The sequence below is a fragment of the Maribacter arcticus genome (genome assembly GCF_900167935.1).
Lineage (GTDB): Bacteria > Bacteroidota > Bacteroidia > Flavobacteriales > Flavobacteriaceae > Maribacter > Maribacter arcticus.
The window spans coordinates 418,656-533,998 of the sequence record NZ_FUYL01000002.1 but is presented as its reverse complement, the minus strand read 5'-3'; the positions used below and the strand labels follow the sequence as shown (position 1 = coordinate 533,998).

Here is a 115,343-nt window from a genome sequence, read left to right as displayed (position 1 = left end):
AAACCAGAAAACCTATTAAAAATGGTTTGTTAAAAATAGAATGCTGTTTAGGTTCAGGCATTTAGATTTTTTTTGTAATTAAAATTTGGGTTGGGGTTCATTTAAGATAAACAATTTATATGAATTACTTGCAATAAGCCGTCAGCTTTAAAATCATAAAGAAGGGAGTAATTGATAAGTTATAGTCTTTTCTAACTCCATTACTTGCCAAGGCCAATTTAATATGGTTAAGTATAATTAAAGCGTTGCATTTTTAAAATTTATCTCATGATACATAGCACTTTAACCGCCAAGGGAAACTAATTAAAAATGAGAACTTTAGGCAAAGTTAAAAAAAGCGGATATAAAATTAGGCATTTTCTCTATTTCTTGTAAGAGATATATTATAATTAGCTATTATGATTTGAAGCTCAAAACGAAATAGCTATTTGTGTCAATTGATATTAAAATTATAACAAGCCTTTGTTTATCAATCATATAAGAATGCCACAAACAGCCAATTGTTATGTTTTTTGTTGAACCTTGTTTTTATTGCGCCTATAATTAACTCTTTAACCAACAAGCATGGTTAAATTACTCAATATTTATATTGGTCAAAGAACCAACAGTAAGACATTCTATAGAGCAATGTCAAAAAAACAGTTTTGGTAAAACTACTATTCGGGGTAATTGAAATTGGCTGTCAAGAATTTTGAATGACTCTTTAAACGGAGGATTTTTGAAATATTTACCGCCCAACGTTATTGAATATCTAAAGATTGAAACTTATGTATTTTGACTTAATAGTTGGTTAAGTTGTTTTCCAAAATAGATCATTGCTTTAATTTCTTTAACACTTAGAAGCCGTTCTTTTTTCAAAATTAAGATAGAATTTCCGTTAGTTTCTATATGGTAATATGGATTGCTTTCTAAAAATAGAATTAATTCATTGGAAAATAGATTTTGAATAGCATCTTGATCTTCTCCACTTAAGAAAAAGCGTTTATTAAAATCTGGATGATTCTCTAATTGAATGTCTTTGAAGCCCGCCATGCCATAAATAAAATCTAATAGCCCTTCTTTATCTAAGGTAAACACAGGTATTGTTCGTTTTAGTTTTATGCGTAAAATAGTAGTCTTAACCACTTCTCTAGCTATAAACTCACCCTCACTAAACTCTATATCAAATAAATGAAATGTCTTAGTTTCATCATAGAAGCTGTTGTAGAAAAAAGGCACTTTTCGTGTTCTAAAGAAAATAAACTTCTGTAAAAACGTGGTTTCATTAGACCTATTAGGAAAGTATGACCAATTGTATTCTTTGGCCATAGATTTTAAAAGACTTTGTCGTTTGGTGAAATATTTTTCTATAGGACCTAGCTTGGTCAAAGGCATCAATTTACGAATGGCAAAAGGATGTTTTGAGTCTGCACCATGCTTATCTAGCCCAATAATTTCAATACTACCATCTTTCTTAGAAAAGGTGTCCACATAGTTTTCTAAACCTTCCATTACGGTGTGATCTACAAAACGACATAGAGAAAAGTCTAAAATGACATTTTCATTTTCGGGTATAACATCCAATTTATTCTTTAGTCTGTAAAAGTTTAGAAAACTCGCAAAATACTTAACACTTATATAATAACTGCTACCATCATTCTCTTTAAACATTAAAATATTAGGCTTTGCTAAATGATTAATAAATAGCGATAAGCTTTTGTTTAATACCACATGAATTACAAATGTGACAAGAATTCCCATAGCTATACCTGTTATGAGATTTGTAAATAAGGTAGTTAATAGGGTTGCTAAAAAGATAATAATCTGTTCCTTTCCAATTTGCGCAATCTTAGAGAAATTTTTTGGTGTAGCTAGCTTATAACCCGTATATACAAGTATTGCCGCCAAAGCTGCCAAAGGAATTCGTCGTAATTGATCTTGAAAAAGAAGCACGAATATGACTAGAAAAAGGGCGTGAAAAAAATTAGCAGATCTATTGGTCGCGCTATTATTCACATTAACAGAACTTCTTGCGATTACGGTTACCACATTTAAACCACCCACTAAACCACTTAGACTAGTAGCTAAACCAAGAGCTTTAAGGTCTTTGTTTACGTTAGACCTTCTTCGTTCGGGATCAAGCTTGTCTACTGCCTTAATACTTAATAATGATTCTATACTTGCAATTAGTGTAATCGCTAAGACGGTCATTATAAAATCAAGCTCCAGTGCTTTTGAAAAATTAGGAAAAGCTAAATTGGAGAGCACATTATCAGGAATGTTGACCAAAAATTCATCTTTTAAGGGATACGGAAGATTTAGCGAAACAAAAACATAACTTAAGCTTACCGATAAAATTAAAATCCACATTGGCGCAGGAATAAGGTGTAAATACTTGTTCCTTATTTTAGAATAATTCGCCATGATAACCAATCCAACTAAGCCAATAATTGCTGCAATTAGTTCCTCTATGTGGTAATTTTCATATAAGCCTATTATACCTTCAGGAATCTGTAAGAGCAAATAGACAATGCTACCATGTTCATTATTATGACCTATCATAATATGAAACTGTTTAGCAAGAATACCTAAACCAATGGCGGCTAACATGCCCTCAATTGCAGAGGCCGGAAAGAAATCTGCCAGTCGCCCCATTTTTAAAAATCCAAGAATAAGCATGAGAATACCAGAAAAGACAATAGCAGCTAATGTAAAGAGATAGCCTTCATACAAGTTACCACCGCCTAAGGTTGTTATAGCACCTAATAGAACGATAACTAAACCATTTCCGGGTCCGGTAATAGTTACATTAGAACCCCCTAAAAGAGAAACCACAATACCACCAACGACAGCAGCAATAATACCAGAAATTGGAGGTGCCTCACTTGCTAATGCCAACCCAAGACCTAAGGGTAGTGCAATTAGAGATACCACAAAGCCAGAAAATAAATTCTTGGGAAGTGAACCAATGAATGTAGTGTTTTTCTTTTTTTTGGCTGTCAAATCTATTTTCTAACTATTAATAAATCGGTTGGTAAATCAGATAAAATATATTCTATATCATGTGGAAAAATTCGGTCCCAAATACCAGTTTTTACAGGTGCATTCATCACTAAAAGATCAGCTCTGACTACTTCGGCATAGTGCCCAATCGAATACCCTCTTTTTCCAAATATACTTTGCGTTTTAACATTTATATTTTGAGTAATATTTTTAGGTAAGTTGCTTACTATATTTTTTACCCTTGATTCTTCTCTGTGCCTTAATCGTTGTTTAATAATATTCGCCTTTTTTAACGAGCGGTCATCTTCAACAGTAACATGTATTTCTTTTGGCAAAATTTCTTCAACAATGGTAATTTGTTGTGCGCCAAGTAAACTAGAAAAATAAAAAGCATGTTCTATGGCCATCGGGGTGTCTGGTGCATCTAGCCCGTTCACCACAACATGCATGCAGGGTACTCGTGTTTCTGACGGTTTTATTAATAAAAGAACAGAGCAGTTTACTTTGCGTGTTAGCTTTCTTGCTATAGACCCTACATAAAACTGAAATCTATTCTCATGCTGTAGTGCCCCTAGAATTAACAAGTCAATATTCAGTTCTAAACAAGCTTTGGTTATGACAGATTCAGGATTTCCTTCCTTCCAAAGAACTTCAATAGAAAGGTTTGAATGTTCTGTTTGAGAAATAATGGAATTGATTTCACTTAATTTTTCAGGGGTGTTTTTACCCACATGTAATAAGATTAATTTGCAATTCAGGAAATGGGCAATACGAGTAGATTCTAAAATATTCACCTTAAGCGAAGGTGAAAAGGCAAAGCCGAATAAAATCGATGAATATAACTTGATAAGATTTTGATTAGTTGGTTGTGCCATCCAAGATAGGGCTTAATTATAACAAGGAAAACTCCCATACTAATTCAGGTGTTTAAAAACGCGTTGTTTAGGTGTATTTTTATGGTAATTAATACGCTTTAATTGTTATTTTTATCCAAAATAAATAATATGTTAGAGCTTGCAGGAATCATTATATTAGGGATACTTGCTCAATGGGTAGCTTGGCGTTTAAAATTACCTGCGATTTTACCTTTAATACTTATCGGCCTACTGGTTGGGCCATTTTCTACGCTTTATACTGCCGATGGATCTAAGATAATTGAACCGATTTGGAATGGGGAAAAAGGACTATTCCCGGGCGAAAGTTTATATTACTTTGTCTCTCTTGCGATAAGTATTATACTTTTTGAAGGCGGACTAACCCTTAAGCGTTCTGAAATAAAAAGCATTGGTCCGGTGATTACTAAATTAATCACTTTAGGAAGCGTAACTACATTTTTTGGGGCAGCATTAGCAGCATATTTTCTATTTGGTCTTTCATGGCAGTTGTGTTTTTTATTCTCTGCTTTAATTATTGTAACAGGCCCGACAGTTATTACCCCAATTCTGAGAAACATTCCGCTTAAAAAAGATGTATCTGCAATTTTGAAATGGGAAGGTATTCTTATCGACCCTATCGGGGCATTGGCAGCAGTTTTGGTATATGAATTTATAAGTGTAGGAGAGGGACAGGCATATACAATGACCGCTTTAATAGAGTTTGGTAAAATTTTATTATTCGGGTTTACATTTGGTTTTACATTTGCCCATGCGCTTACTTTTTTGATAAAAAAGAGTTTTATACCACATTACTTGCTAAATGTAGTTACACTTTCTGTTGTGTTGGGAGTGTTCGTAATGTCTGATGTTTTTGCTCATGAATCTGGCTTATTGGCCGTTGTCGTAATGGGGATGGTCATGGGAAACACTAATTTGCCCAATATTAAAGAGCTGCTCTATTTCAAAGAATCTTTGAGCATTCTTCTAATTTCGATTTTGTTCATATTACTTGCAGCCAATATCAATATTGCTGAACTCGAATTAATATATACCTGGAAAACGGTAGTTTTATTCTTATCTATTGTATTGTTAATTCGGCCGCTTGGCGTTTTTCTTAGTTCTATAGGCTCCAATTTGAAACTTAATGAGAAACTATTTATTAGCTGGGTAGGCCCAAGAGGTATCGTTGCAGCGGGTATCGCCTCGCTATTTGGCTCTAAATTATTATCGAGAGGAGAACCAGGTGCTGAGTACATTACACCATTGGTGTTTATGATTGTTTTAGGCACGGTTTTATTAAACGCCACAACAGCTCGATTATTTGCAAAATTAGTAGGGGTCTTTCTTAATAAATCTGAAGGCATATTAATTTTAGGTGCATCAAAAGCCTCGAGGTTAATTGGTGCATATTTACATCAGAATGATAGGCATGTGGTATTAATAGACAATAATCAATCAAACATTGACAAGGCTAATAAATTAGGATTGGAAGCTATTTCTGCCAATATTTATTCTGATAGTTTGACAGATAATATAGAACTTAATGATATTGGATATTTAATGGCACTGACCGGTAACTCTGATATCAATAAATACGCCATCAACAAGTTTCAAGATATATTTGGCGAAAACGGTTCTTTTAGGTTGGTAGATGCAGATGAAATGGGAGACCCAGAAAACAATCCTAAAGAAGGTTTATTTTCCCATACAGATGATTTTATTAAACTAACCGAAGCATCTAGAAAGTTTCCGGCAATACATGAAATTGAACTTCATGATACGGAACATTACGAAGGGTTGATAGAAATTACCAAGGCCGATGCTGATATTGTTCCTTTATTTCTTAAAGATCCTGAAGGGGATATTGAAATTATTACTGCCTTCAGCAAAGATTTCACAGATATAAAGGAAGGCTATAAATTAGTCTATTTGGGTAAAATATTTCCTACTGAAAGTCAAGAAAAAGAAGGCGTTAAAGAAATTTCTTAATCGTTTAGTTTAAGTACGGCCATAAATGCCTCTTGTGGTATTTCTACATTACCAACTTGACGCATACGCTTTTTACCTTTCTTCTGTTTTTCTAAAAGTTTTCTTTTACGAGAGATATCACCACCATAACATTTAGCGGTTACATCTTTACGTAATGCTTTAATAGTCTCTCTAGAAATAATTTTAGAGCCTATAGCCGCTTGAATAGGAATATCGAATTGTTGTCTTGGTATAAGTTCTTTTAATTTTTCACACATTTTTTTACCAATGTTAGCAGCATTATCAGCATGTATCAATGCGGAAAGTGCATCTACCGTTTGTGCGTTTAATAATATATCTACACGCACCAATTTAGATTCTCTCATGCCAATTGGCGTGTAATCGAAAGAAGCATAGCCTTTAGATACCGTTTTTAGGCGGTCATAGAAGTCAAAAACAATTTCTGCCAATGGCATATCAAAGTTAAGCTCAACACGCTCTGTAGTCAAATAGGTTTGATTCGTGATCTGTCCTCTTTTTTCAATACAAAGTGACATAACGTTACCTACGAAATCAGCTTTAGTAATTATAGTAGCTTTAATATAAGGTTCCTCAACACGGTCTATGGTTGATGGGTCTGGCAAATCGGTCGGATTATTCACAATCATTGGAACCTGTGGGTCCTTACGAGTAAAGGCATGGTAGCTAACGTTAGGTACCGTAGTAATTACGGTCATGTCAAACTCACGCTCTAAACGCTCTTGAATGATTTCCATGTGTAGCATCCCCAAGAATCCACAACGAAATCCGAAGCCTAGCGCAGCACTACTTTCTGCAGCAAAGACCAAAGACGCATCGTTCAATTGTAATTTCTCCATAGAAGACCGCAATTCTTCAAATTCTTCTGTGTCAACTGGGTAGATACCGGCAAAAACCATTGGTTTTACATCCTCAAAACCTGCAATAGGGTTGGTAGTTGGATGAGCGGAATCGGTAATCGTATCACCCACTTTCACTTCACGCGCGTCTTTAATACCTGTAATCAAGTACCCTACATCACCAGCCTTAACTTCCTTTTTGGGCTGTTGTGTTAATTTTAAAGTTCCTACCTCATCGGCAAAGTAACTTTTATCAGTTGCAACGAATTTTATTTTCTGACCTTTTTTAATTGAGCCGTTCACTACCCTAAAATAGGTTTCAACCCCTCTAAAAGGGTTATAAACAGAATCAAAGACAAGTGCCTGTAATGCTTCATCTGGGTTTCCTTTTGGAGGAGGAATACGCTCAATAATTGCACTTAAAATTTCTTCAATACCAATACCCGTTTTTGCACTTGCAGGTATAACATCTTCTGCCTTGCAGCCTAAAAGATCAACGATATCGTCGGTAACTTCTTCGGGGCTTGCACTTGGCAAATCCACTTTGTTTAAAACAGGTATAATCTCAAGATCATTCTCTAAAGCCAAGTAAAGGTTAGAAATGGTCTGTGCTTGTATACTTTGTGCCGCATCTACAACCAATAATGCACCTTCACAAGCCGCAATAGATCTAGAAACTTCATATGAAAAATCTACGTGACCAGGAGTGTCAATAAGGTTTAGAATATATTGTTCACCCTTATAGGTGTAGTCCATTTGTATGGCGTGACTTTTTATAGTGATACCACGCTCTCTTTCAAGATCCATACTATCTAACAATTGCTCCTTTTTCTCTCGATCGGTAACCGAACCGGTAAACTCTAACAGTCGGTCGGCCAAGGTACTTTTACCATGGTCAATATGCGCAATAATGCAGAAATTTCTAATGTTTTTCATAGCGGTAACGGTAATAATAGTACAATTTTAAACCAAGAATAGTACTCGGCTTTAAAGAGCAATTGCAAATATAATCTAATTTATAGCGCTAAGCTTGAGTGTAATCGCCAATTTATAGATGTTATCTTTTCTTTGGATTACATAATTTGTAAAGGTTTACAACGTTTTTTTAATTAGATTTGAAATTCAACCAAAGCTACTATTGAAACTACTATTTGCGATTTTAATCTTAACCTTAGGTATCTCAGATTGTGTGTTTAGTCAAACCTATGAATTAAAAGGAGAGGTTAAAGATCAATTTCAAGAACCTGTTGCCTTTGCTTCTGTTTTTCTTTTGAATGTGACCGATTCCACTTTGGTTAAGGGAACTTCTGCAGATGAGAACGGAATATTTTCAATTACAAACATCTCAGAGGGGCTCTATTTTTTGAAAGCATCTTATGTAGGGCAGATGTCAAATAATCTTGCAATAGAGATTTTAAAAGACACAAAAATTGGCGCTGTAATTATAGAGCAACAAGCAGAGGAACTTAATGAGGTTACCGTAACAAGCAACAGACCTGTAGTAGAACGTAAGGTAGACCGCATTGTTTTTAATGTTGAAAATACGGTAATTTCACAAAATAGCTCATGGGATATTCTGCGTCAGACACCAGGGGTAATTGTAATGAATGATGAATTACAAGTACGAAATCAAGCGACTACCGTTTATGTTAACAATCGAAAAGTACAATTATCATCAGAAGAGGTTCGAAATCTTTTAGAAAATTATCAAGGGGAAAATATAAAATCGGTAGAGGTTATCTATAACCCTCCAGCGAGTTACGATGCCGAAGGGGGATCAATTTTAAATATCATTACCAGCAAAAACGTATCTCTTGGGTATAAAGGAAACATCAGTGCAGGGTATACCCAAGGCGTTTTCCCTAAATATAATTTTGGCACGTCTCATTTTTACAAGACTAATAAACTTAATGTGAATGCGAGCTACAACTTTGCTCCAAAAAAGGAATTTAAAAATACATTGAGTAATACTAATTATATTAATGATACAGGTGTCTTTTCTATTTGGGATACTGATTTTGACCAAATAATTCGAAGTAATACGCATAGCGCAGGCCTTGTTATAGATTATGATTTCGATGACAAAAATAGCCTTAGCCTAACCTCTAACGCACAACTACAACCCAAAAGAGAGTCCGACTTTTTTCAGAATACCACCATTAAAAATGGTTCGGGGGTTATAGATTCTACATTTACTACAGGTAGTTATCTTAATGAAATAAAGAATAATATATCTGGAGATCTTACCTATAAACATAAATTTAAGGAAAGTGGAAATCTAAATATTAATACCCACTACACATACTTTGACCTTGATAGATCACAAGATGTGAACTCTAATTATTTTTTACCCAATGGGTCATTTATTCGTGATTTTAACTTCTCAACCAATGCGAATCAACAAATAGAAATTAAAACTGCTCAACTAGATTATAATGACAATTTGGGAAGCGTTTTTTTTGAAACAGGAGTTAAAGGGTCATTTATCAATTCTGAAAGTAAGTTAGACTATATTCTTCGAAATAATGGCCCAGAATTTATACCTAACTTATCTGATGATTATATCTACGATGAAAATGTATTTGCTGCATATTTTAGCTTTTCAAAAGATTGGGAGAAATGGAGCTTAAAAACGGGCTTACGAGCAGAGCAAACAGAAAGTTCAGGTATTTCAGCAAATGTTTCTACCATTAACAACCTTAGCTATTTTGAACTGTTTCCATCATTATATGTACTTCACAATATTAATGAACACCATAGCCTTTCTTTTGATTATTCTAGAAAATTAAAAAGACCTAGATATGAAGATTTAAATCCCTTTAGAACCTACATTAATGAACGAACCTTTGAAGAGGGCAACCCAAACCTAACTCCAAGTTTTAGTCATAATTTTAATTTAAACTATACGCTTAATCAAGAATACTTTTTTGATTTTTATTACCGGGATAATGGTAGGTATATCTCCACACTTACATTTCAAGACAATGAAAATTTAGTTTTAAGGGATATTACCCAAAACGTACTTGCAAGTACTTCCTTTGGTCTTGATTTTACCTATGGTAAGTCCATCACTAATAATTGGTACCTGTATAGTTATATTTCACTCTTTCATGAAGACGAAACATTTATTGCCTTACAAAGTGAAGCCTATTCTTTTAAGAATGAATTCAACGGAGCTTATTTAGATTTAACTAATTATTTTACCCTTTCTAACGACGGTACATTTAAAGGAGAATTGGGCTTTGTATATATGTCAGGCTATTTACAGGGGTCATATATTCAAGAACAATCTACCAATTTAACATTGGGGCTTAGAAAGTCGTTTATGAACAATAGAGCGGTAGTTAGTGTAAGCGCTAATGATCTTTTAGGAAAATACAATGCCTATGTTTCTTCTAAATATTTAAATCAAGACAACCGTTATTTAACTACACCAGAAACACAATACGTCAAGTTTGGGTTCACGTATAATTTCGGAAATTTCCGATTAGAGGACAACCAACGTGATATAGAAAAAAGCGAGCGTGAGCGTCTAGAAAATTAATAATTCATACACTGTCAAGGCATTTGAATTTTCCTTGTTAAATCTTTAACATTTCTTACAGAGTTTTCCGATTTACTTTCCTACTTTTAATTCCTACAACCAACTAAATGATTAGGAATTTCTTTACCACATTGCTTTTTAGCCTGATAGTTTCTCTTACCTACTCGCAAGATTTTGAAATTACCGGTTTGGTCTTAGATGAATACAAAAAGCCGATGGTATTGGTAAATGTTCTTTTATTGACGCAAGAGGGTGATTTTATAAAAGGCACAGTAACCAATGATAACGGCTTCTATCAGTTTTCGGGTATTAAAGAAGGTACATATCAGATTGTTGCTAGCTACATTGAAAACACGGTAGAAAGTCAGTTGATTCAAGTATCTAAAGAGACAGAAATTGAAACTCTTGTTTTGAATAGTGCACAGCAATTAGATGAGGTGGTGGTTACCCAAAAGAAACCAATTTTAGAACATATGGCAGACCGCCATGTGTTTAATATTGAAAATACCGCCCTTTCTGATAATGATATTTGGAGTGTTTTAAAACGCACACCGGGGGTCATGGTCATGAACAATAAATTGTTGGTTAATGGTAGCTCGAATGTGAATATCATGATTAATGGCAAACGAGTTAATTTGCCTGAAGAAGATATTATGAATTTGCTTTCTGGTAACTCGGCAGGCAATGTTGAATCTATAGAAGTGATTACTAGTCCGCCAGCAAAGTATAGCGCAGAAGGCGGTTTATTAATCAATATTAAAATGAAGAAAAATTTAGTCTCTGGCTATAATGGTTCTGTATTCAACCGATATACCCAGGGCGTTTTACCCAAACACACCTTGGGTATGGATCATTTCTTTAAAGGAAAGAAGTTAGATTTTTCTACGAATTACAGTTTTAGCCATAATAGAGATTGGACGAGATATACCGATATCACTAATTTTTTTAATAACGGCCAACCTAGTGAAACTTGGAGGGCAGAACAGAAATCTATTGTTAATAAAAAAAGTCACACCCTAAACTTATTTCTAGATATTCAATTAGATGAGAAGAATACAATAAGTCTAACTTCCAATAGTAGCTACTCCCCAAATGGCATCGATGATTATACGTCTGAAACTGAAATAGAAGACACGAACGGAGTAACCACAGCACTTTTAGCGGGCCTTAATATTTCTAACAAAGATGTTTTAAATACCGCGTATTATTTAGATTGGGTACATAAATTAAACGAAAAGGGAGCCGAGCTTTCTTTCAATACCCATTTCACGTATTATGATTACAGAATAAATCAAGAATTGAATAATGATTTTGTAGAAGGTGAATCTGAGTTTATTACAGAAGATACTTTTAATATTACATCAAATCAAATCATCAATCTGTATAGTGCACAAACCGACCTTACACAACCTTTCGGTGAGCATTCGACGATGGAGACAGGGTTAAGGTATGCGTCAATTAATTCTGAGGCAAGTATAGTTCAATCTGGTTTTGACCAAAATACAGAGAGAGTAGGTCTAACTGAATCAGGTATTTTTAATTATGATGAGAAAATTTATGCAGGATATATTAGTTTAAATAATAGCTGGGAAAATTGGAAATTAAACGTAGGCTTAAGAGCAGAATATACAGAAACCAAGGGCGAATTAAATACCGAATCGATAGCAAATACCAATTCATACATGAATTGGTTTCCTACAATGGCTTTATCTTATACAATCAATAAAAATGCATTTTATTTAAAATCATATCGACGAATCACAAGACCTAGATATAATACTATAAACCCCTTTCAATATTATTTATCGGCAAATTCTATTATAGAGGGTAACCCAAATTTGAAGCCAGCATATAGTGATTATGTGCAGTTCGATTATGTTTATGATAAAGCATATAAACTAGTCTTGTTTGCAGGCAAAAAATCTAATGAACAATCGCAACAAGTGTTTCAAGATAATACCACAAATATCATACGCACACAGTACATTAATCTAGAATCGAATAATTATTATGGTGTAGACGCAAGCGTTTCGAAAGATATTACCTCTTTTTGGAATTTGTTTTTATTGATAAGTCACTATTATGACAAGGACAGCTTCACAGATTTAAACTCCAACACCATTGTAGAAAACTCTATTTGGACCACACATACCCGAGCCACCAACAGCTTTACATTTTTAAATGACAAATCGTTATATGCAGATTTGACTTACATCCATTTTTCACCGAGAATTAGTGGAAACACAAAGTATGCTTCTTATGGTAAATTGGGCTTATCCTTAAGAAAAACCTTGTGGAACAAAGCAGCGAGTATTTCGTTGGCAGTAGAGGATATATTTAATGATGGAGGTATCAAAGGAACAAGAAATTATCTTGATCAAAGTAACAGCACATATTCAAGATGGGAAAATAGATTATTCATTGCAGGTTTCAGGTACAAATTCGGCAACACCAAAATAAGGGATAATTACAAGAGGAAAAACACCGAAGAGGGCAGACGTTTGTAGTGCTATTTTAGTCCATCATAGAGCCGCAAATACCAAGACTTATTAAGAGATATAGACTTCTGCCAATATCATAAATATTTCTTCTGCTTTGCGAACAGTATGCCTCCAATTTTTAAGGCATAGGCCATCACCAAAGCATTTAGATTACATGTTACCGGTATTAGATCATCAGGTTTAAAAATGGGAGATTGCTCTACTATTTTTTGTCGTACTTCCTTCAAGGTTATCCGAATATCAAAAGGAGATAAAACACCAATTATACACAACAACTACTCTTGCCATTCTGCAATAAATAAATTGGTATCTCTTGTTCCTCCATTATTTCGGTTGCTTGAAAAGGCCAAGTATTTACCGTTATTTGAAAACACCGGAAAGGCATCAAAGGTTTCACCATGCGTAACCCGCTCAAGGTTTTTACCATCAATATCTATAAAATATAGATTAAAAGGAAAACCCTTTTCAGCTTCAAAATTACTAGAAAACAGTATTTTTTTTCCTGACGGGTGAAAGAACGGACTCCAATTGGCATTTCCTAAAAAGGTCAGTTGCTTTAGGTCACTACCATCAGCATTGCAGATAAAAAGTTCCATATCAGTTGGCTCTACCAAACCTTCTGCTAATAAGTCTTTATATTTCTTAATGGCTTCTGGAGTTTTAGGCCTCGAAGCCCTAAAGATGAGTTTGGTGCCGTCTGGAGAAAAGAAAGCGCCACCATCATATCCTAATTCGTTTGTAATTTGTTTTACTTCAGTACCATCTAAATTCATGGTGTAAAGTTCCAAGTCACCACTTCTGGTTGAGGTGAATACAATTTTATCACCCTTTGGCGAAACTGTGGCCTCAGCATCATAACCTGGTTCTTTTGTAAGTTGAGAGGTTATATTACCCTCTAGGTCGGCCACGAAAATATCAAAGGAATCATATACAGGCCACACATAATTACCATTTTTACGCAAGGGCACTTCTGGGCATTCCTTATCTACTAAATGGGTAGACCCATACACAAAATGTTTATTGTCTGGAAGAAAATAGGCACATGTAGTACGTCCCATTCCAGTGCTAACCATGGGCGGTTTGGCATCCTTAAAGTTTTCATCAATGTTCATTAAGAACATTTGGTCGCAATTCAAATCCCATGAGGTATTGTTAGATTGGAAAATCATTTGCGTATCGTCCCAACTCCAATATGCTTCAGCATTATCGCCCCCGAATGTAATTTGCCGAATACTTTTAAAGTATTTTTCCTCAGGATAAATTAATGTGTCGTTACCAGCCATTAAGGAGGGTGTTTCAATAGCAACTTCTTTTTGTTTTTTTGGCTCATTTTTACAACTACCAACAATAAATAGAAGTAAAAGCAGGATAATAGTTCTCATAGGATGCTTAATTTTGAAAGAAATAAAATCAAAAATGGCTAAAAAAATTCTATTTCCGTTCATTTTATTTTTGTTACTGGGATGTAAACAAGATATGAAACCTCCATTAAGTATTGAGGATGATGTTGCTTTTTTAGCAAATGATATATTAAAGGGTAGGGAAACCGGAAGCCCAGGAGAAGAAGTTGCCGCAGAATATATTCAACAACGTTTTCAAGACATAGGCTTATCGCCAAAGGGAAATCTAGGCACCTATTTTCAAACCTTTACGTTTACTTCTAAAATAGACCCGCATGGCCAAGTGCAATTTGTAAATGGAGATAGTACTATTACAGGCACCAATGTCATTGGATTTTTGGATAATAATGCGGATAAAACCATAGTCATAGGGGCACATTATGACCACTTGGGAATGGGCGGTTCAGGCTCTTTATATACCGAAGGTGAGGCTGTTCACAATGGAGCAGATGATAATGCCAGTGGCGTTGCAATTCTTCTTCAATTGGCTTTAGAGGTACAAAAAGAAGACTATCAAGAAAATAACTTTCTATTTATAGCTTTTTCGGGAGAGGAAATGGGTTTGTTGGGCTCTAACTATTTTACCAAAAATGCGACCATCGATTTGTCAAAAGTCAATTATATGTTGAATTTGGATATGGTTGGCAGGTTACGGGAAAACAAAACATTGTCTATTACAGGAACAGGCACCAGCCCAATTTGGAATCAAGTATTGAATGCTACGAACACCGATTTTAAATTGGTGTTGGGTGAATCTGGTGTAGGGCCATCTGACCACACTTCCTTTTATCTTCAGAATATTCCTGTACTACATTTTTTTAGCGGCCAACATGAAGATTACCATAAGCCCAGTGATGATTCAGATAAGTTAAATTATCAAGGCATGCGACAGATTCAAGAATATATAGAAGCTGTAATTCTGGAGCTGAATAACAGTTCTAAATTGGCATTTCGGAAAACTAAAAATGAGAGCGAAGAAGTGCCGATGTTTAAAGTTGCATTGGGTGTTATGCCCGATTATCTTTTTGATGGAAAAGGAATGCGTATCGACGGCATCACAGACGATAGACCAGCAGCAATGGCAGGCCTCCAAAAAGGGGATGTTGTTATTCAATTAGGCGATAGTCTTGTAACAGATATGATGAGTTATATGCGCGCACTTTCTAGTTTTGAAAAAGGAAACACCACAAAAGTTATTGTAGACCGTAAAGGCGAAAAAATAAACGCTGAAATCACATTCTAGAAACACGTCATTGCAAGCAAATAGTTTAACGATGTTTAGCAACCAGGCTTAGTCGAATACCATAAGAAAACGTCTTTGTGATGAGCCTTGTTCAAAATTTAAAATCTAAGCACAAGAACCAAAGGCAACGAAGCAATCTGCTAACTAAAGGTTCCCTCGTTCTTACAGATTTTTTCAGCCCTTTAAACAACATTGAAACCTTAAACATTTTGTTATCGTTGTTCGCAAAGTTGTTCTCATTTACCGTCTCGAATTTTTATATAACTTTGCATCCCAAAATTAAAAGAAGCCAGTGCCCAAAATAGGAGACATACAACTGCCTGATTTTCCGTTGCTTTTAGCACCTATGGAAGATGTGAGCGACCCACCATTTCGCGCCCTTTGTAAAGAGCTAGGCGCCGATGTAGTGTATACCGAATTTATATCTTCTGAAGGATTGATTCGTGATGCTGCAAAAAGCATTATGAAACTTGATATTTATGAGAAAGAACGCCCAGTAGGCATTCAAATTTTTGGCGCTAATTTAGAAAGTATGTTACAGTCTGTAGCGATTGTAGAGAAATCAAAACCAGATATTATCGATATCAATTTTGGTTGTCCGGTGAAAAAAGTAGTTTCTAAAGGTGCAGGTGCAGGAATATTGAAAGACATCGATTTAATGGTTACATTGACCAAGGCTATGGTCGAACACACCAAATTACCTATCACTGTAAAGACCCGCTTGGGTTGGGATGATGATTCTATACGAATAGTTGAGGTTGCAGAACGCTTACAAGATGTAGGGTGTAAGGCAATATCCATTCATGGGCGTACAAGAGCGCAAATGTATAAGGGCAACGCCGATTGGAATCCAATTAGAGAGGTAAAGAACAACCCAAGAATGCATATTCCTGTATTTGGTAACGGTGATGTAGATACGCCAGAAGCAGCCCTAAAAATGCGAGATGAATTCGGCTTGGATGGTGCTATGATTGGCCGTGCAAGTATCGGCTACCCTTGGATATTTAGAGAGATAAAACACTTTTTTGAAACAGGCACTCATTTGGCACCACCAACGATGGAGGAGCGTGTAGATGCTGCCCGTCGTCATTTACAGATGTCGATTGATTGGAAAGGTGAAATTTTAGGTGTTTTCGAAACTCGTAGACATTATACCAATTACTTTAAGGGTATTCCGAATTTTAAAGAGTATCGCATGAAAATGGTTACTAGCGATGATTCTGCATCAGTTTTCGCAGCCTTTGATGAGGTAATGGAAAAATTTGGAGATCATAATTTTACCTTGGCTTAAAGTTCAATCAATTTCTTGTTGATACGGCTGCTTGCAATTTTAGAAGCAATAATGCCCAACACAATAATTGTAGCAAGAACAATAGCAATATTGATGAATTCAAATTTTACAGGGTAAGCTAGAGAAGGGGTTATTTTTAACCAACCAAAAGCAAGTTGTGACCATACGATAAGCACACCAATAAGCACACCAATTAATCCGCCAAAACCTGTAACCAAAACTCCTTGTACGAAGTAAATACGGCGTAATTCTTTTATAGTCGTACCTAGGCTATAAAGTGTTTTTGAGTTCTGCTGCTTATCTAAAATCATCATGATAATTGCGCCGACCACATTAAAAAGGGCAATAATAAGCACGAGGGTAAAAATGAGATACGTAGCAACGTTCTCGGTATTCAACATTTTATAAAGTGTACTGTTTAGTTGCTGCCTGTTCTTTAATTCAACACCCGAACCTAAAATTGCCTGAATTTCTGAACGAACTGTACTAGGCTCAACCCCGTCGTCCATTTTAAAATTTATACCTGAAATCTGTAGCGAGTCTTTTTCTAACAATGCCTGCGTTAATCGTAAATCTGCAAATACGTATTTATTATCCAAATCGGCTTCTACGGCGTATACACCACCAATGACCATAGGAATTTGATTGTAAAGTGATGAAATACTTTGTTGCGATATAGAACCTTTACCAGGCTTAAACGCATATATCTGCATGGGACTTCTAAACTGATTGATGGTTACACCAAGAATATTTGCAATACCCAAACCTGATACTACCTGTGTATCATTAACCGTCCAATCGCCCATGTAAAGTGTGCTATCTACTGCGGTGACTTTGGTATAATTACTATCTATACCTTTTATGTAGGCAATATGATTTTTACCTTGGTGTTCTAAGGAAACCTTTTCCTCTAGTTCTTTGGAATAAAAAGCTAGTCCTTCTACAGCATGTAAACGTTGTTCTTGTTCGGGGGATAAGGTAAACGTCTTTCCGGCTACAGGTAAAGCTTTTAATTGTGGGTCAAAAGATTCGGTAAACGAAAGGCTAAAGGTTTTTAATCCGGCGAAGGCCGAAAGCACAATAAACAGTGCTGCAGAACCAATAACAATAACTAAAAAGGTGATAAAATTAATGATGTTAACCGCGTTCTGGGTACTTTTTGAACGTACATACCTTTTGGCGATATAGAGAGGAAAATTCAACCGATTAGGACTTTTTACGCTTAGGTAACAAATCTCTGTTCTCAATAGGGTTTTCCTCGCGTTTTAAAGACTTTTCTATATTCTCGATATAATCTAACGAATCGTCTAAATAGAACAGTAATTCTGGCACCCTACGCAATTGGTTTCTGGTACGTTGCGAAAGTTCATGCTTAATTAATGGCTGGTTCGATTTAATACCCTCCATCAATTCAGCTGCCTTATCGTTCGGAAAAATACTTAGGTAAATTTTCGCGATAGATAAATCTGTGGTCACTGCAACTTTAGACACAGATATAAGGGTATTACGAAGTCCGCCATCAATGGCAGCTTTTTGTAGAATGTCTACAATATCTTTTTGAATGACCCCAGCTATTTTACGTTGTCTTTGCGTTTCCATACTGCAAAAATACATATTAAAATGTATCTTAACCCCTATGTGATGCACTCTGAAGCAAATAAGGCATGAAAAAGATAGAACATTTAGGTATAGCGGTGAAAAACATGGAAGATTCCAATGTGCTTTTCGAGAAATTATTGGGAGTCGCACCCTATAAACAAGAAGAAGTTGCTTCAGAAGGGGTGAATACTTCCTTCTTTCAAAACGGACCTAATAAGATTGAATTACTGGCATCAACAGACCCAACCGGACCTATTGCCAAATTTTTAGAAAAGAAAGGTGAGGGCATACATCATGTAGCTTTTGAGGTGGATGATATTGTTGCAGAAATGGCACGACTAAAATCAGAAGGATTTACATTGCTGAATGAAAAGCCTAAAAAAGGGGCTGATAATAAATGGGTGGCCTTCATTCATCCAAAGACTGCAAATGGGGTATTGGTAGAGTTGTGCCAAGAAATTCGAGAGTAAGGTTTGATAATTTTATAGCCAGCTGTCATACTGAGCGCAGTCGAAGTTTCTTATGGGCGAGAATGATTATTTAGGCATGACCTAAACTGTCAATGAAACACTAGTGATAAGCAAGTAAACTATTCTACAACTATGCATAAAAATCTTGTGTCAGTTAAAAATAAGTAGTAATATTGCATCCGCAATTCGCGGGTTTTGTAACTGGTTTGAGCGCCAGTCTCTATCGATTTTAATCGAAACAAGAGTTTACAGAGCTTCAAGTATTGAATTATAACCGGTCCTATAGCTCAGCTGGTTAGAGCACCTGACTCATAATCAGGTGGTCCCTGGTTCGAGTCCAGGTGGGACCACTTAGTTTTCAAAGGGTTACAGAAATGTAACCCTTTTTTTATTTCTATTGTAACACAATTGTAACGCAAAGTGGTTTTTAAAGATCATTTGAAATATTAACCGCCGAGTTTTATTACACAACTTTTATTCATATTTAAATAGATGAAAATGTTGGTATTCGATAAGTTATTTTATCTGAGCTAATCTTTTTTCAATAAAATTTCTATCGTCATCATTGAATTTTGTTAGAGTATTAGGAACCCATGCTAACTCGGTAAAATCTTTTAAATTATTAATCATATCGTCAAATGTTTCTTCATGCCCATCGTAGGTGATATTTCTCATTGTACGATGTTTTTCTACAATTGACAAAGAACCTCTCCCTAAAATTGTACCAGTGTTGAAATGTTCAAAGTCTAAATCTTTATAAAAATCAACTAAATCCTTAGTCCTAAAAATAGAATCAAGTATGGGATATTCTATAATTTCTTTAAGTTCTATAAGTGAATATGGGTCATTAAGAAATTTATTGTAAAATTCTTGACCTTCTGCTATTAGAGTCCATCTAAAAGCACGGTATTTATTAATAAAAACCCAATCGTAAAGACTTTCCTTATTTTTAATACTATCATCGAAACCTAGCATATAATGGCTTTCATTAAGAAAAAAACGTTCAGCAAGAAAATATAATTGGAATACTTCAATATGTTTTGCTGAGAAAAGCGAATTAAATTTTTGTAAAAGAATAGAAAAAAATTCCTGACAGTGTTTTGTTTCAAATGTTGACAATTGGTATGCTAATCTTAAAGCATATTCATGACCATTACTTGAATCATTCTCTTCTAATAGATATTTTTTATTTTCATTTAAGATTGACCAAAATGCGTGCTCTGAATAATTCATAAATACTTTTGTAAAGATTAATTTAAATTTTATTGGGAATGTTAATATACCTATCCAAAGTCTTACCACTTACAAAACTCCCTATTTCCAAAATTTTGTTAGTTGGTCTATCATACATTACCTCAACCCAAAAATAAGATAGAGAATAAAGTACATATGTTATCCTTCCTTCTTTGACACTATCTACAAATCGACCTTTGGTAAAAACGGTGTCGTATTTATCATGGTCTGATAGTATATTGAAATCGTATATTCCCATAACAGATTGTTTGGTAACGTAAGAATCACCAGTCGCTTGTTGTTTGGTGTTTGTTAAGTTACCTTCTAAAGTTCTCAATATTAAAATTTGAGTCACCTCCCAATGTCCGACCACAATGTTTACAAACATTTGCATCAAATTTTACATACTCTGCACAAAAAGGACATTTTTTTGTGTCGCCTGTTCTTTGTCGTTTTACATTGTCATCATCCGATGAAAAAAATGTAATTAAAAGTCCAATGGGTCCAAGAAGTATACCCAGAACAAATCCCGCACAACCACTATTACCTTTACTATTGGCTATCATTGCTCCAACAATCCCTAAGCCAATCCAGATTACAACATAAATCATATTCCTATAAAATTTAAATTAAATTACCTTTTACGTCACAAAATTCATAATTAAACTGTCATTACTTTTTTTCGTCTTTGACTTCACTGTTCACGAATCTGACCCAATTGCACACAACGGATTTGTGCCTTGCGTTCGGTGTAAAATAGAATGTACTGATGTTTGAGGTTGGTAGAATGTTCATAGAAAGTAAATGTTGAGCCTTGTACGAATGCCACACTGACGCAAAACGCATGTTAGCTGTTGTGGCTTCAATTAACGTGGACTTTGTTCAATTTGTATGTCAATTATTTTATTTATTTCTTGTACTCTATAATTATGAACATCCATAGTATCAAGTGGCGACATCTTTGTCATGAGCTGAATATATTCTTTCATTTTTGGGTTAATTTCTTCATTAGTCGCTTTTTGAGAAACCTCACCCATTATTCCTTTTCGCACCGCATTATTAACCTCGTCCAATAGTTGAATTGCTTCTTGTTTATAAATTTTACTCGAGTCTACTTTAATTTCTGTTGGTTGGGTTGACACCTCTGGGGTTTTATTTTTTGATTCTTCTTGTTGGCCACAACCAATTAAAATCATTAATGCAATTGGTGTTAATAAGATGATTGTTTGTCTAAGCATATTGAACTGCATTTTCATAACATTTTATTTTAAATTGATTAGCTATATTTTGTGTAATTCACGCCAACGGTCTGTGTATGGTTAGTGGCGGATTATGAAGCCCTAAACTTTCGGTTAAGCACAAAATTTGTTAAATGCTTAACCTTGAATTTTAGCATAAAGCCGCCATTAACTATACACTTCTTTGTTATGGGCTTTTATTTATTCAATGTTTTGTGTCTTTCGGTGGGTTTGGGTCATTTCCCAGAAATCCACATCATTTTCTTTTTCGACCTATACAACAAAATCAAGAATAAGTTTATTATCGAACTGAGTTTTGATTTTTCTAGGTTCATCCATGTCTTTTTCATAATCTCAGTTACAAGGGCTCCTTTGCTGCATCAATGTCAGTTCCTTGTCGCTTGCTAGTTCCCTGTATTCGTCCAAGTCCCACCCCCAATCATTACCTACGCAAATCTTATAACCCCTGATGTTCTCACAACTACAATCCTCATCACCGCTTTTCGAGCAACCCAATGTCGCCACCAATAATACCAATGCTAATAGTATTTTTTTCATTCTCGTTTAGTTTGGTTAATATAGAAATTAACGAGAGTAATGTATTTTTAATGTGCTGGAATAAATATGATAATTATCATACTTATCTGAATTGAACAAATCAAATCTCCTTAGGAATATTACTGTACTTGTCCAAGGTTTCACCACCTACAAAACTTTTTATCCCTTTAATCTTGTTATCCTTTGCATTATAGGTAACCTCGACCCAGAACATTGAAACGGCATAAAGGGAATACTTTATTTTCCCCTTTGTAACGGTATCCACAAACTTACCTTTGGTGAATGCTATGTCATATTTGTAATGGTCGGATAATATGTTAAAATCGTAAATACCCATGTATTTTTACTTTGCAATATCCTTAAATAAAAATAATATTGTTTACGGTAAACCGTAAGGTCTATTAATTTATTTAATTCAACATTCTACCGAGTTCCTTCAAAAGATTCTAACATCATATCACATTTGAATAATTCAGTTTTAAGGCTATCCACTTCATTGGTTAGTGCTTCGGCTTCATTGCGTAAAGTATTGGCTTGTTGTCGTATGGTGTTGACCTCATCTTTTAACCGCATATTCTCTTTTTGCAATTCTAGGTTTTGATTGATGCAGCCAGTCAATAGGATAAGTAAAACTATTATTCGCATACTTGAAAAATACAAAACATTGCTTATTCTTCTTTTTTTTTTGAATATTCTGCCTGTTTGTATGTGCTTGTTATATGATTCTAGTTTTAAATTTAATTTATTAACAACACTAAAATAAGTTGGATTATAACCATAATTTTGGACAATGTCCAAAGTTGTGTTTAGAAATTATGATAAGATTGCAGTTCGTCAACTTTTAAAAGAAGTTGGAAAGGAAAGATATGAGTGTGCTTTAAAAGACCAAGGAATAGAGCAAAAACCTTTAGGGATGGATGGCTTCTTTGTAGAATTTGAAGTCGACACAAAGGATATTAACCTTTATTACAAATACCCCTCAAAGGTTACTTTATTTATTATGCCTGTTCTGGGTTATTGGGGTATTCCTTCCAAAAATTGGGAAATAGACCGAAAAGAGGAACATTAAAAAAGGATTAATTAATTTAGTCTTGAAAATACACTAGTCTAATCAAGGTGAATTAAGTAGAACAAATGATTTCTTTGTATGCTATATTTTACCTACTAAAGAATAATAAATAAAATGTTCGGATTTTTTAAGAATAAAAAGTCAATAGATGAAAAATCGATTAAAGATAAACTTGAAACAATTAAAAAGAAAAATGAGATAGTTCAAGTTAAATTGGAAAACATAGCGTCTAGTAATAATAGTGGAATTGATTTAGAAAAGAAGGGAGATATTGATGGCGCAATAGAAATTTACGAACAGAATATAAAAGTAAGAGGTGCAGCAACTCATGCATACGATAGATTAATGATTTTGTATAGAAAAAGAAAGGACTACGTAAATGAAGGCAGGGTGATTAAAATCGCAATAGAAGTATTTTCTAAAGAAAATGAAATGAGATTACAAATGGCATTGGGTAAAGCGAACAGTGAATCTAAAAAACAAGAAATACTCAACGCACATGAAAAATTTGAAAAAGTTCTTGGAGATAATGGTTGGTGGATTTATAATCCATATTTAGTCAATAAGTACCGGTCTAGACTTGAAAAAGTAGATTCTTTAATAAATAAATAAATAATACAGGTACAATACATTCCCTACTAATATCAATTATGTTCGTGGTTTCTAATTTTAAGATTAGTACATTATGAAAAATTATTTTGCCCTCATTGCTTGCTTATGTTTCTTTTCAACAACCTATGCTATAAATCTACCCAATACCCTAAAGCTTATTTCTAATGATAGTGTAATAGTTGACAATGTTGTTTATAGGTTATTCCCTACTGAAAACATGTGGACATTTATTAAGTTAAACACTCGTAATGGACAGATGTGGCAAGTTCAATTTGATGTAGGGGGTGATAATAGATTTGAAACATTTTTAAATGAATTTCCATTAGTACTAGAAGAATTTGAAGATAATGGCAGATTCACTTTGTACCCTACTCAAAACACATACAATTTTATTTTAGTGGATCAAATTGATGGTAGGCTTTGGCAGGCTCAATGGTCAATGAAATCAAAGAATAGGGGAATAATACCTATAAACTAATTTGAAATTTTTTATAAAATTTAAGATTTGATATTGGGATACAGTATTAAAAAAAATTAAAATGCGTTTTATAATTACAGTCTAGATTGAACGTTGTTAAATGTTGAAACACTTAATTTGAAGAACTACTTGCAGAAATATCTATTATTTTTTTAGATAAGTATTTATTGATGGGGAATGTGCGTAATAGTGCGCTTATACAATTGTTGGACATTACTTAAATGAAAAAGAAGCATTTTAAATACGATTCTGAATATTCTATAGGAATGTATTTAAACAAGTACCAATTCTTGCAACAAACAGAATTGGAATTATTTGCTAAAACTCAAAAAGTCTTTACGGAAGATACTCCATGTCATCTTTATTTTATTTTGAAAAGACCAAGACTTTCACTAGACAAAGACTACTTCGTTCAAGATCAAGATTTTTTTGAGTTCAAATACTACATACATGTTCAGGATGAGAAACACGAGAGGCTGTTTAGAATAGGGAAACCTTCTGATTCCAAAAACTTTATGTTGATGTGTGAATATCCGTATGACACATTTAAAATTACAGACAACGGTAAAATAAATGCAAACTTCAAACTAGCTGCTATACTTGACATCATACATTCAAAAAATTCTAAATCTGAGCCTTTACTAGATTATAAAGTGCTTTATGTTGGACAAGCTTTTGGGACTGATGGTAAGCGCACGGCGATAGATAGATTAGGTTCTCATTCTACGCTCCAAAAAATTTATTCAGAAGCAATGCAAAGAAACCCTGATTCTGAGATTTGGTTAATGCTTGCTCATTTCGAAGAACAGAGATTTGGGGCAATGAATGGAAAAATCATTATGCCTACTGAGAATCAAGAGGAGAATATTCAACGTTTTGCCGACTTTATGAATCCAAGTGGCTCGAAATTCTCTGAAGACCAAAAAATAAATTTTACAGAAGCTGCATTGATTCAAACATTTTTACCACGTTATAATAAGGAGTTTAAAGGAACATTTCCTAGCCCAAATCATAGTTCATATCAAGAATGCTATGAATTAGGAGTTAATGGAATTGTGGTTGAGTTAGACACTACAAATGTTGCCCGTTGGTTATACTCGGATCACCTACCAAGAAGACCAGAGGGGCAAATCGGCATTCAATATTGGCAATATGGTGAATTTCATTTCACAACTGATAAGGACAGGTTTAAAATGTTCAACAATGAATACTTTGAATAAAAACCCTATGCTCAACAAAACCTATGGGCAATAGCGACCTACAGGACTCTGCTGCTTATAGATAAACCATTATTTGTAAACTGAAAAACAACTATGAGTAAAGTTTCTAACCTTGATTTAAAAATTCAACTGACAAACGAATTTCTTCGAAATGGTGGATTACAATCAATTCGGGACAATCAATTACTTGAGGACTTAATCAATTTTAATAAAAACGACCTAAATACAGTTACGACAAGACTAAATGCATTTATGTCATCAATTCTTGGTAATCATATTACACCACCTTATTTTTCAGAAAGTCAAATATCAGAATACGAGTCTTTCCTCCAAAAAAGTAATTATTTTGACCAAATACAAATTGACAAGGAAGAGGAGTTCGATAAAGTTTATGAACTCCTAAAGGGGGTAAATCATATGCTTTTTAGAGGTCAAAGAGAATCGCGATGGAGGCTTTATAGCAAATTACAAAGATTTTGGATTTGGCATAAACTGTACGAAACGGAAAATAATTATTTAGATTTTCTACAAAAAATGGTTAAAGCTGGAAAAGCAAAATACCAAGATAAAATGGAAGAAATTTTAGAGGAAAATCATATGGACGCAATAAATGAAATTGCTATTCTTGGATTTTTACAACATCACGAGACACCTACTCCATTATTAGATTGGACTTATAGTTTTCAAAATTCACTTTTTTTTGGAACCGACAATATTGAGTCTAATGTTGGAATGAAAGAAATTGACAACTATTTTAGTGTTTATTATATTCAAGAAAAAGATTTTGGACAAGGTGGTATGAGAAAAATACTGGATGATAGTTTGAACCGACTTGGGACTGAATTGAAGTTAGCTTTTATGGAAAAACTCGCTGTTGATGAGGATGATTTCAAAAAAATGAAAGAACTTTTTGAGGAACGAAGCTTTTTTGACACAAACAGAATAAAAGGTTCAGGTCTTATAAAGCAATTGACAAGAATAGAAAACCTAGTCAATATTCCAGTAACTTATTTTAGTGACAGCGAATCAGATTCTCATCTTATTTTTTCACTTACAAATAGTGGTAATATCAAGAATCAAAAAGGAGTTTTCATTTGGAATGCCGATGTTTCAAAACCTCTTGAAATAAAAGGTAATGAATTGTATAACGAATCTCGGAGCAAAAGTGAACCAGAAGATTACCGATTTAGCGGTTGTTACAACATCAATAAAGAGCTGGCGCCTTACATTTTAGCTAAACTTGAAAAAGACGGAGTTACGAGGGAATTTATTTATCCCGATTCCGATTTGAATACATTGCATATTTATGAAGATTGTAAAAGAGCTACTACTAAATAGAAAAGACATAAAAAAGCTGTTCCGAAAATAAAGAGTTAATGAAAAAACACATCAGCTCTTAAGATAATCAAATTTTGAATTTATTTTTTTACAGTTCACAACATGATCTATTCATTTCATTGGACCTAGATACATAAGAGCGTTATTTTATCGGAGAATCAATACCCATTTCTTTATACACTGATATTAATTCCGTTAAAGTTTCAGATGATAGTCTTTCTAGTGGAAAAGGGGTGTCCGTAAATAAGGGCTGCTCAATCGGGGTTTCTAGTTCTACACTTTCTTTCGGTTTCCCATAGGCATACTCCAACAACAATTTAAGATGTGGAAAACTGTCTTTTGCCTTCGTTGCAATATGCTCGAACGCCTTTTCTTCACTTCCAAATATCGATTCTAAAGAGTTTATTGACAAAGTCCTTATCCTATCCTCATCTGCCTTGGGTTTTCTCCCCGCATAACCCTTGGTCGAATGACCGCCGTTAAATTTTCTACCATCCATATTTCAAAATTAATATTGTTTTAATTATTTAAAATTCTAGCTATAAAATACACTCATATTTAAGTTTTTTATACGGTGTAATTTATCATTGTCTTATCGGTAACTATTCCCACATTAACTAAGTGGGAATAGTTACCGTTTTCGTTATTTAGGAATCCTGGGGATTCATTACCGTTTTGCTTGAAAAGTAATTGTAATTTGTTATCAATTGCATTATAAAAATCTTTGCTGATGTTTTGACCTATTTGGTCTAAGTATCGAAAGTATGTTTGCTTTTTTTCATTAAAGGCATTGGGTCGTTTTTGATTTATGGCATTGTACCAAAATCTATCATTGGAGTATTTCTGCAATAGGTTCTCTTCCCTTTTATTAAGTTGCTTTAGTATTGGAGTAGGATTGATTATCAATACATTTTTTGCCGCAGTCAATAAATCTTTTTTCATTGCAAAATAGACATCCTCTTTTAACAGGTCACCAATATTATAGATGCCCAGTGCATTTATCTTTTTTGATTTTTTGGTACTTATCTCAAACCGAAGCGTCCTATTATCGCAGTAATTTGGAAATTGAAACCCTTTTGAATATAATTTCACCTTCAAGTAAGTGTCGACCTTACCTGTTTTCGGGTTAAAATTAATCGCTTTCTTGCTGTAGCGTAAATCGTCTTGTATAAACTGCTTTCTCGAATGGTATGAGTTAAAAGTTATCAATTCTTTGCTATAACCGTTTATTATGAAATTAACGCCATATTCTAAGTTGTTCACCTGATAATTACGAAGGTTTTCTATTTCAAATAGCCCTATAAACCCTAGAATGATTTGCATACTATTTGATAGCGTAAAATCATTTGCATTGTGTTTGTTGTTATTAAACCAATAATGTGGCTTAAAGCCTATTACAATACGTTTATTGCCCTCTTTTTCGTTCTTTGGCCAATGTGGCTCTAAACGGAAAGTAATGCCTTTAAATTCCTTTGTTTGTTTGTTGAAGATTTCTCCAGTTCTGTCATTTCTTTTCTTGTGATTTTCTTTAAAATACAACAAAGGATTATCCCACAAGCGTAAGACCTCCTTATGGTCTGTAATCCAAAACTGCAACCAATCGAGCATAATTTTTTCTTTTTGGTTATTGAAGTCATTAGCACCAAAAAACAGGGAAATATGTACTTTTCCCTGTTTCATATTCCTACTAAAACAACTCCAATTGATTCGACTTTGGGAATAGTTCTGGGTTTGTAGTTACAGCTTCAACCCAACGATTGGATCTATTACACTTTATGTGACCGACAACAGCGGCTTTTCCTTGTTTAATCCAGTCCGATATTAATTGTGTAACCATGTAGGTTTGGTCTGCATAACCTAATTCAGTAGCGGCCATTCTTCGGCTTTGAGACTGCTTAAATAGTATGTCAAATAGTCTTTTAGCATATGCCTTTTTTGTATTTTTGCCTTGTTCGCTCTCAAACGAATTTTGGCTGTTATTTTGGTTATCCATTATTGCAGCCTTTTTTTATTGTTAGACAAATAGGCTTCTGCTTCTTGCACTATTTCAGCGTTTGATTTTTTGCGCCCCTCTTTTAGGTAATCGATAAGTTCTATATTTGAAAAGTACAGGCGTTTGCTTCGTTTCATTACAGGTAATTCGCCTTTACTTACCTTGCTGTAAATGGTAGGTACTGTAAGGTTTAGAAATTGTGCAGCTTCCTGAACTGTTAAGAGCTGTTCGGGCTGTTCGGTGGGTGTTTGTACCTGTTTTTCAATTAACAGGCGTTTGAGGTCGCTAACTTCTTTTGTTAGCATTGTTACCGCTTTGGGCAACTGGTCGAATGTTAAATTTTGTTCCATAATTACAAAAGATTTTTAATATTTCTTTTGCAATGATCGGTACGGTATTTACGGGTAAAAAGGTGGTATTTACGGGGTTCTTTGTTTCTTTGTTTTTGGTTGGTTTTATCGTGTTAAGGCTTTGTATAAATCATTTTGATTTTCTCTTTCAAAGTGGCTTAAAGCCCCGATAAGTTTAAAGTATTCAGTGTCGTTTGTTAGCTTGTTTTCATTGCTTAACTCTTTGTGTATTTCGCCTAAAGCTTTTGCAAGTTTTGTTTTACAACCTCTTTTAAGCTGTATTGCTTTTTCAGGTATTGAATAGTCATTGTATTCAAAAAAGTTAGTTAGTAAATCGGTAAACAGGTTGTAATCCTGTTCATTAGCAAAGGCGTATTGCCAACCTTTTTTATCCATATTTTCAAAAGTTTCTGCAATTACCCTTTTTGTTCTGTTTTGGTTCTCGTCTATTGGTTGAGGTGGTAAGGCATTTTCTTGCTCCAAATAAGCCTTGTAACGGGCTTTTAAAATTTCATAGTCCACATTGTCTTGAGGTAATTTTTCAAGTGCTGAAAGCTCTAACTTTATCTTTTCCGGAAGGGTATAACTGTCTTTATAAGTTGCTATTCTTTGAGTAAAGAACTTTTCTTTGTGCTGCTCCCAGTTTTCAGGTGTTAAAATACTTTTGTTGTTTTTAACCTTTCCTGTATCAGTATCAAAATAGATTTGGAAAAAATTAAAGCATGCAAGGTTGTTTAATATTCTTGCTTTAGATTCATTCATAGGCGTAGGAACAATAAATTTAGTTTGCCCTTGCTTAAACCCTTGTATAGCTTCTGCAATACTATTTACTTGTATTGCTTTGGTTTCAAAAGGTTCAAATTCGTCCTGCTCTGTGTCTTTGAAGTAATCGAATAGGCTTTTAACGGTTCTGTCTAAGTCGTTAAAGAAAAGCTGTAAGGATAAAAACGTACCATGTGTTTGGCTTCTATATTCAAGGTATAGGCTTTTATACTTAAATATTTTGGATAAATCTTTTTGACTGAAATTCTCTTTTAACTGGCGTATTTCGGTTTCAATTCCATTAAAAGAGTAATTCGGCTCGTTATCAAAATTGCAAACATTCAGCTTTTTTGATTTAGCTTTTATTAAGTCGGCTGTACTGTTCTGCAAGATTTTAAATTTGCTTTCAAGTTCAGCCTGTACTTTATTGTATTGTAATTTGTCTTTGTAGTTGTTTTCGGGCTTTAATTGGTTGCGTTCTATGTCTAGCTGCTCCAGTTCTTGTATTAAACCGTTATACTGGTTGAAATTATCAATATTTGAATGTAGGTATTCAATAAATTGAAACAGGGCTTTTATTTTCGGTGTAATCATTTGTCTTTTATTCTATTCGTGAAAACCGTGAAAAATGTGAACTTCTAAAAAAAGTTTTTTTTAGTTAGCTTTTTTAAATCCTGCGGTCAAAACGTCCGTTTCATTTTGTATTTGTTCGTTCTCAAAGCTGTCTAAATAACTTTCTGTTACATCAACGGAACTATGCCCCAGTAATTCGCTAATCATTTCAATTTTAACCCCTGAACGCTTTAAGACGGTTGCAAAGCTATGTCGAGCAAAGTACGTGGTAACGTTTTTATCAATGCCTGTTTCGGTGGCTATCCGCTTCATGTACTTGTTTATTAGCTTGGTAAGTTGTTTGTACTTTGCTCTTTTTTGTTCAGCGTTCATTTTGGTGTTGAGATGCGGAAATATAAACGCATTTTTATCTAAAGAGGGTAAGCCCCATTTCTTGATAATGTCCAATGTCTCAGGCTTTAATGCGACCGAAATTCGTTTGCTTTGCTTTTGGCTTCGTTCCGTTTTAGCCCTTTTATAGCTAAACATATTACCGTCTATGTTTTCCCATTTCAATAAACAAAAATCTTTTACATTCATACCATTACATAGATAAAGGAACAGCCAATAATCTTTTGCCATTTCCTTACTGCTTTTTGGTTCTGCTTCATAGTTGTAAATTTTTGCTATTTCTTCAACTGTCAAGGCTTTTTTAGTATTCTTACTAGTGGGAATAGTGTATTTATTTTTGCCATTTCCAAAGGGGTAAACGCTCTTATCTATATTTTGTAAATTATAGATGGCCCTTAGGCTTCTTATGTAAATACCTACGGTTGTTTTGCTGTTACCATTTGTCAGCATCCAGTTTTCGTACTTCTTCAAAAAAGACGGGGTAACCTCGGCGAAGGTCAAATCATTCTTAAATTTCTCAATACTATTTTTTGCACAACCGTAACTTACGGCTGTACCTATTCTATTTTCAAGTTTTAAACTGTCTATGTATTTATCAAAGGCGAAAGAAACGCTGTTTGCGGTATTTCGTTGATCTAGGAAGTGTTCTATAAAAGCATCAAAAGAAAAAACATTAAGATTGTTGATTACATTAATTGCCTTTCTCTCGAAATAATCAACTTTAGTTTTAATTTCCTTTTGGTCAGGCTTTAATCGTTTGCCAAAGAATATCTGCTCAAAACTGTCTTTGGTCAAATCAATTCCAGTTGCAAAGTATTTTCTTTTTCGGTCAAAGGTTACCCTGATTTTGACGGAACACTTCCCGTTCTGTTTTGGTCTGTTCTCGTCCAAATAAATGGCTGCATCTGCTTTTTTCATACCCTAAACTTTAGATTGTGACACAATTGTTACACAAATGTAACACAATAACACAAAACAAACAGAAGTTATTTATAAACAAAGCTATTCGTAAATCACTGATTTATAACTTTTATGGGCTTTTGATAGTAGTTTTGTATTTGTTTGTTTTGTGTGCGGGGTATGACTCATAATCAGGTGGTCCCTGGTTCGAGTCCAGGTGGGACCACTTCCTTTAGAGGTAAACCCTTCAAGAAATTGAAGGGTTTTTTTATGTACAGCCTTGTCATCACACACCTGCATTCTACACAGTAGTTCGCTCAATAAATTCTATGTTGGGGCACGCCATGAAGATTTAGAAAATAGAATTGAGAATCATAACTCTGGAACGTACGGTTCAAAGAATTTTACTTCAACATACTACTTTCTGCCATTCTAACCATTTGCCAGTAAGGAGGTAAATAGTTATTTTCTTTTTCAAAAGCTTTAGTTTTTGTTACTGTAATTAATTTGCATTTATTAAATCGGTCTACGAAATCAGTATTTTTCAATGCGGTAACGGCTCCCATTCCTTCTGGAATAATTCCTTCTTTTCCTATGGTATTGAGAAAAAATGAATATCCCTTAACAACTCTTGCTACAGGTAACATCCAAATATTATAATCTAGTTTTTCACCTTTATTTGCACGGCTGATCAAAGCATCCATTACGGCATTGTCTAAATGATCCTGAAAAAGCACATCCCTATTCCTCCATTCACCTACAACACTAAGCATGGGGTCATATTCAAGATCAGATGGCATTTGGGTCACGAAATTTTCAACACCAAAATTGTTTAGCCAATCAATAATTCCGTTTGAAGAGATGGTAGATTCAAACTCCCATAAATCAACCCCAAATTTTTTATAGGCATATGATCCAACTTCCGAACAGAACATTGCCGAGGCATCGTAGTAGTCCATTTTAAAATCATAAGGTATATGCCTGGTTTTAGATTCCTTAGAAATAAACAAGGACGCTTCATGCGGAAGCATAGGATTAGCCATCATTTGAGCCAAATCTGCCCGAGGTCTCATTACCATAAACCGCAGCTTTTTATCACTTAAATACTCATCTAATGTGGCTATGGCCACTCCTTTTTCAATATGGGCCTCAATAAAATAGGGCTTATTGGTCTTGGAATCAATATGTACCAATGCTACATGTGAAAAATTTCCCGGATAATCATTACCTCTTGAAATAAAAGCGGAAACCTCAGCTCCACCTCGGCTTACGAGCAAATCACCACTATGTACTTTGATGCCAAGAATATCTGCGTGCGGGGTAATTGAAGGTTCGTCTGAAACAATCATTGTTGAGACAAACTGATCCTCATTAGATTGTAATAATATTTCCTCCACTGTAGCTCTCATACCATATAAAATACGGTAAGAGGTATTACGGGAATGGGCATTGGTCATATCCCAAAAACGGGAATCGAACTTCAACTTTTTCCGTACTCGGTTATAAAAATTGATATACCAATGTGTTTTGTTTTCCTGAGCAGCAATAAGTGGAGCAAGTTGGAAAAACTTACGCTCAACCAATCCATAATAATCATCTTCAGGTAGTAACTTTTTATCTTCATAGATCGCTAGAATACTATCTGCTTCAATAGTTAAATGTTGTACAATGGAATCTAACGTTACGGAAGGCATTGCTTTCGCGCGCATAAAATTCGTTTCCAACGATTCCCAAAGGGTATCTTGACCCCAAACAAAAGGAGTCTGTGATGGCTTTTGTAGTTCATGTTCATATTGCGGCAGTGGGATAAGAAGTAACAAATAGAGGCCCACAAGGATCAATAAAATTCTTAAAAATTTCTTCATATATGCATTAAGATAGGATAAATATAATGTAGTAATCAATTGTGCTCATAGGTAAGTTTATTTTTCACCAAGAAAGTAAGAGCCCTGTAGCTTAGGGTTGCAATATAAGGGCACTAAGTATTACGATTTTACAAGACCCGAATTCTCTTCCTGACTATTTTTTTTGGTCATTTTAATCAGTCATCAATTAATAGAATCACAAGTCTGTTACCAACGTAACCTTGGGGTGTTTCCATAAAATACTTGCTGGTAGGCTTGGGGTAATTTCCTTTGTTAGCCATTTAGTATACGCTGCTGTTTTCCCCGTTCCGGTAACTATAAATAGAATTTCTTTTGCTTCTAAAATGGATTTTATACCTAAAGTTACGCCAATCGTTGGGGGAGTTTGCTCAGAGAGAATCATCGTATGATTTTGGGTTGATGCTGCCAATTCAGAAACATAACACGTATTGTGAGGCCATTTTTCACTGGGCTCTATAAACCCCAAATGTCCGTTTTTCCCCATTCCTAAAATGAGGATATCTAGCGGACCTTTCTCATCAAGTTTTTTTTGCATCGAAGCCACGGCGTTCTCTGCTTGAATTTTATCAGTAAGATGTAAAGAAGGAGAAAAGTAATGTGTTTTTTCAACGGGTATTCCCCAAGGAATTCTCACCTCTTTTTCAATGAAACTTCTACAACTATGTTGCTGTTCAGATAATCCCACCCATTCATCCAATTGAAACAAAGAAAGAGCAGTAGTATACTGGCTTGCTGTCTTTGCGATGTTGCGATACATTTCCAAAGGAGAATTTCCGGTGGCAATACCAATTTTACTTACAGGGTTTTTTTTGACCTTTTGAATGAACCAATCGGCAGCCGTTTTGCTTACTTCCTTATAGTCTTTACATTGATGTTTGTTCATTAATACCAGGCTATTTCATTAGTATAAGGAACGCAGCCTTTATATGATCCGGGTATAGGGTTGTATCGTAACCCTTGCATGATGCCAATTTTAGATGAAAAATACCCCCATTGCGTAAGCGACTTAATATCCTTAAAATAAGAAGGGGTTGTACTGGTTGTCGAATTTACCTCCTCGTCTAATTGGGCAATGATATCGTATTGTTTTTCTGCGGTGAGGTCTAAAAACCCACTGCTCAATAATTGGTTTAGTCCAATAATGATGCGGTCTTTTCTTTCGAGTTCATAACAGTCTTCTACTATGAGCCCTATAAAATGCTGCACGTTGGCCTCTTTTGCTCCAGGAGAGCTAGGTGTTTCGGGTAATATAATTTCAACGATAACAGCTAGAAGCGACTGATATTCGTGGTTTAATAAAGAGGGATTACTATCTTCTGCACACCCCTCAAGAAGCCAAGAAAAGGGGATAAAACTTGCGGCAGACCATCGGGCTACTACCCCTAAAGCATTTCGGCGATTTATTTTTTCCATAATAAGTACGGTTTTTTGGCGTCGGTTTTAAAAGGCAACTTGATTTTTTTCCCTTCTCCTGCCGAAGCATATGCTGCGAAAAGAACCTCTAAAACGGCCTTACCATCCTCACCGGTAACTAGGGGAGTTCGGTCATTTTTTACACAGTCTACAAAGTGTGCCATCTCTTGTGGAAATCCATAGTTCCACAGTTCTTCATACATGGTAAAACTCCAGCCTTTTGTATTCCCTGCTTTCTCCACGGCATAGCCAATTCCTTTTTCACTATAGGTTAATATGGAATTTCCTTGTAGCACATCGGCATAGGCGACTCCTTCACTTCCATGAATTTCTGCTTTATCATCCATACCTCCCTTTTTAATCCAGCTTTCTTCTGCAATGGCGGTTACCCCATTGCTAAATTCTAAGATGAGTACGCTATTGTCATCTCCTATAGTTTTGTCTTTATGCACAGAGGTTTGCATTTGTGCATAGACCGAAACAATAGAAGCGTTTGGGTTTAACCATCTGAAGAATTGAATGGCATGGCATCCCATATCCATCATAACCCCACCCCCTGATTTTTCAACATCATAAAAATGGTCTGCGTGAGGACCATCGTGCTTTTCAGACTGTTTAAAAAGTACCGGATACCCTAAAGCGCCTTCATCTAATAGCGCTTTTAATCGCACATATTTAGGTGTAAAACACAATTCTTCTGCATACATCAATTTCACCTTATTTTCTTTACAGGTTTCGATCATAAGATCTGCCTCCTCTAGGTTTAGGCAAAGGGGTTTTTCTACGACGACATGCTTTTTTGCTTTGGCAATTTTTACTGCTATTTCACAATGTAAATAGTTGGGTGCACCAAGAATAACCATATCAATATCGTCTAGGGCTAAAAAGGCATCTATATCAGTAAACCAATTCGGAATCTGGTGTTGTTCTGCAAAGGTTTTTACATGCGCTTCGTTGGGAGACATTACGGCAACGATCACTGCATCGGCTACTGTTTTTAGTGCTTCGGCATGAATATTCGCGATAAATTGAGACCCTATGATACCAACGCCTACCTGTTTGTGTTGTGTGATTTTCATAGTTGTTGTGCTTTTAATTGTTCGGCGGCGTAGGTTGCAGCTCTTGCGGTTAATGCCATATAAAGTAATGACGGACTTTGGTTTCCCGTGCTCGTCATACATGCACCATCAGTGACAAATACATTCTTGCACAGATGCAGTTGGTTATGCTCATTGAGCATAGATGTTTTTGGGTCGGTTCCCATTCTGCACCCTCCCATTTCGTGTATATCAAGGCCAGGGGCCTGTTTAGAATCGTTTTGTTCAATATCTGTACAGCCCATGGTTTCAAACATCGCTTTACTTTCGGTTAAAAAGTCTTGCACCATCAATTCGTCGTTATCGTCATAATTCACATCTGTTACGAGTTGTGGAATTCCCCAGGGATCTTTCTCTGTCTTTGATAAATACACCCTGTTTGATGCTTTCGGAATCGTTTCGCCCTGCATATACATATACGCCTGCCAATCTCCCGGAAGACGAAGACCTTCTTTGTAGGCCGCTCCAATACCAGGTCCATTTTCTGGAGCCTCTTGATTTCTTGGTCGTGATGCGCCACTGAAAATAGTATATCCCCCAACAAAGGGCATATCATGTTTGTATACGTTTCTATAATTGGCTAAAATTAGCTCCGAAGGATTTCTACCATAAACATACGTGTCTTTAAAACCTTCAAACTTGCCCGAAGTCCATCCGCGGTAATTATGAAAACCAATAAAGCGCCCAAGAATATCATGATCATTTCCTAGGCCATTTGGAAACCGATCTGAGGTAGAGTTTAATAGGATAAGATTTGAATTCAGTGCCGAGGCATTCACAAAAACGATACTGGCTTTTAATTCTTGGCGCTCTCCTGTAGTCGTATCTATATACTCAATACTTGTTGCCTTTTTTTTATCGTCGTCATATATGATTTTAACCACCACTGCATCGGAAAGAATGGTTAGGTTTTCTGTTTTTTTTGCTGCGGGTAATGTGCTAGAATTGCTGCTAAAATAGGCACCAAAAGGGCATCCTCTCATACAAAGATTTCTAGATTGGCATTTTCCCCTACCTAATGCTAAATGGTGTTCTTTAGGCTCGGTTAAGTGCGCCCATCGTCCATGTACCAAGTGCCTATCTGGATAGTTGTCTGCTATGGTCTTACTCATGTGCTGTTCCACACAATTCATTTCAAATGGGGGCAAGAACTCCCCATCGGGCATAGAGGCTAACCCATCTTTATTTCCACAGACCCCAATAAAGTCTTCAACCATATAATACCAAGGGGCCATTTCGGTATAATCTACAGGCCATTCAATACCATACTTATATTTGGAAGGAGATTCGAATTCCGATTGGCTCCACCGTTGGCACGCCCTACCCCATGTTAACGATTTTCCACCTACTTGATAGCCACGGATCCAATCGAAAGGCTTTTCTTGTACATAAGGCTGATCCTTATCTTTAATAAAAAAGTGAGCGGTGTCTTCGCCAAAACCTGCCGCTTTAGAAATCAATGGATTCTCTTCTTTGAAGGTATTGGTCATCATACCGCCATGGGGAAAATCCCACGGTTGCAGGTGAGCAGTAGGGTAATCTTTTTTGTGTTCTACATTTCTTCCCCGTTCTACAACACAGGTTTTAAGACCGTTTTCACACAATACTTTAGCGGCCCATCCACCAGAAATGCCGGACCCAATAACGATGGCATCGTACGTTGTATTCATTTAATAAGGATTCTATTTCTTAAATATAACCAATACCTAGGGGAATTTAAAAGCAAAGTGACTTCATGAGATACCCGCCTTGCAGCCTTGCCCTAAGAAATTCTTAATGCTGATGCTCGTGGTTGGTGTAGTGTTCTTTTAGTAAGTCCCTTCCAAAATCGCCATCAAAATCACGCCATACCGTGTGTATGTGGTTTGCATTATTTTGGCTGTTATCAAATTCGATCATAAAGGTTTTGCCCTGTATGCGGTAGTAGTGTGCTTTTCCAAGTTCTGTAGCACCCGCCCATGCAAACCGCATTTCAACGAGTTCTTCTTTACGAATTTTACTTATTCTCGCCATGGCCTGGTCGGCAGGGATAGTGGAAGCATATTCGTAAATAATGTCCATTACAAGTTTTTTCTGATCATCAGTCAGATTGCTGACCAATATGCCTTCAGGGGCTGGTTTCTCTGCTACGGGTTTATTAAAGCTAATAATATCATTGTAGGTTTTGTTACTAATAATAGCCATTTTTCGTTGTTCACTGCTTAGCATATGTATGAGTTGCAAGCCCATATCCTCTTCATTTACCAAAGGGCTAAATCCTTTCCGCTCACCTTCCATGATTCTTCCAGGGTTTGAACCGAAGAATCTAGGGGTGTATGAAACGGCATCTGCAACGGTCGTAAAATGTAGCGAAACATGATGCCCTTCAAAACTCCACATCCATACATCTTCTTGTGTTGGATCACCGTAAATGGAAACGTAATACCGTTCTGGGTCACGGTAAACGGGGTCTCCTGAACTAGCTGCCAGTACGTTTTCTAAGCCAATGATTTCTGTGGTCTGCTTATAGCCGGTATCACTCAATGATGACCGTAGCAGTTTATGAACCAATTCTTTTTGCTCTGTACGTAACTCTTTTAGCGATAGGCCTTGTCGTTCATACGAACTCCAAGGTAGAAAGTGCCAGTCGTCTCGGTCATCTGCATTGAATTCATAGACAATTTGCTCTTTCTGAGCATCTGTCATTGAACGTATAAATTGGTTGACGATGGTTACATCTTGGGAGAATCCCAATACCGGTAAAATTGCAACAACGAATAAAAGGATATTCTTTTTCAGATGTAAGACCATGGTTCAGCTTTTTTATAAGGTTCGAGTTAATACGTTATTTTAAAAATACTACCGCCAAAATCATCACAGACATATAAGGCGCCATCTGGCCCTTGAGCTAATCCGCATGGGCGGTGTTGTAATGTGGCATCCGTTGGATTTGCCAAATCGAAACCGGCAAAATTATCTAGAAAGATTTCCCAATCTCCGCTTGGCTTCCCATTTTTAAAAGGAACAAAGGCTACAAAAAAGCCCTTTTTAAGCTCAGAAGATTGATTGTGAAAAGCGATAAAAGCACCATCTTTATATTTTTCTGGGAACATATCGCCCGTATAGAAAAGTAAGTCATTTGGACCTAAATGCGCTGGAAATGCCACAAGCGGATTAATAAAACCTTCTTCACTGGTTTGCTCACCATCTCCACCATACTCAGGAGCTAGCATACGCTTATTTTTAATGGGGTCGTAATATGTTTTAGGCCATCCAGTATTATCACCCTCCTTTAGTTCGTATAAGGTTTCCGCAGGTAATTCACCGTCTTGTTTTTGGGTATAGAGCTCTGGGTAAAAATTATGAAGTCCGCCACGGCCATGATCGGTCGCAAACAAAGAGTTCGTTTTAAAATTCCAGGTGATGCCAACCGCATTTTTAATTCCGGTTACATATCGTGATCCATCTGCAAAGGACTGATTCAGTTCATCGGCCTTAAACTTCCAGATTCCGCCAGCAGAATCTAAAATGGCGCACGGCATCATTCCGGCACCCGCGTCGTTATCTCTACAGGCATCGTTCCAAGAGCCAATAGTTACGTATAGGTTATCATTATTATCAATGGCAAAGGGTTTGGCATTGTCTGCACCCATATCTATTAATCCGTCTACTATTTTTTCTGGGGTATTGGTATCTATAACTTCATGGGCATCATTCAGTTTATAGCGAAACACTCCGGTATTTGAAGACGCATACAGGTAATTGTCTTTTGCAAGAATTCCGGTACCAGGCACATCGGCAAAGTACTGTTGTTCATCTATGGTGCCGTCTTTATCCGTGTCTTTAAGCAAGACAATAGCTTTACCATCTTTCAGTACGGACCTATTGGCATAGATATCACCATTTTTTGAAATCGTTAGATGCCGAACAGCCCCTAAATCTTTAGCAATTTCTTCTACTGAAAATCCGTCTTGGGCTTTTAAGATGGTTTCATTGTTCACTGTTTTTACAGCTGGTTTCGTTTCGCTTTTACATCCCACGAAAAAAGAGGTAAAAGTAATGGCGGCTCCTACTAAACATAGGTTCTTGATACTGCGTATTAGTTTCATTGGTTGGTTTTAAAAAATCGGTACGTTTTAAACGTTACTATTTGAAAGGCACTTTTACTGCAAAAACTCAAAATAGTCCTGTGAAGTTAAAGTATTGATCCATACATTGTTATTTAATTTTAAATACTTTTATAGTATGAAAACGAAAGCCAAAGTAATTCATCTTCTTTTATTTTTTCTGATTACTAATATAGGAAATGCCCAAGAGGAATTTAAACTCTGGGAAGACGAAAAAAAACCTTTTTATAAGGAGAATGACCTTAAAGAGTTTGAGAAAGAGGCATGGGGAACAACGGCCGTTGGTAACATTACAGAACCAACGTTGACGATCTACAAAGCTGAAGGACAAAATACGGGTAAGGCGGTGGTCATTATACCTGGTGGGGGATATGAATTGGTAGCCATGTACCATGAAGGATATGAATTGGCAGCCCTGCTTTCAAAAAATGGAATTACGGCTGCTGTTTTGAAATATAGAATTCCCAATTTAAAATCTTCTAATGAACCTCACTTGGTACCATTGACAGATGGTCGTAAAGCACTTAAAATGATGCATGAAAAGGCGGAAGCATATGGGATAAACACGAATGAAATAGGGGTTATTGGTTTTTCTGCTGGAGGCCATTTAGCAACAGTTCTTGGGCTTTGGAAAAGTGAAAACGAGAATGAGCATCCAGATTTTACAGGCTTAATTTATGGGGTGACCAATTTAACTGAGGGTAATAAAGGCTGGTTGGAAAGCAATTTGTATCACAGAAAACTTACTGAAGTGGAAATTGTTCAGAATACATTGCTAGACCTTGTTAATGAAGAGACACCTCAAGCTTTTTTAGTACATGCAATCGATGACGATTCCTGTAACCTTGAAGAGACCACGCTGTATGCCCAAAAATTAAGGGAGCATCAAGTTTTATATGAAACACATATTTTTCCCAGAGGTGGTCATGGCTTTGGAGTGGGCAAACCCACTGATGGTACTGATCAATGGGTAGCATTGTTCGTGAACTGGCTAAAGAATAGTCAGTTTTAAGTTAGATCTAGCAAAGCCATGGTGCTATTCATTCTTGATGTGAAAAATGCTCTAGCTAAGAAAAATGAATGGCATTGACTTTTAGAGATACTGTATACTTTAATAAAGTGGTCTTGTCGTATTTTGAAATTAAGATTATAATATCGGAGTCAACACTATATTTCTATAGGCAACAGTACCGTGATCCCCTTGCAAATAAATTGGACCTGGTGCAAAAACATCAGAACTGATTGCTCCACCAGTTGGTCCTTCCGCAGGGGCATTATCAACAATCTTTTTCCCGTTTAAGATGACCGTGATATGGCGGTTTACCAAAGTAATATCCATCGTTTGCCATTCACCACCGGGCTTTTCTGCATTTTCACTTGGGGTAACGCGGCTATAGACAGCACCCATATTGTGGCTATCAAGTTCTAAACCATAAGAGTCTACCACTTGTATTTCATATAATCCTCTAAGGTATACACCGCTGTTATTTCCTTTGGGCACATTAACCTCTAGTTTTAGGTTAAAATCACCAAATTCTTGCTCGGTACGTAGGTTGCCATAACTGATATGCTCGCCATTTTCGGGTTGTACAGGATCATTCTGCATGGTGCCGTTTACTACCTTAAAGCCATTAGCCATGTTAGGATCAATAGATCTCCAGCCAGCCATATCCTTTCCATTAAAAAGTTTTATGGGCTTGCCAAACTTAAGGGTACTTAAGTCTGGCGCAGCACCTGGTGCAGGCATCCGTTTTCCCGTGAAATAATTGAGTTGTTCTCCATTTCCTCCCCAAGATGGTCCCGTCATGGTCCCAGCAATGTCATCGTTCATTTTGGTAATGCGTAGGGTCCAGGTTTTAATATGTTTACGGTCTGTACCTTTCAGCTCTTGTTCAGAAGTACGGGTTACTACCAAGGTATTTTCATCTACCAAGTACATATCGGAAACAGGTAGTACACTACCCCCGATCCATAACAGCTCTCCGTCTAAAACGCCTTGTTGCTCATGCACTTTAAGCCAACCAACGCCACCACCTACAATATCAATGCCCCATGTACCGATAAAACTGTTTTCTAGTTCGGGGTATGATTCACAGGGTGTGTTGGCAAATAGGGGATTCGTAATTATAACGGTAATAAGGGCAAGTACTAATTTTTTCATGGTCTCGATTTGTTTTATGATGGTGGTTTGGTGATACCATTTCAAGGTACCTCTTATAAAAGTAAGGTTTTATTTAGTACGGAAAACCTAATTGGCAAAGTTGAAACATGTTCGTGTTGAGGAGCAAAAAACGTAACAACTTCCACAGCGCATCACCTTTCAAAAAAAATAGGTTTTTCATGAAGCGCAACCCGTTATAGCAACAATTTCAACCCTCTTAGATTACGAATTCAGAAATTAACATTTCCTTTAACATTTTCTTTTCCTTAGGAGTCAGTTTCTACCCTACAAATTCTTAAATTTCTGATTCAAACAAACCAATTCAAAAATGATTTTAAAAAACTCTAGGCGCAAAGTCGTAGTACTGACTATTGCACTAGCCATGTCATGTATACCAATGATTATGGCTCAAAATGTTCCTTCCCCAGAAGATGTGTATGGTTTCAAGGTCGGTGCAGACTACAAACTGGCCGATTATACTCAAATAGAAGACTATTTAAGTAAACTAGATGATGCTTCTAACAGGGTTAAAAAAGTTGAAATAGGCACTACGGTCTTAGGTAGAAAAATGTACATCTTATTCATTTCAAGTGAGCAAAACCTTACGCAACTCGATAAGTGGAAAGACATCAGCACCAAATTGGCACGCGTACAGGTTACTGAAGACGAAGCTTTAAAACTTTCAGAAGAAGGCAAAGCAATCGTTTGGGTAGATGGCGGTATGCACTCTACCGAATTGGCACATGGTCAAATGACCTCTGAACTGGCCTATACCTTGGCAACGTCGGAGACGACCGAAATGAAAAAAATTAGGGAAAATGTCATCACCATATTAATGCCGGTAATGAATCCTGATGGGTTAGATATTGTTGTTGATTGGTATCGAAAGAATATGGGTACGGCCTATGAAACTTCACGGCCGCCAATTTTATATCATTATTACATGGGCCATGATAACAATAGAGACTGGTTTATGAATACCATGCCAGAGACCTATAATGTGACTAAGATTTTGTACAACGAATGGTATCCACAGATTGTGTATAACCACCACCAATCGTCACCTTCATGGACAAAAATTTCATTACCGCCGTATGCGGATCCTGTGAACCCTAAAATTCACCCTGCTATTACGGCTGCAGTGAGTGAAGTAGGTTCAGCCATGACAAAACGATTTTCATTAGAGAATATGCCAGGGGCAATCGCTGATAATTTCTATACCATGTTTTGGAATGGCGGAGGCCGTACCGTACCGTATTACCATAATATGATTGGTATTTTGACCGAAACGGGGCACACAACCCCAACACCTCGATTTTACGACCCAGAGAAACTACCGAAAACAGTAGCTGGTGATACACCGACAGACGGTACCGATATTATGTACCCAGACCCTTGGAAAGGTGGCGAATCGCATTTTCGTGATGCCGTAGATTATATGTTGACCGCAACTTGGGCAACCTTAGACTTGGCTGCAGACCGTAAGAGCAACTACCTACATAACATTTATAAAATGGGCGCTTCGGCCATTGAAAAGTCGAAAACAGAAGGTCCGTATGCCTATGTAATTGGCAAGGACCAATGGGATGCTTTTGAGTCTGTAAACCTTGTAAACGTGTTGCTTAAAGGCGGCATAGAAATTGAAAAGGCCACGAAGAGCTTTGAGGCCAATGATAAGAAATATGAAGCAGGTTCGTATGTTATTTATGCGGGACAAGCATTTCGGCCGTATTTGATGGATTTGCTGGAAAAACAAAATTACCCGACCCGTTTTCAATATCCTGGTGGACCACCGGATACCCCTTATGATTTAGCGGGATGGACCTTACCATTTCAAATGGGCGTTGCCGTAGATAAAATTGCAGCACCTATGGAAATTGCTACCGAGAAAGTAGCTGATGTAGCGAAGTATTATGAGGGCGAAGTAAAGGGCAAAGCTTCTTTTGGCTATGCGTTGAGCGCCAACACGAATGCCTCGGTTATTGCCACCAACAAAATATTAAAGGCAGGTGGTACAGCGTACAAAACCAAAGCGGCTTTTAAATCGGGTAAAACAACCATTCCTGCAGGATCGTATATCGTTTCTGGGGGTAGTGCGTCTATCGATGCATTGGCTAGCGAATATGGTCTTGAGGTTACAGGGTTATCTGCAGAACCAAAAATTGAAATGACTAAAATTCACCTTCCTAAAGTGGGGCTGTACAAGTCTTGGGTATCGAATATGGATGAAGGGTGGACACGTTTTATCATGGATGAATATGCCTTTGAAACCGATACCTTACATGATAAAGATATTCAAACGGCAGACTTGTCTCAATACGATGTGTTGATACTGCCTTCGCAACGCGTGAAATCACTTTTACACGGAAATTCTACTTTAGAAATGCCAGAAAAATTTACAGGAGGATTAGGCCTTGAAGGTTCTGTAGCCTTAAGTAACTATGTAAAGAATGGCGGTACGCTAATGGCTTTTGATGAGGCTAGTAATTACGTGATTGAACAATTCGGGTTACCGATTAAAGATGCTACCGCAGGTACCGATAACAAACAGTTTTTTATCCCGGGATCCTTAATTAAAACAGGCTTCGATACGACGCACCCGTTGGCATTTGGTATGCAAGATACGGTAGCAGTATCGTTCAATAAAAGCCGCGCGTTTGAGATTGAAAAACAAGAGAAAAAAGGAGAAGGGGGTACAGAAGATATTAAAGATGCTCCTGCACCAGAAATTGAGGTGATTGCCAATTACGCCGAAAAAGACTTGCTCATGAGCGGTTGGGCTATGGGTGAGAAAAAATACATTGCTAAAAAACCAGCCATGGTAAAAGCAAAGTATGGTAAAGGCGCCGTAGTGTTATTTGCATTTCGGCCGCAGTTTAGAGCACAACCTCGTGGCACATATAAGCTTATATTCAATACGATATATGAGGGGGCTTCGGATTAAAATTTGAACCCGTGTTACAAATAAAACCCTTCAAGAAATTGAAGGGTTTTTTGTTGTCAATAATTTTGGCTTGGGCTTTCAAAGAACTTTGCAAATATTACTCTTATGTGTGCAATGTAAGCGCACACGTTTTCTCATTATATCTTATAAATCATTTGGTCTTTAGCTCTCAAGTATTCGACCGGCAGATTTTTTACATACCTTTACATTTCAAATTCTGAATTTGGTACCAACAGGATGAGCCTTCCGTTCGGAGCTACTACATTCAATAACAATTTTAGTTGGCAAGCTTTGATTGCCTAAAGGGCGTACACGAATTCTGCCTGTTCCAGGATCTTTGAAACTTTCACATTTAAATTCGCCAACAATAGCCCCAATCACTAATGCTTTTTCCATCGTTAAATTTTCAAGTAAGTTATATGACACTCCTTACATTTTCTTCTATTTTGGTCTAATTCGGCAACGTTAAATCTTCCTTCAATTTTTTCGAATATATCCAAACCTCTACCTAAATTAATCTTCCAACCATTATCTGAAGCTATAAATCGGTCATGGTGTTGTTCCATTTTATAAGTTAGATTAATTCCCAGTCCTTGAACAGAAAGCACTAATTCTTCAAAGAAACCAATTGAATCACTCATATATTCTTCATGATTCCAAGTAACAACCTCTAAGTTTATTTCTTGATCTGGCTCTTTGTTATTTCCAAGCATTACACAGAATTCAAGAAGATTGTTGAACTGATAATACATTCTTATATAAGGGTCTTGTATTGTAATATTGTTTGCTCCTTTTAAATAATTACCGAAGAGTTTTTTAAAAGAGATACCTGTTTGGTTATCTTTTATTTCTACTTCATGAGGTTCTAAGTTAAGTCTTGGTTTCTCAATTCTGGCTTCAGAATTATCTTCATTTAATTCTTCTCGAACTTCAACTTCTGCTCTGTAATTTAAGTTTTCCAAGGTTTCTGGAAACACCTCTTTACCTGAAGAGAGAATAGTATATTTAAATTCTACAGGGTCAGACCTAAAGGTTTCATCAATAATATATAATTGATCTTTAACGCGCTTTCGGCCTTCAATGCTAAAATCTAATAATTCTAAAACTTCTTTTTCTGTTAAATCTTGATGTGGGTAAATCAATTTTACCAATCCGGAAAACGATTTTCTAATAGCAGTTTTATCTCTAGTGGTTAATGACCCGTCTAATCTTATGGTATCATCCAACAAAGTTGAAAAGTCAGACTTTCTTAACTCTCTAAGAATCTCCGCCAAATAATCTACGATAAAACCGTATTCAGTTGAGAATACAGCACTTTTCAAAATACTTACCTCCCAACCAGGAACGTACATATGCATGCGATCTAAAAATGCACCTTTTATATATCCTTCAGGTATGGATTCGAATAAGTGTGAATTCTTCAGCATATAAGGCACATTGTGTTTTGTATTACCTACAAATGCCATTGAAGCTGTTGCTTGATAGGTTTCTTTACCCCTGTTGAAACTTTGGTTGGCCATATAGTTCTGCATAATCTTAACCAAATCTCCATCAGTACGTTTGCCGCCTTTCTCCTGCTCAAACTCATCTAACGCTACTACGTCCCAATAACCTACTAAACCTATAGCTCCTTTACCCGTGTTATTGACAAATAACCTAGCTTTAGAGACGTCACCTCCAGAAACTAAAACACCATGAGGTGAAAGTTCTGAAAACACATGTGATTTCCCTGTTCCTTTAGGTCCTAGTTCTATATAATTGTAGTTATTTTCAACATGAGGAATTAATCTAGACAACTGTATAAATTTATCTCTTTTGTTAAAGTATTCTGGATTTAAACCAATGCTATGCATTAATAAATCTAACCACTCATCTGTGGTGAATTCACTTCTTAGATTAATATATTCTTGTAAATTAATATTTGCAACCTGAATAGGTTTTAAATCCACTACCAGCCATCTCATGTTTATGTCGTCAGCGTGGGAATAACCTACAGTTAAAATGCACCAGACACCACCACCACTTAATAATTTAGGATTGTCCAACACCATTTGATCTGCTATAGGGACTTTACGAATACCTAAATTTGCAAAATCTGCCTCATACATATTGGCTTGGGTATCGTTGAGTGATACATTTATTTTATCAATAATTTTATAGCTTCCAGAATTTCTTATTCTTGCCTTTACAAGTTCTGCGTCAGACCTGTGTACATAATTGTTCTTTATTATATTTCTAACAGTTTCAACCCCTGTTTTTATGATTTCTTCATCATCTATTGCACAGTGTTGACCTAACAAATACTCCAATACATAGGCAGGTACTGGATTATTTCCTTTTACTAATGCGGTTAAATCTTTTCTAACAACCTTCCCTTCAAAGTGCTTTAAAATTTTGTCTTTTAATTCCATAATTAAAATTCATCTTTTTCCATTAATGTATTCACCTTAATCAAGTCGTTTATGCCCAATGGGTTTAATCTTGATTTATCCTCTTTATGATAGGCTTTGAGATAACAAAAACTTGAATTAGAGCCTAAAGTGTTCAGTGACAAGATGATTTCGAAAATGCGTTCTTTTGGGTTGCCTGACGTAGAATTGAATTGTACCTCAACTTCTTTTGAATATAAATCTCCTTTTTCAGAATATAGGCCAAATAATACCTCAGTACTTTTTAACTCATTATCTACAGGTTGATCTTGTAATAAGGTGATCTTAATACTTCCAGAAGATATTCTATCGTTTTGATCTATTCGATTAAAGGATACCAAATCACTTTTCTCTTTTTTTGTATCCTTATAAAATTTAACAACAGGAACCAATAACTCTTGTAAACTGGCACCACCATGAACAAATTGCACTCCTATATTGCCTTGTTTTCTATACCGGTTTATTGCGCGTGGAATCGCAATTTTTAAGTCTGTATCAATATTAGTGGTGTTTTTCATTTCTAGACCATAACCATCTAATTTCGATTCAAAATCATCAGCAACTACAAAACGACTGTGCTCTCTATTAAAGCCTATAGATTTTGGTAATTGTTCTCTGCTCGACTCGGTTAGCTCTGTATTATTGTATAAAAATCCATGATCAGATGTGACTAAAACATGATACACATTCCAACCATAAATTTTCATGATCATGTCTTTGATATCTTCTATGGTTTTAGTCGATGCATTAAACGTTTCGTGCTCCGTTCTTTTTTTATCTCCAATGGCATCCATCCAGTCATGATAGATATAAAGCACTCTATGATTTTTAAAAAAATCCCTACCCTCATCTCGACTTAATTTCATGGCTTGTGAGTAGTCTAAACAAGCACTTTTAGGTTCTCTATTCTGTAAAATTTTAACCCTGTTTGTACTAATTGTAGATTTACCATCTATTTTAAACACTAAATCCTTATCACCTTTTTCAACAGTTATACCTTTATTCGGCAATAAATTAGACATTCCCAAATTAGTATAGGAAGGTAAGGAAGCCAAATAAGGTTCAATTTCCACTAGATTCTTGCTGTCGGCCATAAGTTCATCATACAACTCGTATCCCAATTCATATCTAAAGGCATCCGAAATTATGACCACTATTTTAGAAGTGAAATCTTCCAAATAGTTTTTATAGAAATCAAATTGTTTATTAACGTTAATGTTGTGAAAATTAAAATTGTTTTCCTGTAATATTCTTTGCCACTCCGTATTTAATTCAATTAAAAAACGATCATATTTCCCATTAATTTCATCAAACAAAAGCTTGGCTTTGTCTTCAAACTCAAACAATTTGTCTCTAACGCTATTAAACGCTAGACTAGCCTTTCTGTAGTGGAAGTCAACTTTATATAATTCATCTTTGTAGATATTAATATAATCGTCTGGCGTATTAAACTTAAACGATTTAAACGCATTTAGAACTTCTAACAAGGATGTAACGTGGTAAACAAATACAACCTGTAGTTTTAAGCGCTCTTCCAGAATTTCAGAACGTTTCCATTTAATACTTTTGTCTTTAGTTTCTATAGGTTGTGTAAATACAGTATCGTACAACCCATTTATAATAACATCTAACATCTCTTCGGAATAATATCCATATTCCTGTTCTATACCATACCATTCTAACAAGTTTGATGTTTTAATAGCTATTGCTAACGTATTGAAAACTTCATGTATACCTTCTTTACTAGTGGGGCTAGATTGCCAATCGTAAAAAAAGGATTGTAATATATTGATATCGGCAGTACGTTCTAATTTTAATTTTGAATAGCTATCGGCACTTACAGGTTTACCAATAAAACCAACTAACACATTATATTTTAACTTATTTACAATTTCTATTAGTGTTTCATGATTTAGTTGATGATGCTTTGTGTCCAACAAATTATTAAACCAAAGTAATACGACCTCTTCTAATTCTAATTCTTTTAAATTTCTTAGCGTTTTATCTAATTTATTTTCATCGGTGGCTAGTTCTAACAACCTAGACATGCAACTATTTTTGTCTGTTACTGAATGATAATTCAAAGTAATAGAAATCAATCCTAGTTTTAGATTGTCTTCTGAAAACCGATCTGGATCGAGAATTTTAGCCAATTTTTTCTGATTTCCCTTTAGCTTTAATATGTTAATGTATTGTTTTACTAGTGGTAAATGAAGCTCATTTAATTTATAATCTGATAAGAACTCAGAAGCATCATCTAATCGTAATTCTGTATTGGCTATTAGTAGACCCAGAAAAGGGTATTTGTTAATTTTTGAAGGTGATGGTTTTGCAAAAGGATGATATAAAAGGACCAACTCTTTAGTCCATACAAATTCTAATTTGTACTTTAATTGAAAATAATTGTTAGATACCTCAACCACTTTAATTCCGGCATCTTCTATTTCTTTTAACTCTTCTTTAAACGATCCATCTGCATCAAAATAAAAGATGATGTTGCGGTTATGTTGTTTTAATAGGTTTTTAATTTTCTCTATCATCGCTTTTTCTAATGCATTATTACATGCGTTTCCGCTATCGTTTGTGTTAATTGTGCCTTTACTTTTGCTTTGTTGGCATAACTTTTCCAATTGGCAACCACTTTACTAATAGTTTTAATAATAGTCTCTCCTTTTTTAATGTTATTGGCTTTTGCAATGGTCATCAAATCGGCTTGAGATATTTGTTTATGTTTCCCATTAATACTTAAGGTGTGTTGGCTTACCCATATATTATTTGGATCGTAGGAATAACACACATCATAAGCAGGCGATAATTCCCATTTTTCGCCTTGTTTTAATCGAAATGAAAAGTTCTTTGTATGATCGTCATAGTTTGTTGCCAATACATTAAACACCATACGTCTAAACATTTCTTCTGCTTCGGGATACGGTAAACGCAATACACGCATGGTTTGAAACAGTTGCTCATAACTATAGCCCTGTAAATTGTTATAATCGTAATGTTGTATGCCACACCAGGTTTGAATATGATGTTTTATATTACCATCGCGATCAAAACGTTTGGTCATAAAATGTGCTCTACCGTTTTCTTCTAATAACTTACAGTCCATCATGGTAATTCCAGCATCTTTAGCCATCAAATAATAGGCGTATTCTACACGTCCCCAACCATGTGTTTCTCCAAATTGTGCATCACTTACACCATCTAATTTTAATAACCAATGTTCAAAACCTTCTGGCACTATGGTTTGACCAGATTTCACAGCGCCTGTTTTTTCATTATATGCAATTACCGCTTTCGGTCGTGCTCCACCAGCCGATGTTCCTACCTTTAGCACTTCCATGAGCGCCTTTTCTTCATTATCGTTTAAATTAGTATCTAATTGTTCTTTTTTGGATAGTATTTTATGTGCTGCTTCTACCAAGCTACTAATTTGAATATCAAAGCTATTTTGTGGTGCTATTTGTGCAGGCTCAAATTCTAAAGCTCCCATAGACCGTGTTCCTATAAAACAGAGTTGTTCTACTGGATTCATACTATCTGCAGGACGACCATTTCTTGCTAACCATAAATTAATTAACTGGTTTCCATAACGATCTGGTAATGCATCTGCTAACAAACCAGGCAATCCTTTAAAGGTATCTACACTTTCATTTTTGCCTTTTCGCAGTTCCGGGAACGAAAAAATACGCGATGCTTCTGCGATTGGCATTTTAATAGGCGAGATATCCCATTGTTTTTTAAGAAAGGCTGGACTGTATTGAAAACTTGCCAATTGGTTTTGTGCATCCCAACGTACAGCACCTACCATTTCTCCCCAAAGTTTTATTTCTGCTGCATCTACCATCCTAAATCCTCTTCTTTTTTGGTTGCTTTATTTGTTTTACTACTAGCGCGTTCGCGTTGTTCTTTTTTTAATTTAGCATAGGCTAAAGGGCTAATGGATTCAGAAATCTCAAATACATTCATTACATATAAAAGATCTAATACTCGTAAGGCTTGCATAAGTGTGTTTATTGTAACTGTTTCACCTCGTTCTAATAAACTTAATGTAGATCGGCTCATGCCGGCAGCATTAGCGACCTCCCCTTGTGTCTTATTCTGTTGCAATCGATGTTGTTTAATAAAATTTCCTATCGTTTTTATTAATGCCTCATCTGACATTGAAACCCAATTAATGTTCGATATCTCATTCATAACACTTATTTTTAGACAATAACGCATGATTACTCATACAAATGTATAAATAGTTTGTTATAAAATCTATTTATGTATGACTAATCATTCATTGTAAACTAATATATATCATAACGTATGACTAGTCATACGTTATTTATACTGATTATGTTATTACTGTCATTTCCCAATATTAGTATTGGTAAAGGTGTTTACTATTAGCTTTCACTAAGATTACTAATCTCTTGCTCTTGCTCTTGCTTTTTCTTTAAATTTAATACCTTCATTAATTCCGAAGTAATTAAAACTTTCCGCTCTGTATAAAAGGTTTCAAAGTTGCTAAACTCCAGGCTAGTACTTGGTATAAAATTATCTTCTCTAAACTTTACAGGATCATTTACATTTTTATTCCCATCGAAACTTCCTTCGAACCAATCTTTAAATTGAGTCGCGTTTTTAGATGAATTTTCTCTGCCTTCCATTAATTGTAGGTTAGGAATGGTGTCCTTAAGAGATTGCCAATGTTGCCATTTATCTTCCGGAATTCCCACATCTCTTAGTTTAGCATCACTAAACCTTGAATGCGGATGGATATGATCTTGATGAAAATGGACTTGATTAAATCTTAAATGAGGATATAATAAAGCCAACACAAAAAAGGAATTCGCACTTTTTCTATAATTTAAAAACTCTTCAATATCTTCTTCTGTAATTTTTAGAGTTTTATTAGCCGGTAATTTTAAGTCTAAAAACACATCAAACGGAAATGTACTTTGTTTTAATTGGTATGTTTTTTCTTTTGAACTCTCTTTGTTTTCTTTATCTACAACCTCTTCTCTCAAGGCATTTCTAAAACTAGTAATTACTTGATCTCCTTGACCACCATAGACATTTTTTAACAAGGCATGTAACAGATACTTTTTAATCCCTTGTTTGGATGTTTCACTAGTGTTGCCACCTTTCATGAAATGATAAGCAATTACAATTACTGAGTTTTGAGACGTTAATACCGAACCACTAAAACCAAAAGACTCTAAAAGATTAACTGTTTTTTCTAATGCTGATTTAATATTTTCCCAATTATCTTTTACTAATTGTACATTTTTAGATTTAAACGAATTGACTTTAAATAGTACAGGAAGATCTGACAAGACCAGGCAGCTACGCATTAAAAAATCGTTATTAAACCAAAAGCCATCGCCTTTTGAGTTTAAGTCTTTTAAAAATGCTTCAATTTCATCACGACCATCTTCCCAAGTCGCTACAATGGTAGAAAACAATAAATCTGTTTTAGAGAGTATGGTACCACCACTATTTACACGAATAAAGATTTTTAAAATATCGTCTAAATCATCTTTGGTTACTTTAAAGTAATTAATCAATTCCTCTTCGCAAATGCGCTTGTGTAAATCGCGTAATCCTTTTTTAATTAATCGCTTTTTTTTATTGAATGCATTGGTTTGGTTTTCATGAACACATGCTAATTTCAACGCTTCGAAAATTTCGTCTATTTCCGGGTCGTCACTCCAACGTAATACGTCGCCTACTTTAAACCAAAAGCTTTTGTTCCAAATGCCTTCATTATTTTTACTTTTAATATGTTTAGCTTCTTCTTGTGTTAAAAACCTAAACTCAAAATCTATTTCGCGTTCAATATCAATATCACCTTCATTATTAATATAATATGGTAATGTTAGTAAGTTTAAATACAAAGCAGTTTCTGGATATGCGTAATCTTGTAAACTTCTATGGTATTTTAAGCGTTCTCTATGGGTGCCTTGTAAACCTAAATACATAGAGCTTAAACGTTGTTGCCCATCTAAAACTCCAATAATTTCTGGGTTTAAAAAACTACCTGTTTTACGCTCGTTATTAGGTTTGCGTTCGTCATATTTTCTTAAGAAATTATAAAACACATAGTCATAGGCTTTTTCCGATTTTAATTCCCAAAACAAAAAAGAACCAATAGGGAAGTTGCGCATTAAAGAATCGAACAAATACTCTATTTTATGGCGTGGCCATACAAATTTACGCTGTATGGCAGGTAAAAATGTTTTTTCAGACTCTATATCCTTAACCGCTTGTTTTATAGTTTTGCTGTGGTAACTCATTTATTCTTTTCGTTAGATATTAGCAACAGCTCCTTCAAATTTGGCATAGTTTACCGTTACACCGTCATCTAAATCTATTTCTATTTGTTGGTTGGCTAGTGTTTTTAAAACCTCGTTATAATCGCGACATTCTAACTCCCAATCACGTAAAAGTTCTAACTGTTTTTGTTGCTCTTTGTTTAAGCTGTCTTCGTCTTGGGTTAGCTTATTTATTTCGTTTTTAATATATTCTTGGTGTGGATATAAATAGTTACGTTGTATTTGTTGTACCGTATATTTATCCATACGGTGCATATACACCAATACTTTAAAAGCTGCTTGTTGTGGTTTTTTTACATTACTACTAAACAACCAATAAATAGGTTTCTTTTTATACATGCTGGTATGGTAGCCCCAGAATTTTTCTGTGAGCCATTTGTGCAGATCCATACCTAAAGCGTCTTGTAAAAAGTTGATGTTTTCTGTTAGTGCGTCTTCTCCCCAAATGGTTAAGAGCAAATCTTTGGTACGTGTTAAAGCATCATCTGGAAAGGCGCAATCTTCTCCCATAAGAGGTACAATACCATCATCGTCTATTGTTACTTTTCTTGAGATGGCTTCATTCTTGGCAATAACGGTATAAGGTGCTAATTCTTGCTCTGTTGGGTTTGGGTGTGCAATGCTAAGACATGGTTTATCTAAACGGTAACGTCCCATAAAAACACCCATAACATAATTTATAAATTGGCTTAATATCTCAGTTTTATCAATAGGTAAATTAACAGCTGCTGCACCTTTTTCTCTAAAAGTCAACTCTAAAGATTCTAAGTCTTTACCATTCAATTCTTCTTGTAAAATAGTAATATTTTTTAAAGCTACTTCTGGTGTAAGCTCGTTTTGTAAACCATAAATATCTATAAAAATACGGTTGAGTTCTTCTTCATTAGCATGCAGTTGAAAAAAGTCTTTGGTAACATTGTCTTGCCAGTTTTGGTAGGCTTGTGATAAGGTATTTGCATCGCTTACAAGAGGTGATTGTTTAAAATCCCAAGAAGTTTCTTTGGAATCCCAGTCTTTTTTTGATATTTCAATATTAATCTTTCCAAGTGTTTCTAAACTAGGGTTTTTAATAACTGGTATTTTTTCGATATCTGACTTCGTATAATTTATTGTAGGATTCAAAAGTTTTAAATATTTACCCACAACAATAGAATTGAGAAATGCTGTATTGACAATATCATTTTCAGTAAAAACTACTGGACCACCATTACCAAATAGCACACCATCTGGAACATATCTAAAGGAAGGAAGTGTAGAAGATATCATTGTCCATGTAATACCATTTTTAAAATAGTGATTTGATTCTCGAAGGCGGTGATCGTGACATTCATTTTTAATTTTAGAAGCATTATCTCCAATTAAAATAATATGTTCAAAGTTTCCATACCATTTTCTAAAATTACCTCCTCGAGTAATAGGAAACCAAAGCTGCGAGCTGGGTTTTATATCATTTGAATCCTTTGCTTTTGTATTAACATTATTAAAATCTACTTCATGCCAATATTTTATAAAAATTGAATCTCTTCCAGTTCTTACACCTGGACTTGAATCTGAAATTGATCCCAAATTTTCGTTTTTAAAACTTTGAATTAAATTTTCACTTACCCAATATGCAATAGGGCTTCCGGGTATTTTAGCAAAGTTAGTTTGTGTGATATTTGGATAAAACAATTTTTGTCCAATAGTTGTGCCTTCTTCTGGTATTTTTGTTATGCCTTTATCTCCTCTATATTGGTTAAAATTATATTTGTAATCTGTTTTACCATTACTGTATAGAAAGAGCTTTTCAATATCTTCATATAAAATATGTTGAAAATTACGCTCGTGCAATCTAAAATAACTACCAATAGCACTGTTACTTGCTGTTTTTTTCATCGCAAATGCCACAGAGCCAAAATCGATACCAAATATACCACGTCCCATGTGCAGTAAACTATCAAAGGTAAAAAGGTAAATGTAGCTTGTTCTTATTTTTTCAAAAGAAGATAAAAATAACCAAGACGGTAAATTTATTAATGCAAACCTAGAATCATCTGCTGTTAGATTTGGAATGACCTCCATAAAAATGGTCATTAAATCACTTTTAGTATCAGGATAGTGTTTGTTTACATAAGCCTTTAACTCGGCATTCATACTTTTTTGCCCCATGTATGGTGGGTTTGCCACTACTGCCTTGTATTGCTTTGCCAATACTAAAAAGACTTCTAAAAAGGGTTTTAATAAATTAAAAATGCTGGTTTCTTCAATATTGAGTTGTGCAGTCTGTTCTTTTAAAAGCCAGTTGTGGTAGGTTTCATTTATATGTGTATAAACCTCTGTACTAATGTTTAGTTTTATAGCAGAACCTAAATTTTTTCCTTGACGTAACAAGTTTATGCCATAAAAGAACTCACAGTAATCCCACGGTTTTTCTTTGTCTCCCCAAAATTGTTCTAGCTCTTGCGAGAAATCTACCGCAATGGCTTCGTTACCATGTAATTGTAAACGGTCTATAATAGCATCGTTGAGTATATCTCCTTTTTTGTATGTTATTTTATGTGTTTTGGATTTATTCTTTTTAGTTTCTTCCCATTCTATAGTTACTGGTTCTGCCAACTGCATACCTAATAAATCACTAAAGCTACTTTGTCTTTTGCTGTAATAGGTTGCCCAAGGTATCTTCTGGGAAACTGTAAATATGTGGAAGTATTGGATCTTCTAAAATAGAAGCGTCGTATTGTGCCGCTTTTAATAAGACTGCAAAACGAGAAAGTTGCATGGCACGATCGTCTATATCTAAACCATACAAATTATGACGTAGTATGTTTTGTACTGCTTGATTTGCGGTGTAACCTGCTTCGCGGTACATTTTCATGTAAAGGTCGAAACCGGTAACTAGAATGTGCCCGGAACCAGCTGCTGGATCAATTAGGGTTAGTTGGGTTAGGTCTTTTATGAGAGATTGCTTCGTTGCACTCGCAATGACGTTGTCATTTTCATTTTCTACGAGATACTTCATTTGATCTCGTAAATCGGAATCTGGTTCGTAGTCTAAGTAAATTTTACCAACGGTATTTTCTACCATGTATTTTACAATCCATTTGGGTGTAAAAATTTGGGTTGCTGCTGGAATGTCTTCAGCTCTGGCTTTTATATTCTTTTTAAACCCTTTAAAAACCTCATCTTTTTTATCGGAAATATAAAATTGGTACAACCAGCCAATGAGTTCTACTTCTTTATAGTCGGTTTCGCTGATAGCATCGCTATTAATCAAATCTAATAAGCCATCTATTTTTAAGCTGTTTTGCGGGAATAGGATTTCGGTATAATCGTCTATTCTACCAAAAATATCGTGTAATACGGTATTGGTATGGCATAAATTAGTAACGAGTAATGCAAAAGCTTCTTCGTCTTTATCTTCTTTTAAATACTCTATTAAGAGTTCTTTATCTGCATTATTGGTAATGTTATGTTCGCCACGTTTGGCATTTTGTACAATTAACGGTGTTCTAGAACCTTCTGTATATGCCAATTGTTTTGAAATATATCCATTAGTTTCTAGAATTTTAATGGCCATTAAACGGTTAAACCATGTGTAAGATGCTTCTTCCCGAACATCTTTAAAACTTTGTTTGTTTTTAAGTTTTAACTTTAATTTATTCCATTTTGTAGGTACATTGACATCTGTAAATGGTTGCCCCCTAAAAATATACCCCCCTTGTATAGTATTCAAGTTTTCGATATTTGTGCCATTTTCTTGAAAACTCCAATATTTTAAACGTTGAAATACGCCATCTAACAATAACAAGCGTGCTTCTCTAGCAAAAGATTTAATAGAATTTGTATTCATATTAGCTTACGTAAATTTTATTATTTTTAGCCAACTTCACCATTAAACGCTCTCTAAGTTTAGAAATATAAGCGTCTAATTGTTCTGCATTCTCAATTGTAGTTGGGGGCATTTCTGCTACTAGGGATACATCTATACTGGTTTTGTATTCTTTTCCTGTTTTTTGAGCATCTTCCTTCGCTTTATAATCTATTAAGATTCTAAAGTTTTCTGACCGGAAATCCGATGCCTTTAATTGATAAATTTCTAATTGTGATATCTCATGTTCTTTTTGTATTTTTTTAAGAACAAAATCATCACTGGCAGTTAGATTGGCTTCCTTGATTTCGAGTTCATTTCTTTTTAAATCAATTTCATTGAAAATTGCCTCATAGATTTTGATAACCTCGGTTTTTAAAAGTGCTATCCTCTCTTTTATAGCATCATATAGCTCTTTATAGCCTTTTTTCATTTGTGGAAACCTATCCCAAGGTTCTTGGTCATCTTTAACATAACCCATTAGCTGATCGGCTACTACTTGAGCCGTTTCGTCCAATGCCGTTAGATTGTTTTTATTATCTGCAATAAAACTTACCAGTTTATCATACGCCTTAAAGTTGTAATCAATAAATTCCTCTATATACTTGAACGTATCCCTTGACTCTTTTAATTGTTCTTTTTGAGCTATTACCTGTTCTACTACTTTTTCTGGATTTCGTTCATTGTACAAATCACTTAAGGATGTATGAAATCTTTTAAGGTGAATGGAAAATGGATACGTTTCGTATTCTTCCTTCATTCGGTTGATTGCCATTAATTGTGGCCCTAACTTCGTTTTAAAGGTAGTAACAGCCTCTTTAAAGTCTGTAGTGCCAGAGGGTACTATGGTTTCTGCAAAAATATCATCGTTCACCGTTTTTATAAAGTTGATTACCTCATCTTTAGAATGGATTTTCTCTTTATGGACAGTAACTGCGTCACGTTCACGGGAGTTTATGGATTTTTCGGCATAAAGTTCCAGGGTTATTTCTTCATTACGCCATTCGAATCGGCGGTGGCCTTTTTTAGCAATTTGCAATAAGACATCCAATGTAGAAATATCTTTCCAACCATAGGGAGCTTTCTCAAATTGTTTAACAATATCTCCAACTACCGGACTTTCTCCACTTAAATTTAATTTATTATTTACTTCTTCTTCTGCAGGTGTCAACTCATTGGTAGTTTGAGTTTGTCTGGACTTTGCATGTGCAAGTAGGTCGTTATTGGAGGAAGCATAGGCATTTGCCAAAGCATTCTTTCTATAAACAGCTTGCATATGATGCATCACCATTTCTTCAAACCTCGAAATTGGTGTATTTCCTTTTATGTCATTGGCTGGGATGACTTGATTACTGGAAATAAAAGCAGTTTCCATAAATTTTTTCTCGAAACGTAACTTAATTTCCTTAAGCAGTAGTTTATTGGTTTCCCTAAAGTTTCAGATCTTGATCCCGTAGCGGCTGAAAAATTGCGGCTAATAAATTTTTGAGTTCTCACATAGTCAGACACTTTTGTAGCAAGGTCCTTATCGTGCTTAAACCAATCGTGAATACCAACAATCATATCTTGAGAGGAAGTAGCATGAGCTAGGTGGTCAAGCTCAGTAGAGTCGTAAATAGAGAACTTAAGGTTGAAATCTCCTCTTGCCCCAATTTCTTTGTCATCTATTTTTAAGGCAATTTTGAAATTTCTATTTCCGTATGAGATATTTGGGTTTGGCTTAACAACTTTTTGTATAACATCGTCATAGAGATAGGTTAGACGATCCTCATTGGTAATAGGTGAGTTTTTAATTAATTGAGCCACTTCAATTTCGTCCTCTTTCAAAAAACGATATTTACCTTCCGCTACTTGTATGATATTTTTGGAAACCAAAACATTTAATACAGAATCAACTTTTTTCTGCATTTCCATTTTTGGAGTGTCCACGGCATCCATTATAAGCAATGCGATATTTTCAATAGTTGCCGGAAAATTAATGCTTTGCACATCACCTAAGTTTGATACCATAAACAATACATTGACAACTCGACGAGCAAAAGGATTGGTCTTGACATCTTCAATATGGTAAGCCTTATCTAAAATGCCTCTGGCATGGTGAGTAAGGTTCTTTTCTAACTGTTCGTTAAAAAAAAGATCAAATGGTACAAAATACCCAAGAGTTTCATCTTTACATAAGTTCGCCGTAAAGTGAGTGATTCCTAAAATAGCACGCTCCGTATTTTTAACCCCTTCACCCACGTAACCAACGTTGCTAAAAGATTCAAAAACATCAGAGACTAAACGAAATTGATATGGTACAAAAGGATAGGTAAGAATAAAATCTTCTTTATCTGAATAATTTTCATATAAATCATGGTCAAACACAAACTGGTTTTCTATGGCGCCTTTATAATCTTTGTAGTACTCATTTAAATAACCTATGCCTTCAGATTTTTTTGACAGAATCCTTTTTTTTGTAATGTAGGCTGCATCCTGGCTTTCTAACGAAATCACAGTTTCAAAACGACCTAAAATCTTACCAAAGTCTTCTCCTTTATTATCTGTGTTGTTGATTAAGTTCGACAAATCTTGTTGGGCAGTACAAACAATCCAAACCTGTGTTCCAATTTGTGTTCCTATCTCCTCTACAATAGTTTGCAAGTTTAATAATAAGGCTGTGTTAGAACCTATGTACTGAGAAACCTCATCCAACAAAAATAACAATCTATAATTCTCGTTTTTTGTTGAAAGGTATTCCTGAATTTCTTTAATGAAAGCCTCAATGGTATAATCTTGGTTTGTATCTAAAATACTCGCCTTTATAGATTCTTTATCAATATCTGCATCAAACTCCTTGGCAATTTCTATTACCTTGTCCAAGTACCTTCTGATAAAACGAATTTGATTTCCATCCCAATTTTCATTAAAAGAAGCTTTTATCTTTTCTTTGAAGGCTTGAAACTGTCCTTTTTCGTCTAAGGGTTTTTCTAGATATAATGCTAAAGCTATATTGGTATTGTTATAACCCCTAAATTCATTTAGTTTTTTGAAAAGTACTCGTGTAATCCTTTCCTTCTCATCTTTATTGTCGGCTACGGCATCAATATTGAACATGATTTCATCAATATCCAAACCATTTAAAGACCTTTTTAGACTCTCAACTTGTGCTAAGCTCGGTTCATCTAATGGGTCTAATAATTTTATTGAATCTTCAAATCGTTTAAGTGCCTGGTCCTTAAATTTCTTGTTAAGACAGTAGAATAAATATTTTATAAAGTGAGATTTACCACTGCCATAATACCCGCTAATCCAAACTCCTGTTTTACCTTCTTTTTTGCTTGCAACGGCGCTTAAGAATTTATACACATTTTTGGTGATGCCTTGAGTGAATTCATACTCATTAATTTCTTGATCAATGTAATATTCCTCCATCTCACTTACTACAACGGCAGGATTTATTCTTCTAGTAATATCTTTATCGTATAGCGTTTCAATGCTCATAGTCATATTATTTTATTATTCACCTAGTTGGTTGTTCAAATGATTTGCACGGTACAAATTATCATCATTTAGTTCATTAAATAAGCTATAGTTAGAATCTTCATACTTCCCCGGATAAAATACAATTACCTTAAATTCCTTGATAAGTCTTTCTGTTTTCTTTAAAAAATCTGAAGCTCTTAAATAGGGAAATACAGTTCCAAACCCATAAATTATTAGAAAAACTCTTTTCTCACTTTTATCTGTAAAGTGATTTTTTACCTTATTTTCGAAATGTGTGTAAAATCCTTCATCTACTTCATCTAGGACCCAATTAAGAGCATCTTGATAATCTTCCTTTTCTTTTTCTATGATTAAATCGAATATGGAAGAACCGGAGAAAGAATCAGCTTTCAAATAGGTGATAAGCTCTTCATAAATATTTATGACCAAACAATCTAAATAGTGGTTAGGCCTTTTTAATTTATTAATTAACTGAGCAATTTGTTCTCTAACCTCATACTCCAATTCAGGTTTATAGGTATAGATGTATGCCGGGAAAAATAAATTCCCTGTTCTTGGCTCCTGAAAACCTTTGTCACTGAGTAAATCGTAGATTTTATCTGCGCTATTCATTGCTTATGTAAGTTCTTTAAGTTCATGGTCTTTGAGAAATAACGTTTTTAAGAACCAAGTATCACCGTTTTTTAATATTGCTTTTAATACCGATTCATTGAAAACCTTCTTTTTTAATTGCCCTTTGTCAATCATACCTAATTGCTTTAACATTTTAAGGGCAACTTGACTAAGTTTATATCTTGAGATTTCCGAGAGTTTTAGTAGTTCATCATGTAAAGCCATTTTTTTGTAAAGGAAATTTTGGAAATCATCATTCGATATTTCTAAATCAATATTGTTCCATTTATACAACACTACCTCCAACATAAAATCTGCTAATAGGGCATATAATTTGCAAGCAGCATAGAATAAAATTAATTTTCGATTAGTCTCGTCATGAATTTTAAATAATTCTATTAATTCATAATCATTTAAAGCTTGTAATCTCTTCTCTAATTCTATTTTAATTCGTTTGCGCGACCCTTCAGAATTGATCGGTAAAATATCAGCATCTAAACCTTCCTTACCCAATAAAAATGCTTTAACGTCTTGTATTGAGTCAACTGCAAAAATCGCCTCTTTATATAATAGTGCGCCGCTTGTAAAACCAGTGGTGTATTTTTTAGTTTCGTAAGTCAATTTTCCTTTTTTAAGCTATTAAAGTTTGATTTTCGGGTTCAAGTTCAAGAGCACTTATATTCTGAATGGCATTTCCAGCTATACCCTTGATAGAGCCGTACATGTCCGTAGCTCCATCAATAATCATGTCTAACTGCTTTTCCCGTTCTTTCCATTGGCGTTTCATAGAACGCTTTTCTGTATCTATTTGATTACGCATATTAACGTAACCGTTAACAATAGCTTCCATTTGCTGCTTAAATTCATTACTTATTAAGTAATCGTATAACACCTGCATCTTTTCTCCTTTTCCCTCATTGGAGATTTTAATCTCGTTTACCCTCAACATCGTATGTCTTAGAACATGGGTTAGGGCCCCTACCTCTTCAAATTTACAAATCCATATTCCATCGCGTTTTCCAAAGCTGGTCATGTCTTTTGGCATTACTTCAGTAACAATAACCCCCTCATCTGCCTTATGTAAACGCATATCACCCTTTAATTTAGATATCCACTGGTCACTAAAAGTTTTAGTACGTTTAGATTCGAAAGCAATAATTCCTGCTTGTTTGCCATTTTGACTTTTAACAATCTGCATACAATCGGCTCCATTAACTCCTTTTTTTACTTCGATAATATCATCAATTGGAAAGGACTCCTGTAATAAACGCTCAATTTCTAACTCTAATATTTCTCCTTGCGATTGCATAGACCCTTGCTCTGCTTTTCGTTTCATGTCATCCATCTGACTTTTTAAGGTATTCACTAATTCATCGCGTTGTTTAATTTCTAAGTAATGCTTTTGCTGTTCAGCTTTTTGAACTTCTTCTTTTATTTTAATTTTTTCTTTTAGCATTTTTTCCTTGACTTCCAATTCCAATTGCTCTTCTCGCTCTTTTAACTTGTTTAGTTTTTCTTGAAAATCTAGCTTCTCCTTTCTAGCTTTTAAGAGCTCCTCTTTTTGTAATCTAATTGTTTCAGCATTCTTTTCATTAGCTATTTTATTTTCTTCTTCAAATTTTGATAAATGTAGTTTTAGCTGCTCTTCTACTTTTTTAGAAGCAAGCCTAGCTACTTCTTCTTTTTGATTTTCAGCTAATTTTTCTAATCTAATTTTTTCTAATTCAATAGTCTTACGCTTTTCCGTAAAAGATGTTTTTATTTCATCTAATTTTTCTTGATACTCCTTTTTAAACCTGTCTTCAATGTCATGACTTAAGGCATTTTCTATATCAAATTGGTGATTACATTCTGGGCATTGAATTTGTGAGACATTTTTCATAATACTATTATTTTTAAGATTATTTGACAAACATAAATCATATGTATGCAGTCTTTCTGCATTAGTCATACGCATTAAGGTTCTTTTGTAATCTACATTTAATAGTGTCTTGAAAATGGGTGGGGGAATAGACGATTATATCTTCACCAAAAGAAAGAATAAGTTTTTCCAATTCAAAGTTTGGAATGACATGTAATGTTATAAAAACAAAGTTTTCATCTCTCTGTTTTATTTTTTGAGATCCATGAAGTGGCTTGGTTTCTATATATGGCCATAATTTACTGTTAACTTTTAGTTCAATAATCTCTGGTTGACCTTCATTTAGCGTAACCCCTATAACATCTTCAAAGTACTCTTCAAAATCAATTTCAGTTTCTGAAAAAGGAATGTCAATTTCATTAACCATGTTAATTCTATCTAGTGGATAATTTGTTAATGATTCATAATTAGGATTTTGGCCAAAAAGAAACCATCGCGAATTAAATTGCTTAAGATGGTATGGAAAAAAGTTGGTGGTAAATTCCTGCTTGCCAAAAGGTTGGTAACTAATTTCTATACATTTCTTATGACTAATGGCATTAAAAATCGGGTTTAAAAATTCAAGCCCTTTTAAAAAAGGATTGTTTTCAAAAGCCATAATATGATTCTCCCTATCCTTTAAAAGAAAGGTTTGGTCTAACTTAGGTAATAATTCATTTACCCATTCGAACTGCGGCATCCCCTTAAAGCGAGTCAATACCATCATTGCCGATTTTAACTGTTCAGCTTCTAGTTCGTTGATAGGATTCTTAGTGATGGAGAAACTAGAATCCAAATATTTGTAAAATGTCCTTCTTCCTTCTTTTAACTTCTCTAATTCTATTGAATACCCTTGGCTAGATTCCATGAACCTAATATCTTCATATAACTGCCTTTTTTTTATACCAGTTGCACCTGGATTATACTCAAAAAGAGCCTCGTTACATATTTCCAATAATGCATTAATATCATAACGACGACCAGGGTTAGAGAAGCATCTGTCAAGTGCTTGGTATCGAATGAGAGCATTTTTATTTATTGGCATATTACCTATTTGTAACTAAATTAAAGAATATGTGCAGAATAACTACACATATAATTGCCTGTTTACGCTAATTTTTTTTCCGCTTAAATTATAAATAGCATTTACACTATTTATTAATATCAACTTCATGCAATTTAGATGCTTTTAATTGATTGCTTTTACGGGTTTCCGTAAGTGTTTTTTATAGGTTTTACTTACAAGGTAAATTAACGCTACATTTTTTGTGACTTCAAAATTTCAACGACTAGAATTTCAGGTTTTGGTGGGGTAAAAGGAATAGCGAAATTTAAAAAAAGCAGGGGAAAAGAAAATTCTTACCTACTTTTTAACGAATGAAAATTAAATCTAAACAGACTACTGGTATTTACCTTACGGAAACCCGTAACCACGGTAAGTAAATTGTGTTATAATAGGTTTAGACAACGTAGTGTCAGTTCGAGTGGCGTCCTGAAAGTGACGTTGTATCGAGAACGCTTTGGTAAACGTGAGCTTCTCGATACTAATTTTCTAGTCCCTCAAAAATTCACTCGAACTGACGGTTTTTGTTTCCTCCCCTTTAAAAAAACCATTTTATTCCCAGATGGCATCGTTTCTTCTTTTTTGCTAACTTCACGGAAACTAGATGATTATGGCTACGTATTCACTGAACATCAACGGAACCTCGCATGAGGTTGATGTGGCCCCGGGCACCTCTTTGCTCTGGGTGCTACGGGAACATCTGGGCCTCACCGGAACCAAATACGGCTGTGGTATTGCACAGTGCGGCACGTGTACCATCCATGTTGATGGCAATCCTGTGAGGGCCTGCATCCTTCAGGTAGATACGATGGCCAAGGGGCAACAGATCAAGACCATTGAAGGACTTTCGGAAAAGGGCGACCATCCGGTGCAACAGGCATGGATTACCGCACAGGCCCCCCAATGTGGCTACTGCCAGTCTGGTCAGATCATGCAAGCGGCTGCGCTGTTAGAAACAAATCCAAATCCCTCACGGGAAGAAATCAAAAGCTATATGAACGGCGTGCTGTGCCGTTGTGGCACCTATTTACGTATCCTAAAAGCCATTGAAATGGCCAAAGAACAAACCTCCAAAACCTCCTAAGGCCATGAAAAACACAAGCACCAAAACGATATCCCCCATGGGCCGCAGGCAGTTCTTAAAATCCTCAGGGGGCGTGGCCCTTTTTATTACGGCTTCCGGCCTTTTGCCCAATATACTGTCCTGTACCGACTCCAAAGGGGTTGAGCGCCAACTCACAAAACATGACGTCACCGCTTGGGTGCGCATTACCGAAGACGGCCAAATCACCATCTACAATCCCGCGGCCGAAATGGGCCAGGGATCTATGACGTCCCTGCCCTTGGTCTTTGCCGAAGAAATGGATGCGGACTGGTCTAAAGTGCATGTGGAATTTTCTCCACAGGAGGCGGACATCTATGGCTCCCCAGGCTGGCAACCCGGTACCAAGCTCATGTTCACCGTGGGCAGCCGTACCACCAATAGCTACTACTCCGTCATGCGAAAAGCAGGAGCACAGGCCCGTTATGTGCTATTGCATTCCGCAGCGGCCCATTGGCAGGTGCCCATTACTGAATTGAGTACGGGCCCAAGTGAGGTCATCCATGAAAAAAGCGATAAAAAAATAGGCTATGGCGCCTTGGTGGCCTATTTGGCCATGCCTGAAACCCTGCCCGATTTTAGCGAATCTGGATTAAAAGACCCCAAAGATTTTCGACTGATTGGCAGCCAGATTCCCCGAACGGAAATCCCCGAAAAAGTGGATGGCAGTGCCCTCTTTGCCATTGATCTTCGTTTGCCCGATATGGTCTATGGTGTTTTAGAACGGGGCGCCCTGCACGGAGCAACACCCACCTTAACCAATGAAGAAGACATCCTAGCCATGGAAGGAGTGCTTAAAGTGGTGCCCTTTGACTATGCCATTGGCGTGGTGGCCAACACCTTGGAGGCCGCCTTGAGCGCCAAAAAGGCCCTTGCTATCCAATGGGGCGATGCCCAGGCCAAGGGATTCAACTCTCAGGAGATCTACCCTACCTATGCTAAGATGGCCAGTGCCCCCGAAAAGGGTAAGACCGTTAACGAATTGGGTGATGTGGACCGTGCATGGCGCACGGCGGCCAAAACCTACGAGGCAGATTTTAAGAACGACTATGTGTACCATGCCCAAATGGAACCCCTCAATGCCATAGTGCAGGTGGCCCAAGATGGGCAGAGTGCCGAAGTCTGGGTGGGCAGCCAGCAAGGTCCGGATACCAAATTAGGTATTCCCGGTCTTTTGGGCATTCCCCATGAGGCGGTCAAGGTAAACCTCCAGTATTTGGGCGGCGGCTTTGGACGGCGGAGCATGAACGATTTTGTGGTGGAATGTGGCAGCTTGGCCCAGGCCATGGCACCACAACCGGTGAAATTGGTGTGGACACGCGAAGATGATGTAACCTATGGCTGCTTCAGACCCTTGACCCTGCAACGGCTAAAAGTAAGTACAGATGCCCAGGGTACCCTCACCGGTTTCTCCCATTGTGTGGTAGGCGATGGTGGTAATTTGGTGGCCAGTGGCGCAGGTAACGACCATTATGCGATACCCAACCAATGGGTAGAATGGCGCGAGGCCTCCCATGGCGTACGCCTAAAACACTGGCGTTCGGTAGGGCATGGGCCTAATAAATTTGCGATTGAGGCCATGTTAGACGAGGTGGCCCATAATCAAGGGGTAGACCCTATTGCCCTACGCAGAAAACTGATGGTCAACGCCACCAGGGCCTTGGCAACACTGGAAAAGGTGGCCGAAATCTCGGATTGGAACGCCCCATTACCCGAAGGCCGCGCCAAGGGGGTTGCCTTTGTGGAGCATGGTTCGTTGGGTACGGGCGTGTGTGAAATTTCGGTAGACCGCACCTCGGGTACGATCAAGGTGCACCGTTTTTGGATCGCTTTAGATGCCGGGGTCGTCATACAACCGGATAATGTAAAAGCCCAAATGGAAGGTGGGGTTATTATGGGTATAAGCTCGGTGCTCAAAGAACAGATTACGGTGGTGAATGGCCAGGTACAACAACGCAATTATAATGACTACCAACTGCTGCGTATGCAAGAGGTACCCGATAGTATTGAAACGGTGATCCTCTCATCTGCGGAGCATCCGGAAGGCGTGGGTGAAACCGCTACCCCCATGGTGGCGGGGGCCATTGCCAATGCCTTTTTACGGTTAACGGGCAAACGGCTACGGCACCTGCCCTTTACCCCAGAACGGGTTTTGGCCGTTTTGAACAGTTAAGGTATTTAAAGGTTAAAACTAAAGCACCTTATCACTTCGAGTAAATTTTCGAGGTACGAGGAAATTAGTATCGAGAAGATAGCGTGCAACAAAGGTTCTCGATACAATTCGTTTGCAGCAATCTACTCGAACTGACCATACTTAAACTCAAACAATAACCCGGATGTCACTTCGAGTGTTTTCAAACGAACTAGAGTGAGATTGAAAAAGTATCGAGAAGCATACATGTTCTAAAGAGTTCTCGATACAAGGTTCCCTTTCAGAATGTTTAGAGCAAAACTGGGTACCGTTTTGAAGCCCCGGAACACAGAAAGCTGGTCGTTTCGTAGTGGGTACACTTCACTTATCCGTGTGTTTGCACACGATTAACCTCCACTGACAACATTTTGTAGGAATTTACTTATAAAAAGTAGTTATTGAGGTTTTCAAATTAAGTTCCGTTTAACCTAAATTAATCCACACTATGAATGAATTCTCGAAACGTAGGGTAAAACTTGTATTTATACTTTCCCTATTCACTACGGGTATTACGGCACTATGGTTTTTTCTGGCCAGAAGTCTGAATTTGCACGAATTGAGCTTGTACATTGCAGCAACGATGCCTTTTTTCATCTGTTCCGCTATCATCTCAAAGGTAGGCAACCTCACTCTGGCACGTTTTATTTATCTAGTCGCCTTTAATATTAGCGTTGCGATAACTTCTTCTTTCATAGGAAAGGCAGGTAGTGTTGAATTTATATTACTATTTGCCATGGCATTACCCTTTGTGTTTTTCTCATTTAGACGGGAAAAATCCTACGTCGCACTTTTTCCTGTGCTATCCATAGTACTTTGGATTCTTCTCTATGTTACGGATTTTAATTTATTTACCATCACAAAGATAGATACGACACTTGCAGACACGTATATTTATCCCGTATCTATTTTCACTACTGCGGTGCTTGTGACCTACCAATTGATATTTTTCTCCATGATCAATGCTCGCTATTATTCCAATATACAAGATGAACGGGAAGATGCCATTGAAGCATCTAATGCCAAGTCACAGTTTCTAAGCATGATGAGCCATGAGATACGAACGCCCATGAATGCTATTATAGGACTCTCTCATATTTTGGGGGATACCAATCCTAGACCAGATCAAGAGGAAAATATAGAAGCCCTAAACTACTCGGGCAAAATACTATTGAATTTACTGAACAATGTATTGGATTATAGCAAGATGGAAACAAGCGGTGTAGCTCTTGATCCCATTCCTACAGATGTTATGTCGGCTGTAAAGCAGATAAAAAAGATTCATGAGCCAGGTTGTTTAGGGAAAGGGATTACGTTTAAATTACAGGTCGACGAAAAACTTCCAATGTTGTTGTTAGATATTGTCCGGTTTAACCAGGTGATAAATAATCTGGTCTCTAATGGCATAAAGTTTACGAAACAAGGAAGTGTAACCCTAAAAATTACAAAACAGGAAGACCGCAATGGTAATGTGCGTATGCGTACCGAAATTATAGATACGGGAATTGGTATTACAAAAGAACAACAAGAGAAAATATGGCAGCCATTTACCCAAGCCTCTATTAATACCAATCGCTTATATGGTGGTACGGGATTGGGTCTTCCTATCGTAAAAAGTATCGTAGAAGCCATGGGCTCTGCGGTACACATAGAAAGTGAAGTAGCACAGGGTAGTCGTTTTTACTTTGATATAGAAGTAAAGTCTATTTCTAACGAGAAGTTGAACCAAGATAGTGGGAAAAAAGAACGTAATCTAAAAGGTAGAAGAATACTACTCGTAGAAGATAACAAAATAAATATCATGGTAGGCAAACAGATATTAGAGAGGGCCAACCTTGTGGTAGATGTCGCCTTTGATGGTCTCATGGCGGTAAATATGGTCAAAGAAAATGATTACTGTGCTGTTCTTATGGATATTCAAATGCCCATAATGGATGGGTATACCTCTTCCATAGAAATAAGAAAATTCAATACCACCTTACCAATTTTAGCGCTATCTGCCTCGGTATTCTTAGAAGTAAAGAGCAAGATAGAACAGAGTGGTATGAACGGATTTATTTTTAAACCCTTTGACCCCGAAGACCTTTACAACAGAATTGAGGCGGTGATAGATATGCCGCTAGCTTCCTAAATTTTAGCATACCCCTACCGTAAACATAAGGAAAACGATGTATTAGTTGAAGCCTGATAATTGGTTTCGCTCGTATTTTTTCTAAATATCTTGTTGATACCATCCTGTTACGCCTTACCCTAACTTAATCAAAATTAATACGGTCGCGAATGGTGCCATCTTCTCTATGAATAATAACATCGGCTTGGTACTTGCGGGCAATGCGTTTAGCTTTGTTAATAGCCGTAGTCTGGAGTCTGTGTTTAGAAGTAATGCGTTTATTGCCTTCGCGCCGTACTGCCCAATCGTTTTTATAGGGTACTACATGTTGGTGCCATGTTCGTCCTCTTTTACCTTGGCGGGCACTATTAAAAAAAACTTCTACCAGTTCAATTAAAATAGTAAGCCAAGATCGGGAAGTGTTGTTTTTGGTCATGGTACATTTAGTCTAGTTTTCGAAGATACTATTTTCAGGGAAGATGGTTAACGAACTTTGGAACACGCGAGCTTCTCGATATATTTTCATTTCCGCTCTTGCTCAATGAAAACACTCGAAGTGACAAAGGAGCTATAATTATCAAATGTCAGTTCGAGTGGCGCCCTGAAAGTGACGTTGTATCGAGAACCCTTTGGTACACGCTTACCCTTTTAGCTGACGTAATATTTCTGCTATGGCAGCATCTAGCTGGGGTTGTTCCCCTTCCAAACGTTGTTTAAAGTTTTCTGGTACGGTAATGTCTGGTGCTACCCCTGTTTTTTCCAGATCTTGGCCATCTAAAGTAAAACAGCCCCATGCGGGTAGGCGGTAAAAAGAGCCATCTACCAACCCTTTGCCCGAGGTAAAGATGATCCAACGGTAGGTTTCCGTCCCTAGGGTTTTACCCAGTTTTAGGGCTTTGAACCCGGCAGCGGTCATTTCGGCATCGCTCAAGCTTTGTTCATTCATTAATAGAATGATGGGCTTTACCGCAGGGGCAAAATTAGGTTGGGGAGCTAAGCCCCCATCCCGGTATTTCCATTTTAGGTAGGGTTTTTGCGATAAAAATTGAAGCACCTCATCATGTACGTTGCCACCGGTATTAAAGCGTAGGTCTAAAATCAAGGCCTCCCGCTGGTTGGTTTCCGAAACCATTTCCCGTTTAAAATGTTCCAGTTCGCTACCGCCCATATTTTTCATATATACATAGGCTATCTTCTTGTTCCCATGTTCATCTACATATTTTTGGTTGGCATCTACCCAGGTATCATAGAGCAAGTTTCGTTGGGCCGTATTGCTTATGGGGTGTAGGTTGATAGCAATCGTTTTTCCATCACGCTTAAAATCCATCTGTATTTCTTTATCCAAGGAAGGTTCGTTAAAGTAGGCTTCTCGGTTCTTCTTCGGGTCTATGGCTTGCCCGTTTACGGCTACTAGTACATCGCCTTTTTTGAGATTTTTTCCGGTAACATCCGCAGGACTATCAGCAATAATGGACTCTACCGTAAAGGGATTCTCGTTAGAAAATTCAATGCCCACGGCCAAGGTCTTGGTTTTATAAAACACATTCTCTTCATCGCCAGAGGAGTTAAAGCCAAAGTGAGAGGTATTGAGTTCTCCTAACATGTCATTGAACAATACCCGCAGTTGGTTGCGGTTGGTTAAATAGGGCAGGTACTGCTCATATTTTTTGCGGAGCAGTGTCCAGTCCTCTCCATGGAAATCGCCATCGTAAAAATTCTCCTCGAAGCCGGCCCAAGCTTCCTGGAACATTTGACGAAACTCCTCTGAAAGATTGCGGCGAAAGGTAAAGTCCATTTCAATTTTTTCGGTCTTGTTTTTTTCGATATCTAACGTATGTAGGTTGCCTTTGCCCAACAGATAATAGCTGTCTTTGGCACCCGCTAGTTGATAGCCGTTTAGTTCATCATCTAGAACCATTTCTATCTTATTCTTTTCAAAGGGTTTGATAATGGTTTTCCACAGTTTTGATTTTCCCTCATCATGGTTGCTGATGTACAGCACGTGCATGGCCTCTTCTTTTTCGATTACGGTGGGGCTCGTTTGCTTCCCGAACGCAGGGCTTATAGCGGTGATGCGTTCCATGATACCATCAGGATTGATGGTAATGGTGATGGGCTTTTTCTTTTCTTCCTCCGCTTTGTCCTTCTTTTCATCCTTTTCATCCTTGTCATCCTTGTCGTCCTCCTTTTCCTTTTCTTCTTCTTTGAACAGTTCATCATACTTTTCATAGGTAAAGGCATCTTCATATTTATCTAAGGGCATCTGGTAAATCTGCGATTCGTTTAGACCATAGGGGTAGCTGGGCTTGGTCAAGTTAGCCATCATGTATAGGTATTTGCCATCAGGGGACCAAACAGGATCGCTTTCGGTAACGCCGGTATTGGTTAGGTTGGTAATTTTTTTGTCGGATAAACGGATGACAAATACATCGTTCTCAAAATTACGGATGGCATTATAGGCAATGTATTTTCCGTTGGGCGAGAAGTGGGGTTGTGGGGCATAGAGCGCCCAAAACTCATCTTTGACCACGGTCTCACTTTTAAAATTAGACAAATCTAACAGGCGTAGTTCATCCCTTCCGCTAATGTATAGGGCTTTGCTGAGGTCTGGATCCAAAACAATATTTACGTTGTTGCGTAGGTCATTGGTATGCTGTTTTTCGGGCACACTCCCATCGGCGGCAATCGTGAACAGGTTGGTATAGCCCTTATAGGTACGGTTGTATAAAAGGGTTTTGTTATCTTTTAACCAGGTTATTTCTAGCACCCGCTCTGCTGGATCGGTAGTTATATGTTTAATGAATTTCCCCTTTACATCAGAAACGAACAGTTCTCCCCGTGATATGAAGGCTAGTTTTTTATTGTCTGGCGAAACGGAAAAATTGCTGATGTTGCCCTGTACCTTAAAATCTTGGGTTTTGGTCAAGGTGCTGTTTTCTGTGATCTTGATGGGGATTTTGGTAGCGGTTTTGGTCGCCACATTGTAGCCGTAAACTTGATAATCTTTCCCAAAGACTACCAGTTCCCCGTTGGCACTAACTTGGGGGCGGCCAATAGACGTTTCAAATTTGGTGTGTTGCACTTTGGCACCATTGACCATTTCGTACAAGTTATATTCCCCATTGGCTTCATCAGATACAAAATAGAGGTTTCCGTCCAGGTCTAAAGTAGCCCATAGATCTTTACCCGCATAGTTGGTGTATTCCTTATAGGTCTTGGTCTTAGGGTTATAGGATTTTATATCGGGATTATAGGCGCCCTTATAGCGTTTGCGATGCGTAAAAATTTTGGCTTCCCAACTTTCATTAAAAAATACTTCTTCCGTCTTTGGATGGATGGCAATATTGGCCACCGTATTAAAAAAGTTTTCAAACAAACGTTTGGGAGTACCACCCATAACAGCCACTTCATACCCCGAATAGCGGTTGTTTCGTGATGAGGTAAAATAGAGGCTCTTGGAATCCCATGCCCAGCTATCCATGTCGTCTGCTGCATCGTTGAAGGTAAGTTGCTGAATACTGCCCCCTTCCATGGGCATTACAAAGATGTCTCTGTTGCCAAATTGGGTAGCACTGAAGGCCAGCCATTTGCCGTCTGGGGAAATCCGGGGTAGGGTCTCTTCCCCGTCCATGGCCGTTAAACGTACGGCGGTACCGCCCGTTGCGGGAACACTCCAAAGATCGGTATCATAGCTAAAAACAATGGTTTTTGCATCGGGAGATACGGTTGGGTCCATTAAAAAATAGGCTTCTTGGGCTTGGAGGTTGCTAACAAGAAAACCGAATAAAAGAACAAGGAATGGTTTAAAATACATGGCGGATTTTTTAAGAAGATGAAAGATACAAAAAGTACCGAAGCACTATAGGTTGCTTGGGGTTGTTGTAGCGGGTTCGCCCTACTACTTTATGAATAGGTGTTATAACTATCGTCTGTAACCTCATGAAATGTCACTTACGAAACAGCATCGCTAGAATACCTATTATAGGTACTTCCGTTACTTTCTGATTTAACCTTCTTAATCATATCTGAGAAAGATGATTTGGCGTGTAGATTAGTAAACCAAAAAATAATCAGTACTTTTATTCGCTAAGAAATCAACCTTAAACCATGACTTTACTAGGCTCGCGTTCACCGGTTTTTAGCAGTTTACGTTGACCCCCTATTTCCCCATGAAACAATTATCGACTCTATTTTTTAAGTTTTTACAGTTCGTTAAAAATCATCCGTTCAAAACCGCTGGGTATTTTTTTGCTTCAATAATTTGCCTTCTCTTTTTACTCGTGCTTACTACCTATTTGGGATTGTTTGGAAGTATACCCCAAGAGGCTGAACTGAAAGCTCTTAAAAACCCCATTACCTCTACACTATATGGTAGCGATAATGAACCCATTGGGTACTATTTTTTGCAAAATCGCTCTAATATAGACAGTACCCAACTTAACCCTTTTCTGGTAAAAGCGCTCGTTGCTACAGAAGATGCTCGGTTTTATAGCCATCGCGGTATTGATTACAAAAGTTACGGCCGCGTATTGGTGAAATCGATACTCCTTGGGCAGGGTAAGGGCGGTGGCAGCACCATTACGCAGCAAATCGCTAAAAATCTCTTTGGCAGACAAAAACAATTTTTCTTATCGACCCCAATCAACAAAATACGAGAACTTTTCATCGCTAGAAGGTTAGAGAATATTTATAGTAAGGAAGAAATCTTACTGCTCTATTTTAACACGGTTTCTTTTGGCGAGAATCTCTACGGTATAGAAAAGGCGGCCGAACGTTTTTTCAACAAAACACCTGCGGAACTATCTTTGGCAGAATGTGCAACCTTGGTAGGTGTATTAAAAGCACCCACGGCTTACAATCCTAGAAATAATCCTAAAAAATCACAAGAACGCCGTAACGTGGTGTTGAAACAACTTTTAAAGTACAACTACATTAACGATAGCACCTATAATGAGGCCTTGACCCCTTTGGAACTGCAGTATACGCCACCAAAAAAAGTATCCTCATTGACTGCCTATTACAAAGAATTCGTGAAGGCCGAATTCGATACTTGGGCGCAAGCCAACCCTAACGAAGGTGGGCATGTGTATACCCTTGAAGCAGACGGACTCAAGATATACACGACCATAAACCCGTATGTTCAAAGATACTTGGAACGCTCTATGACCCGCCAATTAGAACGGTTGCAAAAATATATGGAAACCTATTGGACCAGCGAGACTATAGAAGGAGGCAAAGACGTGTTGATCGATAAGCTTATCGCTGGCCAGCCACCAATAAAAAGGCTTAAAAGTCAAGGTAAAAGTGACGATGAAATTGCAAGGATTACCAACGAAAAGAAGGACAGAAACTATTGGGAAATAGGGGAAGGATTTCAACCCAGGTCGCAGTCGCTTCGTGATTCCATTGTCTCCGCAATTACCCGATTGCATACCGGCATGATTGCCGTACACAGTAAAACTGGCAGAATTATGGGGTATTTGGGCGGAATCGATTACGGCTTCTCTCAGACCGATCAGGTAACCAACAAAAAACAGGTAGGCTCCCTTTTTAAGCCCATTACCTACCTTACCGCACTACAAAGCGGCGAAGACCCCTGTACTTTTTACGATAACGTTTTGCGAACCTATTCGCAGTACGAAGATTGGAAGCCCAGAAACGCGAACAACACCTACGGCGGCAGCTATAGTTTGCACGGGGCATTGGCGAACTCTATAAACACCGTTGCCGTAACCCTACAATTAAAAATGGGCAATGAGCGCGTGATTAACATGGCCAAAAAAATGGGCATTGATTCGGAAATTCCCGATGTTCCATCTATAGTTTTGGGCACCGCAGAACTTAGCCTTCTGGAAACTGTCCGCGCCTATGCGAGTATTTCTAACGGTGGTTACACCATTAGCCCTTTTGCGATAGACCGTATAGAAACCCAAGAGGGCCAACTTCTTTTTGAAGCCAAACCGGCGTATGGAGGTCGCGTAGCAAGTACCGAAGACATAGCGGCACTTCAAAAAATGATGGAGGAAGTCACCACCGAAGGTAGCGGCAAGGCCATGGGTTTTTATGAAATTCCGTTCAATATTATCGGCAAGACCGGCACCACACAAAACAATGGTGATGGTTGGTTTATAGGTGCTTCACCAGAATTGGTGGTGGGTGCCTGGGTTGGTACTTTAGATAAGCGCGTGCAGTTTGGCCGCGGTTCCGGTTCACAAACCGCGTTGCCCATGGTAGCCTCGGTTTTTAAAAGTTTAAGTAGTTGGAAAAACCCTATGCTAACTCAATTTGAATACGAGGAGCACTACTTCCCATGCCCATCATTTTCTGAATTGCCGGCTCCAGAAGCTTATGCGTTCTTTCAATCGGACACTACCTATCTACAGCAATTGAAAATTCGGGATTCACTTGACATTATGAGCAGAACCAAAATTGATTCGTTGATAATGGCCCCGGTTATAGGTATAGACTCTATTGCTATAGACACGGTACTTCAGAAGGAACTTGTGCTGCCCAGTAATTGAGGCCATTTCGTTTTAGCAATAAGCTTGCTAACCCAATTAAAGATCATCTATAGAAACATCGATTTTAAAAACAAGAATACCACTCTTGTCCTTCATAGGCATAGGTCAATTTCGTGTTGTTCTTGCTAAATAGGGTCATTTCGGGATTCGTCTTATAATTACTGACTAAAATAGGTTCCATATACGCTCTCATCGCCTCAATATCTATTTCTTTTTTTGACATCCAAACTAAAGTATACTTGTTTTGCAAGGTGTTCTTTTCCATTGCCTCTGCACTATCAAGTCTAGTACCTTCGTCAACCATTAAAGGGCAATTTTTGCTTATTTCATTCGCTGTTGTCACCAAGGTTTTATCAAAAGATTCGGAACCCTTAAATAACCATTGCGGAGCAAAGAAGCAAACAACGAAGGCTATAGCAGCCACAATCAAGGTGATGAGCTTGTTCTGTTTTACAGGTGTAATCGAAACCGGTTTCGTTGTTTAGGCTTCTGTTTTTACGGTTTCCGTGTTGGGCAGCGCGAACCCACAGCCGGAGCAATATTTTGCATTTTTGGAAAGAATCAAATTGATATGATGGCCCCAGCCGTAAAAATATATACGATAGACACTGAAAATTTCTATAAAACCTCAAGAGGCACCTCGTATGCTTCACCCATGTTAGCAGGTACTGCGGCACTTTTAAAATCCTATTTTCCATATTTAACGGCAGCACAATTAAAAGAAATCATTCTTTCTTCTGGCACTAAATTGGATTTAAAGGTAAACCGACCAGGAAATGAGGAAGGTGATGCGCTTGTCCCTTTTTCCATTCTTTCAAAAACGGGGAGTATCTTAAATAGCGATGCCGCTTTTCAAAAAGTCATGGCCATGGTGAAGTAGTGGTTGTTTTAGTTTAGGCGTCCGTTCGATAAAAATCCTGAAAGAGGTTTTGCATTCCTGCCAACCTTGTAGGCGGGCAACTTTTACTCCCGAAAAGATTGCAAATCCAACTCGAAGTGACAAATAATAATTTTCAACCAAAATGCAACGGCAACTATGCATAAGTTCATTATTTTTAAGTCATCTAAATGTTCCCTATGAAATTGAATCTGCGTTTTAGTACCCTACAGCCTGTTCTAGTATTCATCTTTTTGGCCTTGGTGGCCAGCTGTGCTGAGAAGCAGAAAAATGAGGGCGATGCAACCAAAGCATCAGCCAAAATATACATCACAGCCCTAGACAAATCACAACTTTTACAAGAGCATGATGTAGCTACAAAAAGTACGACTACGCCAGCGGGTACCATACAAGTAGACCCAAGTACCACCTACCAAGAAATTGATGGTTTTGGGTACACCCTTACAGGTGGTAGTGCGCTACATATCAGTAACATGTCCGCACCCGCTAGAACGGCTTTGTTACAAGAACTATTTGGTACAAGCACTAACAGTATTGGAGTTAGTTATTTGCGTTTAAGTGTGGGAGGTTCCGATTTAGATGAATACCCTTGGTCGTACAACGATTTGCCCAAAGGCGCTACCGATGTAGAACTTGCGCAATTCTCATTGGCCTATGATACCTTGTATTTGATTCCCGTACTGAAAGAGATTTTAAAAATATCCCCAGAACTAAAACTCATGGGTTCGCCGTGGTCTCCCCCTGTGTGGATGAAAGATAATAAAGACACCCGTGGCGGTAGTTTATTGCCCGAATATCAAGCGGTGTATGCGAACTATTTGGCAAAATATATACAAGAAATGGCAAAGCAGGGCATTACAATAGACGCCCTCACCATACAAAACGAACCCTTGCACCCGGGTAACAATCCAAGTCTATTAATGCTTGCTGACCAACAGGCCAATTTCATTAAAAATGATTTAGGCCCTACGTTCAAAAACCTTGGAATTAAAACGAAAATTATCATTTATGACCACAATGCCGACCGACCAGATTATCCTATTTCTATCTTAAATGATGCAGATGCGGCCCAATATATAGATGGTTCGGCTTTTCATATGTATGGAGGTGAGATAGAAGCCTTGTCTGAAGTTCATGAGGCACACCCCACCAAGAACCTCTATTTTACCGAGCAATGGGTAGGTGCTCCCGGAGATTTTGCCGGAGATGTCGCTTGGCACAACGAAGTATTGATTATTGGTGCTACCAGAAACTGGAGCAAAACCGTGTTGGAATGGAATGTAGCAGCCGATGAACATCAGAATCCGCATACCGACCGAGGTGGTTGCGACCGTTGCATGGGTGCATTGACGATAATAGGTGATTCTGTAGTCCGTAATCCTTCCTATTACATCATTGCACAGGCATCTAAATTTGTGTCCCCTGGGTCTGTTCGTATGGCTTCAACGACTTTGGACAATGTGCCCAATGTAGCCTTTAAAACTTCCGATGGAGAATTGGTTACCATCCTTCAGAATAAAGAAGCGGCAGCCAAGACTATAGAAATACAACTAGGTGAAACGGCTGTTTTTGTGGAGATGCCGGCAAAATCGATAGGGACTTTAGTCTATAAAAACCCCAATGGATCTTAAGGATTCTACACATTTTAAAAGTGGAAAAAAGGAGTATATGTTATAAAGTTTGTGCGCGGTTCTACAATTAAACGTTTAAAAAATAGTTTGAAGATTTATAGTATAAATTCTAAAATTAAAAGTAGTAGTAAGTAATGGCAAAGATTGAAATTAAAGGTTCTCCCGAAGAACTTGAAAGAGTAGCCACTTTCTTGGCAAACAACAACATAAAGTGAAATGTCGTAAAGGATTACGGAAATCACTCGTTAGACGATATCGATAGGTACGAACATCTTATAAGTAAGTATACGTAAATTTTTTTGTACCTTATTTAAATATGCACATACTATGAAAGGCTTACAAGATATTAAAACAGCAATAGACCTTTATGTAGACGATACCAATACGTCTGCACTAAAGGTCGTAGATGCGCTACACAAATATTACTTCAATAAGGCGGTAACAGCCGAGATTAAACTGTACAAAAAGAAGAAGAAAAAAGTTGCTGAAATTACGAAGGACTTAAAAATATCGCACCGACGGTTTTATAAGATCTTAGAAGATAAAAAGGTGGAGTTCACCAAATACAATAAGACTAAAGAAGAAGAGGCGTAATTGGTAACATTCTTTTATAGAAAAGGATTGAAAAAGTATTTTCAAATCAAGATGGTATCACCTCGTAAATTGCAGTTCTTATAGCGCTTTCGGTTAGTATTCCGTTAAATGTAAAGAATATGAATACCTTTAAAAAGGAGTAGAATTCTAGGAAGTAAGCGTTACATATGTAACCAATCATTAAATAATTCAATATAAAAAGTATGAGAAAAGTATTATTTATTATAGGAATGGTATTGGCTTTAATTACCATCGTGAATAGTTTTTTCACAATGGGCGATACACGTCCATTTTTCGGATTTGAAATGAATATTTGGGTATATCGTTTAATTTGGCTTGGATTGTTCAGTATAATTCTAAAGGGTTATCTCAAAGAATCTAAAAAGTTCAAATAAAGGATGTATTAAAATGTAATTGCCAAAAGTTGAAGGTAATTATACCTCACCAACCTTTATACCTCAATGAAAAAGCGAAAAATTAAAATCAACGATATCATTTTTGTGGTGTTCATAGCCTTGCTTCTAATACCACAGACCAGAACACCGATACAGGTTGCACTCAATAAGTTAAAAGTTGCCGTATGGTCGCCAAGTATTTCAGATACCGAAGACCAAGAACAGGTGGTTCCTTTTGAATATGCGGTACAAGAGCTGAATGGTATACCGAAACGTATTGCCATTGGCCAAGGGAAGGTTACTTTTTTAAGTTATTGGGCAACATGGTGTCCGCCATGTATTGCAGAGCTACCGGGCATTCAAGAACTATATGCCGATTACGGCGACAACGTTAATTTTGTCTTAGTAACTCAAGAAGAGACAGAGAAAGTGCAACGATTTATCACCAAAAAAGGCTATGATTTGCCGGTGTATATACCGCAAATGCAAGCACCAGAACTATTACAAAGCAACAGCCTTCCCACCAATTATATTATAGATGCCAAAGGTGCTATTATTATCAAAGAAACCGGTGCCGCTGATTGGAACAGCGCCAAAGTACGAACACTTTTAGATGAATTACTGTTGAATTAAGCACAACACTAGAGAATTTTTCTATAGGCATTTTTGAATATAGGCAGCCATCATCTCTTTTTTAGCCAATGCCCTTTCAGCAAAATTAAAGAGACTTAAACACCTATCGAGGTTTTGATTTTCGTAAGTGACTTTGTAGTAGGTATTATTATTCAAGTAATCGGTTAGTGCCCGCAAACCATGAATAAAGGGCATAAACACGGCGCCAAGTGGCAAACTTTGCTTTTCTTCTTCCGTCAAAAAAGACTCGTTAGTTGCTAGTCCGTCAACAAAAGCTTCAAACAATTCGCTGTTAAAAGTTATAAGGTCATGATTTTGCTCATCTTCAGGGGCAACATTGACCACAGTTCTAATCGCATCACCAAAATCATAATAGAAATAACCTTTCATAATGGTATCGAGGTCAATGAGGCACAAGGCTTTATCACTGTTTTTAGAGAATAATATATTATTTAGTTTGGTATCATTATGACAGATACGCACAGGCAGATTTTCATTGTTTAAATGCTCTAGTTCCTTTAAAAAATGATGTGCTTTTTTTATCGCTTCGGCTGCAATTTCACGTTTGTCTACTTCGGAAGTTGCTAACGCTTCTTTGAACTCATGTGCCCTATGGTCAAGATGGTGAAATTTAGGCAGGGTATCTTTGAACAGGGTAACATCAGCCTTTTTTAATAGGCTGTGAAAGCCGCCAACGATTCGGCCCGTTTCAAAAGCAGTACTCGTATTTGTGGTCGTGTTATAGGTGGTACTATCGGGAATGTAGGTCATGATACGCCAATAATCACCATTTATTTGAAGGCAATTTTCTCCGCTTTTGGTAGGCAGAAAAGTTATTTGCGCATAGTCATCTGCTGTTAAATAGGGCAGAGCATAATTGATATTATCCATCAATATACCTGTGTTTTTAAACACAATATGATTTATCCTCTGCAGAATAAATTGCTGCTTTTCATCATCGGTAACAAGAAAAGTATCATTTATAAGTCCTGCAGTTAGGGGTGTATATTGAATGTGATTTCCGTTGAGGTTGAATTCTTGAAGTATATCAAGTATGTTCTGCTGTTGAATCATAAATGGGTCATGCAATTTGGTGATTAAAGGTATTGAAATTGCTATAAAAATTGAATCTCTATTGTAGGGTATTATTCAACGATAAATTTAAATACCTCTTAGTCGTTAATATCCACCGCCTACTACTATAAGAAAATAGTACTTTGTGTAGCAAACAAAATGTGTTGTCAAGCATTAAGAATAAGAATTTTAAAAGGAATGAAGCTTTCCATATGTGTAAGTAAGATGAGTAGCGTAATATTAAAAAAGAGGTTTTTTAACTTAATTCTGTGCAGTACATCTAATGGAAATACGATTTTGAAAATATCGAAGTTAATAGCATAACTAAAAATTTTTCCCAAGAATGATTAAGATTAAAGCTTACTTAAAAGTTTCCGTATTATTTTTTACTTCCTATTATGCACAAGCCCAATGTGAGGTTTTTAAAAGTGAGATTACCGATGTGCAGCATTATATGCTACAGGTGAGTCAATTGACCGATTCATTAAGGACATCTGCTGAAACGGCCTCGTATGATGCAAAGTTAAGTACGGCCCGTACAAACACAAAAACGGTTATGTTGCTTATGGGCCAGGCGGTTACTGCAGCTGAAGAAGCTGTTGTTCTTGCTTCAGAAGCGCAATACGATTCTGAAAGTTGCGGATTAGAAGAAGCTATAAGCTATACCATTGATGCCGAAAGAAACGCTATCGATGCACGTGATTTTGCAAGCGAAGCTTTTGAAAATGTAAAGAGTGCATCAAAATCTAAAAACCTTGGTAATTTACAGTTTCATATGAGAAAGGCACAACGTGTGCTTAGAGAGGTACGAAATTCTGCCGATGCTTCAGCTTATGCTGCAGAAATTGCACATTACAGTTGTAGCCATGATATGGATCATACGATGGGGGATAAATAAATACGGCAAAAATTTAAAATTTAAAAAACCATGGAGATGCATCCATGGTTTTTTTGTGTCTTGTAGTTTCATTAGATAACTTATATATTTAGTAGGTAAGCACTTACGGTTTTATTGATTTAATTTTTTATCTTCAACAGTATTATCTTTTGACCTGGGATAAATAAAGACGTATTAACCATCTAAACCAAACACCATGAGAACTACAAGAACGCTTCGTTTTCTTATTGCCATTTTATCCTTTTCCTATTTGGGATCGGTTCATGCACAAGACCCTACTGTCACAATCACCTTAACGGTCGATACCTCATTACTCGGTGATGACAGAGAAGCACCTGGGGGTTGTACGTTTAAAGTAGTACCGGCCGATAAGATTTTAGTAAATGACCCCAACAATCCTAAAACCTTTTCTATTAGGGTAGAGGAATCGGATATTATCGAATGGCAGGGCTTTACGACCACTGGCGGCGAAGTGAAAATGAAAAAAATTACTTTTATAGGTGGGACCGATATTTTTGAATCCAACCCTGTAAAAGGGCAAAACAGTAATGGTAAGGAAAAGATAAAGGCCAAACCCAATAAAAAAACACCTGCCGGTAAAGACTATGAATATAGTATTCGCTTTAAACCAGATGGTTTCAAATTTTATGACATTGACCCTAGGATCAAGGTTGGAAATCAATAAAAAATGAGTTGGGTAGTGATTACCTTTTCAGGGTACGGTTATGAAAAATAAAATCTATATTAAATTTTTTTTGGTTGTCTTTCTAGGCCTATGGATGGTTCAAGGGCAGGCACAGACGCTACATGAACTGGTGCTAACGGTAGACATAACGAAACCGAACAATGTAGCGAACAATTTTTTTAGTGCGGGAGATAATACTACTATTTTGGAAAGCAGTTCGGGGAAACGATTTGCTATTAGGGCAGAAGTAGGGGATTCCGTATTATGGAAGGCCAAGGCCGCCGGCGAATCACAAGTACCTGTGCATGTTGTTGGTGTCAATTACATCAGTGGGCCGCGTATTTTTAGTTCCAACACCTTAACCGGAAAAAGTTCTATTAAGGGGACCATTATTCGTGGAGGTAAGGAGAATTATGTCTACAAGCTTCACTATACCCTTGGGTCGGATACAAAGGTGTATGTCGTCACCGCTATAATCATGACAAAATAATAGCGATCAACGCTTTTTATATGAAGTTATTTTTTAAATGTAATGGATGGGCAAAAGTAGTCTTGTTGCTGTGCCTTATGGTCAAGGGGATGCCCAGTTTTGGTCAAAATGAAGCACTTGCCGATAGCTTGATTCAGGTGTATGAATCAGGCAACTATGATCCAGCGCTTAAACTTAAAATTTTATCGAGAATAACGGTTTACCTTCCCGATCCTGATCGTATTTTGGCATATAGCGATTCGTTGATGACGGAAGCCATACGGCAAGATTCCACTAAATATATATTTAATTCCCACTTACAGACCGGGAATGCGTTGCAACAAAAAGGAAATTTAAGTGGTGCGTTGGACAGTTATTTTAAGGCCTTGGAAATTACGGATAGAAATACCGAAAAAAACCAGGTGGCCATCATGTATACTGCCATTGCAGCTGTTTATGCTGGCATGAACAATAGGGAAAATGTGAGACAATACTATTCTGATGCCATTTCCATTTTTAAAACGGAACAGGATACGTTAAACTATGCCGTAGCCATGGAAAATTTAGGGGATACCTATTTGGAATGGTCCAAGCCAGATTCCGCATTGCTGTACTTCAACCAGTCTGGCCCGATATTCGAAAAATTGGGAAATAAAATTGCTCTGGCGTATAATTTAGGGAATAAGGGTCTTGCCTATGCACAAAAGGGAAGACCTACCAAAGCGGAGGAGAATATTGAGGAGGCCGTTGCCATATTGGAAGAGTTAGGAGATTACAGGCCCATTACGACCTACCTAAACTATATGTCGGATATCTATGCCGATAAGGAAGATTGGGACGGTGCGTTTGACTATGCCTTACGCTCCTTGGACCTCGCCAAACAGTATGGGTTAAAAGTACGGATAAGCAGTGCCTATTTAAAATTGTCAGAACTATATGAACGTACTGGGTATGCTTCCGCTTCCTTGAACTATTATCGTAAGTATATTGTTTTTAGAGATAGTGTGGTCAACCTCACCGCCGTACAACAAATGGCGGATATTCGTAGAAATTCTGAACAAGCACAGTTCAAGGCAGAACTAGATCTCACCAACCAGCAAAAACAAACCCAAAAAGTAGTGACCATCGCCACTGGCATTGCGTTGTTCTTGATTATTCTGTTAGCTATTGGTTTGTACAGGCGCAATGTGTTCACTAAACGTACCAATGCTATTATCGAAAAGGAAATGGCCCGCTCAGAGCGGCTGTTAGTCAATATCTTACCAGAGGAAACCGCACGAGAGTTAAAGGAATTTGGAAAGGTCAAGGCTAAGAAGTTCGAATCGGTCTCAGTTTTGTTTACCGATTTTGAGGCCTTTACCGCAGCTTCGGAACACGTTGATCCAGAGCTTTTGGTCACCCGATTAGGGTATTATTTCACGGCCTTTGATGATATCATCGAAAAATATGGATTGGAAAAAATTAAGACGATTGGAGATGCGTATATGTGTGCAGGAGGTTTGCCATTCCCAATAGAAGATCACGCTATAAAAATGGTAAAGGCGGCATTTGAGATACTACAGTTTGTAGAGGAAGCCAAGTCTGAAAAGGAAACCGATTTTTCATTTAACGTTCGTATAGGAATCAATACAGGACCTGTAGTTGCTGGGGTAGTGGGCAGCAAAAAATTCTCTTATGATATTTGGGGCGATACGGTAAACGTGGCTTCACGTATGGAAACTTTTTCTGATTCCGGTAAAATCAACATTAGTAAAAACACCTATAATTTAGTAAAGGATATTTTTGATTGTGAATTTAGAGGACAGATTGAAGTAAAGAATAAGGGTCTTATGAGTATGTATTTTGTAAAAGGACCACTTCAAAATATATAGTACTTCGAATAGTGCCGCTAAGAAACACATTAGGCAAGAAAGCAAAATTCAATTGAAATTTAAAATTTATAGACAAAACCGAGCGAATAACTATCTGCGTCATTGGCAAAACTCAGCTGCATATGTTCTCTTTGGTAGGGAGTGGTAAAAATATAGGCGCTACCGATACCGACAACCGCACCTGCCAAAACATCCCACCCATCATGTTTTTGGGCTTCTATACGACTATAACCGGTATAGCCTGCGAGAATATAAGCGGGTATACCATAGCTCCACCCATATCTTTTTTGAATAAAAGCAGCACTTTGAAATGTAGTTGAGGTATGCCCAGAAGGGAAGGCCCTATCTCCATTATTATAAGGTCTTTTTTTATCGGTCGCATATTTGAGTCCGATAGTAACTGCTTGATTAAGGGCAAAGCCTTTGGCAAATTGCCATGAACCTTCATAATCACCGGCTATTAGGCTACCTGTAAGTGCCGTTGCAGGCATAGCGAATAGTAACACATCGCCAGAATTTTGTATGGTTTTATTTTGACCATAAAAAATCGAAGTAGTAGCTAGTATGAAAAGAATTAGAAGTTTTCTGCACAGAATTTTAGGCTCGATAGAAGAAGGCATATCGTCTTGTGTTTGAATTTTAAAAAAAATACAATGCGATTCTTAAGAGAATTTAAAGTTGTACTTAATATGGTGTTATTGCATTAATTATTTTGCGGTTAGGACACACAATGATTTTTCTAAAATAGAAATATCGAGTTGGTTGGTGTCTATTCTGTTGTGTTCACCATCTACTTGAGTATCAAAAAAATCGGAATGATTACGGGTTAGGTGCAATTTTGAGGTCTGAAAGCTTTTCGATTCTTTTAACCAATGTACTTTTCTAATTAGGATTAAAATTCCCAACCACAACATTTTTAATCGGTTAATTTTTTTGATGACCAATACGTCGAGCTTACCATCTTGAAGGGAAGCTTTTGGTGTTAAACTCAATTTATAGCCCATTTCATTAGAATTAGAAATTAAAACGATAAATGGGTTAATCATAGGGGTTTCCCCATCGATACCAATAGATAATGGTTCGTTCTTTTTAATGTCTCTAAAAGTGATGGCACAGGCGCTGATATAGCCTAAAAGTGTTCTTTTTTCAGAAGATTCATAATGCTTTATTAAACGGGCATCAAAACCTACGCCTGTATTGCTAAAAAAATAGCGGCCGTTGATACTCCCAACATCAATATGCTCTTTATGTTTATTTCTAATGATTTCTAAGGCCTTTCGCCTATTCTTCGGAATTTTAAGATTAGATGCTAATCCGTTACCAGAACCCATAGGTACAATACCCAAGGCAATATTGGTGCCGATTAAACAGGTGGCTACTTCATTTATGGTGCCATCACCACCACAAGCAACAATGATATCTGCTTTTTCTAAAACAGATTCTTGGGTCAATAACGTAGCGTGCGCTTTATACTCGCTAATCTTTATAGTCAAATCATGCACACCGCTAATAAAATAGGATTGCAACTCATCTTTGGTCAATGGCGTGTGGCCATTTCCTGCTATCGGATTTACTATAAAATGTATGTGGATCATTGATTAAGTGATTTCAATTGGAGCCCCCCATTATGGTAAAGTTCATCTGCTACTTGATAGTTTGAGATGGCTATATTTTTAAACGATTCATTCATAGGAGTATTTTGTAGGCTATTGTCCATAGCATTCCATTCGTAAAAATTAACGGTTTCTCCATCACCAAGCACCAATACTTTATCGTCTTTCAAATAGCCTAATTTTCTGTAATTACCAATTAGTGCACGTTCATCTTTCGGACCCATTTTAAGGATATCCATGCCAAAAAGGTTACTGTCATATTCCCACCCTAAGGTAGAGAACAAAGTTGGAAAAACATCTATCTGAGAACAAAGCGTATTGTTTTTAGAAGGCTTTAAGTTCTTTAAATTATAAATAAGTGCGGGAATGTGGTAGTTGGCCACATCTAATTCCCATTTACCGGCACTACTTGCACAATGATCACTCATAATAACGAATACAGTATTACTAAACCAAGGTTTAGTCTTTGCTTGTTCTAAAAACGCACCGATTGCATAATCCGTATATTTTACTGCACCATTTCTTCCTGTACCTGAAGGAATATCTATTTTACCTTCTGGGTAGGTAAAAGGTTTATGATTCGAAGTGGTCATTACAAAATCGAAAAAGGGCTTGCCGTTTTGGTGTGCCAAATCTGCTTCCTTAAGTACTTTGTTATAAATATCTTCATCACAAACGCCCCAGGCATTTTCAAACGTAACTTCATCATCTTCGATATTCGTTCTTTTTGCCGTGTTATTTGCATCCAATAAAAAGCCACGGCCACGATCTACGATATTAAAGCCATTGCCTCCAAAGAACGTATTCATATTATCAAAATAACCATCGCCACCATAAAAGAAATTACGGTCATAGCCTTGTTCTTTAAATACTTCGCCAATAGTAAAAAGGCCAGTGTTATTCTTTCTTTTCAAAATACTTCGGCCTGGGGTAGGCGGTATTGATAATGTAATGGCCTCCATTCCTCTAACCGTGCGTGTACCCGTTGCATACAAATTGGTAAAGAAAAGGCTTTGGTTGGCAAGATTATCTAATACCGGAGTGATGTTCTGATCACCCCCTAAACTGTTCAAATATTTACCGCTCAAACTTTCAATACAGATGAAAATTACATTGGGTTTTTGCACCGTTCCTGTGGTGTCTGTCGAATGAATTGTTCTATATATTTCATTTTTGGTTGCATCAACGAAGGTATCTCCATAGGGTACGTATTGCTTTTTAAGAGCAGTAAAAGCATCTTTTTGAGGTATTGTGGTGTAAAATTCAGAATAGGTCAGTTCATTATTGCGGAAGGCGGCAAAAAAGGAATAAATACCAGCTTTTGATAGTTCATTATTATATCTGTTCTTAGACCATTCTGCCTGATCATTGTTTATGAATAAGCCGAATACAAGGCATATGGCAACCCATGGCAGAGTAGCCAATAGCCGTTGTTTAAAGGTAGTTTCATTTTCAAATGTCTTCTGAAATAACTTTCTTTTATGTACTACAAAAAGAGTGATCGCTACTAAAGAAAGTAAAGAGCCGATAAGTAATGGAAGTGGATAAGACTCATTAATATTTTTGACAACCTCATAGGTATAAATTAAATAATCTACCGCAATAAAATTAAAGCGGCGTTGAAATTCATCCCAAAAAGTAAACTCTCCAAAAAAGGAGAAATAGATGATAAGTACGGCTAAGAAAAAGCCAAACCAAGTGCTAATTTTATCGACCAAAGAACCATACCATTTCTTGGGGAAAATTAATAGATAAACCAAGAAGGGCATTAAGAATAGGGAGAGCGTTCCTATATCATAAAATAGCCCAGTAATGAACGTTCGAACCATAGTGCCTATATGGGCATCTACCTCAGAAAAATCCCAAATGAAAAAGGTAAGCCGTACTAAAAATGAAATACAAATAAAAAGAAATACAAAGGCTTTAAGTAGTGAAAAGCGTTTTGGAAACAGAAGAGTCCACATATAAAATGTAATTAGGGTAGTTCGACCCTAAATATATATCTAGATTCTTAAGAGAATTTAAAGTTTTACATGAAAACAATAATTTTTCAAAAGCTAGATTATCTTCCTGATTAATGTAAACAATTTCGATTGTATTACAACAGGGTAGACTAAACTTACTTTTTGGGATGTATTTGTTTCATAATATCTTCTAACATTTCTACCTGTATTTGCTGAATATTTAATAATTCTTGCTGTTGGTGAATTATTAAATGGTCTATTTTTTCATGGAGGGTACGAATTTCAAGCTCGGCCTTTAAATTGACCATATAGTCTTGTTTTGCACGTTCACGATCTTTTTCTTCTTGCCTATTCTGACTCATCATAATTACAGGGGCCTGTAAAGCCGCTAAGCAAGAAAGAATTAGATTTAATAGAATGAATGGGTAGGGGTCAAAACCTTTATTCGCCAATAAAATGATATTCGCTGAAATCCAGAAAAAAATTATAAAGGCAAAAAGTAGGATGAATTTCCAGCTACCACCGAATGTTGCCACCTTATCTGCGAGTTGTTGACCGAAATTAAAATCATTCGAGGTGTCTTTTACATTTTCAGAGATGATTTCATGATCATTCAATGTTTTTAAAACATCTTCTTCTAAGTGCGAAAGTTCGCCTGCCTCTTTAACCAAATAACTAGAAAGATACTTTTGGCGGTATAGGTTTAGTTCGGCAATTGAAATAGAACTTTTTTTATTGAAACTAGGGTAGTCATTTAGAATTACATCAAAAATTGATTTTCTTATTGTATTACCAAAAACTTGCTCGCTCTTTGGAAATTCTTGCTGAGAGATACTACTGATAAATGTATTCATATCACGTTATTTAGCATAATTACGCTATTGAAATTACAATAAATACTGCTACCTAACCCATCGTTTGTATCTAAAACTTGTAAACGATACCCATGGCGTAAGAACCATTACCGCTATCAAAACTAAGCTCAAAATGTTCCTCTAAATAAGGGGTTGTAAATAAATAGGTGCTACCAATCCCCACTGCGGCACCAGCAAGAATATCCCAACCATCATGTCTGTCATTTACACCTTCTAATCGACTATAGCCAACAAAACCAGCAACCAAATAAGCCGGCACACCATATTTCCACCCATATCGTTTTTGTAAAAATGAAGCTCCTTGAAAAGCGAAGGAGGTATGGCCCGAAGGAAAAGCATGGCCGTCTGTTCTACCTTCTGGCCTTGGTTTATTTATAGCATATTTAAGAATCCATGTTGCTGTTAAGTTGGTGCCTAAAGACTTACTTAATTGCCAGAAACCTTCTTTGTCTTTTTTAGCAAGAATGGTAATCAAAGAAACTGCTGATGGGGCGTATTGAGCGTAATCTCCTATGTTTTGGATATGGGTCTCCATTCTAATTTCCCGCGTAGTGTCTTTTTGCTGTGAAAAGCTCATGTTTAATAGGAAGAGGAAAATTAATAAGGAAATAAATTTCATATGATTTTGAGATTTTTGTTCAATTTTATGGAGTAGGATGCGACTATTTAAGTGTTATTTTTTGGCATATAGTATGAAGAATGTTCAAGACATAAGCAGGTCGAAATTGTTCTAAAAATCGGATGTTCGTTATCTAAATAGTCACTTTTAAAGCACTTGATCAAATCTGTTATAAGTAGTTTATTATCAACTTAAATCGCGAATAATTTCCAATGATTAAAAAGGGTGAGAGGGAAAAGGCTCACTTTATCATGGCCTTGAATAAGGTGATTTGAAACAGATTATTGGTTTTGGAATCTATTTATAGGTAAAGGAAAAAAGAATGTTTTGGAATTTTAAAGTAGTGGTGATTTGTAGAAAAAGTGTTCGAAATTTAAATTTCGAACACTTTCAAATAAACACTCAATTCACCAATCATTAAAAAACATCAATCAATATCTTCTTCTATTAGTTCTTTTTTGATCAATTTTCCATTGAAGTCAAGAACAACTTCTAATTCCTCTTCACCTTTCTCTAGTTCAAATTCATACACCGAACCATTTATAGTTTCTGAAATTTCTGCTTCCTCGATTTTATACCCTTTAAAGTCTGAATTCAAAATATTGTTTATGTTTTCTGGAATATCACTTTTCTTGATTTCGTGCTCGGTTTCTTGCCACGTACCATCTTCTAAAAAGTTTGCAGAATATTCAACGCCCTTAATTTTGAATTCAGCTTCCCATTCCGTATCCGATTCCTTATCCCATTTTACCTTTTTTACGGTAAGGAATTTCAGGGTAAAGGCAGCTTTTACTTTTTGTGGCACCTCACTATTGAATCCAAAAGCATAAATGCCCGACCCAATAATTACCGCAAGAACTAGGGTTCCTAATAATTTTATTTTACTCATGATTTCTAATGATTTTAGGATTATTAGTCAAAACTAGCCTCTAAATCTAAAGAAGGTTTTAAGGAAATCTAAAGTGAGCCTTTTGTCTTTTAGCGCAACTAATTTTCAATTGAAGAAAATGCCAGCATAGGTAAAGTTTTGGCGCCTACAAGTACAGAAATAATTCCTTTTTATTTCAAAGCGAGATAGTTATAAGGCATTGAATTACTAAAGCTTCGATTCAATATCCTACCTATTGAATTTTAGTGGGTTAATGGGGCCTCAATGGCTCGAAGTCTTTTATGAGAAAGGAAAATTAAAACGGCCATAAGAACTATAGAAATCAGGGAAGCTGTAAGCGTTCCTAAATCGAGACCTCCTTTTTCTAGTGGTTTGGTCAAGAAATCGCCAAAGGTTGCCCCAAAAGGTCTTGTGAAAATAAAGGCAATCCAGAAAAGTAAAATCTGGTTAATTTTGGTAAAGTAATGTAATAAGACAACTAGAATAATAATACCTGCGGTTACCATTGCCCCAAGGAGATAACTAAATCCGATTACATCACTTAGATAATCCCCAAAAGCGGTCCCCAAGCTATTCGAGAATAATATAGCAATCCAATAATACGTTTCTTTACTTCTTTCGGCTATGGGGTAAACTTCTAGATTATTGTATTTTTTGTACCACAGATAAAGTGATATTATAAGACCGATAAATAAAACAATACTACCCCAAGTATACCCAAGATGTAAGCTACGGTCAATAAAGTCAGATATTTCGGTGCCCAAGGTTGTAGTGGCTATAATAACAAGCCAAAACCAAATTGGCACGTATTTTTTTCGGGTTAATTGAATTACTAAAACAATACCAAAAAAAGCAAAGGTGATGAGTAAGCCCACCGTGTATCCTAAATCTAAAGTTTGCGCAATGAAATCTCCTAAGGTTTCACCCAACGTAGTGGCAACGATTTTCATTAACCAAAACAATAAAGTAATCTGGGCAACTTTGTTTAGGGACTTCATGTGGTTTTCATTAAATTTTATATTTAAAGCCTAATCTAAACAACTGGGTCTCAAAATAATTATGATAGGTTGCGGTGAATCCTTCGTTTCGAACTTCTTGCCTTATACCAAAACGGTTGAATATATCGGTAGCAGAAAAGGTGAGCTCTGCTTTTTTGTTCCATAGGTTTTTCTTGACACCAAGATCTACAGAAGAACGCGCCAATTCTTTCCCTTGAGGAATGTTTTTATCCGAATAATAAACACCGGTCAATTGAAAAGTAAATTCATTGGGTAAACTTAGTTCTGAAGTAAGTTTGGCATTCCATGCATTTGCGGTAGAAGCCTCAATAGTAAAAGGCCGAACAAAAGGGAAAAGCACGGTGCCTTCATATTCATCAATAGCATTTGAGTACCAGTTTACCGTACTTGAAAGGCTCCAATTTTGGGTAAGGTCTTGACTAGCCAACAACTCCAATCCCGTATTTGTAGCTCTGCCTGTGTTTTGATAGATTTTGTTTACGATATCGTAATTAGGGTTCGAATCATCGATACTGAAAATACGCATGTATTGATCTTGTATAATTCGGTGGTACACAGCTGAAAATAACGAGCCAGAATTCCATGAATATTTGTGTGCCACTTCAAAGGCATCTGTAAATTGAGGGCGTAAATAAGGGTTACCAACTTTCAGTAATTCTGGATCATCATATTTAGGAAACACACGTAATTCTGGTTCACCTGGTCTATCGATACGTCGATTGTAAAATGCTGATATTTTATTATGCTCGTTTAGTTTATAGGTAAAACGAGCACTAGGGAAAAGCTCGAAATAGTCGTACTTATCATTGTTTGGGTAGTATGTGTTCGCTGGGTCTAAGTCATAAAAAACATCAGTCTGTTCGGCTCTTAATCCCGCTTCAATATCATAGAATTCTTTCTCTAGAAGGTAATTGATATAACCCGCATATAAATTTTCTCCCCAATCGGAAAAAGAGCCAAGTCCAGGATAAATAATAGATTCATTACCTGGGGTAATCATATAATCTACAGGTAGTCTTCGAATGCGAAGTTTCGCGCCAAGTTCTAGCCTACCATTACTCAGCGGTTTTACATAATCTGAAGATAAACTAGTGGTATTTTCTATAGCTTTTATATTGGTTTTGTCTCTCCCCACACGAACGGCCGAACTATCGTTTAATGAATAGGTTTCATCTTCTAGGCCTTGGGTATATTGAGCATTGGCACTTAAGGTATGACCGGGTTGTTCAAATGAATGTCGATAATTAACTGCGGCATTAATGTAACGGGTAACCTCTTCTTCTTGCCAATTATAAAATCGATTTCTAGTATTGGTATTCAAATCTATAAAAGCAACTTGAGAAGTATCTATATGCCGTTCTCGGTCATATAAACCAGAGAACGTAAAGCTATTGTTGTCATCTAAGTTATAGTCAATTCCGCCATTGATGATAGAACGAAATTGCTTTCTGTTCTCTGGTACTTGAGAAATAATATTGCGATCATCATCATAATTTCTAGTCGTAAATTCATTGTTGGGTAAAGCTTCTTGAACTATAAATTCTGACTGTAGAAAGTAATTGAGTTTCCCTTTTCTATAATTAAGATTTAGACTAGGAATTAGTTTGGGATTAACTGAAAAACTACCTAAATCAGTAGGGGTGTCTGGTCTTCTTTTGCCCAGTGCACCAAGTCCGAAAGAAAGGCCTACATCACCATTTAAACCTTTTTGAGTTTCTTTTTTGTAGATAATATTGACGATTCCGGCAAAACCGTTAGCATCATATTTTGCCGATGGATTGTTGATGATTTCAATCTTCTCAATGTTGGACGCTGGGATGTTAGCCAAACCTTTTTGATTACCAAAACCGGTTAAGCTACTTTGTTTGCCATCAATGAGTACCACCACTTTATCACTACCACGTAAAACTACTTTTCCATCTTGGTCAAACGTAACCCCAGGCATAGTTTTCATGGCATCTAGTACAGAACCACCTGCTTGGGCAATATTATTATCGAGATTAAATGATTTTTTATTGAGGTCGCTATTGGTAGTAGCTTCTTGCCCAACCACCTGTACTTCATTCAATTGTTCTGCACTTGGCTGTAATGCTATTTGCCCTAGGTCGAAGACACTGTTTAATCCGCCAGCGATAAGCGGTTTTTCTACCGTTTCATATCCTATAAATGAAAATAGTAAGGTGTATTTTCCTGTGGACAGGCCTAAAATTTCAAAACGTCCATTGTCATCGGTTATCGCACCGGTTACCATAGAATTATCGGTAGAGTTTTGGACCGTAACATTAGCGAAAGCTAAATTTTCTAGGGTATTTGCATCACGTAATTGGCCGGTAACATTTACTGAACTTTGAGAAAATGCGTTGGTAAGGGAGGAAAAAAACAGTATAACGATTAAAATCTTGTGCATAAAATTAACTTTTGAGAGCAATTATAGGGTAAGAATCTAAAGATAGTTTTAAGAACTCTATTGTTTTGGTAATGAAATGGTAAAATGATGTTCGTTATTGGAATACCTATAGGAAGGTTGAAAGCCATATAAATCACATATCTTTTTTACAATGGCTAACCCTAGTCCGGTAGACTTTACTTCATCTGACTCTTTGTAAAATCGTTGAAACAATTGGTCTGGTTTTAATATGGCGCGTATGCCTTTGTTCCGAACAGAGAGTGAATCTTTTTCTAGAATTATCACTATTGGCGTATTGGGTAAGCTGTATTTTATGGCGTTTGAAAGTAAGTTGTCGCAAAGAACTTCTGCAAGATGGGCATCCATTAAAAGAACAACATCTTCATTGCTTTCAAATAGTATTTCTGACGGATAAAGTTCAGATAGATTTTCAATTCTATCTTTTAGAATATGGTTTAAGTTACACGGACTTATATTGGTGAATTGGTCATTTTCAATTTTGGAAATAAGGCCAAGCTTTTTGTTTAATTGTTTTAGGCGTTGAATATCGTATTGAATGGATGATAATTGTTCAAATTGTAAATCATTAAGGGCCTCGCCATTTATAATGGTATCTACTTTAGCCTGAATTATAGCCAAAGGAGTTTGAAGTTCATGGGAAACATCTTCTGTAAATTGTTTCAGGTTTTTATAATCTGCGCGAACTTTATCTGTCAACATGGTTATTTCTGTATTGAGTTCAGAAAACTCTAAAATGTCACTGTCCATTAATGATATCGGAGTTTCAGAAGTCAATGAAAAAAGCTTCATCTGTTCCAAATTCTTAAAAAACGGATTCCATAATTTTTCAGTTCTTGATTTATTCAAATAGAAAAGGAAAATGAACACGAACAAAATGACAATGAGATACGAAATTACTACGGCAATCAAAATATCTTCCGATTCTACAATAAGTGCACGTACCGTTATGCGGTAATTTTGGTCATTAATTTTAGAAAAGGTGATTAGCTCACGAAACTCTTCTATTTCATTTTGAGAAGGGTCAAAAATCAATGTATCCTTCAAATGTTCAGCCCCTAGATTAGAAACGGTTTCCACTTCAACCATAGGCGCTAGTTGATAAATAGGATTGTTCCCAGAAATTGAACTTTCAATGCGTGCTTCAGTGGATCTAAGTTCTTCTTCTACCTCATTTTGTAAAAGATTTCGAACATAAAAATAAAGCCCGATAGTACTGAAAACCATTAAAATAAGACTAATCCATAGAAATGTTTTAGAGGTCTTTCGCAGTAATTTTATCTTCTTCGTCGGTTCGGCCATTAGTTAGTCTTCCATAAATTTATAACCGCTACCATAGGCGGTTTTAATATATTTTGCACCGGCATCGGTCAATTTTTTGCGAAGGTTGTTAATGTGAACATAGATAAAATCGTAATTATCGACCATATCACTATGATCACCCCATAAATGCTCGGCAATAATTTCTTTAGAAAGAACCCTTCCTTTATTGGTGATGAAAAACAAAAGCAAATCATATTCTTTACGAGTAAGCGACATTGCTTTATCTTTAATATAAGAGGTTCTTGATCTAGTATCAATTAAGATTTCATTAAACTCTAACCGTTCTGTGCCCCCAAATTTTCCTCTTCGTAGTACTGCTTTAATTCTTGAGTTCAATTCGGCCAAATGAAAAGGCTTTGTCAGGTAATCATCTGCCCCTAAATCGAGCCCTTTTAACTTATCGTCTAAGGAGTTATTCGCAGAAATTATAATGGTAGCGGTTTCTTTTTTATTTTTCTTTAATAAATGGAGAATGTCTAAACCACTACCATTTATCAAATTAATATCTAAAACTAACAAGTCGTATTCGTAAAGGTCAATTTTATAAAGAGCATCTTCATAGGTAGATGCGGTCTCGCATACATTCCCATCTTTCTCCAAATAACTGGCGATAGATTGCAGCAGAGCTTTTTCGTCTTCTACGATTAGAATTTTCATAACTATAAATTTAAACTCCCTATCTAAAGAAATTCTTAAGCGATTACCTGTTATAAATAAAAAGGCTAGCTATCAGTCCTTTTTCTTGTTCACTAGCCCTTTAGTAAACTCATTTAGTGTTTCTACTTTTTCCTCAAAATCACCTTTTATGGTCTTTCGATATTCGTTGAGGTTTTTTACAAGATCATCGATATTTTCTGGTATCACATCTTCAAAAAATTGTCGTAATCGTTTAGCAGTAGTAGGTGATTGTCCGTTGGTAGAGATAGCCACTTTTACATTGCCTTTTGTTACAATGCCACCCATATAGAAATCGCAAAATGGCGGATTGTCAGCAACGTTTACAAGAATTTGTTTTTCTCGACAATCATGGTATACTTGCTCATTTACTGCAACAATATCGGTTGTTGCTATTGCCATATGCTTGCCTTTTAAATAAGATGCATTATAAGGTGCCACATTCATTTTAATATTGAATTTATTGGCTAGGTTAATCGTTTCTTCCCTGAACATGGGCGAGACCATTTCAACCTGAGCATTCGGACTTGATTTTAACAAGAAAGTCAATTTCTCAAGGGCAACATTGCCTCCGCCAACTATTAAAATATGAAGGTTAGATACTTTTAAAAAAACTGGGTAAAGCTCATTCCTTTCCATAGGGCATTTTATTTATGTAATCAACTTTAAATCTTGGATATCTTTATTGACCTAAAGCTTTGAAAATTAATTCTGAGGCAAATTTTGACAATGGTAACTTAAGAGCTACCTCTTGACCTTTTATAGACATTTTTCGCCATGTTTTTTGAAGAATATCAATGGTTTTACCCTCCGGATGCTTTAGTGCAAAGGGCTCAAAATAATACTGTAAAAAAACCAAACAAATCACATCTTCTAAACACTGCGTGGCCTCATTATTCTTAAGCTGTTTTTTCTCTAATAAAAAGGTAACCTTGTCTATAGTTTGTTGATCGTAACCCACGTCTTGTAAAATAGCGGATGCTTTTTTAGCATGAAATTTTTTCAAATCTTGCCGCCATCTTAGGTATCCCTCACGGTTCATATCATAAGATTCTCGTGCTATTTCCCATCTACAAATATGTTGACAACGGGCGGTAAGGCGCAATGGTTCTGATGCATTAGGGTCGAATTCATTCAAACGTTCTGTCATTCGAATTCCATAAAGTACTTCTTTAGGATAGGTCGCACCCTCAAAAACTTCGGTATTTGGATCTTGTTTATTGGCCGCATCAAAATGCTGAAAAGCAAGTAATAATTTATCCGTCGTCGCCATTCCTTTAGTCTTTGGTCAAAGCTATTCAGAAAAGCCAACATACACAAAGCCATCTTCTATTTTTACAGGATACGTTGCAATTGCATCTAAACTTCCATTCAAATTTTTACCCGTTTTCAAAGAGAAGGTGTTTTTGTGTAATGGGCAGGCAACTTTTGCTTCCATATGCTGTTCCCCGATTATTCCTCTTGAAAGTGCCATTTCCATTTTATGCGAACAAAGATTTTGACAAGCGTACCAATGGGCATTTTTCTATTTCTGAAATACTTTGTAAAATAGGTTTACCCATTTCTTTTGGTATTAGCTCGGCATATTCCACTTTTCTGTCTAAAAGTAAATCTGCTACTTTGGTAAGTAGTTCGGATCTTTCCTGTTTTGGCATGTTGGCCCATGAAGTCTGTATGGACAATGCCTTATCTAATTTGGTAGTAATAGTACTTTCCGTATCTTTAGAATACGTTTATAATATATCGCCGTTATATGGGTTTTTTGATTGAATATCTTTCATGAAGCAAATTTATAAGATAAGGTCGTGTTTCATTAATTCGGTTCATTTTATTCTTAACCCTTTTAGGCCATTATTACGGTTAATATTTCTTGGTTTAGAGTTAAGCCATAATAGAAAAATAGATGACCTTTGTAATGGTAGAAGTTGATTCTACGTTATTTAAGAAAAAATTTAATCATAAACTTATTAAGATGAACAACAGCGGAAATACATTACTAGCTATCATTGCAGGTTCTGCTATAGGAGCAGCATTAGGAATTCTTTATGCACCGGATAAAGGTGAGAATACAAGAAAATTAATAGCGGATCAAGCAGCTGCCACTAGAGATAATTTTACAGAAAGTGCAATTGATTTAAAAAATAGAGTTGCAACAAGAGTTTCAGACGAGAGAGAAACGTTAGACACACGAGTAGAGTCTTTAGTTTCTGATTTAAGTTATAAGACTGAAGATGTAATTTCAACTTTAGAGAAGAAATTGGCTGAGTTGAAGTCAAAAAATAAGAAATTACAGAAAACAGTATAAATGGGAATTATTGATTCACTTAACGAAACCTCTAATAAAGCTATTGACGTAGGCGAGGTATACTATAAGAAAACTCAAGAGTATTATAGGCTAAAAGTGTTTCAACAATTGACAATGACCACCGGTATGCTGCTGAAAATGGCAGTTATAGGTGGTCTTGCTTTTTTGGCACTTATATTCTTAACTGTTGCAGGTATTATTTATTTAGGAAATATACTTGAAAGCATGGTAGGTGCATGTTTAATTGCCGGAGCCTTGTTTATTGTTCTATTGATTATAGCGTATATTTTTAGAAGAAAGATAGATAATATGCTTGTGAAAAAACTATCGGTTAAATTTTTTAGCTAAAGAATTATGTATAAGAATTTTGACGAAATAGAGTATAATTTAAAACGTTTAAAGTTAGAGCGTGAAATTGCTTTAGAGGAGCTTAAAGGATTAAAACAAGATGTTCAGGAAGATTTGAGCCCTTATAATTGGGTGTCTACAGCATTTTCTGCGGCAAAGAAATTTGGCATGCTTTATTTAATGCGTAAAATAGTCAAGTAGTAGTATTTAAATACAATGGGCTTTTTAGCAATCTGTATATAAAAAAAACCTCTCATATGAGAGGTTTTTTTTATATACGTTTATTAAATAGTTATTCTTTTGTCCAGGCATCAAGCATCCAACTTACTTTTTCGATACTTCCAATGTAACCACCAATCATATCGATTGTACCTTCATCACCAGCAGATTCTGCTTTTTTCACCACTTTACTCATCTGTTTAAGCAAAATCTCGTGTTGGTCAAGAATATGCTTTACCATTTCAGTATCTGATATAAGCGAAGAAGTTTCCTTAATAGAAGACATTTCAAAATACTTCGAAAACTCACTTGTTGGGTTATGTCTTAAAGTTAAAATACGTTCTGCGATTTCATCAATTTTAATTCTTGCGTCGGTATACAACTCTTCAAACTTAATGTGTAGGTCGAAAAAGTTCTTACCTGAAACATTCCAATGGTAACCTCTTAAGTTTTGATAATATAAATTGTAATCTGCCAATAAAGTGTTTAATTCCTTTACGATTGGTTCTATGTCTTTCGATTTAATATCTAAATAACTCATTATAATATGTTTTTTGATTCTACTATAAAGGTAATTGCCTCAGGCATGTTTTATTGACTCATAAGCGATTTTTGTCGACCCATTAACACTATTTAACGCTAAGTAAAATGAGGTTATTTAACCAGTGGCTTTAAGTTATTATAAGATTAGTTTATTTCCCCAAAATGATCATATGCTGTAGAATTTTACTTTAATGAACCCCAATCGAACTGATTATCTAAATTATTCTCTTTATAGTAGTCGGTTAAGCCTTCAGTTAAGAGCAAGTATTCACTCATTCTAATTTTATTTTTCAAAAGCTTATGAGCAACGATTAAGTCTTCACCAAATAATTTTATACTATTTTCAACTTTGGTCAAAGTGATTTCTCTACCGTAATGTAAGATTATTTTTGAGCTTAACTCAAAGTCGGTTTCGCTCATAAATTCTGTAGAACCACTTATGTAGGGTTTACATATTAACATCGGTGATCCTTTCATAACTTATCGTAAAAAAGTTGTGTCGAAAGGTATCTATTATATCAATTTTCACTGTCGCCGTCCCAATAAAATTGTAATCCATTTAAAATAGGCTTTATGAAAAATGTAAAAAGAGGATGTTTCATGAAATTTAGTTCTTTATCAGATTTAGAAATAAAAATCATCAAATAATTGCAAGTATAATAGCAGATGGGTTAATATTTATTTTTTTACAACCAAGGCTTTTCACTTTATAGTAGCAACTTTGTTTAAACAGTTAAGAGGAAAGAAGTTTTGTAGCACTTAATCATTGAAATATTCACCTAATTAATTAAAATCTGTAATATGAGAAAATCAATATTTATGTTTGTCTTTGCACTTATGACGATTAGTTTCGCGATGAGCTGTAGAGAAGAAAAAACAACAGGAGAGAAAATAGAAGAAGGTATTGAAGATGTTGGTGATGGGATTGAAGAAGGAGCAGAAGAAGTAGAAGATGCTGTCGAAGACGCAACTGACGATAATTAGTATAAAAAATTGTTATGAAGAGAAAAGCCAGGTAGTTCAACTATCCGGCTTTTTTGATTTAACCAAGCTATTGATTACTTTTTCTTACCATTCCCTGTTAATACATCTATTAGTCCGTCTTGTAAATTTATCCATAAATAATTGAAGAATGATTTATTCTTTGTGCGCTCTGTTGCGATATTTCCATACCTATAACCTTCCGAATCTGCCTTTGAACCATCATTAATAAGTAAGTTTCCAATAAAAGAGAGTACTTTCTTTACGCCATTTCTTTCCTTATTTAACAATTGAAACGTGAAATCTTCATAATTCATTTTAATATCACCAGTAGCGGTATATTCATCACCAGAAATAGTAAAATAGAGTTGGTCGATAGTGCCTGTGGTTTTTGTTCTAAGATTAGGAATTAAAAAATCATTCAAGTTTGCGGTATTGAAATTGAATAATCCTCCAGATATTACGAATGCATTTCGTGTTTCTTGAACATTAAACTCCCAATCAAGGTTAAAATTACCCGTTCCCATTAAATCGGCATCCATCTTTATTTTAAGATTTTCTTTGTTCGCTGTTAAATTTGAAAAGTTACTTATTGAGGCATCTAACTTTTCAAAACTTAGAATACCAGCTCTTTCATCGTTAGGTAAATTTTCTTCGTAGCGCACCATTCCTTGCTTAATTAATACAGAATCAATATCTACTTTGAACGGAAGCTCTCTGAACAATTCAGCGTATAATGGTCTTCTGTTAAAATCTTCTAACCTTGATTTGTCACGATATACTTCTAAAACAGGTGAATTTAGTAGTAGTGATTTAAAGTTGACCTGAAGAGAGTCGTTTGATACAATGTAATTATGATTTTCAATCGTAATTTCTGGAATATCTAGTGTGAGGTGGTCTCTTTGATAGGTTATTTTTTTACTCAACTCTAATTTGGAAAAGGCAGTAGACAATGAAATGTCGGTAATGTGTATAGACGAGTTATCTAACTCCATAGTTTCCATTTCCAATACTTCAAACTTACCTATAGGAGCTTCTACGTGCTGAATCGTTATTGCGTATTCTGAAAAAGTGAAAGGCACATACTTCTTAATTTTCTGTGGGTCGGTCGCTACATTTTTTAAATTTAAGTCGATAGACTTAACGGATAAAAGTTCTTTTTCATTATTAGAATCAAAAACTTCAACTATACCAGAATCGAAAATTAGCTCTTCAATGAAAATCTCTTTTAAAAGATTGATAGGGTTAGGTTTTGTAGCATCGGCCTTGTTCGAATCTTTAGGGCAAGTCTTGAAATTTAGGCGTGGTTTAGAAAGGGTAAGATTTTTTAAGTAAATCGATTTCTCGAAGAATATTTTCCAATAACTGAAGCCGCTTATCGATAAATTATCGGCATTGATTATAATTTCACAGGATGATGTTTGCCTTCCAAGACTTTTGACCTCTACTTTATCAAATTCTAAACCACCTTTAAAAAGATTAATGTAAAGCCTGTCATAAGAAAAATCGATATGGTCTGGAACCTTCTGGGTTAGAAAAACTACTACTTCCTTTTTCATTTTCCATTCTGCAACCATGTAAGCTCCGATGAAGAATACGATGAGTACTAAAAACCATTTGAGAAATCGGGTCATGACCGTTGGGTTTAACTTAACCTTTTAAAATTATAAAAATTTTAAACCACATGTTAACGATAATATTCAATGGTAAAGAGGATATAGATTTAGTCCGTTTTATTAGTCTTTTCTATGCCTGCACTATCGGGCTCCATATATTGTTTAAAATCTGAAGCACTTTTCAATTCAAGAAACTCTTTGCCTTTTATAATGATAGCATTTTTGAGAAAGCTAGGGTTTTTATCTAAAACTTTTAGCCAATCACCATCATCTAAATTGATATCATCTTCACCATAGGTAGTCTTAAAATCTGGGTGCTCGGTATTCACTAAATCAGAAAGATTTTTACCAAGACCATCAGCTAATTCGGCCCATTGTGTGCCGGTAACATTAGTCTTGGAGATATCAATCGTTAAATGTTTTTTATCTGAAGATTCGACATAAGCATTGAGTTGTTTGCCTAATGAATTTTTCGAACTATAATAAAGGGTTATCTGTTTTTTATCCTTGGCAATTACTCCCATCACTTTTTTTTTAAAAGTAGTCCGTTCTTCATGTAGTAATTAACTCGTTTCAAATGAAAAGTATCTTGAAAGGTTTAAAAAAGCAATGCTTATTCAATTTATGGTACCTTGTTGTTAAACAAAAAATAACCCGATGAATACTATCTTTTGGCTTGCTTATATATCGGTAACATTATGGAGTATTGTCAATATAATTTTCAATGGTTCAAGGGCTACAAAGATGATAAGTTGGTCATTGTCTGTAATAATTTTGCCTTTTATTGGACCGCTTTTGTATTATCTATTTGGCATTAACAGAAGAAAGTTTAAGCTATTCAAATTAAAACAAACAGAAAAGAGAAGGTTGTATTCTGAAACCTATAAAGAGCTAAAAGGTGGTGAGCAAAGTGTACATAAGTTTGACGATTATAAGGATGATAAATTAGCATCACTCATTAGAAATAATAGTTATTTCGCCCCTTATGAAGGTAATGATATAACACTATTGAATAGTGGCGAAGAAACTTTTGGTGCAATTTTCAAAGCAATTGAAGAGGCTAAAGAATTTATTCATCTTCAATACTATATTTTAGAAGAAGGTATGCTATTAGACCATTTTTATGAGCTGTTTCAGAAAAAGGTTAAAGAAGGAGTAGAAATTAGAATGTTATATGATTCGCTGGGCAGTAATTCTATGCGTGGCAAAGTGGTAAAGCGTTTTAAGGAGATAGGAGTTAAAGCATTTTCCACTATGCCAATTAGATTCGGGAATCTCTTGTTTACCTTAAATTATAGAAATCATAGAAAAATTGTAATTGTTGATGGTAAAATAGGATTTACTGGCGGATTCAATGTTTCTGACAAATACATGAAAGCTGTTTCAGATTTAGGAATATGGCAAGATTTGCACTTGCGTATAGAAGGCCCTGCAGTGAATAGTTTACAGCGAGTATTCGTTAAAGATTACCATTTTGCGGGTAAAGAAGAGCTATTACTTCAAGACAAGTACTTTCCTAAAGTTGAACCCTCTGGAGATACAATCGCCCAAATTATTTCAAGTGGACCAGATTCCAGATATCCTGCCATTATGCAGCAATATCTAGCCATGATTAATATCGCTACAAAAAGTATTTGTATTGCAAACCCATATTTTATACCTGGAGAGCCTGTTTTAGAGGCGTTGCGAATTGCAGGGTTAAGTGGAGTAAAAGTTACGTTGCTTACCCCCAAAAAATCAGATTCTCTTCTTGCGCAGTACAGTATGTTTTCAACTTTTGACAGTTTGTTAGAGGTGGGTGCTAATATTTATTTACGACCAGATTTTTCTCATAGTAAGGTCATTATCATTGATGGTGAAATAGCGTCGGTTGGGTCAGGAAATTTCGACTACAGAAGCTTTGAGCATAATTTTGAGACCAATGTTATTCTTTACGACCAAATTAAAGCGACACAAATTGAAGAATTGTTTTTACGGCATTGTACCGTTGACATAAAGCTAGACCTTGATGCCTTTAGAAAACGTTCTCCATTAAGTAAGTTTTTAGAAGGTCTTGCCAAATTCTTTAGTCCTTTGCTTTAATAACAACTTTATTTCGAATTGATTTGAACTATTTATTTCTTATAATTTTAAACATACAAATGGTTGCTTTCGCACAACATATAATTCCTGATGTAATAGAATCAGAGGCAAGAATTGCCTTATCACATTATCCTGAATTAGCTAACACCACAATTGAGTTTAAATTTAAAAAACACATTAAGAAATCTACTATGCAGGCGCAGCCTAAATTTTCAAGTGTATTTAAATCAAAGAATAATAGGTCATATAAAATCTTGATAAGTGAACGTATAAAAATTGCAGACACAGTTTATTATACAAAAGATATACCCTCTAAAATTATGATAGGTTGGTTGGGTCATGAATTAGGCCATGTAATGGATTTTAAACAAAGAAGTGGTCTCAACTTAATTGGTTTTGGTATCAGCTATCTAACCTCTAAAAAATATATTCGTGGTGCTGAGCGTAGAGCTGATTCTTATGCAGTAACACACGGTATGGAAACGTATATTTTGGCAACTAAGGAGTTTATACTTAAAAAAGCAGGCCTAACACAAAAGTATGTAGACCGCATCAAAAACTTTTATTTATCACCAGAGGAAATTATGATTTTAGTGGATGAGCGTGATACGGATTTAAAAGATTAAGGGAGTGCGTTAGTTTTGTTTCTTAACAAAATCTTCCCACTCGGCAAATTTTTCCTCCTTCATCACTCGTTCCATTTTTACCTGACCACCTTTCTTTTTGTTTCTGTTATTCCAAGTATAAAATATTTCTGGATCAACCATAAAAACTTTCACTCCTTTTAATGCTTTAGACCGAGCAACCTTATAATTTTTGTTGGCAGCTTTTAACGATACGTCTAACTTTTTTGCTACCTCTTTAGAATCTTGTTTTGAGGTTGTGCCTAAATACCAAGTATGATAGAATCCATCTTCATATTTTTTTGCACAAAGGGTATATTCTGGTATTTCCATATCGAAAGATTCCATAATATCTTTTAAAGCATCATCTAATTTGTTAACGGATAATTGTGAGCCGACTGTATTTAAGAAAAATTTGGTGCGTCCTGTTATTTTAATTTCAGCACGATCTACGTCAGTAAATTCGACAGTATCACCAATTAAGTATCGCCAAGCACCACTAACGGTACTAATAATCAACACATAATTCTGACCTTTTTCAACTTCGGAAAGTGAAAGAGATGGCGCGTCTTGTGAGAGAGAACCATCATCTAAAATGTAATCAGGATTAAAAGGCACAAACTCAAAGTAAATTCCATTATCGGTTACGAGTTTCATAGCATCAGTTTCTGGTCGACTTTGAAAAGCAATGAAACCTTCAGAAGCTAAATAGGTGTCAATAACGGCAACAGGCTTACCCATTAAAGCATTAAAACTCTTTTCATAAGGCCTAAATGCTACTCCGCCAGAAGTATATACCTGAAGGTTCGGCCATATATCGTGAATGTTGTTGAGGTTGTGTTTTTTGATGACTTCTTTTAGCATTAATTCTATCCAAGAAGGAATGCCACTAAGTGCGCCAATATTCCAATCGGGAGCTTTTTCGGCAATTTTGGCAACCCTATCATCCCAATCTTCAATTTTAGCGATTTCTTTTCCAGGCTTGTAATAACCGCTAAACCAGGAGGGAATATTACTAGCGCTAATACCGCTAATTTCACCTTCAAGATGGTCGTTATTTTCAATTAAATCAGTAGAACTACCGAGCATTAATATTCCGGTCTCAAAAAAATCTGCAGGCAAATCAAAATTAGAAAGTGCTAATACTTGTTTAATGCCAGCTTGCTTGATAGAATCTATCATTTCGTCTGTAACGGGTATTCGCTTACTAGATTTGCCTGTAGTTCCTGAACTTAGCGCAAAATAATCTGGACTACCAGGCCAAGTTACATCCGTTTGGTCTTCGTGTAATTTATGCCACCATTTAACATTGATTTCATTGTAGTCAAAATATGGAACATTGAGTTTAAAGATTGTCTGAATATCCTCATTTTCTAAAATGCTATCAAACCCGTAAGCCTTGCCAAATGAAGTGTCTTTCCCAGATTGTAGTAGGTTTTTGAGTACTTCTTTCTGCTCTTCAATAGGGTTGTCATCACCAGTAATTTTATCAGTTACATTAATGACCCCTTTTATGAAATTTCCAATGATATTCATTTGATTACGGATTTCTAGATTAGGGAGATAAAAATATTTTTTATTCCCTATAAAGATTAACCCGAATCTATTTTAAATAGACGGTATTCAATTTTAGCCTTTAAAATGTATTCATAAAGTGAATATGGGTATTAGCTAAATATGATAAGAACTGCCCCAACTGCAGTTAAGACTAGAATCATCTTTCTAAAAAAAGCTTCTTTAATTAATTTGATAAATCTAACCCCTACAAAAAAGCCAAGCAATATTCCTGGAAGAAGCATAAGGTTTAATGATAATGATTCAAAGGAAATCGTCTCCCAAACGAAAAAATGAAACGGTAGTTTAATAATGTTTATAATGAGAAACAACCAAGCTGCAGTACCGATAAAATGGTTTTTTGGTAATCTAATGGCCAAGAAATAGATATTCGAAAAAGCACCTGCCAAATTACCGACCATTGTTGTTATACCTGCTATTGTACCAATAGAACTTGCAAAGGCCCAGTGGGTGGGTACTGTTTTTATCTTTTTACGATCCCACCAATACATCATAAAAACAGTAGTGATAATAATAACAGACATGCCAATTTTAAAGAATTTTTCGGGTAAATCTTTTCCGATTACTACACCAATCAATACCCCTAGAATCATCCAAGGCAGTACTTTAAAAACGTACTTCCATTGCGTATGTCTATTGTAATAAATTACAGCAAAAATATCAGCCAAAATAAGCAAGGGAACTACCATACCGGTCGATTCTTTTGCGCCAAAGGCTAAGGCCATTAGTGTTACGTTCATAACAGCGACACCTTTTATGCCAGCTTTTGAGAGTCCGATAATAAATGCTGCCCCGTAAGCAAGAATCCAAGCTGTTGGGGTGATTTCAGAAGTCATTGATAGTAGCACGTAGTACGTTTAGCGTATTAGATTTAAAATTATCCGAAAATAACATATCTTTAACAATCAACCTAAAACCAATTTATGGAACTCAGTACTTTAGACTATACTTTTATCATAGTGTTCTTTTCCCTTGTATTAGGCATAGGCGTTTACGTATCAAAAAAATCAGGTAAAAATTCTACAGAATTTTTTCTTTCTGGCCGTACAATGCCTTGGTGGTTATTGGGACTTTCTATGGTCGCGACAACATTTTCAACAGACACCCCTAATTTGGTTACAGATATTGTTCGTACCAAAGGAGTTTCAGGGAATTGGGTATGGTGGTGTTTTTTAATTACAGGGATGCTAACGGTATTTGTATATGCTAAATTATGGCGTAAGTCGAATGTAAATACAGATCTTGAGTTTTATGAAATGAGATACGGTGGCAAACCTGCCAGTTTTTTGCGAAAATTTAGAGCTTTATACCTTGGCGCGTTATTTAACATTATCACGATGGCCTCTGTTACCCTAGCGGCTATTAAGATAGGAGGAATTATGTTGGGGCTTGAGCCATGGGAAACTGTAGTGAGTGCAGGATTAATAACTGTTATTTTTAGCGCCCTTGGTGGATTTAAAGGGGTTGTTTATACAGATTTTTTGTTATTTTTTGTTGCCATGGCAGGTGCAATAGGTGCAGCATATTATTTGGTGAATATTCCAGAGGTTGGTGGAATTGAAGCTTTAATGGCTAATGAAAATGTAGTAGGCAAGCTTAATATTCTACCCGATTTTGACAATACGGAAGTACTTATCATGCTGTTTATTATTCCAATTGCAGTGCAATGGTGGAGCTCTTGGTACCCAGGTGCAGAGCCAGGTGGTGGGGGTTATATAGCACAACGTATGTTAGCGGCAAAAGACGAAAATCATGCAATAGGAGCAACATTCTTTTTCAATATCATGCATTATGCCTTACGACCTTGGCCATGGATTTTGGTGGCGTTAGCATCGTTGGTAGTGTATCCTGATATTGCTAGTATTGCCGAGGCCTTTCCTAATGTTGAGGAAAGTAAATTAGGGCATGATTTAGCCTATTCCGCTATGCTTACCAAATTACCAAGTGGTTTGTTAGGATTGGTCTTGGCATCTTTGATAGCAGCATATATGAGTACCATATCTACACAATTAAATTGGGGCTCATCTTATATTGTTTTTGATTTTTATAAGAGGCAGATTAATCCCAATGCAACCGAAAAACAAATGGTGGCCGTTGGTAGAATTTCTACCGTAGTTCTTATGGTATTGAGTGCATTATTTGCGCTTACCCTACAGAATGCATTTGAGGTATTTGATTTGTTGATACAGTTTGGAGCCGGAACAGGTTTGGTGTTTATACTTCGCTGGTTTTGGTGGAGAATAAATGCGTGGAGTGAAATTACAGCAATGTTCGCTTCTGGAATTCTGGTTATTTCTTTGGCTAAAACTAGCTTAGGCGACTTTCTTTTTGCCGCTGGTACTGGAGTGTTTCCAGAATGGGCAAACTATCCTTTTATAGTGGTTGTTACAACGGCAATTTGGATGTTGGTTACGGTATTAACACCACCTGAAAGCGACGCAACGCTGCGATCATTTTACAGAAAAACCCAACCAGGAGGACCGGGATGGCGAAAGGTGGTTAAGAAAGCGGAAATTGAGAATGAAGAAATTGTGAATACAGGAGAAAAATGGAGTGTACCAGCCGGTATTACTGCAATGCTAATTGGTATTGTTTTAATTTATTCTATTATGTTTGCTACAGGATATTGGATTTATGGCAGAACCACACAAGCTATAGTTTTGACAATTGTTTCAGTTATTTCTGGAGTACTGTTGATAAAAGCTTGGAATCGATTAAAAGATAATCTCTTATAAAGTTATAATGGTAAAGGAAAGAATATTATCAGTTGACATTTTTAGAGGAGCAACTATTTTGCTAATGGTTTTAGTGAATACACCAGGAACATGGTCAAATGTTTATGGTCCATTTCTGCATGCCGATTGGCATGGGTATACACCAACAGATTTAGTTTTTCCTTTCTTTTTGTTTATAGTAGGTACCTCAATAGCTTTTTCTTATAAGGGTAGAAAAGCTAATGCAGAAGTATATAAGAAAATAGGAATTAGGACCTTGAAATTAATTGCCTTAGGTGTTTTTCTTGGTGCCTTTATTATCCATTTTCCGTTTTTTAAGAATTTTCAGGACATTCGATTTCCTGGTGTATTGCAACGAATAGGGGTCGTATTTTTCTTTGCTGCTATTTTATTTATCAATCTTGATTGGAAAAAATTAATTGGGGTAACAGCTATCTTATTAATAGGCTATTGGCTCTTAATGACATTTGTTCCTGTAGAAGGAATTGCGTCAACCTTAGATAGAGCGCCAAATAATTTGGCGAATTGGCTTGATGTACAAGTGTTCGGTTCACATAATTATAAAGCTGACTATGACCCAGAAGGATTATTGAGTACAATACCTTCAATTGCAAGTGCTCTATTGGGTGTTTTTACGGGTTTAATACTCACCTCTAAACATGCAAAGAAGGCAACAATATTGATGGGCCTTGGTGGAAGTTTATTAATCATCGGCCATATTTGGGATATCGTATTTCCAATTAATAAAGCACTTTGGACAAGTAGTTTTGTGTTGGTTACCGCCGGCTGGGCGAACCTCGTTCTTGCCCTCATTTATTATTTAACCGATGTAAAGAAAATAGAATTCGGTTCTGTGTTTCGTTATGCTGGTGCAAATGCAATTGTCATCTACTTCTTATCTAGTTTTATCAGTAAAATAATGGGTCAAATTAAAGTAGGAGAAACCTCTTTACATGGGTGGTTATTTCAAAAAGTATATGTCCATGATTTTCTAGCGCTAGAAACATCGTCTCTCTTGTACGGTCTAAGTGTGGTCTCCTTTTATGGCTTCGTCGGCTATTTCCTATATCAAAGAAAGATATTCATAAAGGTTTAGTTTTTGGTCAATGCCCAAGTGATAAACTGTGGAAATACCTTTCCCCAAGTAGGTAGGTCGTGTTTTCCACCTTCAACTTGAACATAGGTTATATCACCAGGATAAGAGTATCCTTTAGTTTTAAGCTCCTTTATCACATCTAAGGTGTCTTCAATAGCATCGATTATCCCATTGTGGTTTCGGTCCGCAGTTTCGTCTAATGAGCCACATTGAAACCAGAATTTCAAATGTTCAGCGTATGCACCATTTTTTACGACTTCTAGAGCAATTCTACTACGGTCTTTTAGGTCATTTTTTACATAAGGTTTTTTACGCCACCAAAATGATCCGCTAAATACGCCGACTTTTCCAAATAGAGAACTTTGATTGTAAACAATATCGAATGCCGATAAACCACCGAGAGACATACCGCAATAGACCCATTCATTAAAATCTGTAGAAGTTTTGAATTCTTGCTTTAGAAAAGGAACGAATTCTTCAGTAATGAATTTAGAGTATTTTAATGCCTGTCCGCCTCTTCCTTTAAAATCTGCAGTCGAGGCAGTCCCATATTCATGAATACGATTTTCATTACAAGAAAGTCCAACATAAATAAAAGGCTTCATTATTTTTGAAGAAAAAGCTTGAGATAAGCTATGTTCAAGTTTCATTGCTTCAAAGTCTTGCCCATCATTCATTAGTAATACCGAAAAGTCGCTAGTAGATTTCAAATAATCTTGTGGAGCTACAACTCGAAAAAGCACTAAACGATTTAGGTTTATAGAAAAATAACTTCCTTTAATAGTAATGGTCTCTAGTTGAAACTGCATGTATTCTTAGTATAAAAATGCAAGTATAAGTATCCGTAAAAATATATGTCGTGATATTTCAAAATAAATTACATTTGCCGCCCTTAAAACGTTGATTATTAAACATTTTATTTATCTTAATACATGGCGAAAGTAGAACACATACAATATTATTCCAACACCTTAAATAGAAATATTAATCTTGAGGTTACGGGTCATTGGGGTCATCCGATATTAATGTTCCCCTCATCGGGAGGTCAATTTACACAAAATACAGATTTCGGTTTGGTAGGTTCAGTAATGAATTTTATTGATGAAGGTAAAGTGAAAATATATAATGTAGAGACCATTGATATGATGTCTTTCTATGATGATTATATGGATTCTGGCACCAAAATTCATAATTACGAATTGTATATGCAGTTTCTTAAGAATGAATTAATACCGTATATACAAAAAGAGTGTAATACACATCGTATTGGTGTGTCTGGGGTTAGTTTTGGAGGTTTTCACGCAGCCAATACAGCGTTCAGATTTCCAGATTTGATTTCTCATTATATAGGAATGAGCGCAGCATTTAACATACGTTCCATGGCTCCTCAATCTGATGATATGCGAATTTATTATAACTGTCCAGATGAATATATGTTACATGAGGAAGGTTGGAAATATGACCATATGCAAATTGTGCTTGGCACTTCTGATTGGGATATTTGTTTGGATAAAAATAGAAATATGTCGGCCATATTAAAAGGTAAGGGAATTGCTCATTGGTATGATGAGAAAAAATGGATGGACCATGATTGGCCATTGTGGAAAATGATGTTCCCCGAGTATCTAGGCGCCTACTTCAATTGAAATATACTTTCAATTTTGGGTGTTGTCCAAACCAAAACCAATCAAATATCGTATATTAAAGGAGGCAAAAAATTAAAACACATAAAATAAAATGATAAAAAAAGTAGGAATATTATTCGGAATGGAAGACACCTTTCCATGGGCATTTATAGATAAGGTTAATGAATTAGGCAAAGGCAAAATTATTGCTGAGGCAGTTCAAATAGATAAGGTACAACAAGGCATTGATTATGGGTATAGCGTAATTTTTGACCGAATATCTCAAGAAGTACCATTTTATCGTGCGTATTTAAAAAATGCATCATTGATGGGTACGGCAGTTATTAATAATCCATTTTGGTGGAGTGCCGACGAGAAGTTCTTCAATAATTGTTTATCAATGGAAATGGGAATACCAGTGCCTAAAACTGTGCTTTTGCCTTCAAATGCTAGACCTGATAATACTTCAGAAACGTCTTTCCGAAATCTTAAAGTTCCATTGGACTGGGAATATATGTTCGATTATATTGGTTTCCCAGCTTATATGAAACCTCACGATGGTGGCGGATGGAAAAGCGTGTATAGAGTAGAAAACTCAGAACAACTTTTTGAAGCACATAAAGAGACTGAGCAGCTAGTAATGATGCTACAGGAAGAAATTGTTTTCGATGATTACTTTAGAGTCTATTGTTTAGGGCAGAAGTATGTACATATTATGCCATATGACCCAAGAAAGCCTTTTCACGAACGTTATGTAAGCGATATTAAAGCAACTGGCGAAGCTCGTAAGAAACTATTAAAAACGGTACATGACTATACATTGAGACTAAATCAGGCTTTAGGGTATGATTTCAATACTGTTGAGTTTGCAGTACGTGATGGTGTGCCTTATGCAATTGACTTTTGTAACCCAGCACCAGATGCCGATATAAATTCGGTTGGCCAAGAAAATTTTGATTGGATTGTTGAACATTCTGCGAAGTATGCTATTGAAAAAGCCAAAGAGCACAAACCAAACCAAAATAATTCTTCATGGGGAGGTTTTGTAAGAAATTCAATAGCTCCGGTGAAACCAAAAGTAGGTAAGGTTAACTTAAAAACAGCTGCAGAGGCTAAAAAAACTGCCGTTAAAACTGCAGTGAAGAAAGCTCCTGCCAAAACCAAAGCTCCTGCCAAAACCAAAGCACCGGCAAAACCGAAGAAGTAGTAGAATAGTGGCAAATAACTTTAAGAATCAACTGTAATTACATGCATAAATTTACCTTAGGTATTGAAGAAGAATTTCAAGTTTTAGATAGTGATACGTATAGATTACGTTCACAAATGTCGAAAATTATTGACGATGGTAAGGTTCTACTTCAAGAACGAATAAAGGAAGAAATGCATCAGTCTATGGTTGAGATGGGCACCAATATCTGTGAAAACATTCATCAGGTGAGGGATGAGGTTTCATACCTAAGACAACAGGTCATTAAACTAGCAGATGATGAAGGACTAAAAGTTGCAGCTGCTGGAACGCACCCATTTTCTAAATGGGATCAACAATTGATAACCCCTAATCCAAGATATGATGCTATTATCCAAGAAATGGCAGACGTAGCTAGGGGTAATCTTATTTTTGGCATGCACGTACACGTAGGCATACCGAGTAGGGAAGAAGGTTTGGAAATTTTGAACACGGTTCGGTATTTTTTGCCACACCTATATGCATTATCTACAAACTCGCCTTTTTGGGAAGGTCGTAATACAGGCTTCAAATCATATCGAAGTAAAGTATTCGACAAATTTCCAAGAACAGGCATACCTCCTTTTTTTGCTAGTGTGGCTGAGTATGATAAGTTCGTGGATATTTTAGTGAAGACCAATTGTTTGGATAATAGCAAGAAAATTTGGTGGGATATACGATTACACCCTTTTTATCCAACCATTGAATTTAGAATATGCGATGTTGTAATGACTGTAGATGAGGTAACCTGTATTGCAGCGTTAATGCAATGTTTGGTAGCCAAGTTGTACAAGATGAACCGCAAGAATCAGAACTTTAAAAACTATAGACGATTGTTATTGAATGAAAATAAATGGCGGGCTGCTCGATGGGGTATTGAATCAAAGTTGATAGATTTTGGCAAAGAAGAAGAGGTTCCTTTCGCTAAGCTTATGAGTGAACTGTTAGAATTTATAGACGATGTTGTTGACGAGTTAGGTTGCCGGTCTGAAGTTAATTATGTGTACCAAATACTGGAAGCAGGTACTGGTGCAGATAGGCAACTACAAGTTTTTAATGAAACCAATGATTTGGTAGAGGTTACAAAGTATATCGTAGATCAAACAAGAAAAGGACTTTAATAAAGTTAAATAGTATATACGTTTCCAAAATAGCATTTGT

At 36.2% G+C, this 115,343-nt stretch carries 101 protein-coding genes, 1 tRNA gene and 1 pseudogene (1 of these 103 only partly in view); 38 read left to right on the top strand and 65 right to left on the bottom strand.

Annotated features, from left to right (window positions below; all coding sequences use genetic code 11):
- The 3 genes from B5X55_RS05250 to B5X55_RS05240 form a co-directional block, all read right to left on the bottom strand.
- Positions 1–61 carry the start of a PAS domain S-box protein gene (locus B5X55_RS05250; RefSeq protein ID WP_079511545.1) on the bottom strand. Its footprint begins 1,613 nt before the window's first position, so 61 of the gene's 1,674 nt are visible here — the first part of the coding sequence; its start codon is at positions 59–61; the stop codon falls past the left edge of the window.
- Positions 62–765: 704 nt separating this feature from the next.
- Positions 766–2,982: a SulP family inorganic anion transporter gene (locus tag B5X55_RS05245; protein WP_079511544.1), complete on the bottom strand. Its 2,217-nt coding sequence runs from the start codon at positions 2,980–2,982 to the stop codon at positions 766–768.
- Positions 2,983–2,984: 2 nt separating this feature from the next.
- Positions 2,985–3,857 carry a universal stress protein gene (locus tag B5X55_RS05240; RefSeq protein ID WP_079511543.1) on the bottom strand — a complete coding sequence of 291 codons (873 nt, stop codon included), beginning with the start codon at positions 3,855–3,857 and terminating at the stop codon, positions 2,985–2,987.
- A gap of 129 nt (positions 3,858–3,986) precedes the next feature.
- On the opposite strand from B5X55_RS05240, the gene B5X55_RS05235 reads away from it, so the two are divergent.
- On the top strand, positions 3,987–5,846 hold the full coding sequence (locus B5X55_RS05235; protein ID WP_079511542.1) for a cation:proton antiporter: 1,860 nt from the start codon (positions 3,987–3,989) through the stop codon (positions 5,844–5,846).
- On the opposite strand, the gene lepA is transcribed toward B5X55_RS05235, so the two are convergent.
- Positions 5,843–7,639: a translation elongation factor 4 gene (lepA, locus tag B5X55_RS05230; RefSeq protein ID WP_079511541.1), complete on the bottom strand. Its 1,797-nt coding sequence runs from the start codon at positions 7,637–7,639 to the stop codon at positions 5,843–5,845. The genes B5X55_RS05235 and lepA overlap by 4 nt on opposite strands.
- A gap of 202 nt (positions 7,640–7,841) precedes the next feature.
- Here lepA and B5X55_RS05225 point away from each other — a divergent pair, with 202 nt between their 5' ends.
- Both B5X55_RS05225 and B5X55_RS05220 read left to right on the top strand, forming a co-directional pair.
- Positions 7,842–10,247 carry a TonB-dependent receptor gene (locus B5X55_RS05225; RefSeq protein ID WP_079511540.1) on the top strand — a complete coding sequence of 802 codons (2,406 nt, stop codon included), beginning with the start codon at positions 7,842–7,844 and terminating at the stop codon, positions 10,245–10,247.
- Between the two features lie 107 nt (positions 10,248–10,354).
- Positions 10,355–12,754, top strand: a complete 2,400-nt coding sequence (locus B5X55_RS05220) for an outer membrane beta-barrel family protein (protein WP_079511539.1) — start codon at positions 10,355–10,357, stop codon at positions 12,752–12,754.
- Between the two features lie 269 nt (positions 12,755–13,023).
- On the opposite strand, the gene B5X55_RS05210 is transcribed toward B5X55_RS05220, so the two are convergent.
- Positions 13,024–14,130, bottom strand: coding sequence for a TolB family protein (locus B5X55_RS05210; RefSeq protein WP_079511606.1), 1,107 nt, complete (start codon positions 14,128–14,130; stop codon positions 13,024–13,026).
- Positions 14,131–14,224: 94 nt separating this feature from the next.
- Here B5X55_RS05210 and B5X55_RS05205 point away from each other — a divergent pair, with 94 nt between their 5' ends.
- Both B5X55_RS05205 and dusB read left to right on the top strand, forming a co-directional pair.
- On the top strand, positions 14,225–15,391 hold the full coding sequence (locus tag B5X55_RS05205; protein ID WP_234999671.1) for a M28 family peptidase: 1,167 nt from the start codon (positions 14,225–14,227) through the stop codon (positions 15,389–15,391).
- Positions 15,392–15,683: 292 nt separating this feature from the next.
- On the top strand, positions 15,684–16,682 hold the full coding sequence (gene dusB, locus B5X55_RS05200; RefSeq protein ID WP_079511536.1) for a tRNA dihydrouridine synthase DusB: 999 nt from the start codon (positions 15,684–15,686) through the stop codon (positions 16,680–16,682).
- On the opposite strand, the gene B5X55_RS05195 is transcribed toward dusB, so the two are convergent.
- Both B5X55_RS05195 and rbfA read right to left on the bottom strand, forming a co-directional pair.
- Positions 16,679–17,884, bottom strand: coding sequence for an ABC transporter permease (locus B5X55_RS05195; RefSeq protein ID WP_079511535.1), 1,206 nt, complete (start codon positions 17,882–17,884; stop codon positions 16,679–16,681). The two genes, dusB and B5X55_RS05195, sit on opposite strands and share 4 nt — an antisense overlap.
- Before the next feature lie 4 nt (positions 17,885–17,888).
- Positions 17,889–18,281 carry a 30S ribosome-binding factor RbfA gene (gene rbfA, locus B5X55_RS05190; protein ID WP_079511534.1) on the bottom strand — a complete coding sequence of 131 codons (393 nt, stop codon included), beginning with the start codon at positions 18,279–18,281 and terminating at the stop codon, positions 17,889–17,891.
- Between the two features lie 65 nt (positions 18,282–18,346).
- Here rbfA and mce point away from each other — a divergent pair, with 65 nt between their 5' ends.
- Positions 18,347–18,751 carry a methylmalonyl-CoA epimerase gene (mce, locus tag B5X55_RS05185; protein WP_079511533.1) on the top strand — a complete coding sequence of 135 codons (405 nt, stop codon included), beginning with the start codon at positions 18,347–18,349 and terminating at the stop codon, positions 18,749–18,751.
- A gap of 276 nt (positions 18,752–19,027) precedes the next feature.
- Positions 19,028–19,101 (top strand) — tRNA-Ile (locus B5X55_RS05180).
- 166 nt (positions 19,102–19,267) lie between these two features.
- Here B5X55_RS05180 and B5X55_RS05175 read toward each other — a convergent pair.
- From B5X55_RS05175 to B5X55_RS18630, 5 genes are all read right to left on the bottom strand, one after another.
- Positions 19,268–19,984 (bottom strand): hypothetical protein, encoded by a 717-nt coding sequence (locus B5X55_RS05175; RefSeq protein ID WP_079511532.1) that lies wholly within the window; start codon positions 19,982–19,984, stop codon positions 19,268–19,270.
- A gap of 22 nt (positions 19,985–20,006) precedes the next feature.
- Entirely contained in the window at positions 20,007–20,372 is a 366-nt protein-coding gene (locus B5X55_RS05170; protein WP_200811587.1) for a hypothetical protein, read from the bottom strand.
- A gap of 478 nt (positions 20,373–20,850) precedes the next feature.
- A complete protein-coding gene (locus B5X55_RS05160; protein ID WP_159447526.1) occupies positions 20,851–21,240 on the bottom strand; it encodes a hypothetical protein in 390 nt (129 codons plus the stop codon).
- Positions 21,241–21,880: 640 nt separating this feature from the next.
- Complete coding sequence (locus tag B5X55_RS05150) at positions 21,881–22,117, bottom strand: hypothetical protein (RefSeq protein WP_079511527.1); 237 nt, start codon at positions 22,115–22,117, stop codon at positions 21,881–21,883.
- Positions 22,118–22,203: 86 nt separating this feature from the next.
- Entirely contained in the window at positions 22,204–22,425 is a 222-nt protein-coding gene (locus tag B5X55_RS18630) for a hypothetical protein (RefSeq protein ID WP_143814408.1), read from the bottom strand.
- Positions 22,426–22,570: 145 nt separating this feature from the next.
- Between B5X55_RS18630 and B5X55_RS05140 the strand changes: the two genes are divergently transcribed.
- The 5 genes from B5X55_RS05140 (at position 22,571) to B5X55_RS05120 (ending at position 26,497) form a co-directional block, all read left to right on the top strand.
- Entirely contained in the window at positions 22,571–22,849 is a 279-nt protein-coding gene (locus tag B5X55_RS05140) for a hypothetical protein (protein ID WP_079511525.1), read from the top strand.
- A 114-nt stretch (positions 22,850–22,963) separates the two neighbouring features.
- Positions 22,964–23,461: a tetratricopeptide repeat protein gene (locus tag B5X55_RS05135; RefSeq protein WP_079511524.1), complete on the top strand. Its 498-nt coding sequence runs from the start codon at positions 22,964–22,966 to the stop codon at positions 23,459–23,461.
- A 73-nt stretch (positions 23,462–23,534) separates the two neighbouring features.
- Entirely contained in the window at positions 23,535–23,939 is a 405-nt protein-coding gene (locus B5X55_RS05130; RefSeq protein WP_079511523.1) for a hypothetical protein, read from the top strand.
- Positions 23,940–24,160: 221 nt separating this feature from the next.
- Entirely contained in the window at positions 24,161–25,159 is a 999-nt protein-coding gene (locus tag B5X55_RS05125; protein ID WP_079511522.1) for a hypothetical protein, read from the top strand.
- A 93-nt stretch (positions 25,160–25,252) separates the two neighbouring features.
- On the top strand, positions 25,253–26,497 hold the full coding sequence (locus B5X55_RS05120; RefSeq protein WP_079511521.1) for an FRG domain-containing protein: 1,245 nt from the start codon (positions 25,253–25,255) through the stop codon (positions 26,495–26,497).
- 142 nt (positions 26,498–26,639) lie between these two features.
- On the opposite strand, the gene B5X55_RS05115 is transcribed toward B5X55_RS05120, so the two are convergent.
- From B5X55_RS05115 to B5X55_RS05050, 13 genes are all read right to left on the bottom strand, one after another.
- Positions 26,640–26,996 carry a hypothetical protein gene (locus B5X55_RS05115; protein WP_234999670.1) on the bottom strand — a complete coding sequence of 119 codons (357 nt, stop codon included), beginning with the start codon at positions 26,994–26,996 and terminating at the stop codon, positions 26,640–26,642.
- A 68-nt stretch (positions 26,997–27,064) separates the two neighbouring features.
- A complete protein-coding gene (locus B5X55_RS05110; protein WP_079511520.1) occupies positions 27,065–28,177 on the bottom strand; it encodes a hypothetical protein in 1,113 nt (370 codons plus the stop codon).
- A 7-nt stretch (positions 28,178–28,184) separates the two neighbouring features.
- Positions 28,185–28,490: a hypothetical protein gene (locus tag B5X55_RS05105; RefSeq protein WP_079511519.1), complete on the bottom strand. Its 306-nt coding sequence runs from the start codon at positions 28,488–28,490 to the stop codon at positions 28,185–28,187.
- Positions 28,490–28,840, bottom strand: a complete 351-nt coding sequence (locus B5X55_RS05100; RefSeq protein WP_079511518.1) for a helix-turn-helix domain-containing protein — start codon at positions 28,838–28,840, stop codon at positions 28,490–28,492. The genes B5X55_RS05105 and B5X55_RS05100 overlap by 1 nt, the downstream gene beginning before the upstream one ends.
- A 105-nt stretch (positions 28,841–28,945) precedes the next feature.
- Entirely contained in the window at positions 28,946–30,196 is a 1,251-nt protein-coding gene (locus B5X55_RS05095; protein WP_079511517.1) for a hypothetical protein, read from the bottom strand.
- 60 nt (positions 30,197–30,256) lie between these two features.
- Complete coding sequence (locus B5X55_RS05090) at positions 30,257–31,483, bottom strand: site-specific integrase (RefSeq protein ID WP_079511516.1); 1,227 nt, start codon at positions 31,481–31,483, stop codon at positions 30,257–30,259.
- Positions 31,484–31,869: 386 nt separating this feature from the next.
- The gene (locus B5X55_RS05080) at positions 31,870–33,330 is read right to left on the bottom strand and encodes a YiiX/YebB-like N1pC/P60 family cysteine hydrolase (RefSeq protein ID WP_079511514.1); all 1,461 of its coding nucleotides are present in this window, start codon (positions 33,328–33,330) and stop codon (positions 31,870–31,872) included.
- A 196-nt stretch (positions 33,331–33,526) separates the two neighbouring features.
- A complete protein-coding gene (locus B5X55_RS05075; RefSeq protein WP_079511513.1) occupies positions 33,527–34,234 on the bottom strand; it encodes a 6-phosphogluconolactonase in 708 nt (235 codons plus the stop codon).
- On the bottom strand, positions 34,234–34,764 hold the full coding sequence (locus B5X55_RS05070; protein WP_079511512.1) for a gluconate 2-dehydrogenase subunit 3 family protein: 531 nt from the start codon (positions 34,762–34,764) through the stop codon (positions 34,234–34,236). Before B5X55_RS05070 ends, B5X55_RS05075 begins: the two co-directional genes overlap by 1 nt.
- On the bottom strand, positions 34,752–35,843 hold the full coding sequence (locus tag B5X55_RS05065; RefSeq protein ID WP_079511511.1) for a Gfo/Idh/MocA family protein: 1,092 nt from the start codon (positions 35,841–35,843) through the stop codon (positions 34,752–34,754). Before B5X55_RS05065 ends, B5X55_RS05070 begins: the two co-directional genes overlap by 13 nt.
- A complete protein-coding gene (locus tag B5X55_RS05060) occupies positions 35,840–37,531 on the bottom strand; it encodes a GMC oxidoreductase (protein WP_079511510.1) in 1,692 nt (563 codons plus the stop codon). Before B5X55_RS05060 ends, B5X55_RS05065 begins: the two co-directional genes overlap by 4 nt.
- Positions 37,532–37,634: 103 nt before the next feature.
- Positions 37,635–38,651, bottom strand: coding sequence for a DUF3500 domain-containing protein (locus B5X55_RS05055; protein WP_079511509.1), 1,017 nt, complete (start codon positions 38,649–38,651; stop codon positions 37,635–37,637).
- 26 nt (positions 38,652–38,677) lie between these two features.
- Complete coding sequence (locus B5X55_RS05050; RefSeq protein ID WP_079511508.1) at positions 38,678–39,949, bottom strand: PQQ-dependent sugar dehydrogenase; 1,272 nt, start codon at positions 39,947–39,949, stop codon at positions 38,678–38,680.
- Positions 39,950–40,085: 136 nt separating this feature from the next.
- Here B5X55_RS05050 and B5X55_RS05045 point away from each other — a divergent pair, with 136 nt between their 5' ends.
- Positions 40,086–40,979 carry an alpha/beta hydrolase gene (locus B5X55_RS05045; protein ID WP_079511507.1) on the top strand — a complete coding sequence of 298 codons (894 nt, stop codon included), beginning with the start codon at positions 40,086–40,088 and terminating at the stop codon, positions 40,977–40,979.
- A 135-nt stretch (positions 40,980–41,114) separates the two neighbouring features.
- On the opposite strand, the gene B5X55_RS05040 is transcribed toward B5X55_RS05045, so the two are convergent.
- Positions 41,115–42,128, bottom strand: a complete 1,014-nt coding sequence (locus B5X55_RS05040; protein WP_079511605.1) for a 3-keto-disaccharide hydrolase — start codon at positions 42,126–42,128, stop codon at positions 41,115–41,117.
- Between the two features lie 328 nt (positions 42,129–42,456).
- Between B5X55_RS05040 and B5X55_RS05035 the strand changes: the two genes are divergently transcribed.
- A complete protein-coding gene (locus B5X55_RS05035) occupies positions 42,457–45,072 on the top strand; it encodes a M14 family metallopeptidase (protein WP_079511506.1) in 2,616 nt (871 codons plus the stop codon).
- A 210-nt stretch (positions 45,073–45,282) separates the two neighbouring features.
- On the opposite strand, the gene B5X55_RS18960 is transcribed toward B5X55_RS05035, so the two are convergent.
- The 14 genes from B5X55_RS18960 to B5X55_RS04965 all read right to left on the bottom strand — a co-directional run bounded on the left by B5X55_RS18960 (position 45,283) and on the right by B5X55_RS04965 (position 64,720).
- The gene (locus B5X55_RS18960) at positions 45,283–45,468 is read right to left on the bottom strand and encodes a hypothetical protein (protein ID WP_079511505.1); all 186 of its coding nucleotides are present in this window, start codon (positions 45,466–45,468) and stop codon (positions 45,283–45,285) included.
- Between the two features lie 2 nt (positions 45,469–45,470).
- Positions 45,471–47,483 (bottom strand): BREX system Lon protease-like protein BrxL, encoded by a 2,013-nt coding sequence (brxL, locus tag B5X55_RS05025; protein WP_079511504.1) that lies wholly within the window; start codon positions 47,481–47,483, stop codon positions 45,471–45,473.
- Positions 47,484–47,485: 2 nt separating this feature from the next.
- Entirely contained in the window at positions 47,486–50,131 is a 2,646-nt protein-coding gene (pglZ, locus tag B5X55_RS05020) for a BREX-1 system phosphatase PglZ type A (protein WP_143814407.1), read from the bottom strand.
- On the bottom strand, positions 50,050–51,351 hold the full coding sequence (locus tag B5X55_RS05015; protein ID WP_079511502.1) for a type II toxin-antitoxin system HipA family toxin: 1,302 nt from the start codon (positions 51,349–51,351) through the stop codon (positions 50,050–50,052). Before B5X55_RS05015 ends, pglZ begins: the two co-directional genes overlap by 82 nt.
- Entirely contained in the window at positions 51,345–51,701 is a 357-nt protein-coding gene (locus B5X55_RS05010) for a helix-turn-helix domain-containing protein (RefSeq protein WP_079511604.1), read from the bottom strand. Before B5X55_RS05010 ends, B5X55_RS05015 begins: the two co-directional genes overlap by 7 nt.
- A 197-nt stretch (positions 51,702–51,898) precedes the next feature.
- The gene (locus B5X55_RS05005) at positions 51,899–53,791 is read right to left on the bottom strand and encodes a DUF262 domain-containing protein (protein ID WP_079511501.1); all 1,893 of its coding nucleotides are present in this window, start codon (positions 53,789–53,791) and stop codon (positions 51,899–51,901) included.
- Between the two features lie 12 nt (positions 53,792–53,803).
- Positions 53,804–56,431, bottom strand: coding sequence for a BREX-1 system adenine-specific DNA-methyltransferase PglX (gene pglX, locus B5X55_RS05000; protein WP_079511500.1), 2,628 nt, complete (start codon positions 56,429–56,431; stop codon positions 53,804–53,806).
- A gap of 19 nt (positions 56,432–56,450) precedes the next feature.
- Positions 56,451–57,659, bottom strand: a complete 1,209-nt coding sequence (locus tag B5X55_RS04995) for a DNA methyltransferase (protein WP_079511499.1) — start codon at positions 57,657–57,659, stop codon at positions 56,451–56,453.
- A 1-nt stretch (position 57,660) separates the two neighbouring features.
- Positions 57,661–59,052: a hypothetical protein gene (locus B5X55_RS04990; protein ID WP_079511498.1), complete on the bottom strand. Its 1,392-nt coding sequence runs from the start codon at positions 59,050–59,052 to the stop codon at positions 57,661–57,663.
- The gene (gene brxC, locus B5X55_RS04985; RefSeq protein WP_159447525.1) at positions 59,001–61,160 is read right to left on the bottom strand and encodes a BREX system P-loop protein BrxC; all 2,160 of its coding nucleotides are present in this window, start codon (positions 61,158–61,160) and stop codon (positions 59,001–59,003) included. Before brxC ends, B5X55_RS04990 begins: the two co-directional genes overlap by 52 nt.
- A gap of 15 nt (positions 61,161–61,175) precedes the next feature.
- Complete coding sequence (locus tag B5X55_RS04980) at positions 61,176–61,775, bottom strand: BREX protein BrxB domain-containing protein (protein WP_079511496.1); 600 nt, start codon at positions 61,773–61,775, stop codon at positions 61,176–61,178.
- 3 nt (positions 61,776–61,778) lie between these two features.
- Positions 61,779–62,396: a BrxA family protein gene (locus tag B5X55_RS04975; protein WP_079511495.1), complete on the bottom strand. Its 618-nt coding sequence runs from the start codon at positions 62,394–62,396 to the stop codon at positions 61,779–61,781.
- Positions 62,397–62,406: 10 nt separating this feature from the next.
- Complete coding sequence (locus B5X55_RS04970) at positions 62,407–63,687, bottom strand: DUF2130 domain-containing protein (RefSeq protein WP_234999669.1); 1,281 nt, start codon at positions 63,685–63,687, stop codon at positions 62,407–62,409.
- A gap of 31 nt (positions 63,688–63,718) precedes the next feature.
- Positions 63,719–64,720 (bottom strand): helix-turn-helix transcriptional regulator, encoded by a 1,002-nt coding sequence (locus B5X55_RS04965; RefSeq protein WP_079511493.1) that lies wholly within the window; start codon positions 64,718–64,720, stop codon positions 63,719–63,721.
- A gap of 628 nt (positions 64,721–65,348) precedes the next feature.
- On the opposite strand from B5X55_RS04965, the gene B5X55_RS04960 reads away from it, so the two are divergent.
- From B5X55_RS04960 to B5X55_RS04950, 3 genes are all read left to right on the top strand, one after another.
- On the top strand, positions 65,349–65,822 hold the full coding sequence (locus tag B5X55_RS04960) for a (2Fe-2S)-binding protein (protein ID WP_079511603.1): 474 nt from the start codon (positions 65,349–65,351) through the stop codon (positions 65,820–65,822).
- A 4-nt stretch (positions 65,823–65,826) separates the two neighbouring features.
- Positions 65,827–68,013 (top strand): xanthine dehydrogenase family protein molybdopterin-binding subunit, encoded by a 2,187-nt coding sequence (locus B5X55_RS04955; RefSeq protein WP_079511602.1) that lies wholly within the window; start codon positions 65,827–65,829, stop codon positions 68,011–68,013.
- Between the two features lie 463 nt (positions 68,014–68,476).
- Positions 68,477–70,159: an ATP-binding protein gene (locus tag B5X55_RS04950; RefSeq protein ID WP_079511492.1), complete on the top strand. Its 1,683-nt coding sequence runs from the start codon at positions 68,477–68,479 to the stop codon at positions 70,157–70,159.
- Between the two features lie 124 nt (positions 70,160–70,283).
- Here the strand turns inward: B5X55_RS04950 and B5X55_RS04945 are convergent, their stop codons facing one another.
- Positions 70,284–70,574 (bottom strand): DUF2188 domain-containing protein, encoded by a 291-nt coding sequence (locus B5X55_RS04945; protein WP_079511491.1) that lies wholly within the window; start codon positions 70,572–70,574, stop codon positions 70,284–70,286.
- Positions 70,575–70,778: 204 nt separating this feature from the next.
- Positions 70,779–73,952: a S41 family peptidase gene (locus B5X55_RS04940; RefSeq protein ID WP_079511490.1), complete on the bottom strand. Its 3,174-nt coding sequence runs from the start codon at positions 73,950–73,952 to the stop codon at positions 70,779–70,781.
- Positions 73,953–74,307: 355 nt separating this feature from the next.
- Here B5X55_RS04940 and B5X55_RS04935 point away from each other — a divergent pair, with 355 nt between their 5' ends.
- Positions 74,308–76,659, top strand: a complete 2,352-nt coding sequence (locus tag B5X55_RS04935) for a transglycosylase domain-containing protein (protein ID WP_079511489.1) — start codon at positions 74,308–74,310, stop codon at positions 76,657–76,659.
- Positions 76,660–76,723: 64 nt separating this feature from the next.
- Here B5X55_RS04935 and B5X55_RS04930 read toward each other — a convergent pair whose 3' ends face one another.
- The gene (locus B5X55_RS04930; RefSeq protein WP_159447523.1) at positions 76,724–77,083 is read right to left on the bottom strand and encodes a DUF8479 domain-containing protein; all 360 of its coding nucleotides are present in this window, start codon (positions 77,081–77,083) and stop codon (positions 76,724–76,726) included.
- On the opposite strand from B5X55_RS04930, the gene B5X55_RS19130 reads away from it, so the two are divergent.
- The 5 genes from B5X55_RS19130 to B5X55_RS04905 all read left to right on the top strand — a co-directional run bounded on the left by B5X55_RS19130 (position 77,042) and on the right by B5X55_RS04905 (position 80,810).
- Complete coding sequence (locus B5X55_RS19130) at positions 77,042–77,539, top strand: S8 family serine peptidase (protein ID WP_143814405.1); 498 nt, start codon at positions 77,042–77,044, stop codon at positions 77,537–77,539. The genes B5X55_RS04930 and B5X55_RS19130 overlap by 42 nt on opposite strands.
- Positions 77,540–77,736: 197 nt before the next feature.
- Complete coding sequence (locus B5X55_RS04920) at positions 77,737–79,188, top strand: glycoside hydrolase family 30 protein (protein ID WP_079511486.1); 1,452 nt, start codon at positions 77,737–77,739, stop codon at positions 79,186–79,188.
- A 327-nt stretch (positions 79,189–79,515) separates the two neighbouring features.
- Entirely contained in the window at positions 79,516–79,782 is a 267-nt protein-coding gene (locus B5X55_RS04915; RefSeq protein ID WP_079511485.1) for a hypothetical protein, read from the top strand.
- Between the two features lie 203 nt (positions 79,783–79,985).
- Positions 79,986–80,177: a hypothetical protein gene (locus B5X55_RS04910; RefSeq protein WP_079511484.1), complete on the top strand. Its 192-nt coding sequence runs from the start codon at positions 79,986–79,988 to the stop codon at positions 80,175–80,177.
- Between the two features lie 66 nt (positions 80,178–80,243).
- Complete coding sequence (locus tag B5X55_RS04905) at positions 80,244–80,810, top strand: TlpA family protein disulfide reductase (RefSeq protein WP_079511483.1); 567 nt, start codon at positions 80,244–80,246, stop codon at positions 80,808–80,810.
- 21 nt (positions 80,811–80,831) lie between these two features.
- On the opposite strand, the gene B5X55_RS04900 is transcribed toward B5X55_RS04905, so the two are convergent.
- Complete coding sequence (locus B5X55_RS04900; RefSeq protein WP_079511482.1) at positions 80,832–81,884, bottom strand: phosphotransferase enzyme family protein; 1,053 nt, start codon at positions 81,882–81,884, stop codon at positions 80,832–80,834.
- A 343-nt stretch (positions 81,885–82,227) separates the two neighbouring features.
- On the opposite strand from B5X55_RS04900, the gene B5X55_RS04895 reads away from it, so the two are divergent.
- The 4 genes from B5X55_RS04895 to B5X55_RS04880 all read left to right on the top strand — a co-directional run bounded on the left by B5X55_RS04895 (position 82,228) and on the right by B5X55_RS04880 (position 85,807).
- Entirely contained in the window at positions 82,228–82,782 is a 555-nt protein-coding gene (locus B5X55_RS04895) for a hypothetical protein (RefSeq protein WP_079511481.1), read from the top strand.
- Positions 82,783–82,978: 196 nt separating this feature from the next.
- The gene (locus tag B5X55_RS04890; protein ID WP_079511480.1) at positions 82,979–83,467 is read left to right on the top strand and encodes a hypothetical protein; all 489 of its coding nucleotides are present in this window, start codon (positions 82,979–82,981) and stop codon (positions 83,465–83,467) included.
- Between the two features lie 40 nt (positions 83,468–83,507).
- Entirely contained in the window at positions 83,508–83,957 is a 450-nt protein-coding gene (locus tag B5X55_RS04885; protein WP_079511479.1) for a hypothetical protein, read from the top strand.
- Between the two features lie 20 nt (positions 83,958–83,977).
- Entirely contained in the window at positions 83,978–85,807 is a 1,830-nt protein-coding gene (locus B5X55_RS04880; protein ID WP_079511478.1) for an adenylate/guanylate cyclase domain-containing protein, read from the top strand.
- A 59-nt stretch (positions 85,808–85,866) separates the two neighbouring features.
- Here B5X55_RS04880 and B5X55_RS04875 read toward each other — a convergent pair whose 3' ends face one another.
- The 14 genes and pseudogenes from B5X55_RS04875 to B5X55_RS18620 all read right to left on the bottom strand — a co-directional run bounded on the left by B5X55_RS04875 (position 85,867) and on the right by B5X55_RS18620 (position 98,891).
- On the bottom strand, positions 85,867–86,427 hold the full coding sequence (locus B5X55_RS04875; protein ID WP_079511477.1) for a phosphatase PAP2 family protein: 561 nt from the start codon (positions 86,425–86,427) through the stop codon (positions 85,867–85,869).
- An 87-nt stretch (positions 86,428–86,514) separates the two neighbouring features.
- On the bottom strand, positions 86,515–87,402 hold the full coding sequence (locus B5X55_RS04870) for a diacylglycerol/lipid kinase family protein (protein ID WP_079511476.1): 888 nt from the start codon (positions 87,400–87,402) through the stop codon (positions 86,515–86,517).
- Positions 87,399–89,384 carry an LTA synthase family protein gene (locus tag B5X55_RS04865; protein WP_079511475.1) on the bottom strand — a complete coding sequence of 662 codons (1,986 nt, stop codon included), beginning with the start codon at positions 89,382–89,384 and terminating at the stop codon, positions 87,399–87,401. The genes B5X55_RS04870 and B5X55_RS04865 overlap by 4 nt, the downstream gene beginning before the upstream one ends.
- Positions 89,385–89,539: 155 nt before the next feature.
- A complete protein-coding gene (locus B5X55_RS04860) occupies positions 89,540–90,238 on the bottom strand; it encodes a DUF1003 domain-containing protein (protein ID WP_079511474.1) in 699 nt (232 codons plus the stop codon).
- 70 nt (positions 90,239–90,308) lie between these two features.
- Positions 90,309–90,836, bottom strand: a complete 528-nt coding sequence (locus B5X55_RS04855) for a phosphatase PAP2 family protein (protein ID WP_234999668.1) — start codon at positions 90,834–90,836, stop codon at positions 90,309–90,311.
- A 469-nt stretch (positions 90,837–91,305) separates the two neighbouring features.
- Positions 91,306–91,767 carry a PepSY-like domain-containing protein gene (locus B5X55_RS04850; RefSeq protein WP_079511472.1) on the bottom strand — a complete coding sequence of 154 codons (462 nt, stop codon included), beginning with the start codon at positions 91,765–91,767 and terminating at the stop codon, positions 91,306–91,308.
- A 242-nt stretch (positions 91,768–92,009) separates the two neighbouring features.
- Positions 92,010–92,765, bottom strand: coding sequence for a COG4705 family protein (locus tag B5X55_RS04845; protein WP_079511471.1), 756 nt, complete (start codon positions 92,763–92,765; stop codon positions 92,010–92,012).
- A 10-nt stretch (positions 92,766–92,775) separates the two neighbouring features.
- Complete coding sequence (locus tag B5X55_RS04840) at positions 92,776–95,193, bottom strand: TonB-dependent receptor (protein ID WP_079511470.1); 2,418 nt, start codon at positions 95,191–95,193, stop codon at positions 92,776–92,778.
- A gap of 57 nt (positions 95,194–95,250) precedes the next feature.
- Positions 95,251–96,513 carry a sensor histidine kinase gene (locus tag B5X55_RS04835; protein ID WP_079511469.1) on the bottom strand — a complete coding sequence of 421 codons (1,263 nt, stop codon included), beginning with the start codon at positions 96,511–96,513 and terminating at the stop codon, positions 95,251–95,253.
- A 3-nt stretch (positions 96,514–96,516) separates the two neighbouring features.
- On the bottom strand, positions 96,517–97,191 hold the full coding sequence (locus tag B5X55_RS04830) for a response regulator transcription factor (RefSeq protein WP_079511468.1): 675 nt from the start codon (positions 97,189–97,191) through the stop codon (positions 96,517–96,519).
- A 72-nt stretch (positions 97,192–97,263) separates the two neighbouring features.
- A complete protein-coding gene (locus B5X55_RS04825; protein ID WP_079511467.1) occupies positions 97,264–97,848 on the bottom strand; it encodes a precorrin-2 dehydrogenase/sirohydrochlorin ferrochelatase family protein in 585 nt (194 codons plus the stop codon).
- A 43-nt stretch (positions 97,849–97,891) separates the two neighbouring features.
- Positions 97,892–98,482: a DUF4202 domain-containing protein gene (locus B5X55_RS04820; RefSeq protein ID WP_079511466.1), complete on the bottom strand. Its 591-nt coding sequence runs from the start codon at positions 98,480–98,482 to the stop codon at positions 97,892–97,894.
- A 21-nt stretch (positions 98,483–98,503) separates the two neighbouring features.
- Positions 98,504–98,734: pseudogene (locus tag B5X55_RS04815) on the bottom strand (nitrite reductase (NAD(P)H) small subunit); the annotation flags it as partial.
- The gene (locus tag B5X55_RS18620; RefSeq protein ID WP_234999667.1) at positions 98,691–98,891 is read right to left on the bottom strand and encodes an aldehyde dehydrogenase family protein; all 201 of its coding nucleotides are present in this window, start codon (positions 98,889–98,891) and stop codon (positions 98,691–98,693) included. The gene B5X55_RS18620 and the pseudogene B5X55_RS04815, both read right to left, overlap by 44 nt.
- A gap of 221 nt (positions 98,892–99,112) precedes the next feature.
- On the opposite strand from B5X55_RS18620, the gene B5X55_RS04810 reads away from it, so the two are divergent.
- The 3 genes from B5X55_RS04810 to B5X55_RS04800 are packed head-to-tail and all read left to right on the top strand — an operon-like array spanning position 99,113 to position 100,063.
- Complete coding sequence (locus B5X55_RS04810) at positions 99,113–99,514, top strand: YtxH domain-containing protein (RefSeq protein ID WP_317042678.1); 402 nt, start codon at positions 99,113–99,115, stop codon at positions 99,512–99,514.
- Positions 99,515–99,862 carry a phage holin family protein gene (locus tag B5X55_RS04805; protein WP_079511464.1) on the top strand — a complete coding sequence of 116 codons (348 nt, stop codon included), beginning with the start codon at positions 99,515–99,517 and terminating at the stop codon, positions 99,860–99,862.
- 6 nt (positions 99,863–99,868) lie between these two features.
- Positions 99,869–100,063 (top strand): hypothetical protein, encoded by a 195-nt coding sequence (locus B5X55_RS04800; RefSeq protein WP_079511463.1) that lies wholly within the window; start codon positions 99,869–99,871, stop codon positions 100,061–100,063.
- A gap of 91 nt (positions 100,064–100,154) precedes the next feature.
- Here B5X55_RS04800 and B5X55_RS04795 read toward each other — a convergent pair whose 3' ends face one another.
- Positions 100,155–100,622, bottom strand: a complete 468-nt coding sequence (locus tag B5X55_RS04795) for a Dps family protein (RefSeq protein WP_079511462.1) — start codon at positions 100,620–100,622, stop codon at positions 100,155–100,157.
- A gap of 185 nt (positions 100,623–100,807) precedes the next feature.
- Positions 100,808–101,101: a DUF2652 domain-containing protein gene (locus B5X55_RS04790; protein WP_234999666.1), complete on the bottom strand. Its 294-nt coding sequence runs from the start codon at positions 101,099–101,101 to the stop codon at positions 100,808–100,810.
- A gap of 324 nt (positions 101,102–101,425) precedes the next feature.
- Here B5X55_RS04790 and B5X55_RS04785 point away from each other — a divergent pair, with 324 nt between their 5' ends.
- Complete coding sequence (locus B5X55_RS04785) at positions 101,426–101,608, top strand: hypothetical protein (protein WP_079511461.1); 183 nt, start codon at positions 101,426–101,428, stop codon at positions 101,606–101,608.
- Positions 101,609–101,682: 74 nt separating this feature from the next.
- On the opposite strand, the gene B5X55_RS04780 is transcribed toward B5X55_RS04785, so the two are convergent.
- Both B5X55_RS04780 and B5X55_RS04775 read right to left on the bottom strand, forming a co-directional pair.
- The gene (locus B5X55_RS04780; RefSeq protein WP_143814403.1) at positions 101,683–103,239 is read right to left on the bottom strand and encodes an AsmA family protein; all 1,557 of its coding nucleotides are present in this window, start codon (positions 103,237–103,239) and stop codon (positions 101,683–101,685) included.
- A gap of 89 nt (positions 103,240–103,328) precedes the next feature.
- Complete coding sequence (locus B5X55_RS04775; RefSeq protein ID WP_079511459.1) at positions 103,329–103,745, bottom strand: arsenate reductase family protein; 417 nt, start codon at positions 103,743–103,745, stop codon at positions 103,329–103,331.
- A gap of 133 nt (positions 103,746–103,878) precedes the next feature.
- Between B5X55_RS04775 and cls the strand changes: the two genes are divergently transcribed.
- Both cls and B5X55_RS04765 read left to right on the top strand, forming a co-directional pair.
- Entirely contained in the window at positions 103,879–105,303 is a 1,425-nt protein-coding gene (gene cls, locus B5X55_RS04770; RefSeq protein ID WP_079511458.1) for a cardiolipin synthase, read from the top strand.
- A gap of 59 nt (positions 105,304–105,362) precedes the next feature.
- The gene (locus B5X55_RS04765) at positions 105,363–105,929 is read left to right on the top strand and encodes a hypothetical protein (protein WP_079511457.1); all 567 of its coding nucleotides are present in this window, start codon (positions 105,363–105,365) and stop codon (positions 105,927–105,929) included.
- 9 nt (positions 105,930–105,938) lie between these two features.
- Here the strand turns inward: B5X55_RS04765 and B5X55_RS04760 are convergent, their stop codons facing one another.
- Together B5X55_RS04760 and B5X55_RS04755 are read right to left on the bottom strand one after the other, a co-directional pair.
- A complete protein-coding gene (locus tag B5X55_RS04760; RefSeq protein ID WP_079511456.1) occupies positions 105,939–107,462 on the bottom strand; it encodes a GH3 family acyl-acid amido synthetase in 1,524 nt (507 codons plus the stop codon).
- A 131-nt stretch (positions 107,463–107,593) separates the two neighbouring features.
- Complete coding sequence (locus B5X55_RS04755; protein ID WP_079511455.1) at positions 107,594–108,337, bottom strand: sulfite exporter TauE/SafE family protein; 744 nt, start codon at positions 108,335–108,337, stop codon at positions 107,594–107,596.
- Between the two features lie 87 nt (positions 108,338–108,424).
- Between B5X55_RS04755 and B5X55_RS04750 the strand changes: the two genes are divergently transcribed.
- Both B5X55_RS04750 and B5X55_RS04745 read left to right on the top strand, forming a co-directional pair.
- Complete coding sequence (locus tag B5X55_RS04750) at positions 108,425–110,236, top strand: sodium:solute symporter family protein (protein ID WP_079511454.1); 1,812 nt, start codon at positions 108,425–108,427, stop codon at positions 110,234–110,236.
- A gap of 7 nt (positions 110,237–110,243) precedes the next feature.
- Entirely contained in the window at positions 110,244–111,332 is a 1,089-nt protein-coding gene (locus B5X55_RS04745) for an acyltransferase family protein (RefSeq protein WP_079511453.1), read from the top strand.
- On the opposite strand, the gene B5X55_RS04740 is transcribed toward B5X55_RS04745, so the two are convergent.
- Positions 111,329–112,141 (bottom strand): alpha/beta hydrolase, encoded by an 813-nt coding sequence (locus B5X55_RS04740; protein ID WP_079511452.1) that lies wholly within the window; start codon positions 112,139–112,141, stop codon positions 111,329–111,331. The genes B5X55_RS04745 and B5X55_RS04740 overlap by 4 nt on opposite strands.
- Positions 112,142–112,264: 123 nt before the next feature.
- On the opposite strand from B5X55_RS04740, the gene B5X55_RS04735 reads away from it, so the two are divergent.
- The 3 genes from B5X55_RS04735 (at position 112,265) to B5X55_RS04725 (ending at position 115,303) form a co-directional block, all read left to right on the top strand.
- Complete coding sequence (locus tag B5X55_RS04735; protein WP_079511451.1) at positions 112,265–112,978, top strand: alpha/beta hydrolase-fold protein; 714 nt, start codon at positions 112,265–112,267, stop codon at positions 112,976–112,978.
- A gap of 91 nt (positions 112,979–113,069) precedes the next feature.
- Entirely contained in the window at positions 113,070–114,164 is a 1,095-nt protein-coding gene (locus tag B5X55_RS04730) for an ATP-grasp domain-containing protein (protein ID WP_079511450.1), read from the top strand.
- Between the two features lie 41 nt (positions 114,165–114,205).
- Positions 114,206–115,303, top strand: a complete 1,098-nt coding sequence (locus tag B5X55_RS04725) for a carboxylate-amine ligase (protein ID WP_079511449.1) — start codon at positions 114,206–114,208, stop codon at positions 115,301–115,303.
- Positions 115,304–115,343 lie beyond the last annotated feature (40 nt).

Bases quoted from the DNA above. Each gene is read 5' to 3' on its own strand.
- B5X55_RS05240 (WP_079511543.1), bottom strand. From the start codon at position 3,857: ATGGCACAACCAACTAATCAAAATCTTATCAAGTTATATTCATCGATT.
- B5X55_RS05235 (WP_079511542.1), top strand. From the start codon at position 3,987: ATGTTAGAGCTTGCAGGAATCATTATATTAGGGATACTTGCTCAATGG.
- lepA (WP_079511541.1), bottom strand. From the start codon at position 7,639: ATGAAAAACATTAGAAATTTCTGCATTATTGCGCATATTGACCATGGT.
- B5X55_RS05220 (WP_079511539.1), top strand. From the start codon at position 10,355: ATGATTAGGAATTTCTTTACCACATTGCTTTTTAGCCTGATAGTTTCT.
- B5X55_RS05210 (WP_079511606.1), bottom strand. From the start codon at position 14,130: ATGAGAACTATTATCCTGCTTTTACTTCTATTTATTGTTGGTAGTTGT.
- B5X55_RS05205 (WP_234999671.1), top strand. From the start codon at position 14,225: ATGAAACCTCCATTAAGTATTGAGGATGATGTTGCTTTTTTAGCAAAT.
- rbfA (WP_079511534.1), bottom strand. From the start codon at position 18,281: ATGGAAACGCAAAGACAACGTAAAATAGCTGGGGTCATTCAAAAAGAT.
- mce (WP_079511533.1), top strand. From the start codon at position 18,347: ATGAAAAAGATAGAACATTTAGGTATAGCGGTGAAAAACATGGAAGAT.
- B5X55_RS05175 (WP_079511532.1), bottom strand. From the start codon at position 19,984: ATGAATTATTCAGAGCACGCATTTTGGTCAATCTTAAATGAAAATAAA.
- B5X55_RS05170 (WP_200811587.1), bottom strand. From the start codon at position 20,372: ATGTTTGTAAACATTGTGGTCGGACATTGGGAGGTGACTCAAATTTTA.
- B5X55_RS05160 (WP_159447526.1), bottom strand. From the start codon at position 21,240: ATGAAAATGCAGTTCAATATGCTTAGACAAACAATCATCTTATTAACA.
- B5X55_RS05150 (WP_079511527.1), bottom strand. From the start codon at position 22,117: ATGGGTATTTACGATTTTAACATATTATCCGACCATTACAAATATGAC.
- B5X55_RS18630 (WP_143814408.1), bottom strand. From the start codon at position 22,425: ATGCGAATAATAGTTTTACTTATCCTATTGACTGGCTGCATCAATCAA.
- B5X55_RS05140 (WP_079511525.1), top strand. From the start codon at position 22,571: ATGTCCAAAGTTGTGTTTAGAAATTATGATAAGATTGCAGTTCGTCAA.
- B5X55_RS05135 (WP_079511524.1), top strand. From the start codon at position 22,964: ATGTTCGGATTTTTTAAGAATAAAAAGTCAATAGATGAAAAATCGATT.
- B5X55_RS05130 (WP_079511523.1), top strand. From the start codon at position 23,535: ATGAAAAATTATTTTGCCCTCATTGCTTGCTTATGTTTCTTTTCAACA.
- B5X55_RS05125 (WP_079511522.1), top strand. From the start codon at position 24,161: ATGAAAAAGAAGCATTTTAAATACGATTCTGAATATTCTATAGGAATG.
- B5X55_RS05120 (WP_079511521.1), top strand. From the start codon at position 25,253: ATGAGTAAAGTTTCTAACCTTGATTTAAAAATTCAACTGACAAACGAA.
- B5X55_RS05115 (WP_234999670.1), bottom strand. From the start codon at position 26,996: ATGGATGGTAGAAAATTTAACGGCGGTCATTCGACCAAGGGTTATGCG.
- B5X55_RS05110 (WP_079511520.1), bottom strand. From the start codon at position 28,177: ATGAAACAGGGAAAAGTACATATTTCCCTGTTTTTTGGTGCTAATGAC.
- B5X55_RS05105 (WP_079511519.1), bottom strand. From the start codon at position 28,490: ATGGATAACCAAAATAACAGCCAAAATTCGTTTGAGAGCGAACAAGGC.
- B5X55_RS05100 (WP_079511518.1), bottom strand. From the start codon at position 28,840: ATGGAACAAAATTTAACATTCGACCAGTTGCCCAAAGCGGTAACAATG.
- B5X55_RS05095 (WP_079511517.1), bottom strand. From the start codon at position 30,196: ATGATTACACCGAAAATAAAAGCCCTGTTTCAATTTATTGAATACCTA.
- B5X55_RS05090 (WP_079511516.1), bottom strand. From the start codon at position 31,483: ATGAAAAAAGCAGATGCAGCCATTTATTTGGACGAGAACAGACCAAAA.
- B5X55_RS05080 (WP_079511514.1), bottom strand. From the start codon at position 33,330: ATGAAGAAATTTTTAAGAATTTTATTGATCCTTGTGGGCCTCTATTTG.
- B5X55_RS05075 (WP_079511513.1), bottom strand. From the start codon at position 34,234: ATGAACAAACATCAATGTAAAGACTATAAGGAAGTAAGCAAAACGGCT.
- B5X55_RS05070 (WP_079511512.1), bottom strand. From the start codon at position 34,764: ATGGAAAAAATAAATCGCCGAAATGCTTTAGGGGTAGTAGCCCGATGG.
- B5X55_RS05065 (WP_079511511.1), bottom strand. From the start codon at position 35,843: ATGAAAATCACACAACACAAACAGGTAGGCGTTGGTATCATAGGGTCT.
- B5X55_RS05060 (WP_079511510.1), bottom strand. From the start codon at position 37,531: ATGAATACAACGTACGATGCCATCGTTATTGGGTCCGGCATTTCTGGT.
- B5X55_RS05055 (WP_079511509.1), bottom strand. From the start codon at position 38,651: ATGGTCTTACATCTGAAAAAGAATATCCTTTTATTCGTTGTTGCAATT.
- B5X55_RS05050 (WP_079511508.1), bottom strand. From the start codon at position 39,949: ATGAAACTAATACGCAGTATCAAGAACCTATGTTTAGTAGGAGCCGCC.
- B5X55_RS05045 (WP_079511507.1), top strand. From the start codon at position 40,086: ATGAAAACGAAAGCCAAAGTAATTCATCTTCTTTTATTTTTTCTGATT.
- B5X55_RS05040 (WP_079511605.1), bottom strand. From the start codon at position 42,128: ATGAAAAAATTAGTACTTGCCCTTATTACCGTTATAATTACGAATCCC.
- B5X55_RS05035 (WP_079511506.1), top strand. From the start codon at position 42,457: ATGATTTTAAAAAACTCTAGGCGCAAAGTCGTAGTACTGACTATTGCA.
- B5X55_RS18960 (WP_079511505.1), bottom strand. From the start codon at position 45,468: ATGGAAAAAGCATTAGTGATTGGGGCTATTGTTGGCGAATTTAAATGT.
- brxL (WP_079511504.1), bottom strand. From the start codon at position 47,483: ATGGAATTAAAAGACAAAATTTTAAAGCACTTTGAAGGGAAGGTTGTT.
- B5X55_RS05015 (WP_079511502.1), bottom strand. From the start codon at position 51,351: ATGGTAGATGCAGCAGAAATAAAACTTTGGGGAGAAATGGTAGGTGCT.
- B5X55_RS05010 (WP_079511604.1), bottom strand. From the start codon at position 51,701: ATGAATGAGATATCGAACATTAATTGGGTTTCAATGTCAGATGAGGCA.
- B5X55_RS05005 (WP_079511501.1), bottom strand. From the start codon at position 53,791: ATGAGTTACCACAGCAAAACTATAAAACAAGCGGTTAAGGATATAGAG.
- pglX (WP_079511500.1), bottom strand. From the start codon at position 56,431: ATGCAGTTGGCAGAACCAGTAACTATAGAATGGGAAGAAACTAAAAAG.
- B5X55_RS04995 (WP_079511499.1), bottom strand. From the start codon at position 57,659: ATGAATACAAATTCTATTAAATCTTTTGCTAGAGAAGCACGCTTGTTA.
- B5X55_RS04990 (WP_079511498.1), bottom strand. From the start codon at position 59,052: ATGGAAACTGCTTTTATTTCCAGTAATCAAGTCATCCCAGCCAATGAC.
- brxC (WP_159447525.1), bottom strand. From the start codon at position 61,160: ATGAGCATTGAAACGCTATACGATAAAGATATTACTAGAAGAATAAAT.
- B5X55_RS04980 (WP_079511496.1), bottom strand. From the start codon at position 61,775: ATGAATAGCGCAGATAAAATCTACGATTTACTCAGTGACAAAGGTTTT.
- B5X55_RS04965 (WP_079511493.1), bottom strand. From the start codon at position 64,720: ATGCCAATAAATAAAAATGCTCTCATTCGATACCAAGCACTTGACAGA.
- B5X55_RS04960 (WP_079511603.1), top strand. From the start codon at position 65,349: ATGGCTACGTATTCACTGAACATCAACGGAACCTCGCATGAGGTTGAT.
- B5X55_RS04955 (WP_079511602.1), top strand. From the start codon at position 65,827: ATGAAAAACACAAGCACCAAAACGATATCCCCCATGGGCCGCAGGCAG.
- B5X55_RS04950 (WP_079511492.1), top strand. From the start codon at position 68,477: ATGAATGAATTCTCGAAACGTAGGGTAAAACTTGTATTTATACTTTCC.
- B5X55_RS04945 (WP_079511491.1), bottom strand. From the start codon at position 70,574: ATGACCAAAAACAACACTTCCCGATCTTGGCTTACTATTTTAATTGAA.
- B5X55_RS04940 (WP_079511490.1), bottom strand. From the start codon at position 73,952: ATGTATTTTAAACCATTCCTTGTTCTTTTATTCGGTTTTCTTGTTAGC.
- B5X55_RS04935 (WP_079511489.1), top strand. From the start codon at position 74,308: ATGAAACAATTATCGACTCTATTTTTTAAGTTTTTACAGTTCGTTAAA.
- B5X55_RS04920 (WP_079511486.1), top strand. From the start codon at position 77,737: ATGAAATTGAATCTGCGTTTTAGTACCCTACAGCCTGTTCTAGTATTC.
- B5X55_RS04915 (WP_079511485.1), top strand. From the start codon at position 79,516: ATGAAAGGCTTACAAGATATTAAAACAGCAATAGACCTTTATGTAGAC.
- B5X55_RS04910 (WP_079511484.1), top strand. From the start codon at position 79,986: ATGAGAAAAGTATTATTTATTATAGGAATGGTATTGGCTTTAATTACC.
- B5X55_RS04905 (WP_079511483.1), top strand. From the start codon at position 80,244: ATGAAAAAGCGAAAAATTAAAATCAACGATATCATTTTTGTGGTGTTC.
- B5X55_RS04900 (WP_079511482.1), bottom strand. From the start codon at position 81,884: ATGATTCAACAGCAGAACATACTTGATATACTTCAAGAATTCAACCTC.
- B5X55_RS04895 (WP_079511481.1), top strand. From the start codon at position 82,228: ATGATTAAGATTAAAGCTTACTTAAAAGTTTCCGTATTATTTTTTACT.
- B5X55_RS04890 (WP_079511480.1), top strand. From the start codon at position 82,979: ATGAGAACTACAAGAACGCTTCGTTTTCTTATTGCCATTTTATCCTTT.
- B5X55_RS04885 (WP_079511479.1), top strand. From the start codon at position 83,508: ATGAAAAATAAAATCTATATTAAATTTTTTTTGGTTGTCTTTCTAGGC.
- B5X55_RS04880 (WP_079511478.1), top strand. From the start codon at position 83,978: ATGAAGTTATTTTTTAAATGTAATGGATGGGCAAAAGTAGTCTTGTTG.
- B5X55_RS04875 (WP_079511477.1), bottom strand. From the start codon at position 86,427: ATGCCTTCTTCTATCGAGCCTAAAATTCTGTGCAGAAAACTTCTAATT.
- B5X55_RS04870 (WP_079511476.1), bottom strand. From the start codon at position 87,402: ATGATCCACATACATTTTATAGTAAATCCGATAGCAGGAAATGGCCAC.
- B5X55_RS04865 (WP_079511475.1), bottom strand. From the start codon at position 89,384: ATGTGGACTCTTCTGTTTCCAAAACGCTTTTCACTACTTAAAGCCTTT.
- B5X55_RS04860 (WP_079511474.1), bottom strand. From the start codon at position 90,238: ATGAATACATTTATCAGTAGTATCTCTCAGCAAGAATTTCCAAAGAGC.
- B5X55_RS04855 (WP_234999668.1), bottom strand. From the start codon at position 90,836: ATGAGCTTTTCACAGCAAAAAGACACTACGCGGGAAATTAGAATGGAG.
- B5X55_RS04850 (WP_079511472.1), bottom strand. From the start codon at position 91,767: ATGAGTAAAATAAAATTATTAGGAACCCTAGTTCTTGCGGTAATTATT.
- B5X55_RS04845 (WP_079511471.1), bottom strand. From the start codon at position 92,765: ATGAAGTCCCTAAACAAAGTTGCCCAGATTACTTTATTGTTTTGGTTA.
- B5X55_RS04840 (WP_079511470.1), bottom strand. From the start codon at position 95,193: ATGCACAAGATTTTAATCGTTATACTGTTTTTTTCCTCCCTTACCAAC.
- B5X55_RS04835 (WP_079511469.1), bottom strand. From the start codon at position 96,513: ATGGCCGAACCGACGAAGAAGATAAAATTACTGCGAAAGACCTCTAAA.
- B5X55_RS04830 (WP_079511468.1), bottom strand. From the start codon at position 97,191: ATGAAAATTCTAATCGTAGAAGACGAAAAAGCTCTGCTGCAATCTATC.
- B5X55_RS04825 (WP_079511467.1), bottom strand. From the start codon at position 97,848: ATGGAAAGGAATGAGCTTTACCCAGTTTTTTTAAAAGTATCTAACCTT.
- B5X55_RS04820 (WP_079511466.1), bottom strand. From the start codon at position 98,482: ATGGCGACGACGGATAAATTATTACTTGCTTTTCAGCATTTTGATGCG.
- B5X55_RS04810 (WP_317042678.1), top strand. From the start codon at position 99,113: ATGACCTTTGTAATGGTAGAAGTTGATTCTACGTTATTTAAGAAAAAA.
- B5X55_RS04805 (WP_079511464.1), top strand. From the start codon at position 99,515: ATGGGAATTATTGATTCACTTAACGAAACCTCTAATAAAGCTATTGAC.
- B5X55_RS04800 (WP_079511463.1), top strand. From the start codon at position 99,869: ATGTATAAGAATTTTGACGAAATAGAGTATAATTTAAAACGTTTAAAG.
- B5X55_RS04795 (WP_079511462.1), bottom strand. From the start codon at position 100,622: ATGAGTTATTTAGATATTAAATCGAAAGACATAGAACCAATCGTAAAG.
- B5X55_RS04790 (WP_234999666.1), bottom strand. From the start codon at position 101,101: ATGAAAGGATCACCGATGTTAATATGTAAACCCTACATAAGTGGTTCT.
- B5X55_RS04785 (WP_079511461.1), top strand. From the start codon at position 101,426: ATGAGAAAATCAATATTTATGTTTGTCTTTGCACTTATGACGATTAGT.
- B5X55_RS04780 (WP_143814403.1), bottom strand. From the start codon at position 103,239: ATGACCCGATTTCTCAAATGGTTTTTAGTACTCATCGTATTCTTCATC.
- B5X55_RS04775 (WP_079511459.1), bottom strand. From the start codon at position 103,745: ATGGGAGTAATTGCCAAGGATAAAAAACAGATAACCCTTTATTATAGT.
- cls (WP_079511458.1), top strand. From the start codon at position 103,879: ATGAATACTATCTTTTGGCTTGCTTATATATCGGTAACATTATGGAGT.
- B5X55_RS04765 (WP_079511457.1), top strand. From the start codon at position 105,363: ATGGTTGCTTTCGCACAACATATAATTCCTGATGTAATAGAATCAGAG.
- B5X55_RS04760 (WP_079511456.1), bottom strand. From the start codon at position 107,462: ATGAATATCATTGGAAATTTCATAAAAGGGGTCATTAATGTAACTGAT.
- B5X55_RS04755 (WP_079511455.1), bottom strand. From the start codon at position 108,337: ATGACTTCTGAAATCACCCCAACAGCTTGGATTCTTGCTTACGGGGCA.
- B5X55_RS04750 (WP_079511454.1), top strand. From the start codon at position 108,425: ATGGAACTCAGTACTTTAGACTATACTTTTATCATAGTGTTCTTTTCC.
- B5X55_RS04745 (WP_079511453.1), top strand. From the start codon at position 110,244: ATGGTAAAGGAAAGAATATTATCAGTTGACATTTTTAGAGGAGCAACT.
- B5X55_RS04740 (WP_079511452.1), bottom strand. From the start codon at position 112,141: ATGCAGTTTCAACTAGAGACCATTACTATTAAAGGAAGTTATTTTTCT.
- B5X55_RS04735 (WP_079511451.1), top strand. From the start codon at position 112,265: ATGGCGAAAGTAGAACACATACAATATTATTCCAACACCTTAAATAGA.
- B5X55_RS04730 (WP_079511450.1), top strand. From the start codon at position 113,070: ATGATAAAAAAAGTAGGAATATTATTCGGAATGGAAGACACCTTTCCA.
- B5X55_RS04725 (WP_079511449.1), top strand. From the start codon at position 114,206: ATGCATAAATTTACCTTAGGTATTGAAGAAGAATTTCAAGTTTTAGAT.